Source organism: Aeromicrobium endophyticum (genome assembly GCF_003586285.1).
GTDB classification, from domain to species: Bacteria; Actinomycetota; Actinomycetes; order Propionibacteriales; family Nocardioidaceae; genus Aeromicrobium; species Aeromicrobium endophyticum.
Genome location: NZ_QUBR01000002.1, coordinates 166,349 through 278,830, shown reverse-complemented (window position 1 = coordinate 278,830; position 112,482 = coordinate 166,349). Strand labels below are relative to the sequence as shown.

The following is a 112,482-nucleotide window of genomic DNA, read 5'->3' as shown; positions in this document are numbered from 1 at the left end:
TCTGCTGTCGTGGCGCACGCACGAGCACGCTGGCGTGCGGAAGGTGTCCGGCCCAGACGTCGCCACCGTCGGACGCGACGTCGCGTTCCGCTGGCTGACGCTGCGCTTCGAGTGCCGCGTCGTCTCGGTCATCGACGAGCCGGACCGGCGCGGGTTCGCCTACGGGACGCTCGCAAGGCACCCCGAGTGCGGCGAGGAGCGTTTCGTCGTCGAGATCGACCCCCTGACGCAGGAGGTCACCGCGACCATCACGGCGTTCTCCAAGCCGTCCGGGTGGTTGGCCCGAGCCGGCGGCCCGGTGGCGCGCGTCGTCCAGGCCCACATGACCCGGCGCTACCTCGCGTCGCTCGATCAGAAGTAGGGGCGGAGACCAGGTCTCCGCCCCTACTTCTCAGTCGTGCCCTACTTGACCCGCAACGTCCGGGTCGTGGACGTCTTGCCCTTCACGTCGCCGCCTCCGGAGTAGACCACCTTCAGGCGGTGCTTGCCCTTGCCCAGCTTGGGCAGGGTAAAGGTTCTCTTCCCCTTGTCCTTGGCGCGGAACGTGACGGTCTTCAGGGTCTTCGACCCCTTCTTGACCCGGATGGTCCCGAGCGGCCCGGAGACGCCGGACGCCTTGACGGCCACCGTCACCTTGCCGTTCTTGCCGGCCTTGATCGAGCTCGACGAGAGCTTGAACGAGACGGCCGAGGCGATCTTCACCGGCACGCTGGGAGCGGGCTGGGTCGGGATCGGCTCGAGCGGCTCGACCGGGTTGGGGATCGCGTCGGCGTCGTAGGCCAGCGCCGGCGTGATCGTCGGGATCTGGCGACCCTTGGCGATCGTGTCGTACGCGTACGCCATGCCCAGCAGCTCGCCGTCCTGGAACGCCGCGCCCTGCAGCTGGAAGCCGATGGGCGTCCCGTTGGCGTTGACGCCGGCCGGGAAGATCGCCGTCGGGACACCGGCCGCGGACGACTGCGGGTCGAGACGTCCGAAGCTGTTGCCGATCGTGTCGTTGAGGTGGATGTCGCTCAGGCCCTGCGGGTACAGGACGGCATCGGCGCCGTTGTCCGACATCCACTTCTCCAGCAGGGCGCGGTACTGGGCTCGGTACGCCTCGAACGCCCGCTGCTGCTCGTTGGTCGAGCCGTTGCCGGTCGAGACCTGGTCGAGCGTCGTCGGTGCGTCCGGGTGCGCGGCGAACCACTGACGCCATCCCTCGTTGCCGAGGCTGCCGAAGTCGGGCCGCGTCGGCGCCGCGGGGGCCGCCGGGATCTGCTTGATCGTCGCGCCGGCCTGCTCGAACACCGCGAACTGCGCCTTCAGGGCGTCGCTCGTGACGGTCGTGCCGAACGGGTCGTCGTAGGCGCCGGCGGGGATGCCGATGACCTTGCCCTTGAGCGCGTCGGCCTTCAGGAACGTCCTCCAGTCCGACGGACGCTTGCCGTTCGCGACGTCGTCGAGCACGTCCGCCGGGTTGTCCGTCGTCGCCGAGGCGTTGAGCAGCAGCGACAGGTCGGGCAGCGACTGGGCGATGAAGCCCACGTAGTCCTGGATCAGCGTCAGCGGCATGGTGCCGTCGCTGGACTGCATGCCGTCCGTGCCACGCAGCGAGTAGAGGCTGCCGCCCCACGACGGACCCCACAGCGAGTCGCCGGTCTGGGTGCCGAGGGCTGCGGCGCCGAAGCTCGACGCGACGGCGACGGCCGATCCGCCGCTGGAGCCGATCGAGCTCTTGGACGGGTCGAAGGCGTTCCACACCTGGCCGTAGTGGCTCTCGCTGAAGTGACCGCTCTGCGCGAAGCGCGACAGGTTGGCCTTGCCGACGATGATCGCGCCCGCCTCACGCAGCTTCTTGACCTGGTACGAGTCGTCCTTGGGCGTCCACCCGTCGAAGAGGTCGGAGCCGCCGGTCGTGGGCATGTCCTTGGTGTCGATGATGTCCTTGGCCAGGATCGGCACGCCGAGCAGCGGGCGCTTGTCGCCGGCCTTGCGCGCGGCGTCCGCGGCACGGGCCTGCTTCATCGCGTCGGGTGCGACGGACAGCACCGAGTGCAGTCCGAACGCTCCGCGGTCGTAGGCCGCGATGCGGTCGAGGTACGCGCGGACGACCTGCTGCGAGTTGGTCTTGCGCGACTCGAAGTCGGCGAGCAGGGTCGTGATGTCCTTGCCGATGGGGTCGTACGGCGACGTCGTGGTGACGGTCTCGGCCTGCGTCGCGTTCTTGACCTCGTTGGTGATCGGCGCACGCGTGCCCGGGGTGCAGGCCGCGTCCGTGGTGCCGACGGCCGTCTTCGGGAAGTTGACGATCGAGCAGATCTCGCTGCTGCTCAGCCCCGACACGTCCGGCGACGTCAGCAGCGACGAGGCCGTGGCGCCGACGTCGGAGACGCTCGTGCCCCCCGTGACCACGTACTGCGCCAGCGAGACGGTGTCGCCCGGGGCGATCGTCAGGCCGTGCACGAACCCCGGGTGGTTGTTCTCGTCCGCGCCCGCCGAGGCGAAGCTGTTCTCGAACGGGTCGCGCAGGAAGTTGCCGACGCGGGTCAGCGCGCCGGCGGTGCCGGGCGTGCCGGTGACCGTCGCCGACGGACGTCGCGTGGGTCCGGCGGCCGTGTCGAACGACGCCCAGCCGTCGGCGGTCGTGATCGACGCGTCGCCGTTCGACGTCGTGGCGACCGAGGCCTTGTTGTTGCCGGTGCCGTAGCCGAGCTGGCCGCCGAAGGCGACGTCGACCACGACGGTCTTCTTCGTCGTGTTGGTGAACGAGTCGAGGAACCGACCGTAGGCCTTGTCCGTGCCGACCGTCAGGTTGCGCTGGACGACCACGCCGTCGACCTTCACGCCCTGCGTCGTGTCGAACGTGCCGCGACCGTCGTACGTGATGCCGAACCCGCGCAGCAGGATGCCGTTGAGCGGGCTGACGCCTCCCTGGACGTCGACGCGCAGGCCGCCGTAGCCCTGCAGGGCCCCGCCGGACGTCGTCCGGACGCTGCCGGTGTCGAGACCCGGGAACGACGCGTCGTGCACGGTCCAGGTCTGCGACCCGGCGAGCGTCGCGGTGTTCAGGGCGTTGGACGGGGCCGCGACGCTGATGGCACCGGCCACGAGGCCGCCGACGAGGACGGTGGGGATCAGACGTTGCCTGCGGCGCTGCCGCCGACTCGACTCGCGTGTCATGTGACTCCTTGATGGGGGGTGTCGGCCGCCCGGATCAGGGCGGCCGAGACCAGTACATCGACGGCGAGTCACCCGGGAGTTCCGTCTGCGTCAAGGCTTGGTTCTTCCAAATGAGACACCTGGGACGCACCGGTCCAGCCGTCGTCCGAGGTCACTCGTGCAGCACGCGCAAGGCGTCGTCAGACCCCTCGTCGGCGTGGGACGGGGGTCGGACCCGACCCAGCGCGGCGACCCGTTCGCCGATCACGAAGCCACGCAGGTCGGGGGTGCGCACGAGGTACTCGTTGGCCACCAGGTGCTTGAGGACGCGGTAGACGCCGGCCCGAGACATCGGCAGGTCGTCGACGAGCTGGCGTGCCGTCACGCCGGGCCCGATGCGGGCGACGGCCTCCAGCACCGCGAAGGCGCTGTCGACCGCGCTGGGCTGGCGAGCGAGGAAGTCATAGGAGTCAGACATCGGCGTGAGCCCCGTGCGGAGGTTCCGGACCGAGCACGACCTGCGAGGCCACGGCGGCGTCGTGCATGCCGACGTAGAGCTCGTCGAGGCTCGCCGCCGACCGGACGCGTCGCTGCATCAGCTGCCCGATGCCGGCGGCTGCCGCGAGGAGGCCGAGCGCCAGCCACGTGCCGTCGCGGAGCTCGGCCACCAGCTGCGTCACCGCCACGGCCACCGCACCGACACCTGCTGCCCCGGCACACAGCGCAGGCTTCCACGAGATCTCGTCGATCAGCCAGAGGAAGCGCGGCAGCGCGAAGGCCGCCGCCGCGTAGGCCACGCAGATCACCACGCCGCCGGACTGCTTGAGCTGCCACGCGAACGCGCCGATGTCGGTGCCCGTGACCATCGCCCCGACGGGAACCGCCAGGGCCAGGGGCGTCACCGCGAGGACAGCGGCGAACGGCACGCCATGGCCGTCGACGCGACCCAGCCAGCTGGGCAGGACGCCCTCGCGAGCCAACGAGAACAGCAGCCGGGCCAGGGCGGACCAGACGCACATGGCCAGAGCCAGGAGCGACGTGGCGAGGACGAGCAGCACGAGCGCGTCCGCGACTGAGGTCGCCTGGCCCGGTGCGAACCACCGCCAGCTCCAGATGGACGGCGCGTCCGCGGGGCGGGTCGTCGCCACGAGGTTCGCGAGCACGAACAGGCCGGCCGCGACCAGCAGGCTGTTGCGCAGGGCCCACGGCACGTCGTGCAGCGGTCGCTTGGTCTCCAGCGCCAGGGAGGCCGAGCTCTCGAACGCCAGCGTCAGCGTCACGACCCCGGCGGCGCCGAGCAGGATGCGTGTCGGTGAGGCACCGTCGAGCGACAGGGCGGTCCACGACGGCAGGCCGTAGCGCGTCGTCCACGTCCACAGGACGATCGCGAGCACGACGAGGCTGACGGCCTCCACCGCCATCACGACCCGGCTCGTCCACTGGATGCCTCGGCGCATCGCGAACAGGCACGCCAGCACGCAGGCGACGAACACGGTCGCGACGCGTAGACCACCGCCCGGGGTGTCGGGCAGGCCCGCGTCGATCGCGGCGTCGAAGCGCCCCGACGCGTCCGTGAGCCCGAACCCGATGATCGCGCCGTAGCCGATCATGAGGGCCCCACCGACGACGAGAGCCGGTAGCGGGCCGAAGCCCTTCGCGACGAAGGTGTAGAGAGTGCCCGCGGACGTGAACCTCGAGGCGAACTCGCCGAACGTCGACCCGAGCAGCCAGACAAGGCCGAAGCCGAGCAGCGTGCTGATCCAGAAGCCGGGGCCGACCATGCCGGGCAGGGCGAGTCCGGTGCCCAGTGCGGTCAGCGACGGCACCAGCACCGCCACCGAGTGGGCCAGCACGTCGGCGCTACCCACCTCGCGGCGCGCCACCCCGTCGAAGACGGACCGGTCGCGGAACCTGAGCGACGGCCGCGGCCGCGCAGCCCGGTCTCGGCTGCTCATGCGTCGTGAAATTCTGTGGTGTCCATGCCGGACGTCACGCTAGGACGACAGTGTGACCATCCGGATTGCTGCGGGTTTCGGCGTCGTTACGTCGTTCCTCGACGCGCCACTTCGAGGGTGGACACGAAGAGCGTCGAAACGCTCGGGCGGACCCGAGACCCAGCAGCATGCGACTATTGCGACCCAAACATGTCTCCCCGTCTAGTTCTTGGAGCACCCAATGCATCCATCCGTACGCATCGACTGCCTGAAAGATGTCGTTCACACTGCCAAGAAGAAATACCCGGTATACGTCGGGTTCGCTAGGCCATCCGATCTAGTGAAGGTGGCAGTTGCGCCAGCGTACGGAACAAATGACCCACATCGCGAGATTGCTCAACGTGTTCTTCAGCCCCCGGTGAGCAGCTGGCAGCGCCCTTTGGAAAATGCGCGAGTGACTGCCATAGCTGACGTCTTCTCTAGCAGCGACGAAATCATGCCCAACCCAGTCCTACTTAGCGCAAACATAGATCACGCTGGCCTAGAACCGAAGGTGCTGAACGCTCCCGACGGCACCCCTACCACTCTTTGGCAAATCGACGTGCCCATTCCTCAAGAGTCCGATGCAAAGCCTTTATGGATCCTGGACGGGCAACACCGAATAAACGGCCTTGCCAAGAGTTCTCAGGCCGATAACCCCATTCCGATCGTCCTCCTGCTGAACGCTCCCGGCCAGACCGCCTACAGCGGTCGGGACTTTGCACATATCTTTGCACAGGTCACTGTTACAGCAAAGGGCTTGAATCCCATTCACGAGGAATGGCTGACGTACTCGTACGAATTGGATCGGTACGCACCCACCGTTGCCGGCTCCGAGGCTCACCGATCTTCATTCGAAGCGGTTGCGCACCTCTGCGGCGACGTGTCATTTTCGACGCCCGACCCGAATCCGTGGCTCAACGGCATCGTCTTCAACCCGGAGCAAGGAACAACCCCTCCAGCAACGTTGGCGGGGTTCCATTACTCGAGCCCGGAACTGAAGGATCTCATCCTCAAACACTTTTATCTACAAAACGGCATCCTCGACCCGCAGGAGCTGGCCGAGCAACTTGCTCTCGCCTACAGCGCTTTAACGAAAGCAATCGCAATGCCGCACGACGAAAGCGTATTCTTTGGCAAGGGAACTTACGCGCACAAAGTAATGCAAGACGGCTTCATTGTTGGTGTTTTGCGTCGGCTGGCCCACTTGGGTCCACCCAATTCCTGGCTCGACCTGTTTAGGTCTCTGAACTTCCACAAGACCGACTGGAACTTCAACACCTGGGCCTCGACGCGGGGTGGAAACGCCGGCAACACGTCAAGGAAACTCGCTGAAACGATTTTTCCAAACGTGATGATTCAAGGAATCTTGCCAGACGACATCGACAACCTCGCCGACTACTTTCGTGGGAATAACGCGCAAGTTACCGTCCTTTTCAGGCACACCACAACGGAAGGCCGACCGATCAAGAAGGACTATCTTTTGGTGAAACTCATGAACGGCAACAAGCCAACTCGTGATATTGGGGATCGGCGACACATGAAGATTTTGCAGCCAGGACGCGAGTGGTCCGGCGCTCAGTCGTCCCCAAACGTCGGAAAGGTTGAGGCATATGAGCCAAACGCCATGGGACGGCCGCGCAAATTTTCAGCCCTCACAGGCAGTGGAATCAATTTGGCCGAATTAGACAGCACGTCGCTCGAAGTCAACATCAGCATGGAACACTACGGCGCCGAGTTTGGCAATGCGAGTCTGACAGTTAAATGGTCTTGACACCATCAGAGCGCGTGGGTTACGCGCGTGAATACCTTCACGAGCTGGATCGAATTTCACTATCGGAGTGGCCTGACCTTATCTCGATGGAGGCGGAGGCGTCGACAGCGGGACCGAGGACTTTTGCTTTGATCCACCCAACGTGGCTAAGACTACTATTCACGCCCGAACTCCAGCGAACAATCCTAGGGCCACGACAATTCGCATCCACATTAGGCGCCACGCCTGCAGGCGAATGCCAAGCGGCGGATCTGTGGGGGTACGAATGTCGACTAACAACGTGGGACAGCCCCGAATCGGACCACTTATTTCCGGCCTCTCTGGGCGGTCCTTCCTCGTACGACAACCGGATAACCCTGTGCCGCTTGCACAACCGTGTCAAGTCAAGCGATGTTCACGTGTACCCTTCCTGGACTCTGCGGCACAACTGGCTTGACCACGCCCTCCGCACTCGAAGAACAGCATTGAGGCACGCGATACAGTGAATTCTGATGTGTGCTTTATTTGGACGGGTCACTAAAAGCGATACATTCGAGAAAATTTTGAACACCCTAACGAATCTCTGTGCTGGCGTGGATCACGCTCCGTACAACTTGTTAAGGCAGAAAGTCTGTGGCCGCTAGCAAGCACAAGGCGCTAGGCGCCTAGTTCCTAGTTCTCGCCTCGGTCAACAGAACTATCCTCGAGCAAGGCTGGCCGGAGTTACTCAGTGAACGTAGCTCTCTGCGAACAGCTCGGCCGACCGCAGCCGCTGCTCGACGGTCGCCCCCTGGTGGGTGACGATCAGCTCGTCGACACCGGTCTCCTCCACGAAGTGCTCGACGTGCTTGAGCACGACGTCGGGGGTGCCGGCGGCGCTGTACGTCATCATTTCACGCAGGTGCTGGCCCTGCGGCGACGCGAGCACCTCGTCGGCCTGCTCGTCGGTGTACTTCGTGCCCGGGCGCAGGAGCAGTGCCACGCGGCTTCGAGCGACCTCGAGCTGCTGGCGCTCGGCGGCGGCCTGGTCGTCGGCGGCGAAGACGTTGTACGCAGCCATCAGGTAGGGCTTGTCGAGCTGCTCGGACGGCTTGAACTCGCTGCGGTACAGCGCGATCGCGTCGTGCAGGGCGGCCGGCGCGAAGTGCGACGCGAAGGCATACGGCAGGCCGAGGGCCGCAGCCAGTCCGGCGCCGAACAGCGACGAGCCGAGGATGTAGAGCGGGACATTCGTGCCGGTGCCCGGGTAGGCGGAGACGTCCGGGATGCGTGACTCGCCGCGCAGGTAGCCCTGCAGCTCGAGGACGTCCTGGGGGAAGGCGTCCGACGACGTGGCGTTGCGCCGGAGGGCGTGCATCGTGTTCTGGTCGCTGCCGGGTGCGCGGCCCAGGCCGAGGTCGATGCGTCCGGGGTGAAGGGTCTCCAACGTGCCGAACTGCTCGGCGATCGTCAGCGGCGAGTGGTTCGGCAGCATCACTCCCCCGGAGCCGAGCCGGATGGTGCTGGTGTGGGCGGCCACGTGAGCGATCAGCACCGACGTCGCAGACGACGCGATGGACGCCATGTTGTGGTGCTCGGCGTACCAAACCCGCTGATAGCCGAGTCGTTCCGCCGTCTGCGCCAAAGCCACGCTGCCGGCCAGCGCCTCGGCGATCGTCTGGTCCTTGCCGACGGTGGCGAGGTCGAGGATGGAGACCGGCACAGACATGAAACACCCTTCATCGACTAGGTGATGCCGACCGGCACCACCTACTCAATGACAACTCGTCGGGCACCAAATTCCATCCCGTCCTCGCGTCGTCAACCCTGGATGATTCGCGGAGCACCGGCCTGAGCCGCTGCCGGCCTGCCGAGGAAGAATCCGGACGCGAGATCCACCCCGACCTCGCGCAGCAGCTCGAGCTGTCTCGGCGTCTCGACGCCTTCGGCGACGGTTTCCACGCCGAGCGTCCGTGCGAGGCGGACGACCACGTCGACCGTCGCGTAACCGAAGGGGGTCTCGATCTCGGACACGAAGGACCGGTCGATCTTCAGCAACGAGACCGGCAGCGAGTTCAACCGCGACAGCGAGCTGTATCCCGTGCCGAAGTCGTCGATGGCGACGAGCACGCCTGCTTCGTGCAGGTGCCCCAGCTCCTGCACCGCGACGTCCTCGTCCGCCAGCACGGACTCGGTCACCTCGATGCCGATCCGATGCGCGGGCACGGCTTCGCGCGCCAGGAGCTTGAGCACCGAGTCGGCGTACCCGGGCGTGAGCTCACGGCCCGAGACGTTGACCCAGACGGTGAAGTCGGGCAAGGCACTCCACTGGTGCGCCTGGCGAACGGCGAGCTCTAGCAAGTGACGTCCCAGACGATGGATGAGACCGCACTCCTCGGCCAGCGGGACGAACACCTCGGGTGACACCGCTCCCCGCTCGGGATGAGTCCACCGCGCGAGTGCCTCGACCCCGCGGAGCGCGCTGTCGGCCGCAGCGAAGCTCGGTTGGAAGTGCAGCACGATCTCGTCGTCGGCCACGGCGTCACGCAGGTCGGACTCGAGGGCGATTCGTTCGAGCAGCCGCTGGTGGCCCTCCCCGTCGAACCATGCCACCTGGTTGCGACCTGAGTCCTTCGCGCGGTACAGCGCCACATCCGCGTCGCGCAGCAGATTCTCGATCGTTGCTCCGGGGCTCGACGCGGCGATGCCGATGCTCAGCGTGGTCGTGAGGTGATGCCCGCCGACGTCGAACGTCTCGTTGATGACGCTGCGCATGCGCTCGGCGGCGGCCTCTGCCTCGATCGGGCTCGCGTCACGCAGCAGCACGACGAACTCGTCACCGCCCTGACGCGCGAGAACGCCGCCCTTCCGGACCTGGCCGGAGAGCCGTTCACCGATCTTCACGAGCAGCGCGTCCCCGACGGCGTGACCCAGGGAGTCGTTGACCAGCTTGAACCTGTCGACGTCCATGAACAACACGATGACCGGCGCATCAGACGCGTCTCCGGCGTCGTTCGCTGCGTGGGCGTCGTTGATCGCGGCTCGTGCCAGTCGGGCGAACTCCCCGCGGTTCACCAGACCCGTCAGCGGGTCGTGCGTGGCCTGATACGCGAGCTGCTCGCGGGCACGCTCGGCCTCTTGGCGCAAGATCCGTTCGGTCTCGAGCAGGCGCTCGCGTTCTTCGTGACGCGCGCGGCGATCGGTGACGTTCTGGAAGTAGATGAGGATCCCCTCGGCGGCGGGCTCCACGCGCACCTCAACCCAGATGTTGAGCCGGTCGGGGTAGAACTCCTCGAACCGTTCGCCGACCCGCTCGTCCATGACCCGGCGGTAGACCTCCTCGAACCGCGACCCTGCGGCCGCGGGATACGCCTCCCAGACCGTGCGGCCGAGCAGTTCTGCTGTGGTGCTCTCGAGGATCTCCTGGCCCTTGCGGTTCACGAAGACGAATCGGAACTCGCGGTCGAGCAGGATGAAGCCGTCGCTGATCGAGTCGAGCATCGCGGACAACCGTCCAGCCGACTCGTGGGCGCTCGTGACGTCGACCGTCACTCCTCGCGTCTCGATCATAGTCCCCTCGTGGTCGCGCACCACGTCGGTGGTGCGCGACAACAGGTGCCGGACCGATCCGTCGTCAAACACGATGCGGTACGCGTTCTCGGGCAGCGTTCCCTCAGGGAACTGCGCGAAAGCCTCCAGCGAGGGACCCAGGTCGTCCGGATGGACCCGGCGAAGCCACGCCTCTAGCCCCGTCTCGCCCGGGAGCGGAGCGAACATCTCGGTCAGCCGGTCGTCCCACGACAAGTCACGCGTGGCGGCGATCCACGAGTAGAGACCGATGCCGCCGTACTGCATCGCGGTCCCCCACGAGCTGGCCCGGGCCTCCGACCGGGCGGAACGCTCATGCTCTTGTGACATGCCTCACGGTAACAGCGCAAGGAGGCCGGCGGCCGCAACCTTAAAGTCCAGAACGCTGCTGCGGAACGAGGTCAAACAGCGTCCACGCCTTCACGAGCAGCACGACGCTCCCCGGCTAACGTGCAGAGCTTAGGATCTGACAGTGGGCGAAGGGCGGACGTCCACCCCTCATCCCCCTTCCGCACTGGATCGCGTCAGCCACCCGTTGTGCCGAATAGGCGATCTGCAAGTTCTTCGATGCCGCTCACTCGCTCAAGCTCGCCCAGCGGCAGCACCCGAATCCCGCTCCGCTCATTCTTGACTCCCTGCGCGTTCGCCTTGGCGTGCTTGGCGACACGGTCTCCCAGCGGCGGGAGGGGTTGACCAGGCTGTCCCCCGAACCACCGGTAGTCGATCTCTAGTGAATTGCGATCCGCCGCTTTCGCCCACTCCATCCAAATCACACATCCGGAGGCGCGCTCGCTCAGCTTTGTGTTGATGTTCAATCTGGCACTCCTGCCCCCGCGTCGCCTGGCCTTCAACTGGACGTGCCTCAGAACGCTCGTCGTCTCCAGGACCAAGTCGAAGCCGAAGGCGTCTAGAGACGAGTGCATGACATCGACGATCTCGCTCCTCCCGAACCACATCTGCTCGAGCAGATCGCGGAGGAACGCCGTCTCGATCATCTTCTCGAAGGCAGACGAATTGCTCATCTCGTCGATCTGCCTGGTGGTCAAGCCAACGTTCTCATCGTCGGAAGAAGGTAAGTCAGTCATGCTCACCACCCTGGCACGGGTATCGTCGTTCGACGGGCAGCCGGTAGGCCAGGCTGAACCAGATGCGAACGGCGAAGCCGAGCATCGTGCTGCCAAGCTCTGAGGCGCACTCGGCTACAGCGCGTCCTGCATGTGCTGAAATGTGCTGGCCAGATACGGTCCAACACATGAACGGACGACAGCAAGCGATCTTCCTCCCTGCCGAGTCGTACGAAGAAGCGACCTCGCGCCTTCTGGCCCTCACGGGCGGCGCGCCTGTCGGCGGCTCGCCCGGCGGGTCGAGGGGGGTACGCGCCGCACTGTCCATACTCGCCGAAGCACTGGATGAGGACGAGGACCCATCTTGGACGAGTGCCAAGATCGCTGAACGTCTGGCGAATCGACTCGATGTCGTCTGGCCACCGGCTTATGCCGTCAAGACAAGCGTCTCCCTCGCCGGTGTGAACGCGTTGCTGCAGGCAACAGCCGACGCGTACGCCGAGCAGTCTCTGAAACGCGTCGCAGCGCGGTCGTTGCCGGGTTTCCACGGGCGCGAATGGGCAGCTTTCAACCCAGCACGGTCGAAGATCGAAGCCGTGACGCGGATAGCCGCCCTCACGGACGCACCGAGGGAGTGGCTCGGCCCTGGTTCGAAGGAGCACAAGAGCGCCCTGCTCAACCTGGCGCACAATTTGTTTCCACACGACAATCGAATCGACACGAGCAGCAAGCACCGGCTCGGCGCCTCTCTGGCCGAAGCGCTGAACGTTCCGTGGTCCTCGGACTTCACGGCAACCGGCCAGACCATCAAGCTTCCTGGGCTCAACGCGCTTCTCGCCGGCACCGAGCGGCACTTGGGTCGGCTAGGTGAGGCTGTCACTGACGCGGTTGGAACGCCCGAAGCGGAGGGTGACGCGCTCTCCGCGGCTCTGCTGGCATCGATGCCTGTGCACTGGGATGGTCGGCAAGCGGTCGAGTGGCTGGCGAGAAGAAGTCTTCGTGGGTCGAACGATCTTGAGTGGCAAGGGTTCTACGGCGAGGAAAGGGCCAAGGCCATCCTGAATGCTTCGTTCTCACCGAAGGTACCCGGACCTATCCGTTCCTACGGCCCAACGGTTTTTGATTACGGACTCTCATGGGTCTGGGACATCAAGGTGCATACCGCTTTCCAGACCGATGGCGCGTCCATCAAGCGCGCGAGCGACGTGATGGTGCTGAATGACGAGCGTGCCGTCCGCGCATGCGTAGATGAGCAAGGCCTCGGTTTTCTCGTGGTGAGCGGACAAGCCACGATGGACCACACCGGTGAGTTCAAGGCATGGCACGACGCGTGGAAGCTGAATCGCTCCGGCAGGCAGGCTGCGCCATCCAACTCGGGCGTCAGCAGGACCAGGAAGACGGCGTTCACGCCCTTGCAAGTAGACGCCTACTGGGTGCCAGACAAGTTGGCGCTTGAGGCGGCCATTCTTGCGGGTCAGCTGACTCCACGAGCCCAGGGACGCCAGGCTCCCAAGATCAAGGGAGGCCCAGGAGCGCCTCGCCCCCCGAAGTTCGACATGAACATCGTGAAGGCGAACAACGGCATCCGCGTCGCCTCCTACGAGTGGCCCGAACAAGAATCTCTTGCATGACGGAGAGTGTCGAGCCAAGCAATCAAGCCAGCGATGAAGCTCGCTCGGCCGATCGCGCAAGTATCAACGAACCGCGCCGCATCAGCCCGGGCGGACGCTTGTCTGCGAAGATGTCGACGCTCGCTCGCCAAGACACCGCTCCGGAACTTGCGCTGCGGTCAGCCCTGCACGCAATGGGCCTTCGCTACCGCGTCCAGGTCCATGTGCCCGGCAACCGTCGTCGCCGCATGGACATCGCCTTCACCAAGGTGAAGGTGGCTGTCTTCGTCGACGGGTGCTTCTGGCACGGCTGCCTGGCACACGGCACCCGTCCAACGACCAACCGTGAGTGGTGGGACTGGAAGATCGAGGGCAACAAGGCACGCGATGAAGACACGAATCGTCTGCTTGCAGAGCACGGGTGGGAGGTCATCCGCGTCTGGGAGCACGAGTCTGCTGTTGACGCGGCTGTCCGTGTCCGCCAAGTCGTCGAGGCTAGACGAAGGCCCTCGTGATCTCCTTCAGCGCCTCGTCCGCGTTCGCAGGAGTCGATGCCGCAAGGCTTTCCCAGCGCGGACCAGAACGGGCCATCTGCGACCGAAGCACGTGGTAAGCCACGCCAACGTTGACTCCATTGCCCATCTGCTTGTACGTGAGCGCATCGGGCTGGCCCGGGAAGTCGTAGGAGTCCGGGAGCCCTTGCAGGCGCGCGGCTTCACGGGTTGTCAGACGACGTAACGGCGAGCCGAGGATGGTGGTCTGGGTGATCGCGACGAGCGCCGGCACATAGGTCGCACGCTTTGCTCGGATTCCTGACGGGCGGAAATGCATGATGCACTCCTCGAGGGACTGCGCGTCCTGCGCCTGCCACTCGAACTTCCTCCGGGACGCAGGCATGTCCTGAAGACCATCGAACTCTGCTAGCCATGGGTTCAGCACCGACCTGTAGCGGGTGTAGAACTCTGAATTCTTGCGGAGGAAGTTCGCCTTCCAACGCGGCGTCTCCTCAGGAACAAAGAGTTCGTCCTCGTGCACGAACTCGTCGACCCAGATCGGAAAGCCAGGGAGTTTGGGGATATCGACGGCGCGCAGACGCCGGACGAACTCGGACCACACATGAACCCAGTGCTGCTCAGCCGCGGTAAGCTCGTAGTTGGCGCGATCCTCGATCTCGTCCTCGGCCTGAAGGATGTCTTTGACCAGCGACCACTGCTGCGGGTCCCAGCCCGGCAGCGGTCTGTTGGTGACGATCGGCTCGACCTCGTCATGTGCCGTGTCGTTGCCGACGTACGTCCCGACGATGAAGACGCGCTCACGAATCTGCGGTCGTCCGCCCATGTCGGGCGGGAGCAGGTGCGGGGAGAAGACGGCCGGCGTGGAGGAGACCTGGTAGCCAAGGTCGCGCAGGCTGCGGATGATCACGTCCCACTCGTGGGTGTGACGCGGACCCGCGATGTTGCGCACATTCTCGAGCAGGACTAGCGACGGGCGGTGCTCCTCGAGAATTCGGCAGATGTTCCAGAACAGCGTGCCGCGGGCTTCGTCCATCCCCCGCTGAAACCCAGACTTGGAGAACGGCTGGCACGGAAATCCGGCCGCGAGGACGTCGTGCTTGGGCACCTTCACGACGGGTTCGGTCTCGGGGACGATGTCGCCGTGAACCTCCATCTCCCAGTTGTGCTGGTAGATCTTGGCGGCTGCCTCGTCGATCTCTGACGCGTAGACACACTCACCACCCAACGCGCTGAGCGCGGCATGAAAGCCGCCAATGCCGGCGAAGAGGTCGATGAACGTGAAGGCTGGATCTTTCGAGCTCATGTTCGAATCTTATTCCTCGCCGGCGACAGCCTCTGGGATTGAACTGGGTGTCTGTGGATGGGCCCCGACCGGGCCGGTCGGGGCCCATTCGCGTTCACTGGTTGATCAGCTGCAGCCGCTGGTGCTGCCGCAGCCCTCGCACACGTGGCAGGAGCCGGCGGGGCGCATCTTGGTCCCGCAGGTCATGCAGAGCGGGGAGTCGACGGCGGATCCGGTGATCTGCTCGAAGAGCTCGGCGCTCGTGTGGGCGGTGGCCGGGGCGGGCTTCGAGGCGGCTGCCTCGTGGCTGTCGCCGGAGACCGACGGGGACTCGATCGCCGAGGCAGACTCGGTGACCTGGGAGTCGCCTCGGGCTTCGCCCTCACGCTCGGTCGCTGGCGCTCCCTCGCTGGCGAGCGAGGAGTTATCCACGAGCTCGGCTGCCGTCGTGCCGGCGTTGTCGACGGGCTGGTGCGAGCCGGTGTCGAGGTAGCGCTGGCGCTCGTCGGCCGAGTGGATGCCCAGAGCCGAACGGGTGTCGAAGTCGAGGTAGTCCAGGGCCAGGCGACGGAACGTGTAGTCCATGATCGACTGGCTCATGCGGACGTCCGGGTCGTCGGTCAGACCGGCCGGCTCGAACTTCATGTTGGTGAACTTGCTGACGAAGGTCTCCAGCGGCACGCCGTACTGCAGCGAGATGCTGATCGCGATCGAGAAGGCGTCCATCATGCCGGCCAAGGTCGAGCCCTGCTTGCCCAGCTTCATGAAGATCTCGCCGAGCGAGCCGTCCTCGTGCGCACCCGAGGTCATGTAGCCCTCGGCGCCGCCCACGGAGAACGACGTCGTGATGGCCTGGCGCGACTTCGGGAGACGACGACGGATCGGCTTCTCGACGATGACCTCGCGCACGACCTCCTTGACCTCGACCGAACCGGACGACTTGGCCTCCTTGCCGTCCGACAGCGGCTGGCCGACCTTGCAGTTGTCGCGGTAGACCGCGAGCGCCTTGAGACCGAGCTTCCAGCCCTGGAAGTAGACGTCCTTGATCTCCTCGACCGTGGCCGTCTCGGGCAGGTTGACCGTCTTGGAGATGGCGCCCGACAGGAACGGCTGGCACGCAGCCATCATCAGCACGTGGCCCATGGGCTTGATGGAGCGCTTGCCCATGGCGGTGTCGAAGATCTCGTAGTGCTCGGTCTTGAGGCCCGGCGCGTCGACGACGTGACCGTTCTCGGCGATGTACTCGACGATGGCCTCGATGGTCTCGACGTTGTACTTGAGCTTCTGCAGCGCAGCCGGGATGGTCTGGTTGACGATCTGCATCGAGCCGCCACCGACGAGCTTCTTGAACTTGACCAGCGAGAAGTCGGGCTCGATGCCCGTCGTGTCGCAGTCCATCATGAAGCCGATGGTGCCGGTCGGGGCCAGGACGGACGCCTGGCTGTTGCGCCAGCCGTTCTTGGCACCGATCGTCAGGTTGTCGGCCCACTGCTTGGCAGCCTCGCGGTGCACGTCGATGTCCATCGAGTGCAGCGTGCGGATCTCGTCGTTGGCGGCCTGGTGCTTGCGCATGACGCGCTCGTGCGCCGAAGCGTTCTGCTTGAACCCGTCGTACGGGCCGACGACGCCGGCGATCTCGGCCGAGCGGCGGTAGGACGTGCCGGTCATCAGCGACGTGATCGACCCGGCGAGGGCGCGGCCGCCGTCGGAGTCGTACGCCAGGCCGGACGCCATGAGCAGCGCGCCGAGGTTGGCGAAGCCGATGCCGAGCTGGCGGTAGGCGCGCGTGGTGTCGCCGATGGCCTCGGTCGGGAAGTCGGCGAAGCAGATGCTGATGTCCATCGCGGTGATGATGAACTCGACGGCCTTGACGAACGTGGCGGTGTCGAACGAGCCGTCGTCCTTGAGGAACTTCAGCAGGTTGAGGCTGGCCAGGTTGCAGCTCGAGTTGTCGAGGTGCATGTACTCCGAGCACGGGTTGGATGCCGTGATGCGTCCGGCCTCGGGCGAGGTGTGCCAGTCGTTGATCGTGCCGTCGTACTGGATGCCGGGATCGGCGCAGGCCCAGGCGGCCTTGGCGATGTCGTCCCACAGCTTCTGCGCGTCGATGGTCTCGATGATCTCGCCGTTGGTGCGGGCGCGGAGACCGAACTCCTTGCCCTCCTCGACCGCGCGCATGAACTCGTCGTTGACGCGGATGGAGTTGTTGGCGTTCTGGTACTGCACCGAGGTGATGTCGGCGCCGCCAAGGTCCATGTCGTAGCCGGCGTCGCGCAGGACGCGGATCTTGTCTTCCTCCTTGGCCTTGGTCTCGACGAACTCGGCGATGTCGGGGTGGTCGACGTCGAGGACGACCATCTTGGCCGCACGACGCGTGGCGCCACCGGACTTGATGGTGCCGGCGGACGCGTCGGCGCCACGCATGAACGAGACGGGACCGGACGCGGTACCGCCCGAGGAGCGGAGCAGCTCCTTGGACGAGCGGATGCGCGACAGGTTGAGGCCGGCACCGGAGCCGCCCTTGAAGATCAGGCCCTCCTCCTTGTACCAGTTGAGGATCGAGTCCATCGAGTCGTCGACGGCCAGGATGAAGCAGGCGCTGACCTGCTGCGGGCTGGACGTGCCGACGTTGAACCACACGGGGCTGTTGAAGCTGAAGACCTGGTGCAGGAGCATGTGCGTCAGCTCGTGCTCGAAGATCGTGGCCTGCTCTTCAGTCGTGAAGTAGCCGTTGTCGCGACCGGCCTGCGTGTAGGTGAGCACGACGCGGTCGAGCAGCTGCTTGAGGCTCTGCTCACGCTCGGGCGAGCCGACGGCGCCGCGGAAGTACTTGGTGGTGACGATCGTGGAGGCGTTGACGCTCCAGAAGTCGGGGTACTCGACGCCGCGCTGCTCGAAGACGGTCTCGCCGGTCTTCCAGTTGGTCTGGACGACGTCGCGACGCTCCCAGGTGACGGCGTCGTAGGGGTGCACGCCCTCGGTCGTGTAGACACGCTCGATCTTGAGGCCGGCTCCGGCCTTGGCCTTGGCGCCCGACTTGCGTGGGGATCCGGTGGATCCGCTGACCGTCTCTGTCATCCTGCTGCTCCTGTGTGGTTGCCGTGCATGCGTGAGTGAAGTTCGTGCTGGTGGTGCGGGTGCTGGTGGTGCGGGACGTTCTGGTGACGGGCCGGAGCCCGTCAGCCGCCCTGCTTCGGGCTGGTGTTGCGCGCTTCTTCGGCGAGCTCGCCGTCGGCGGCCGCGACCATGAGGGTCGCGATCTCGGCGGCGAAGTCGTCGGCGCACTCGAACGACTTGTAGACGCTCGCGAACCGCAGGTAGGCGACCTCGTCGAGCGCCTTGAGCGGCTCGAGGATGGCCATGCCCACCTCGTGCGCGGGGATCTCTGCGGCGCCGCGGTCGCGCAGCGCGTCCTCGACCTGCTGGCCCAGACGGGCGAGGTCGTCGGCCGAGACCGGACGACCCTTGCACGCCTTGGCAACGCCGGCGATGGCCTTGTCGCGGATGAACGGCTCGGTGGCACCGGACCGCTTGGCGATCATGAGCTGCATCTGCTCGATCGTCGTGAACCGCTTCTCGCACTGTGCGCAGACCCGGCGACGACGGATGGCGCCGCCCTCGTCGGCCACGCGACTGTCGAGCACCTTGGTGTCGGTGTTCTTGCAGAACGGGCAGTGCATGAGGGTGCTCCTCTCGTGGCTGTCGGAGCCGGCCTGACGGCCGGTTGGGGATGAAGCTGTGGACCAGGCTGTGCACTCAGGCCGAAATCTGTGTACCGACCGAGACATCCTGTGGACCCACATGTGGAGAACTACATCCGTGTAAGTACTAGATGTAGTGGTAACCATACGCGTCGGGCTGGGTGCATGCAACGACCTTCGCAAAGAGCTCTGACATTTCTGCGGTATGGCCCGGGGCCGCAGGAAAAGCGCAGGTCAGGGGTAGTGCGAGTCACACCAGCCACACGCGACACCGCGCGTCGGGGAACTGTTACGGGGCCTTTCGGGGTCACCGGGACCTATCGTGGGGACATGTCCCGACCGATGCCTCGCCGGATCGTCGTCCTGGCCGTCGCGCTGGCCCTGGCCCTGTCCGGATCGCCCGCCTCCGCGACCACGAAGAGCTTCACCGACCCGACCGGCGACACCAACAACGCCGGGCTGTTCGACATCGGCAAGGTCACGGTCGTCGACGCACCCACGTACGTCAGCGTCTCCTTCCACTTCCCGCGCAACACCTACTTCCCGGGCCCCGAAGGCCGCTTCGAGGTGCTGCTCGACACCGACCCCAAGCGGAGCGGACCAGAGCTGGCCTGGTCCGCTCCCCTGTTCAGCGAGTTCTCCGTCGCGCCCGTCCGCAAGGGCAAGCACCTCAGGAACAAGGAGTGGCTGACCGGCGGCCCCACGTCCAGCCGGTGCGGCAGGACGGTCAGGATCGACTGGAACCCGCCCAAGGGGTACGGACGCCTCAAGATCCTCAAGAAGGACGGCTGCCTGGGCGCGCCGTCGAAGCTCCGCGTCAACGTCAGGACCGTCGTCACGGGCGAGCACACCAAGAGCGACGGGATGCGCCGGTACGACCGGTCGGAGACCGACTACTTCCCCCGGCGCAACACCTTCTCCCCCTGGGTGCGCGTCTGATGACGCCCGAGCACCCCGACCGCTGGAGCCAGGCCACTGTCCACCCCGACATGTGGGCCGACCCCGACGACGACCCGCGCAACAGCGACGGGCCGAGCCCCGAGGGCGAGATCCCGACGTACGACGACTACCTCGCCGACTACCGCACCACCCTGCTGATGAAGTGCGACGGATTGGACGCCGACCAGCTGGCGCGCCGATCGGTGCCGCCGTCGACGATGTCGCTGCTGGGCCTGCTGCGTCACCTCGCCGAGGTCGAGCGCGACTGGCGCACCTGGATCGACGGCGTCCCGCTCGACAAGCTCTACGGCCGCCGCGACGCCGACTTCGACGACGTCGCCGCCGACCAGGCCGCGGTGGACGCGGCACGGGCCGACCTGGCCCGTGAGCAGTCGCTGACCGACGCGGCGCTCGCCGAGCACCCCGACCCTGCCGAGCGACTGGCCAAGGACGACATCACGGTCCGCGAGCTCATGGTCCACCGCATCGAGGAGTACGCGCGCCACTGCGGGCACGCCGACCTGCTGCGCGAGTGCGTGGACGGTCGCGTGGGCCAATAGGCACGCGGCGCGTGGCGCGCGCGGGCGAAAAGGTTGTCGCGGACGTGACCGAACTCACCCGCAAGGGCGGTGCCGGTCCTACGATGACCCTGCAGGCAGATCGGACGACAGACCGGAGAAGCGTTTCGATGCAAGCTCCTCATCTGGCGACCACGATCACGGTCAGCCGCCACGGCACGGTGTCCCGGGTGGACGCCGCGCTCGTCGTGCTGCTGGGCATCCAGCCCGCGGAGCTCATCGGCCACCACCTCGACTCGCTCGGGGTCACCCGCGCCGACGTCACCAACATCCAGCAGTGCCTTCGCGCCGCCGCTGAGGGCGCCACCGGCCACGCCCAGGTCTCGTTCCGCACGACCGACGACGAGCTGCACGTGCAGCTCGTCGCCACCGCGGCCGGCGACGAGATCGTCGTGGCCGTCATCGACGAGACCGCCCGGGTGCAGGAGGAGCGTGACCTGGCGGCGTCCCAGCGTCGGTGGCAGTCGTTGGTGCGCAACGCGGCCGACATCGTCTTCACCATCCAGGACGACGGCACCCTCACCTCGGTGACGTCCGCGCTTCCCGTCCGCATGGGCTGGGACGTCGACGACGTCGTCGGCGTGTACGGCCTGCGCTTCGTCCACCCCGACGACCGTCCGGCCGCGGGTGCTGCCTGGCTGGCGGTCTCGGAGGGTCGCAGCCTGCAGGAGACGCTCGAGGTGCGGCTCGTCCACGCCGACCACTCGGTCACGTGGAGCCGGATCGTCATCAGCGACCTGCGCGGCGACCCCGACGTGCGGGCCGTGGTCGGCAACACGACCGACATCACCGAGCAGAAGCTCGTTCAGATGCGACAGCACCAGGAGCAGGCCCGCTTCAGGGCCCGGTTCGAGCAGTCGCGCCTGCCGCAGACCATGCATGCCGTCGACGAGACCTTCGTGGCCGTCAACGACGCGTTCTGCGTGCTCGTCGGACGCACCCGCGACGAGCTGATCGGCCGGCCGATGAGCTGGATCATGCACGAGGACGACGTGCCACCGCCGATCAGCTCGATCGAGCGGGCCGAGCTCGAGGGCGTCGAGACGTTGCAGGCCGACCGGGTGCTGCGTGGCATCGACGGGCAACCCATCGCGATCCGCGCCGACATCACGGTGCTGCGCGACGACGACGGCGATCCCAGCGGGTGCGCCGCGGTGCTGCACGACCTGCGCCCGCTCCAGGACAGCGAGCGCGCACGCCAGCAGCTGCAGCAGTTCTTCGACGTGGTGGCCGAGCGGTCGCGCGACTTCGTCCTGCTGCACGACGCCGACGGACGCACGACCTACGCCTCTCCCCCGGGCCAGCAGATGCTCGGCGACGTGTACGACCAGCCGGTCAGCGAGCAGATGAAGGTGGTCAACCCCGACGACCTGCCCGCCATGCGCACGGCGTGGGCACACGTGCAGCAGCACAACGCGTCGCACACCTGGCGCTACCGGGTACGCGACGCCGACGGGCGGTGGCGATGGATCGAGCAGACCTCCATCAACCTGCTCGACACGGAGATCGCCGGCGTCCTGTCGAACCTGCGAGACGTCGATGCCGAGGTGCAGGCTCAGCGGGCGCTGAGCCTGTCGGAGGCCCGCTACCGAGCGATGGCCGAGACCGCCGAGGAGGGGATCATCGTCATCTCCACCGAGGGCATCGTGACGTACGCCAACGCACGGGTCAGCGACATGCTCGGCGTCGCGCACGACGACCTGTTGGGCGTCGCCGTCTGGACGATGCTGAGCGGCGACGACCGCGAGCTCGTTGCCGAACGGACCCGGACGCGACAGGCTCGCGGAGCGGAGCGCTACCAGGTGAGCTACGACCACCCCGACGGCACGGTGCACACGCTCTGGATCGCCGCCTCGCCGCTGCCCGACCTGGACGGTCAGTCGCAGGGATCACTCGGCATGATCTCCGACATCACCGACAGCCTGCGGGCGATCGACAAGCTGCGCCACGCCGCCGAGCACGACCCCCTGACCGGCCTGCCCAACCGCAGCACCCTCATGACCCATCTCGACTCGCTCGACCTGTCGTCGCACGCCACGGCACTGCTGTTCGTCGACCTCGACCACTTCAAGGACGTCAACGACGGGCGCGGCCACACCGCCGGCGACCAGGTGCTGGTCGAGGTCGCCTCACGCCTGAGCGCCATAGTCCGCGCCGACGACATGGTCGCCCGCTTCGGCGGCGACGAGTTCGTCGTGGTCATGCACGACGCCGACGAGCACACCGTCCAGGACAGGGCCCAGCAGATCATGGGCACGCTGACGGGCTCGTACGCGATCGGCCACCACGCCGTACGGCTCGGGGCCACGATCGGCGTCGCGATCTCGCCGGCACCGTCGAGCGAGCACCTGCTGCGCTATGCCGACTCGGCGATGTACGCCGCCAAGGCCGGCGGACGCGGCCGGGTACGGATGTTCGACGCCGCCCTGGCCGCCCAGACCGAGGAGCGTCACGTCGTCAGCGCCGAGCTGTTGACGGCGCTGGAGAACGACGCGCTCGAGATGTACTACCAACCCGTCATCGACGTCACCACCGGCGAGGTCGTCGGCGTCGAGGCGCTCGCCCGCTGGCACCACCCCACCTACGGCGAGATCAAGCCCGAGCGCTTCGTGGCGCTCGCCGAGATGAGTGCCAGCTCGATCGACGTCGACCGCTGGGTCATCCGGCGCACCATGCGAGACGTGGTCGAGCTCAGGGCCGACCTGACGATGCCCGACGACATCTACGTCGCGATCAACCTGTCGGGCCAGAGCCTGTCGGACGAGGGCCTGGCCGACTACATCCTCGAGACCGTCCGTGCCGCCGGCCTCGACCCCAGCGGCGTCATGCTCGAGATCACGGAGAGCGCGATCATGACTGACAAGGACATGGCGGTCACGACCCTGCAGAAGCTGCGCGACCACGGCTTCGACATCGCGGTCGACGACTTCGGCACCGGCTACAGCTCGATGGCGTACCTGCGCGACCTGCCCATCACCGTCCTCAAGATCGACCGCGGCTTCATCAGCCAGATCCCCGACGACGCCCACTCGCTGGCCATCGTGCGGTCGCTGATCGAGCTGGCCCGATCGCTGGGGCTCAAGGTCGTCGCCGAGGGCGTCGAGACCCAGGCGCACCTCGACGCCCTGCAGGCCCGCGGCTGCGCGCTCGGCCAGGGATGGCTCTGGAGCCCCGCCGTCTCGGTGGCGTCGCTGCGCGCGTCGCGGGTGCTGACCGACCGGTTCAAGGCCGACGACGTGGTCGTGGAGCCGGGGTGAACCGGCGCGCTGCGACGCCGGCCGCTCAGTCCTGCGTCGCCGCCCACCGCAGGAACGCCGCCGCGTGGTGCAGGTCGTCGAAGTCGTCGCCGGCCAGCGCCACCAGGAGGTCGTTGCTCCAGACCGCCAGCCGTCCGATCGTCAGCGACGCCTCGTCGACGACCGGCAGCTCGATGCCGTAGACCGCTGCCGCGATCGCCTTCTTGTCGGCGTAGGTGACCACGGGCAGGAAGCGGTCGGGGTCGGCGACGGCGAGCGTCTTGGTCAGCAGCGCCTCGTCCCACCCCGGCATCGACTGGGCGAACGATCCGTCGAGCAGGCCCGTCATGCGGTCCTCGAGCTCGCCCGGGCCCCGCAGCAGCTGGTTGGTGACCGAGCGGATGCGCCGGGCGGCCTCGAACTCCCCCAGCAGCACCCAGGCCTTGTCGAAGGCCGTGGGATCGCCGGTCGAGGCACCGATGGACGAGTCGGCGAAGTACTTGAGATCGGCGATAGCGACCTTCTCGAGACCGTCGGCGGAGAAGACCCACCGGTACTTGGTCCAGTGCGGGGCGACCAGCGGATCGGGCGCGTGGTGCACCGTCGCGAGGAACTGCTGCTTGAGCAGGTCGCCGCGCTGCCGGGCGACCAGTTCGACGTCGTCGACGGTCGGGAACCGCTTGGCCACGACCGCGATCGGCACGACGGACGGCTTGGAGACGCGAACGGTCGACGTGCGCTTGCGCGTCGCCGGAGCCTTCTTGGCCTCGACCGGCGCACCGAACACGAAGGCGAAGTCGCAGTCGTCGCAGCGCGCTTCCTTGCGACCGTCCTCGAGGGTGCGGACGAGCTGGACGTCGTCCTCGCGGACACAGAGAGGACAGACGATCAAGGCCATGGGTCAAATCTACGGCGGCCCTCCCCACACGGCTCCGCCCCCTCCCGCACGCGGCGGAAGGGGGCGGAGGGGAGGTTCGTCGAGACGGTTCAGACGCGCGAGCGTCCGCCGACCCGGCGCCAGACGAGCAGCGCGATGATCGCACCGATGATCGAGCCGATGATGCCCGACGCCGTGAGCTCGGCCGGGCCGTCCTGGATCAGCGATCCGAGGAAACCGCCGACGAACGAGCCCACCATGCCGAGGATGATGGTGCCGATGATGCCGAGGTCGTCCTTGCCCGGGACGAGTGCGCGTGCGACAAAGCCGGCGATGAGACCGACGATGACGAATCCGATGAAGCCCATGGGGTTCCTCCCTTGGTGGTGAGGCCGACGCGGATGCGCGGGTGTGCGCGCGTCGGCAGCCCACGACGTTAGCGGCCTCGACGGCCCGAAGCATCTTTTGTCCGCGACGCATGAATCCCTCGCGGACGGGTACCGCCCTCGCATGGCTACTACACCCAAATTCACCATTCCCGGCCTGACGCCCGAAGAGGGCGAGAAGCTCGCCGGCATCCTCCAGGAGCGTCTCAACGCGCTCAACGACCTGCACCTGACGCTCAAGCACGTGCACTGGAACGTCGTGGGTCCGCACTTCATCGCGGTCCACGAGATGATCGACCCGCACGTCGACGAGGTCATCGCGATGGTCGACGAGACCGCTGAGCGCATCGCGACCCTGGGCGTCTCGCCCATGGGCACGCCCGGCGCCATCGTCAACGGACGCTCGTGGGAGGACTACTCCCTCGGCCGCGCGACCACCAACGAGCACCTCGGCGCGCTCGACGAGGTCTACATCAACCTCCTGAAGGACCACCGCAACGCGCAGGAGGCCGTCGCCGACCTCGACCCGGTCACCGAGGACATGATCATCGGCCAGCAGCGTCAGCTCGAGCTGTTCCACTGGTTCATCCGCGCCCACCTCGAGAGCACCGGCGGAAGCCTGTCGACCGATGGTGCGAACTCGGAGAAGAAGGCAGCGCAGGCCGCTCACGACGCGGCCGACGTCACGGACTGATCTCCGTCCCCACGCCCGAAGCCCCGACCCATGCGCTGGGTCGGGGCTTCGTCACGTCTCAGCGTCGACCGCGGGGGCGCGGCTTGGGGCCCGTGCGACGCTCGTCGGGTGCCTTGTAGGTGCCGCCCACGATGCGGGCCATCAGCAGCTGGGGGTCGCCACGCTCGACCTCGCGGACGAACTGGTGCGCGCGCTCGCCTCGCAGCACCGACGCCTCGGCGCCGTGGTGCGAGATCACGACGGCCTTGTCGCGCACGACCCACTCGTACCCACTCGGACGACTCGCCATGGCTCCATAGTGACCGGTCGCCTCGCGAGGCCGACTACCGGATGGTGACGGAGCCGATCTCGTAGGGCCCGCCGTCGCGTCCGGGCATCGCGAGGTTCATGGGTCCCATGTCGACGGTCGTCGTCGCGGCGGCCTTGTGCTCGGCCCACGCGACGACCGCGGTGACGGTGTAGCGGCCGGACGCCTCGGGCAGCTCGAACCGCACCGACTCGTCGGCGCTGGCAGGCGTCGGCCGCGGCGCGTCGCCGTCCTGGTCGGTGTCGACGTCGCGCAGGTCGAGCCGCGAGTCGGCGGTCGCCACGACACGTCCGGCGGCATCTCTCAGCTGGTAGCCGATCGTCCACCGCTCGTGGGTCGAGCTCACCCCCCGGTTGGTCCAGCGGACGTCGGCGATCACGCCGGACGCGTCGGCGTCGACCTGCGCCCGCGCGTCGTACCGGTAGCCCGCGTAGACGTTGGCGCGCCGCCACAGGGCGTACTCGTCGGACCGCATCCGGCGGTCGGACAGCTGGTCGGGAAAGCCGCTGCTCGACGTCATCGACACGTGCCGCTCGACCACCGACCGCAGGGCCTTGCGGTAGTAGTCGACGGGCGTCTCGCCGTCGGGCAGCTGGCACCACTCGGCCAGCACCGGCGCCGTGCGCAGCCGGTCCTTCAGCACCTCGATGATCGGGTCGGATCGCCGGACGTACTCGGACGACTCGTCGATCGCCCACGTCGGCAGCGTGTCGAAGACGCCCAGACAGTCCGACCGGATGCCCACGGGGTGCGCCAAACCGTCGAGCGCGGGACTGTCGCGCATCAGCTGGGCGACGATGTAGGCGTTGCCCGGCGCCGCCACCATCTGCGTGCGCGGGAAGGCGCGCAGGTTGGCGGCCACCAGGCGGTCGGCGGACGCCGCGGTGATGAACTGGTCCTGGTACTGGCTGAGGTAGCCGAGCTCGGCCTCGCTCTGCTCGCTCGACGGGCCCGGACGTCCGAGGTCGTCGCGCAGCACCGGCAGCACGTTCTCGCCGAAGTCGCCGTAGCCCGACATCTCGAAGATCGCCAGACGCTCGTCACCGTCGTAGCGCCGGCCGAGCGCACCCAGCAGCGCCTCGAAGGCGTCGAGGTACGTCGTGCTGTTCCACGCCGGGATGACCTGCTGCACGCCGTCGCGGTCGTACCGCTCGACCGCGTCGCCGCGCGCGGCCAACCAGTCGGGCACCGCGAGGTTGACGCCGCCCGGCGGCGACGGGTCGCAGCACGAGTCGTACGTCGTGATGCGCAGGCTCAGCCGCATGCCGCGCGCGTCGTACTCGTCGAGCGCGCGGTCGATCGACGAAAAGTCGAAGCGCGCGTCATCGGCGGCGTCGCTCGGCAGGCTCGCCGGGTCGACGGGCTGCAGCGAGCGCCACGTCACGCGGATCGCGGCGTCACGCGTGCCGGGCCAGTCGGGCAGCGCCGCCTGGGCCTCGTTGGACTGCGGGAACAGGCTGGTCAGGATGTTCTCGAACTGGCCGCGCATCGGGTTGACCACGTCGGGCGCCGAGTACGGCAGCACCATCGCGCGCCCGGGCTCGTCGCGTGTCGGTGCGCCGGCGACCACCATCGCGAGCAGCACCAGCACCGCCGCGAGTGCTGCCGCGCGCGCCGCGCTCCCCCGCCGTCGCGGCTCGGACGACATGGTCCGGCCGTCAGCCCGCGGCGAGCACGTCGTCGTGCACGTCGGCCGTGCGGCGCGCCGTGACGCGGATGTCGAACAGCTCGCGCACCCGCTGCAGGCCGGCCGCCGAGAGCCGCTCGCGCAGCGCCTGGTCCGTGACCAGCCTGGTCAGGGCCGCTGTCGTGCCCTCGACCGTCTCGTCGTGCAGGAACAGTCCGCTGACCTCGTCCTCGATGACCTCGACGCTGCCTCCGTTGGGCGCGATCAGCAGCGGGAGCCCGCACGACAGCGCCTCGATCGCGCTGCCGGGCAGCCCCTCGTGCGTCGAGACGAGCGTGGCGACGTCGGCGGCCGCGTAGAGCGCGGCGACGTCGTTGTCACCGGTCAGCAGGCTGACGTGGTCGCCCACCCCGAGGGAGTGCACCAGCTCGCGCAGCATCGTCTCGTCGGTGCCTCCGCCGGCCAGCACCAGGTGGGCACGCGGCTCGACCTCGAGCACCGCAGGCATCGCACCGACCAGCATCGCCTGGCGCTTGCGGGCATCGAGGAAGGCGGCCTGCACGATGACCGGACGGTCGTCGTCGATGCCCAGCAGGTCGTGACGCAGCCTGGCGCGGTCGTCGGGTCGCGGCCGGAAGTGCTCGGTGTCGACGCCGTTGTGCACCGTGACGACCTTGCTGGCCGGCACCATGAAGTCGCGCTGCGTCTGCACGTTGATGAAATCGGCGACGGCGATGAAGCGCCGCACCGATCGCTGGCCACGGTGTCGGACGACGCGGCGCAGCAGCTCGAGCCGCTGCGGGAAGCGTCCGGAGTGCTCGGTCTGCACCGTGCCGATGCCGTGCTGCTCGAGCGTCGCCGCCGAGCCGTGCCACCCGTGGTGGACGTGCACGACGTCGGGGCGCAGGCGCAGCGCGGCGCGCTCGACGGCCGCGTTCCACGCGTCCTTGTCGATCACCTCATCGGTGACGCCCTCGATGACCCCGTGCTCGACACCGGCCTCGTCGAGCATCTCGGCGTACCAGGCCGGCGGCGCCGCGCTGAACCAGCACGACGTGCGTCCGCCGCGGGACGCCCACTCGCGGGCCAGCACCGGGAACAGCAGCTCGACCGGGCCGCGCTTGTTGGGGTTCATCATGACGAAGTGCGCCACGTGCTTGGTGCCGCTCATCGGCTCACGAGCTCCCGTCCGCGTCGACGCCGAGGTACCGCAGCGCGGAGTCGGTCAGCGCGTGGGCGAGGTTGCGCGCTCTCGGGGCGTTGGCGTGGGCCTGGCGCACGAGCTCTTTCGGGTCGTCGCCCGTGTCGCCGTAGTAGCCCTCGGCGACCCAGCGCTCGTACGTCGTGGGCGTCACCTCGGGGTGGAACTGCCAGCCGATCGCACGGGCGCCCCACTGGTCGTCGACGATGCACTGCGGGCCACGCCAGGACGTGCCGATGACCCGCGACGTCGGACCGGGCGAGAAGACGTCGCTGTGCATCTGGCCCCACGGTCCCTCGGGGCACAGCACCGCGTCGGTCGTGTCGACGCGCTGCCAGCCCAGCTCGGGCCGATCGGCGCGCCACGAGGTGCCGCCCAGCGCGCGGGCCAGCACCTGCACGCCGTAGCAGATGCCCATGACCGGGGTGCCGGACACGAGGGCCGCCCGGATCAGCCGCACCTCGGCGGTCACCGAGTCGATCCATCGCTCCTCGTGGGCCGACTTGTCGGAGCCGAGCAGCAGCACGAGGTCGGACGGACCGAGGGTCTCGAAGGCGGGCAGGGCATCGCGGTCGACCGGGACCAGCTCGGCCCCTCGCTGCACCAGTCGTTCGGCGACGTAGCCGCCGTCGCTGTCGGCCGGATCGGCGACCACGTGAATCCTCATGGACCCATTGTCGCCTACGGCCAGGCCGCCGCCGACGGGTCGGAGCGCGCCGGCTCGGCCGTCGGCACGGCGAGCGTCGGCGGGCCCGGATGCAGCCGGGGCTCGTCGTCGCGGCGGTCGACCTGCTCGTCACGCGGTCGACGGCGATCGAGCACCCATGCGAGGACGCCCGCGACGACGATGGCCGCGATCCACGGCGCGAGAGGCCGCTGCCCGGGCTCGACCGCCTGCCTCCACACCTGGCCGGCCGTTGAGAGGTACTCCTGCACGAGGGCCGCGGACCGCGGACCGCGGCTCAACGACGTCGCGAAGTAGCCCGAGGCCGTCGCGGTCGGTGCCACGACCCACGCCAGCAGCACGGCCACGGGCCAGAGTGCGAGACGAACCACGGGACGGATGCCGATCGTCGCCAGACCCACGGCGAGCACCACGGCCCCCGACCACCGAGCGGGCCCGTCGATGGAACCGTCGAAGGCCGTCGTCTGCGAGAGGCTCGACACCACCTCGAACAGCCACAGCGGCGCGGCACCGGCTGCGGCGGCGAGGGCAAGGCCGCGTCCCGGACGTCCGGCGAGCGACGCCGCGCCCAGCAGCGCGGCAGCCACGGTGACGACCACGACCAGCACGCTCAGCCCACCGGTGACGCGAGGGTCGGTGGTCTGGCCGTCGGCACCGCCGCTGGCGAACGCGGATCGCGACTGCACGAGCGCCAGCGCCAGCGCGAGTGCGACGCCGGCGACGACAGCCACCAGGCGCGGGACGCGACGGCCGCGCCCGAGCAGGCCCACCAGCCCCGCCGCGACGCCCCCGACGACGCAGCTGACGACGAGGGCGTCTGTGCTGCTGGCAGCCAGCAGCGGAAGCGCAGCGCGCGGGTAGCCGTTGACCGTCATGATGTTGCTGCCGACCAGCTCGACGATCCACCACACGAAGCCGGTCAGCCACCACGTGACGCCGGCCAGCGGCACGAGCGCGATCGTGGGCAGCCCTCGACGGCGGCCTGGGAGAACGGTCGTGCCGTCGGTGTCGCCCGCCCCGGCCAGATCGATCGTCACGAGGCGCTTCGCAAGAATTTCTCGAGCAGCGGCCCGGCGGTCTGCGAGCCGGACTCGCCGTCGGCCACGAACACCGCGACGGCCAGGTCGCCCTGCGTGGCGATCATCCACGCGTGCGTGCGCGGCGGGGTGTCGCTGCCGTACTCCGCCGTGCCGGTCTTGGCCGAGACCGGGCCCCCGGGCACGTCGGACAGGAAGCGACCACTGCCGTCGGTCACGACGCCGCGGAACAGCTCTTGCAGCTGCGTGGCCTCGTCGCCGCTCAAGGGCTTGGCGGGCGCGGCGGCCGCCTTCGTCGGCGTGTCGGCCAGCAGGCTGGGCGTGACCCGCTCACCCTTGGCGATCGACGCCCCGACCGTGGCCATCGCCAGCGGCGACGCCTCGATGCGCCCCTGGCCGATCATCGAGGCGGCCCGCTCGGTGCCCTCGGCCTGGTCGGGCACCGATCCGAGGAAGGCCGGGAATCCCAGGTCGAGGTCGGGACCGAGCCCGAGCGCCGCGGCGGCCTCGGCCAGATCGGCCTGAGGAGCCTTGTCGCGCTCGGCGATCATCGCGGTGTTGCAGGAGTTGGCGATGGCCGCGCGCAACGCGATGTTGCCGGTGGCACTGGCCGGGTAGTCGGAGTAGTTGGTGAACGTGCGCCCGTCGACGGTGATCTTCGAGGTGCACGGCACCCTCGTGGACGGGGTCAGGCCCGACCTCAGCAGGGCCAGTGCCGTGACGAGCTTGAAGGTCGAGCCGGGCGGGAAGCGTCCGGCTGCGGCCGTGTCGGCACCCTTGCCCCCGGGACCGCTCGACAGTGCCACGATCGCGCCCGACGACGGACGGATGGCGACGATCGCACTGGCCGGGTCAACGTCGGCCAGGATCGAGTCGGCCGAGCCCTGCAGGCCGACGTCGAGCGTCGTGCGCAACGGCGTGCCCGCCACCGGCTGGCTGGTGAACAGCTGACGCGGCTCGGCGCCGTCCTGCGACGACACCGCCTCGACACGGACGCCGGGCGTGCCGCGCAGGCGACCGTCGTAGCGAGCGGACAGTCCTGACAGCCCCACCAGGTCGCCGGGCTGGACCGTGCCCTTGGACTTCTGCACGATCTCGGCCGTCGCCTCGCCCACCGTGCCAACCAGGGGCTGGGCGAAGGCGCGCGTGGGGCCCAGCGGGAGCTCGCCGCTGATGGCCACGGCGCCGGGGATCGCGGCGAGCTGCTGCGACGTCGGCGCGTCCGAGGCGTCGGCGCGCACCGTCAGCGCCGGCACGAAGGCCTGTGGCCCGGCCGCCACCGCACGCGTGGCGTACGCCTCGGCATCGATGTCGACGACTGCGGCCAAGGCCTTGGCCGAGGCCTCGACCTGGGTGGCGTCGACCTTGGTCTTGTCGATCCCGACGCGTTGTACGCCGCGCTCGGTGACGATGGCCTCGTCGCCGGCGCCGAGGATGTCGCCGCGGTCGGCGGCGGTCGTGCGCAGCCGCAGGCGCTCGTCGGCCGTGAGGTCGGGCGCGACGATCGTGGGCTTCCAGGTGACCTTCCAGGCGTCGTCGACGAAGCTCAGCGCTGCGCGGGTCGTGTACTCCCAGGTGGCTCCCTTGAAAGCCCATCGCGTCGCGAGGGTCGCGGTCGCGGTGTCGTCGTCGGTGGCGACGTCCTTGACGGTGACCGCGACCTTGGTGCCGTCCATGCTGTTGACGATGCGCTTGAGGTCTTCTTGCGGCACCCGGCCCCCGGCGGTGACGGCGACCTTCGAGACGTCGCCCTTGCTCAGCCCGGCAGCCAGGGCGTCGGCGGTGTCGCGCGGGTCGGCCCGCCCCGCGGAGCAGGCCGCCAGCGTGGCCGTGGCCAGCGCGAGGGTCGCGATCGTGGACGTCGCTCGTCGGACCGTCCGGTGCATGGCTCCCACCTGCGACCTCCCCGTTGGTGTCAGGTTCTCGCCTCGGCAGGCGACGATGCAGTCAAACAGGTGCACCCGGCACGGTCAACGTCCCTCGCCGCTGGGCCCGCCATCGCTGCTGGCAGGGGCTCAGACGTGCCACAGCCCGGTGAGGCCGCCTTCCCTTGCGGCCTCACCGGGCTGTGTCGTGCTGTGCAGCGGCTACTTGTCGTAGACCGGTACAGCGATCTCCGAGCCCATCTGAAGGGCGGAGGCGTTGGGGAGCGAGTTCAGCTCGATGATCTCGTCGACCGTCTTGCGGATGTCGCCGTGCGGGTTGGCATCGGCAGCGATCTGCCAGAGCGTGTGGCCCGGCATGACCTGGACCGAGGTGGTCTGCTGCGGCGTGCCGGCCTCGCCGGAGGCCGTCGACGACGGACCCCACATGATCGCCAGGATGCCGATGGCGAGCACGGCCAGCGTCACGATGACGATCTTGCCGCGCACGGTCAGCTTCATCGGTGCCGAGACCGAGGGCATGCTGACGCGCTGGCTGGTGCGAACGTTTCCGAGGGTGATGGTGCTCATGATGGCCTCCGTGGGGGAAGTGAGACGGGATGCTTGGCGTGCCCGACCGATCGCTGTTCTCGATGTCATTCGATGGTGCGAACAGGCGTTCGATCGAACACATGTACGACAATAGGGGCCGGGTCCGACAAAAGGAAGCATCGATCGAACAGAATTTCGATCGCGCCTGCCGAATCCCCGTCGTTGCAGCACATATTTGAGATGGGTTTGTCGCGCGTCACACGGTCGACGCATGCCAGGAGGCACGGCGACACCCTGCGCACTACCGTCGAGTCATGGCCGCGAAGAGCACGATCATCACCGCCTGGAAGCAGGCGTCCGCCCAGCAAGCACCTCTCCTGGCCGCGGGCGTGGCCTTCTACACGTTCTTGTCGCTCTTCCCCGCGCTCATCGCCGGCGTGCTGACCTACGGCATCGTCGCCTCGCCCGAGACCGTGCGGCGCCAGTCGGCCGATCTCGCCGACGCGCTGCCGGCCGACGCAGCGTCCCTCGTCACCGGTCAGCTCGACTCGCTCGTCTCGACGAGCAACGGGTCACTCGGTCTCGGTCTGGTCATCGCCGTCACGCTCGCGATCTACAGCGCGTCCGGCGGTGTCGGCAACCTCGTCACCGCCGTCAACGCGATGTACGGCATCCGCGACCAGCGCAACTTCATCCAGAAGAAGCTCGTCGCCCTCGGCCTCACGGCCGGTGCCATCGTGTTCCTCGTCGTGGTGGTCGGCCTGGTCGCCGCGGCCCCGGCACTGTTCGACGCGATCGACGTCGTGCCGGGCACGCGCATCCTGCTCGAGCTCGGACGCTGGCTCGCCCTGCTGGGCGCCTTGGTGGTGGCGATGGGCGTCCTGTTCCGCGTCGCGCCCGACCGCTCCGACACCCCCGCCCTGATCACCAAGGGCGTGCTCGTGGCCAGCGGCCTGTGGATCATCGTGTCGATCGGCTTCTCGACGTACGTCGACAACTTCGGCAGCTACGGCAAGACGTACGGCGCACTCGCCGGGGTGGTCGTGCTGCTGCTGTGGCTGTGGATCGGGTTGTACGCCGTGCTGCTCGGCGCCACGGTCGAGGCGGTCCGCGAGGACATCGTCACCGCCGACACGGTGGCCGAGGACGCCGAGATCGCCGACCTGCGCGGCACGGAGGCCGACGGCGAGGAGGTCCCGGTCATCGTCGTCGACACGACCCCTGCCGGCGAGGCGGCCGAGGCCGCCGAGTCCGAGGGGCACCGCCCGACACCGGTCTTCAAGCGGCTGCGCAACCCGTTCGCCAAAGGTCGCTGACCCCGCTCAGCGCACGCCGGCCCGGCGCAGCCTGCGGGCACCCCAGCGCCGCATCACCGGGTCGAGCCGCATCGCGAGGGCCGGCGACAACGACGCCGACCGGGCCACGACGCCGCGCCACACCGGCATCGTCCGGTAGACCCGCCGCGTGCCGAACATCGCGATGAGCTCGCGCGCGACCGTCTCGGGTGACAGCAGCACACCGGCGGCCAGGATCTCGCGGGTGCTGCCCTCGGGATCGAAGCCCTCGAGCATCGCGGTCGACACGCCGTCGGGACACACCGCGTGCACACCGATGCGATCGTGCCTCAGCTCGGACGCGATCGAGGTGGCGAGCGAGAGCACAGCCGCCTTGGTCGCCGCGTAGACGCTCAGGTTCGGCACCGGGGCGTGGGCGCTCAGCGAGGCGACGATGCCGATCTCGCCGCCCGTCACCCCCACCGCGACCTGTTCGCGGAACGCGTCGGCCGCAGCACGGACGCCCCACATCACCCCGAGCACGTTGACCTCGACGGTGAGCCGCACCTGGTGCTCCGTCAGATCGGTGAGGTCTCCGTCGAAGGCCACGCCGGCGTTGCACACCCACGCTCCGAGCGGGGCGACCTCGCGGGCGCGCACCGCGACGCGCCGGTTGGCCGACGGATCGGTGACGTCGAGCGCCATCCCCGCGTGGGCTCCGATCTCGGACGCGGTCGCCTCGGCTGCCGACGCGTCGAGGTCGGTCACGAGCACCAGGTAGCCCTGGGACACCAGCTCGGCAGCGATCGCCCGACCGATGCCGCGCGCAGCTCCTGTCACGACGGCGGAACGGGGACGGCCAGCGCTTGCGAGGGTCTGGGGCACCGCGTCACGGTAGGTGACACGCCCGCGACACGCCATCGAACATATGTTTGAACTGGCCTGCCGTCCGGGTTACTGTCAGGCCATGACCGATGAGCGCACCGCAGACGTCACCGAGCTCCCCGACGGCCCCGCCGACTCCTCCGGGCTCACCGCCCGGCAGCGCAAGGTGCTGGAGTTCTTGCGCGACGAGATCGAGAAGCGCGGCTACCCGCCCAGCATGCGCGAGATCGGTGCGGCGGTGGGCCTCACCAGCACCTCGTCGGTGGCCCATCAGCTGCGGGCCCTCGAGGCGCTCGGCTACGTCAAGCGCGATCCCAACCGTCCGCGCGCGCTCGAGATCTTCCTGCCCGACGTGATGGCTGCCCGGCGATCCATGAGCGCCGCTCCCGAGGGCGACATCGACGAGACGGGCATCAACGACGCCGCACCGACCGCGATCAACATCCCGATGGTGGGGCGCATCGCGGCCGGCGGGCCGATCCTGGCCGAGGAGCGCGTCGAGGAGATCTTCCCGATGCCCAAGTCGCTGGTCGGCGAGGGAACGCTGTTCATGCTCGAGGTCTCGGGCGACTCGATGATCGACGCCGCGATCTGCAGCGGCGACTACGTCGTCATCCGCCAGCAGCCCGATGCCGAGAACGGCGAGATCGTCGCGGCGATGCTCGACGGCGAGGCCACGGTCAAGACGTTCCAGCGCAAGAACGGCCAGGTCTGGCTGCTGCCGCACAACGACGACTACTCCCCCATCGACGGCACCCACGCCACGATCCTGGGCAAGGTCACCGCCGTCATCCGCCGCGTCTGAGGCGGCCGCGCTCCTCGAGCTTCGCCCCTTGAGCTTGTCGAGAGGCCCTTTCGACAAGCTCAAGGGGCGTTCTGCGCTCGAGGGGCGTCGTGCGGTCAGGGGGTCTGGTGGGCCTGCCGTGCCTGCCATGCGCTGCGCACCATGTCGTCGAGCGAGTGCCGCATCGACCAGCCGAGGTCGCGGGCTGCCAGCTCGCCCGAGGCGACAATCCGTGCCGGGTCGCCCGGCCGGCGGTCGCCGATCTCGGGCTCGAAGTCGATGCCCGTCGCCCGGGCCACGGCGGTCATGATCTGCCGCACCGACACGCCGTCGCCGCTGCCCAGGTTGTAGACCGGCTCGAGCGTGCCGCCCTCGATCAGCGTGCGCGTGGCGACGACATGGGCCTCGGCCAGATCGGCGACATGGATGTAGTCGCGCTCGCACGTGCCGTCGGCCGTGGCGTAGTCGCCGCCGTTGATGCGCGGCGTGCGCCCCTGCACCAGGGCCTCCATCACGAGCGGGAACAGGTTGTGCGGACTGGTGTCGTACAGGTCGTCGACCGCCGACCCCACGACGTTGAAGTAGCGCAACGAGGTGTGTCGCAGACCGTATGCACGCTCGGCGTCGCGCAGCAGCCACTCCCCCACGAGCTTGGTCTCGCCATACGGCGACTCGGGCGCCGTCGGCGTCTGCTCGGTCACCAGGTCGACGTCGGGCGTGCCGTACACCGCGGCACTCGACGAGAACACGATCCTGTCGACCCCTGCCGCGTTCATGGCGGTCAGCAGCGCGACCGTGCCCTGCACGTTCTGCTCGTACGTGTGCAGGGGACGCTGCACCGACACGCCGGCGTACTTGAAACCAGCCAGGTGCACGACCGCCTGCACGTCGTGCTCGACCAGCGTGCGCGTCACGCGGTCGACGTCGAGCACCGTCGCGTCGACGAAGCCGACACCGGCCGGCACGAACTCACGGTGCCCGCTCGAGAGGTCGTCGACGACGACGCACTCGAAACCCGCCTGCACGAAGGCACGGACGACGTGGGAGCCGATGTAGCCGGCACCGCCGGTGACGAGAACACTCATGGCATCAGCCTGTCAGACGGGCCTCAACCGTCGGACGCGGCTCGGCCCCGTCCGACGGCCCCGCTCAGCTGCCGAACTTCAGCGTGCCGATGTTGTAGCCCTTGCCCGCCTTGACCCGGATGGTCTTCCTGCCCGTGAACGAGCGTCCGATGCCGCGCCACGAGTCGGAGTTGACCGACACCCGCCAGTTGCCCGACGTGAGCCCGGCGATGTAGAAGGTGCCCTTGCTGTCGGTGATGCCCGTGCGGACGACGCGCGTGCCCTTCGACGAGGTGAGGCGCACCATGATCTCCTGGTTCGTGCGCCCACCCGTGCGGGTGACCCGGCCCTTGACCACGGCGCCCTGGCGGTTGCGGCTGGTGACCTTGGTCAGCGTCTGCCCCGTGCCCTTGACCGTGAGGGTGTTGATCGTGCCGGCACCGCGCGCCTTGCAGTAGCCGCGGTACATCCAGCCCTTGTAGCCCTTCGGCACGCGGTTGTGCACCGTGCCGCTGGCCGGGTTGGGATCGGCCCGGCGCGCGATGCGCTCGAGACCGCTGTTGGCACCGCCCGGCAGCTGGCGCAGCGTGCGGAACGACTTCCAGCCCTCGGCCTTGCGGGCCGAGCCCTTGAAGTACGTGCGGTTGTTGGTGAACCGGCTCGGGTACCAGTCGGCGCACCCCGTGCGCCGTCCGACCTCGACGTAGTAGCGGCCGGGCGGGACGTCGTCGAAGCGGCGCACGCCCGATGCGCTGGCGATGCCCTCGGCGACGACGGGGGCGTCGAGGATCCTGACGCCCGGCACCTTCTCGCGCAGACGGATCCAGCGGTCACCCTGTTGGGTCGGCTTGTACGCCGACGAGTACCGCGCCTTGACGGTCACCGAGTTGCGCGTGGGCGACACGTCGGCGGCCTTGCCCGTGACCGGCCCGGTCAGCGCGATGAGGTTGCCCCGCTGGCCGCGATAGCTCGTCGCGTCGTAACAGCTGCCGAAGCGGGTGGGTCCCGAGCCGTACCAGGCGCTGTCGGTGCCCTGCCGGACGCCGACGACGTAGCGGTTGGCCGCCGAGGACGTGACCGGCAGGAAGCCCACGGTGTAGGCGCCGGACCCGTCGGCCTTGGTGGCGCCGACGAAGCTGGCGCAGCCGGGGATGTCGAGCTCACGCCGCGTCGTCCTGCCTCCGAGGTGCTGCGGAGGCGCGGCGACCCGCACCTCGGCGCCCGGCGCGGTGGTGCCCGAGATCGACGTGTACGTCATGTCGGCGACGTAGTCGCCCCACTTGGTGGCGCGGATGAACGAGCCGTCCCGCACCTGCGGGCCGCCCCCGCCTGGCTTGCCGTTGGTGCCGCGCCAGTACCAGCTGCGGCGCTGACCGTTCTGGTCGCGGCCGGTGACCCTCAGCAGGTAGGGATTGCTCGAGAGGTTGTTGCCGCGGAGGCTGACGGCGAGCGAGAAGCTGCCGCCGTTGCCGGCGACGGCCTGCCCCTTCACCACGCTGGTGTTGCCACCGCGCACCTGCTTGACCAGCTCGACGCGTACGTCAGTGGCCAGCGCCGGGCCGATGCCGGTGACCCGGCCGGTGATCTGCTGGCGTCGCACGAGCGTCTCGGTGGTGAGCGAGCGATAGTGCGTCGTGCGTCGCGGTGCCGTCTCAGCGACCTTCAGACGCGCCTTCGCGACCCTGCGGACGTCACGTCCCGGCACGGCGGCGACGTTGTACGGGTTGTCGCTCGACCCCGAGCGCAGGGCGACCGACACGTGGGCCGTCCGGCCGGGACGCACCCGGTAGCTGCGCGCCCGGGGCTTGCCGGTGTCGCGGACGAACGAGAGCGTGCCGCGGCACTGCCGCTTGCCCTTGCAGGTGATGGCGACCTTGCCGTTGCCGCTCGACGACAGGGCGACCCGCGACGACGTCACGGCGGCCCCTGACGAACGGGCCTCGGCCGGCGACGCCGTGAGCAGCCCGGCGATCACCGCCGCCGTTGCAGCAAGGATCGCAGGCGTGCGCAGTCTCATTCGTTCCCCCGAGAAACGTCGATGGCAGACAGCGTCTCACTGTACCGAAGGCGTGTCTCGGGGGACGAATCGTGGGCTCAGTCGGTGAAGCGCAGGTTGCCCGCGTTGCGCGTGCGACCGGCCTTGACCGTGATGAACTGCCTGCCCTTGAACTTCTTGCCGATGCCGCGCCACGAGTCGGCGTTCACCGAGATCTTGTAGCGACCCGGAGCAAGGCCAGCGACGTAGAAGTTGCCGCCGCCGTCGGTCAGGTCGGTGCGCAGCACCCGCTTGCCGTCGGTGGACGACAGCGTCACCAGCATCTCCTTGTTGGTGCGCCCCTTGGCCCGGCTGACGTGACCCTTGACCACTGCACCGCGCTTGGAGCGCAGCGAGATGCGGTTGCTCGTACCGGTGCCGGCGATGTCGATCGTCGAGACCCGGCCGTAGCCGAGCGCCTTGCAGTGGGTGCGGTACATCCAGCCGGCCGCACCGCCGGGACGCTTGCCCTGGGCAGCGTCGGTCGCCGGGTTGGGCTGGACCTCGCGCGCCCTGCGCTCGAGGCCAGACTTGCGGTTGCCCTGCAGCTTGCTGAGGTACGGGAAGGTCTTCCACCGCTCGGCGCTGCGGTCGAGACCCTTGAAGTACGTGTTGTTGTTGGAGTAGCGGCTCGGGTACCAGTCGGCGCAGCCCGTGCGACGACCCAGCTCGACGTAGTAGCGGCCCGGGGGCAGGTCTCCGAAGGTCGTCGTGCCGGTGGCCTCGAGCCTCTTCTCGGCGACGACGGGCGAGTCGAGGATGGCCACGGCCGGCTGTGCCTCGCGCAGGCTCACCCAGCGGTCGCCCTGGGCCGTGGCCTTGAAGCCCGTGAACTTGCCGCCGACGACCAGCGTGTTGCCGGTCGCGCCGGCGGTGACCGGGTAGGTCAGCCCGGCCGGCTCGAGCGCGAGCATGTTGTTGCGCGAGTAGCGGTAGTCCTGGACGTCGAAGCAGCTGCCGTACGTGTTGTTCCAGCGCTCGTCGCTGCCGACGCGCACCGCGACCATGTAGCGCTTGTCGCCCGGCAGGTAAGGCAGGAAGTCGGCGCGGTAGGTGCCGTTGGTGACCGTGCTGGTGGCGAAGACGTTGGCGCAGCCGGGCATGTCGAGCTCGCGGCGCGCGTCGCGTCCGCCCTTGTAGGTAGCGGGCGCGCCGGCCACGGTGATCTGGGCGCCCTGGGGGGCAGTGCCGGAGATCGAGGAGTAGCGGAAGTCGGCGCGGAAGGCGCCGCCCTTGGTGGCCGTGACGACCGAGGCGTCGCGCATGTGGCGCCCGCCGCCGGCCGGGGCGCCGTTGCGGCCGCGCCAGTACCACGATCGCGAGCCACCGGTCGCCGCCGGCGCCGAGATGCGCAGACGGTAGGGCTTGGAGGCCTTGTTGCGCTTCTTCTTGCCGTTCAGCGACACCGTGAACGAGTACGAGCCGCCGTCGGCGAGCCCGGTGGCGGAGCGGACGACCTTGGTGTTGCCGCCACGCACGACCTCGACGAGGTCGACGCGGATGGGTCCGACGCTGCCGGCGCCGCCCGGTCCGGTGATGGTGCCGGTGATGACCTGTGACCTGGCGGCCTCGGCGGGCGAGGCGACCAGCAGCCCGGCGACCAGAGCCCCCACGGCAGGCACGAGCAGAGCGACGCGAAACTTCATGGAATCCCCGGGGGTCTAGGTGGACAGCCTGATGAGAATATCAGCCGGATGTGCCACGGGCGGACTGATCGAGCCGCCGGAGCGCCGCCAGAGCGGTGTCGCGATCGGTCGTGCGCCACATGTCGGGCATCGACGCGGTCAGGAACGAGCCGTACCGCGCCGTGACGACCCGCGGGTCGAGGACGGCCACGACCCCGCGGTCGGTGCTGCGCCGGATGAGTCTCCCGGTGCCCTGCGCGAGCAGCAGCGCGGCGTGCTGGGCGGCGACGGTCATGAACCCGTTGCCGCCGCGCTTCTCGACCAGGCGCTGGCGCGCGCTCATGAGCGGGTCGTCGGGCCGCGGGAACGGGATGCGGTCGATGATGACCAGCTGGCAGGTGTCGCCCGGCAGGTCGACGCCCTGCCACAGGCTGAGGGTGCCGAACAGGCACGAGCTGGGCGTCTCGGCGAAGCGCCGGGCCAGCTCGGGCAGCTGGGCGTCGCCCTGGCACCAGATGTCGAGGTCGGGCAGCCGCTCGCGCACCTCTTCGGCGGCCTTCTCCGCCCCACGGCGTGACGAGAACAGGCCGAGGGTCCGACCGCCGGCGGCCTCGATCAGGTCGGTGATCTCGGCGATCTGCGCCTCTTCGAGGCCGTCGCGACCGGGCGCCGGCAGGTGCCGTGCGACGTAGAGCATCCCCTGCTTGCCGTAGTCGAACGGCGAGCCGACGTCGAGGGACGTCCAGGGCGGGTCGTCGCCCCACAGCCCGAGCGAGCGTGCGACGGGCTCGAAGCCGCCGCCGAGCTTGAGCGTCGCGCTGGTGAGCACGACGGTCTTGTCGCCGAAGAGCTTGTCGCGCAGGGCTCCCGACACGTCGATCGGCGCGATGTGCAGCTGCTTGTTGCCGCGGTTGTCGCTGATCCAGAGCACGTCGGTCTCGATCTTGGCGGCCATGCGCTCGGCGATCTTGCGGACGTCGTCGACCATGCCGCGCGCCTGCTGCAGGGCGGCGTCGGGCTCGCTCTTGTCCTCCTTCGGAAAGGCCGAGAGGCACGAGCGTGCGCTGTCGCGCACGAGGGCGAGCACGGCGTGCAGCGGCTGCGGCAGCTCGTCGATGCGTCCGGCCTCGGTGCGCGCGAGGATGTCGGCGAGCGCGTCGGAGGCGTCGGTGAGGTCGTCGCCCTCGCCTGAGCTGATGCGTGCACGGGCACGACGCGCCGCGCGCTCGACGATGACCGGGTCGAGCTCGTCGGTCGAGGCCTGCGTGACGCGGGCCGCGAGCTCGTGCGCCTCGTCGACGACCACGGCGTCGTACTCGGGCAGCATCGGCACGCCGTCGATGGCGTCGATCGCGAGCAGGGCGTGGTTCGTGACGACGACCTGGGCGGTCTGGGCGTCCTCGCGGGCCAGCTCGGCGAAGCACTCGAGCGCGTGGGCACACCGCGAGGCGCCCAGGCACTCACGGTGGTTGACGCTGACCTGCCGCCACGCCCGCTCGTTGTGCGCCGGGGCGGAGTCGCGGTCACCCGTGTGGCCGCCCTTGGCCTGCTCCTCGGCCCACTCGCGCAGCTCGACGACCTCGGCGCCGAGCGACCCGTCGGGGATCTCGACGAGCGTGCCCTGGTCGTCGGGCGCACCCTCGCGGACGCGGTGCAGGCAGGCGTAGTTGCCGCGGCCCTTGACGACTGCGTGGTGGGGCACCTTGTCGAGGGTCTTGCGGGCTGCGTCCTTCAGTGCCGGGATGTCGCGCTCGACCAGCTGGTGCTGCAGGTTGAGCGTGGCCGTGGCCACGACGACCCGCTTGCCGTGCAGCAGGCTGGGCACCAGGTAGCCCAGCGACTTGCCGGTGCCGGTGCCGGCCTGCACGAGCAGGTGCTCGCCGCTGTCGAGGGCGTGCTCGACGGCCTCGGCCATCTCGATCTGGCCAGGACGGTCTTCGCCGCCGACGGCCTCGACGGCGGCGTGGAGGACGTCGCGGATCGAGGGCATCCCCGAAGGCTATCCGGCCGACCGGCGGCGCCGATCAGGCCGTCCACAACCGGTTGGACCGGTCACGACCCGACGGTCGCGAGGCCGAGCAGCTCGCGCACGGGCCCGGCCGGTGGTGCTGCGCGGCCGTTCCAGACCGCCCTGAACGTGCGGCGCAGGTCGAGCCCCTCGGTCGCCACCACCACGAGGTCGCCCGTCGCGAGATCACCCTCGACGACCAGCGAGCTGAGGAAGGCCGGCGCTCCCCCGGCGCGCACCGACGACCGCACGGCCGACGACGTCGTGAGCTCGGCCTCCGGCGGCGCCATCGACAGACCGTGCCCAGCCAGCGCCTGCTCGACGACGTCGCGGGTGCCCGAGCCGGGCTCGCGGCTGGTCAGCACCAGCTCGGCCACCTGGTGCGGCGACAACGGACGGCGAGCCGCGGCCAGCGGGGACGTCGGGCCGACGACGAGCACCAGCTCGTCGCCGCCCAGGTCGAGCGAGGCCAGCGACCGGGGTGTCGCGCTGCCCTCGACGAACCCGACGTCCGCGCGACCGTCGACGACGGCCTCGACGACGGCGCGGCTGTTGGCCGCCTGCAGGCTCACGGTCGTCGGCGTCACGCCCTCGCGCACCTGCCGCTGCCTCAGGAGGACCAGCCACCGCGGCACCAGGTGCTCGGCGATCGTCATGCTGGCGGCCACGTGCAGCTCTCGGCCGCTGTCGTCGCGCAGCGTCGAGATCGCTCCGTCGACCTCCTCGGCGACCTCGAGCAGGCGAGAGGCCCAGCCCACCAGCACGGTTCCGGACGCCGTCAGCGTCGAGCCACGGGGTCCGCGCTGCAGCACCGAGAAGCCGACCTGGGTCTCGAGCGACCGCAGCCGCTCGGACGCCGCCTGCTGCGTCGTGCCCTGCGCCCGGGCCGCAGCACCGATGCTTCCGAGGCGCGCGACCTCGACGAGCAGCGCGAGGGCCGACACGTCCGGCAGGTGGGGGCTCAGGGACACAGCCCCCACGCTACGCCGCCCACAGGGTCGGCCTGTGGATGCACGTGCATCTGCCGTCTACCCGGTCCTCCCGACGTCGGCCACCGTGGAGGCATGACCACCCGGACCACCGCACCGCCGACCGTCACGAGCGCGGGCCCCGGCGTCCTCGAGCACGTCGGGCCCCATTGGTTCACGTGGGTCATGGGCACCGGCATCGTGGCCACGGCGACCGTCACCCTGCCGACCGGCGCCCTGCCCGTCGACCCTGCCGCTGCGCGTGCCGTCGCCGCGGGCGTGTGGCTGCTCGCCGCCGCGCTGCTGCTCGCTGTCACCGTCGCCTCCCTCGCGCAGTGGTTGGTGCACCCGCTCACGGCACGCGGCCACCTCGACGATCCCGTGACGAGCCACTTCTACGGTGCTCCCGCCATGGCCCTCATGACCGTCGGCGCCGGGAGCCTGCTGGTCGGCACCGACCTCATCGGTGCCGGTCCAGCGCTCGCCCTCGACGCCGTCCTGTGGTCGTCCGGCAGCGCCCTGGGCGTCTGGACGCTGCTCACGATCCCGCGCCGCACCTGGAGCGGCGCGGACCGGTACGACGGACCGGCGTTCGGCGGCTGGCTGATGCCGGTCGTGCCGCCCATGGTCAGCGCCACGACGGGCGCCCTGCTCGTCCCCCACCTGGCGCCCGACCACAGGGACTGGATGATCGGGGTCTGCTTCGCGCTGTTCGTCGCTGCCGGTGTCGCGAGCGCTCCGCTGCTGGCGGTCGTCGTCGGCCGGACGCTCCGCGCCCACCTGGGTCCCGCGACGTCCGTGCCGACCCTCTTCATCGTGCTGGGCCCGGTGGGGCAGAGCGTGACCGCCGCGCACGCCCTGGGCGAGCAGGCCGGCGGTCCGTGGCGCACGGTGGCGCTCGCATACGGCGTGCCGGTGCTGGCCGCCGCGCTCGTCTGGCTCGTCGTCGCGACGGTGGTGACCGCTCGAACGGCGCGCGCCGGCCTGCCGTTCGCCCTCACGTGGTGGTCGTTCACGTTTCCGCTCGGGACCGTGGTGACCGGCATGTCGGCGGTGGCGACGGCCACCGGATCGCTCGTGCTCGCGCACGTCGCGGGCGCCCTGCTGATCGCGCTCGTGACTGTCTGGGTCGTCGTCGCCGCACGGACGGCCACCGGCCTGGCCACCGGCACGCTGCTGGGCGGTCGGTGACCGGCCCGGCGCGAGATCACGACCCGTTCAGACGGCGAAGGGCTCCAGCTCGCTGGCCAGCGCGCCGTTGACCCGGGCGACGACGTGCGTGCCATCGCCCTCGTGGTCGAGCGACTCGATCTCGCCCTGCGTGTGGATCTGGTTGAGCAGGTCGCCCCGCGCGTACGGCAGCACGACGTCGATGCGGCTCGACGGCTGCGGCAGGTCGGCCTCGATCGCGCTGAGCAGCTCGTCGATGCCCTCGCCCGTGTGGGCGCTGACGACGACGGCGTGCGGCTCGCGCACCAGCAGCTGCTTGACGACCAGCGGGTCGGCCGCGTCGACCTTGTTGATCACGATGATCTCGGGCACCTCGGCGGCCCCCGCCTCGAGGATCACCTGGCGCACGGCCGCGATCTGGCCCTCGGGGTCGGGGTCGGAACCGTCGACGACGTGCAGGATCAGGTCGGACTCGGCGACCTCCTCGAGCGTCGACCGGAAGGCCTCGACGAGCTGGTGGGGCAGGTTGCGCACCAGGCCGACCGTGTCGGACAGCGTGTAGACGCGACCGTCGGACGTCTGGGTACGCCGCGTGGTGGGGTCGAGCGTCGCGAACAGGGCGTTCTCGACGAGCACCCCGGCATCGGTGAGCCGGTTGAGCAGGCTCGACTTGCCGGCGTTGGTGTAGCCCGCGATCGACACCGACGGGATCTCGTGGCGCTGACGGTTGCCCTTCTTGGTCTCGCGGGCCTTGCCCAGCTCCTTGAGCTCGCGGCGCAGCTTGGTCATCTTCATCTGGATGCGACGGCGGTCGGTCTCGAGCTTGGTCTCACCCGGACCGCGTCCGCCGATGCCCTCGCCGCCCGCGGCCTGACCACCGGCCTGGCGCGAGAGGTTGCCGCCCCAGCCGCGCAGGCGCTGCGTCTGGTACTGCAGCTGGGCGAGCTCGACCTGCGCCTTGCCCTCCTTGCTCTTGGCGTGCTGGGCGAAGATGTCGAGGATCAGGGCCGTGCGGTCGACGACCTTGACCTTGCACTTGTCCTCGAGGTTGCGCAGCTGGCTGGGCGCCAGGGCGCCGTCACAGATGATGGTGTCGGCGCCGGTGGCCTCGACCGTGGCGCGGAGGTCCTCGACCTTGCCCGAGCCGATGTAGGTGGCGGGGTCTGGCTTCTGGCGGCGCTGGATCAGCGCGTCGAGCACCTCGGAGCCGGCGGTCTCGGCCAGCAGCTTGAGCTCGGCCATCGAGTTCTCGGCGTCCTCGACGGTGCCCTCGGTCCAGACGCCGACCAGGACGACCCGCTCGAGTCGCAGCTGCCGGTACTCGACCTCGGTGATGTCCTCGAGCTCGGTGCGCAGGTTGACGACGCGGCGCAGCGAGTGGCGCTCCTCGAGGTCGAGCCCCTCGGTGCCCTGCGGCTGGTCGGTCGCTCCGCCCACTGAGCCTGTCGAAGTGTCGGTCATGCAGTCCAATCCATGGTGCCCCGGGCGATGATCTCGGCAGGGCCGGTGAGTGTGATGTGGTCGTCGGCGTCGTACGTCACGTGCAGCGTGCCGCCGGGGACGTCGACCCGGTAGGTGACCGGTCGCTCGGCACCATCGGCCACCGCGGTGGCCACGGCCACCGCACAGGCACCGGTGCCGCACGAGCGCGTCTCCCCCGCACCGCGCTCGTGCACGCGCATCGCCACGTGACGCTCGCCCTCGCGGACGACGAACTCGATGTTGACGCCGTCGGGGTACACGGCCTGGTCGTAGTCGGGCTCGGTCAGCAACGGGCCGACCTCGTCCAGCCGGTCGACGAAGGCCACGGCGTGGGGGTTACCTGTACGAACGTCCTGCGCCTCCCACGTATTTCCGGCGGCGGTGACCTTCGAGACGTCGCGCACCTGAGGGACCCCCATGTCGACGCTGATCGCATCACCGAGCCCCGCCCCTTGAGCCGACCGCCCCGCCCCTTGAGCCGACCGCCCCGCCCCTTGAGCCTGTCGAAAGGACATCGGCTTGTCGCCGTCGCGGGTGCCGATGGCGAACGGCCGGGTGGCGTCGACGAGGCCTTCCTGCGCCAGGTGCAGCGCGAACACGCGCGTGCCGTTGCCGCACATCTCGCTGATCGAGCCGTCGGCGTTGCGGTAGTCCATGAACCACTCGGCGGCCGAGTCGATGCCGGGCTCGCGGCGCCGCAGCGCCTCGGTGCGGATGACCCGCAGCACGCCGTCGGCCCCGATGCCGCGCCGCCGGTGGCACAGAGCGGCCACGAAGGCGCCGTCGAGATCACCGTGGACCGTGCCGTCATGGTCGGGGAGCAGCACGAAGTCGTTCTCGGTGCCGTGCCCCTTGAGCCATGCGAACGTCATGGCCCCACCTTACTGCGACAGGACGACGCTCACGGCTCGCTCGAGCAGGTCGTCGGCGTCGTGCGGCAGCCAGTGGATGCGCGGGTCCTTGCGGAACAGCCGGTCCTGCCGGCGGGCGAACTTGCGCGTGCCCGTGACGGTCTGCTCACGCGCTTCGTCCTCGCTGATCTCGCCGCGCAGGAACGCCAGGATCTGCTGGTACCCCAAGGCACGCGACGCCGTGCGACTGGCCTCGATGCCGGCAGGCAGCAGCGACCGCACCTCCTGCACGAAGCCATCGGCCCACATCTGGTCGACCCGGTCGGACAGGCGCTGCTCGAGGACGTCGCGCGGCACGTCGAGCCCGAGCATCGCGAGGTCGCCGTAGATCGACTCGAGGGGCGGCATCGTGGCGACGAACGGCTGGCCCGTCAGCTCGCCGACCTCGAGCGCGCGGACGATCCGGCGGTTGTTGGACGGCAGGATCTGCGCGGCCGCCGCCGGGTCGCGCCGTGCCAGCTCGTCGTGCAGGGCCTGGCTGCCACGCCGGGCCAGCTCGTCGGCCCAGCGCTGGCGGACGTCCGGGTCGGTGCCCGGGAAGTCGAGGCGGTCGATGACGGCGCGCACGTACAGCGCCGACCCGCCGACCAGCACGGGCGTGACGCCGCGGGCGTGGCAGTCTGCGACGACCGCGCGCGCCTGCTGCTGGAACTCGGCGACGCTCGCGGTGTCGGTGACGTCGAGGACGTCGAACAGGTGGTGCGGGACGACCGCGCGCTCGGCAGCGTCCGGCTTGGCGGTGCCGATGTCCATGCCCCGGTAGAGCTGCATCGAGTCGACGTTGACGACCTCGGCCGCGCCGAGCCGCTGCGCGATGCGCACGGCCAGCGACGACTTGCCCGAGGCGGTGGGTCCGACCACGGCGACGACGGATTGTTGGACGGACATACCTCCCATCGTCCCAGTAGCCTGATCAGCACGAGGGAGCGGTCGTGCTCCCCGCAGCCACCGACACGAGGAGCACACCATGAGTTTTCTCGACAAGCTGAAGAAGAAGGCTCCCGAGCTCAAGGAGAAGGCCGCCGAGCTCGCCGCCACCCAGAACGAGAAGATCGACCAGGGCATCGACAAGGCCGCCGGCCTGGCCAGCAAGGCGACCAAGGGCAAGTACGACGCCAAGATCGACGGCGCCGCGGGCAAGGCCAAGGACGCGGCCGACAAGCTCGCCGACGAGCGTCGCGAGAAGCCCTAGCTCGTCGGTCAGCCGGCCGCGCAGACGGTCAGGCCGACGGCGTCCAGTCGGCCACGAAGTAGCCGACACCGAGGGGCGCCCCGTCGTAGCGCAGGTGCGCCGCGACGGAGGCGCCCCTCGCCAGCTCGCCCAGCACCCGCAGGGCGGGCACGCCGGTGCATCCCAGCTCCGCGCCGAGCACGGGGTCGAGCGCCGCCAGCGCGTCCGCGTCGCCGGAGGCCAGCGCAGCAGCGACAGCCGCATCGAACGGCTCGGCGCGCTCGTCGAGGAACCCTGGGGCCTTCTCCGAGCGAGTGGTGCTGCCGTCGGCCATCACCAGCAGCGTCGCGCCGTCGTCGACCTGCGGACGTCCGGTCGAGTAGGTGCGGGGCCCGGCCCAGCCAGCCGCATCGAGCAGCCACGCGCCGATCGTCAGGCTGAGCGGCAGCACGAGGTCGGCACCCCCGGCACGGACGTCGGCGCCGAAGCCGGCCAGGGTGCCGCCGGCCATCTCGTCGACGTCGTGGTCGAGGTCGCCGGCGCCGACCACCACGATGCGCCTCGGGGCGCTCGCCACGAGGGCGGCAACGGCGGCGGCGCAGGCGACCCTCAGGCCGCCCAGCTCGTCGAGCGTGCCCGGTGCGACCTCCGGCACCAGGAGCGGCGGGTGCGGGCAGACGGCGGCGCGGATCACGCGTCGAACGGTACCCGGCGTGGCACGATGTCACCGTGCGCGACGCTGAGGGACTCGACGCCGCGACGAGCGGCACGTACCCGCCCGAGCGCAACACCTGGCAGTTCGATCCGCCGGTCGTGTCGACGGGCTGGCGGTGGCTCGCCGGCGCCGTCGGCGTGGTCGGTCTGCTCGCCAGCGGCGTGCTCGTGGTCGTGCTCGCGAGCTCCGACTCCGGCGACTCCCCCACGACCATCGACGACGACCGCCTCACCAGCGTCATCGCCGCTCACTGCGCGCTCATGACGTCGACCGTCGCGTCGCTGCCCGTCACCGGGACGGCTCAGCGCCGGTCCGACGCGATCCGCGACCAGGACCGGGCCATCCGCATCATGCTCGGCTCCATCCGCGACGACGCCCCCAGCGCCATCCGTGCGGATCGTCCCGCCGAGCGATGGCTACGTGACTGGGACCGTCTCGTCGGGGCACGTGAGGTGCTGGCCGCCGAGCTGTTGCGCGACCCGAACGCCGTCCTCGAGGTGCCCCTCGACGCCGATGGCGCTCCCCTGACCGATCGCATGGACGACGTCTGGCCCGGCGACCCGGTGTGCCCCGTGCCGACGGCGATCGCGTCGGCCGACGAGCGGAGCGAGGCGTGACCGGCATGTCATGGTCCGTGGCCTTGCCGTCTCGCCGCGCCCCTCACACTCGCGGTGGACCGTCGCCGTTCACGCGACGGTCGAGCCACCTGGGCCACCGGATCCGTCGAAGACTCCAGTAGCTCACGAAGATCTGGTTCGCGACCACACGAGGATCCGGGTCGCCTTCGTACCGGTTGCGATCGGCAAGCCGCGTCAGTCGCGCCACCAGGGCGTCGCGCTCGAATCGTCCGGTGCGCTCGATCCGCACGGGATCTCGCACCTGTCCGTCCGTCGTTGCGAACTCCAGGATCTCGCCGTCCACGCTGAACAGACCGCCGAGGTCGCCGCCGTACTCTCCGTCGCGCACGTCGTGGCCCTCGATCGCGGTCTCGGCACGAGCCGGCGTGCCGTAGAGCTGCACGTCGCCGTCGACCGTGATGACGAACACCGGATCCATCGTCCACCGCTTCCGACTCGCGCCTCGCTGGCCAAGAACCATCGTCGCACCCTGGTCGTTCCGTGGTGCCGGAGTGGCAGGGTGGACGCATGACCGACGTGACCGTGAGGACGTGCGCCGGCAAGCACGCGGAACGTCAGGCCGCGGCCATCTGGGCGCGGGCCACGGCACGAAGGGACGACAGGGACGTGCGCGACGTCGCCGACACTCTGCCCGGCATCCAGCGGCGCCTGGCGCTCGACGGGGCGACGCTGTTGACGGCGTGGCAGAACGACACAGCAGTCGGGTTCGCGCTCGTGGCCCCGCAGCAGCGGGCGCTCGAGGTGTTCTACCTGGCCGTCGACCCGGGTTCGTGGAGCGCAGGCGTCGCCTCACGACTGCTCCGAGCCGTCGACGACCACGCTCGTTCGACCGGGCACGCGCATCTCGCGCTGTGGGTCATCGCCGAGAACGAACGAGCCGTCACCACCTACGAACGCGCCGGGTGGACCCGTACCGATCACAGGCAGCAGACCGACGACGGGCGGACGGAGGCTCGACTCGTGCGTCGCCTCGACACCTGACCGTCTCCCGAGCGCCGGTGTGAGATCCTGGGCGCAGAGCCCCGATGGGCTCCCGGACGAGCGGTGCCGTACCCGGTCAGCGACAAGACGGCGCCAGGGAGCATGACATGTCCTGGTTGATCCTCGCCCTCTCCGGCGTGCTCGAGGCCGTGTGGGCCACGGCGCTCGGCCGCTCCGAAGGCTTCACGCGCCTCGTGCCGTCAGTGGTCTTCGCCGTCTCGGTGACGCTCAGCATGGCCGGGCTCGCGTACGCGATGCGCGAGCTGCCGGTCGGCACGTCGTACGCGGTGTGGGTCGGCATCGGTGCCGCGCTGACGGTGACCTACGCGATGGTGACCGGCGAGGAGTCGGCGTCGATCGTCAAGGTGCTGCTGATCGGCGGCATCGTGGCGTCGGTGGCCGGCCTCAAGCTCTTGCACTAGCCTCCAGCGGCCGGGTGGCGGCCAGGAGCAGCATCGGCAGCGTCGCGTGCAGCAGCTCGGCGTCGATCTCGTGACCTTCGGTGACCGCCTCGCGCAGCGCCTCGTCGTAGGTGCCGGCCAGCACCGTGGCGGCGTGGCGGGGATCGATCGTGAACTCGCGGCCGAGCTCGGTGACGATCAGGGTCATGAGTGACACCAGCTCGTCCTTCAGCTCGCGCCAGGATGCGTTGAACTCCTGCCCCACCTCGTCGCCTCGCACACCACGGATGGCGAACTCGAGGTGCACGAGCAGACCGACGCGGTCGACCGACTGAAGGCTCAGGAAGCGTTCGATGATGACGCCGATCGCCTCGACGGGTGCCCGCCCGAGGTAGCCGTCGGGGACGGTCGCGGCACGCATGCTGTCGAACATCCGGTCGCGCTCACGGTGGTACAGCGCGAGCAGCAGGTCGTCCTTGCTCGAGAAGTTGGAGTAGAACGCCCCGCGGGTGAAGCCGGCCTGCTCGCAGATGTGCTCGACCGAGGCCCCTTGGATGCCCTCGCGGGCCAGCACCTCGCGGGTCGCCTCGAGCAGTCGCTCGCGCGTCGCCGACCGTCGGCGCACCGCGGGCTGTGTTTCGGGCTCGGGCATCTGGTCTCCCCTCTGTGACGCACAGAGCATACTCGATACATTGACGCATCCAATACACAAACGTATCGTCGTGGACGTGTCGAACTCCCTGTACGCCCTCGGTCGCTGGGCCTTCCGCCACCCACGTCGCGTCATCGCCGCCTGGCTGCTGGTGCTGCTCGCGGTCGGCATCGCCGCGGCGGGGCTCGGCGGTGGCACCAAGAACTCCTTCGACATCCCGGGCACCGAGTCGCAGGAGGCCATCGACTCGCTGGGTCGCACCTTCCCCGAGCTGAGCGGCACCTCCGCCTACCTAGTCGTGGCCGACCGCGGTCGCACCGTCGACGAGCCGGCAACCAAGCGGCTCGTCGACGACGCCGTCGCGGGCATGAAGAAGGTCGAGGGCGTGAGCGAGGTCGTCTCGCCCTACGACGAGGGCAACACGATCGGCATCTCGCCCGACCGGCGCGCCCTGCAGGTGCAGGTGCAGTTCGACCGCGAGCTGACCGATGTGACCGACGCCGAGCGTCAGCAGCTCGTCCGCACCGGCGACGCGCTGAGGTCCGCCGGCTACACGATGGCGTTCGGCGGCGACGTGTTCACGAGCACCGGGCCGCAGCTGTCCATCACCGAGGTCGTGGGCGTGGTCGTCGCCTTCATCGTGCTCATGCTGATGTTCCGCTCGTTGCGGGCCGCCGTGATGCCGATCGTCACGGCACTGCTGGGCGTCATGGTGACGATCGGCATCACCTTCGCGCTGACGGGCTACGCGACGATCTCGGCGACCGCTCCCCTGCTGGCGCTGATGATCGGCCTGGCGGTCGGCATCGACTACGCGCTGTTCATCGTCTCGAGGCATCGCGAGCTGCTCGCGGACGGGCTCGAGCCCGAGGAGGCCGCGGCACGGTCGGTGGCCACCGCGGGCTCGGCCGTCGTGTTCGCCGGCGTCACCGTCGTCATCGCGCTGCTGGGCCTGTCGATCGCCCGCATCCCGTTCCTGACGATCATGGGCGCGGTCGCCGCCCTGTCGGTCGTCGTCGCGGTGGCCGTCGCGCTCACCGTGCTGCCCGCGCTGCTCGGGCGGGCCGGGGCCCGCCTCACTCCTCGCCGGGACGCTCCTCCGGGCAGCTTCTCGCGCCGCTGGGTCGCGATCACGACGCGGTTCCCGCTGATCGCGATCGTCATCGTCGTCGCCGGGCTGGCCGTCATGACGGTGCCCGCGAAGGACCTCCAGCTGGCCCTGCCCGACAACGGGACAGCACCCGCCGGCAGCACGCAGCGCACGGCCTACGACCTGGTCGACGAGCACTTCGGACCCGGCTACAACGGCGCGCTGCTCGTCAGCATCGACATCATCTCGACGACCGACCCCGTGGGCGTGGTCGACGGGATCGCCGCCGACCTGCGCACCATGCCGGGCGTCGCGGCGATCGGCCTGGCGACGCCCAACCGCACGGGTGACACCGGCATCGTCCAGGTCATCCCGACCACCGGGCCGACCGACGAGCGCACCGCCAAGCTCGTCCGCGCGATCCGCGACCGCGAGCCCCAGTGGACCCGGCAGTACGACGTCCCCGTCGCCGTCACCGGTCTGACGGCCGGCGGCATCGACGTGTCCGATCGACTGCAGGAGGCCCTGCTGCCGTTCGGCGTCGTCGTGGTCGGCCTGTCGGTGCTGCTGCTGCTGATCGTGTTCAGGTCGCTGGTGGTGCCGCTCAAGGCGACGCTGGGCTTCATCCTGTCGACGGGAGCCTCGTTCGGCGCCGTGGTCGCGGTGTTCCAGTGGGGATGGCTGATGGACGTCGTGCACCTCGACCAGACCGGCCCCCTCATCAGCTTCCTGCCGATCATCCTGATGGCCGTGCTGTTCGGGCTGTCGATGGACTACGAGGTGTTCCTCATGGCGCGCATGAAGGAGGAGTACACCCGCACCCACGACGCCCATCGGGCGATCGCCGACGGCTTCGTGGGCAGCTCGCGGGTCGTCACGGCCGCTGCGGTCATCATGCTGGCGGTCTTCGCCGCCTTCGTGCCCGAGGGCGATCCCAACATCAAGCCGATCGCGTTCGCCCTGGCCATCGGGGTGTTCGTCGACGCCTTCCTGGTGCGGATGCTGTTCGCGCCGGCCGTGATGCAGCTGTTCGGCCATCGCGCCTGGGCCCTGCCCAGCTGGCTCGACCGTCGCCTGCCGCACGTCGACGTCGAGGGCGAGGGCCTGCACCGTCGTGTCGAGCTCGAGGCCTGGCCCCAGCGGGGGTCGACCGCCGCGATCACGGCCGCATCCGTGACGACCGAAGGCCCTGACGGCCCGATGCTCAACGACGTGTCGGTCGACGTCGAGCACGGGCACTGGCTGGTGGTGCACGGCCCGACCGGTGCGGGCAAGACCGCTCTGCTGCTGACCTTCGCGGGGCGCATGGGCTTCGACTCCGGGCGCCTGCGGGTGGACGGGCACCTGCTGCCGCAGGAGGCGCGCGCCGTGCGGCACTCGGTGGCGCTCACCGAGATACCGGGCCTCAACGACCTCGAGGACAACCTCAGCGTCGAGCAGCACGTCGCCGAACGACTCTCGATCGCGTCGTTCGGCCTGTGGGTCAGCCGCCGGCGGGTCTCCCCCGTGATCGACGAGCTCAACGACGCCCTCCGGCACGCCCACGACGAGGCCGGCCTGCCGTTCGAGCCGATCGACGGCGCCGCCCTCGTCTCCACCCTGACACGGCTCGAGCGCAAGCTGCTGGGCGTCGTGCTGGCCCTGACCGACGCCCCGCGCATCGTCGCGCTCGACGACGCCGACGACCTGCGCGCCGCCGAGCACGTCGCGCTGCTGTGGTCGGCGCTCTCCCTGCTGCTGGCCGATCGCGACGTCACGCTGGTGGCCACCGTGCAGGCCGCCTCGTCAGCACCCTCCCCGACCGACCGCGTCCCGTCCGAACGGCTCCACCACCTGGAGCTCGACACCCACCAGACCCTCCTCGAGCTGATGCTGCCATGATCCCCTCGCCCACCCTCCCCTGGTTCGAGCTCGCCCGCTTCCGCCGCAGCCGGCTGACCCGTGCGGCGATCGTCGCGGTCACGCTGGTGCCGCTGTTCTACGGCGCGATGTACGTCTGGGCCAATCTCGACCCCACCGGTCGCCTCGACCACGTGCGCGCCGCCGTGGTCAACCAGGACAAGCTGGTCGAGGTCACGGGCCCCGACGGCACGAAGCAGCCCGTCGCCGTGGGCCGGCAGCTGGCCGGCAACCTGGTCAGCAACGATGACGACGACAACTACGACTGGGTGCTGACCGACGCCGCGGATGCGCAGCGCGGGCTCGCCGACGGCCACTACAAGGCCGTGCTGACCATCCCGGAGAACCTCTCCGCCGCGGCCACCTCCACCAACGGCGACCCGGCCGCCGCGGTGCAGGGCAAGCTCGACCTGCAGACCGACGACGCCGTCAACTACATCAACGGCACGATCGCCGAGACGATCCTGCAGGCGGCGAAGGGTGCTCTCAACGCCCAGGTCACCGAGACCTACCTCGACAACGTCTACCTCGGGTTCTCCGACATCAAGTCGTCGCTGGACGAGGCCGCGCGGGGCTCGTCCGACCTGGCCGACGGATCGGGCAAGCTGTCCGCGGGCGCCGGCGACCTGGCTGACGGCGCCGGCACCCTGGCGCAGGGTGCCGGGACGTTGGCCGACGGTGCGGGCACCCTCGCCGACGGCAACCGTCGACTCGCCGACGGCGCCGGCGACCTCGACGACGGCGCCAAGAAGCTCTCGGGCGGTCTCTCGCAGCTGCAGTCGCGCACGTCGACGCTGCCGCGCGACACCCGGCGCCTCGCTGACGGCTCGCGCCAGGTGGCCGACGGCACGGCACAGGTCGACCAGCTGGTGCAGGGCTTCTCGCAGCGCATCCTCGACACCACCGGAAACGCCGACGCCGACATCGACAGGCTCGCCGCGACGTTGCGCACGCTCGCCGACCAGTGTCGTGCGGGCGAGCCGGCCGGCCTCGACTGCACGGCGATCGAGGACGCGGCCGGGCGTGCCGGCGACCTGAAGGGCTTCGTGAGTGACGTGCGGGGTCAGGCCTCGACCGCCGGGCAGCAGACCCGCCGGCTGGCCGACGGCGCCCGCCAGGTGGCCGACGGCAACGCCGAGCTGGCGCGCAACGTGCCGGCCCTGGTCGACGCGATCGGCCAGGCCTCCCGCGGCGCCGACCAGCTCGCTGCGGGAACCGGCCAGCTGCGCAAGGGAGCAGCCGACGCGGCGAAGGGAGCCGATCGCCTCTCAGCCGGCGCCGACGAGCTGTCGGGCGGGGCGACGCGCCTGGCCGACGGCGGCACGCAGCTGCAGGACGGGGCCGACCAGCTGTCGGCAGGGGCCCTGAAGCTCACGAACGGCCTGCGCGATGGCAGCGACAAGGTGCCCGACTACAACGCGTCCGAGCGCGAGCAGCTGGCCAGGACCGCGGCCACGCCCATCCAGGACGCGGCCGACCGCGTCCACCCCGTCAAGAACTACGGCGAGGCGCTCGCGCCGTACTTCGTCTCGCTCGCGCTGTGGGTCGGCGCGATGGCGATCTACCTGCTGCTGCGCCCGGTGTCGGCGCGGGCCATCGCCTCGACGACCAGCAGCGTCCGCGTCGCCCTCGCCGGGTATGCGCCGGGGCTGGTGCTGTCGGTGGTGCAGGTCGTCCTGCTGCTGGCCGTGCTGCAGGGGCTGCTCGGCATCGACCCCGCCAACCAGCTGCTGCTGATCGGCATCGCCCTGGCCACGGGGGCCGTGTTCACGGCGATCAACCAGATGTTCGTGGCGCTGTTCGGCGGTGCCGGACGGTTCGCGGCGCTCGTGTTCGTCAGCCTTCAGCTGACGTCCGCGGGTGGCACCTACCCGATCGAGACCGCTCCCCCGTTCTTCAACGTGCTGCACGACCTGCTGCCGATGACCTACGCCGTGCACGGCCTGCGAGCCGCCCTCGCCGGCGGGACGGACGGGGTGGTCCGCGACTTCGTGGTGCTGGGGGCGTTCACGGCACTCGCGCTGGCTGTCACGGTGATCGCGGCGCGGCGGCGGCAGACCGTCACGATCGCCCGCCTGCACCCGACCCTGGTGGTCTAGCGGAAGGCGTCGGCGGCAGCCTGCACGCGGGCCGTGTGGGCCACCCAGTCGGCACCGGCACTCGACGTGTCGGAGCCGGCGCGTCCGTCGACCAGCTCGCGCACGATCTCGGCGTGGCCGGCGTGCTGGGCGGTCTCCGACACGACCCAGACGAGCAGGTGCCCGAGCGTCGTGTCGGCCTGGTCGCCCTGCCAGTGCGGCACCCGTCCGGGGCTGTCGACGTCCAGCAACGCGATCGTCTCGTCGCTGTGGGCGCACGCGCGGCGGTAGAGCGCGACGATCTCGTCGCTCGACTCGTCCGCCGTGGCCCACATGTCGGCACCGTCCCACACCGAGCCGTCGGCCACCCAGGGCAGGACGTCGGGGGCCGGACGTCCGAACGAGTCGCCGAAGTAACCGTGCTCGACGCCCGTCAGGTGCTTGACCAACCCGATGAGGTTGGTGCCGGTCGGGGTCAGCGGACGCCGCAGGTCGTGCTCGCCCACCCCGTCGACCGCGGCGAGCACCGCGGATCGCATCACGGCGAGACGGTCGTGCAGCACCTGCTTGATGTCGGTCATGCCCCCATCATCGGGTGTCGGCGACGCGACGTCGACGTCGCCGGACGTCGAACGGCCCGCCCCCTGCACCAGCGGGGCGGGCCGTCCACGTCACGCGGACCCCGGGGTCAGCGCGGCGCTGCGATCTTCTGCTGCTCGAGCCGGACCTGCTGCAGGACAGTGCGGGCCTTCTCGGACTGCGACGACAGCTGCGCCGAACCGGTGACCGGCTCAGGGCTGGGCTGCGGGATCGCCTTGCAGTACGCGTCGGCGCGGTTGCCCTTGGCACGCTTGGGCAGCTTGCCGTTGTACAGGTAACGGGCGATCTTGTTGTCGACGCACGCGTAGCCGTTGAGCGAGTTGGAGTGCGTCGTGCCACCCTGCGTCGCGACCAGGCTCGCACCCGGGAACAGCTTGCGGACCTGCAGGCTGCCCTCGTAGGGCGTCGCCGCGTCGAGGGTCTCGTTGAGCATCAGGACGCTCTTGACCTTCGACCCGTTGATCTTCTGCGGCGTGCGCGACGGGGCCGGCCAGTGACGGCACGACTCGTTGTACCAGGCGTTCGACCACGTCAGGAAGGGATTCTTCTTGGCGATGCGCTGGTTGTCGGCGCGCCACTTCTTCCAGCTCTGCGGCCACGACGTGTCGGTGCACTGCACGCCGAGGTAGACCGCGTAGCCGTTGTCGTCGCCGAAGCCCGATGCGTCGAGGTAGGCCGACTCGAGCGCCTTGACGTCGCCGTTGTTGTAGTACGACGAGAAGGTGTTGGCCAGGTCGGTCCACGTCGACTCGTAGTAGCCGGCGTTGAGGAACGCGTCGGTCCACTCGCTGCCACCGAGCTTGTCGCTGCCGCCGTGGACGCCACCGGGCGCCGTCACGGGGTTGGAGTACAGGGCGTCACGGGTGCCGTAGAACTTGTTGCGCACCGCGGTCTTCGAGCTGCCCAGGTGGTAGGTGCTGTCGTTCTTGGCCAGCCACTTGAACCAGATGTTGATGTTGCGGTCGAAGGCCTTGTCCTGGCTGAGGTTGGCCTCGTACCAGACGCCACGGGGGTCGACGGTGCCGTCGAAGACCATGCGGCGAACCTTGTCGGGGAACATCGACGAGAAGACCTGGCCCAGGTACGTGCCGTACGAGAAGCCGTAGTAGTTGATCTTGCTGGCGCCGAGACGCTGGCGGATCAGGTTGAGGTCACGGGCGACGTCCTTCGTCGTCAGGTGACGCAGGATGCCCTTGCTGTTCTTGGCCTTGCACGCCCGCGTGTAGGCGTTGGTGATGCGCGGCCACGGGTCCTTCTTGCTGTACGTGCGGTACGGGACCTTCTTGGTCGGGTCGTACTTGGGACGGTTGTAGCCGGCCCAGTTGGGGTCGCAGCTCACTGCGGGCTCGCTCTCGCCCACGCCGCGAGGGTCGAAGCCGATCCAGTCGTACGCGCCGCCGACGTCCTGGCCGCGGTACTCCGGGATCGCACCCTGCAGCAGCGACAGGGACAGGCCCGATCCGCCGGGTCCGCCGGGGTTGACGAGCATGACGCCCTGGTACTTGCTCTTCTTGACGGTGTGCTTCATGCGCGAGATCGCGATCTTGATCTTCTTGCCGCGCGGCTTGGCCCAGTCGAGCGGGACCGCCACCTTGGCGCACTCGGCGCCAGCCTTCTGCAGACGCGCGCTGGTGCACGTGCCCCAGTTGATCGACGACTTCGCGATCGTCACGCCCTCGTCCGCCGGTGCGGCCTGCGCGGACGAGAGGCCCGCTCCGCTCAGCGTCGCGGTCGCGACGGCCGCGGCCGCCAACGTCCCGATGATCTTCTTCTGCATGTTCCCCCCAATGGGATCGACCGACCCTGTGCCGGACCGACCCGCCCAACATCACACGGACGGTTTCGTTGCGCAACAGAAAATCGGTGTCGAAACGGAAACGTCGACCCAGACACGCTGTACCGTCCGGACGGTCCTAGGACCGAGCTCTCCCGCCGGGGGCGGAGGCGATCGTCAGATCGCGCAGGCCGACTCGACGACCGGCAGCGGGTCGGGCACACCCAGCGTCGGCATGCCGAGGCCGACCGAGCGCACCTCGGTGCGTCCCTGGCGCGACTCCCAGGCGTCACCGGCCGGCGTGCGGCGATAGGCCAGCGGCGCGTCGTCGCTGACGAGGTGGTGCGGCGCGGCGTGGGTGACCCGCACCTCGACCATGTCGCCGGGGCGCACGTCGTGGTCGCCGGGGACGAAGTGCACGAGCCGGTTGTCGCGGGCGCGACCAGTGAGGCGCCGCGTGGCACCGTCCTTCTTGCCCTCGTGGTCGGCCACGAGCAGCTCGACGACGCGGCCCTCCTGCTTCTTGGCCTCGGCGGTCGCGACCTCGTCGACGACCTGCGTCAGGCGCATGTAGCGCTCCTGCACGACCTCCTTGGGCAGCTGGTCGGGCAGCTCGGCGGCGGGCGTGCCCGGACGCTTGGAGTACTGGAAGGTGAACGCGCTCGTGAACCTGGCGCGCCGCACCACGTCCATCGTGGCGGCGAAGTCCTCCTCGGTCTCGCCGGGGAAGCCGACGATGATGTCCGTCGTGATGGCCGCGTCGGGCATCGCTTCGCGGACGCGGTCGATGATGCCGAGGAACTTGTCCTGGCGGTACGAGCGGCGCATGGCCTTGAGCACGCGGTCGGAGCCCGACTGCAGTGGCATGTGCAGCTGCGGCATGACGTTGTGGGTCTCGGCCATCGCCGCGATGACGTCGTCGGTGAAGTCCTTGGGGTGCGGGCTCGTGAAGCGGACCCGCTCGAGGCCCTCGATCTCGCCGCACGCGCGCAGCAGCTTGGCGAAGGCCTGCCGGTCGCCGAACTCGACGCCGTAGGCGTTGACGTTCTGGCCCAGCAGCGTCACCTCGACCACGCCGTCGGCGACCAGGGCCTTGATCTCGGCGAGGACGTCACCGGGGCGACGGTCCTTCTCCTTGCCGCGCAGGGCGGGGACGATGCAGAACGTGCACGTGTTGTTGCACCCGACGCTGATCGAGACCCAGGCCGCGAACACCGAGTCGCGCTTGGTGGGCAGCGTCGACGGGAAGACCTCGAGCGACTCGAGGATCTCGACCTGCGACTCCTCGGCGATCCGCGCCCGCTCCAGCAGCACCGGCAGCGAGCCGATGTTGTGCGTGCCGAAGACGACGTCGACGTACGGCGCCTTCTTGGTGATGGTGTCGCGGTCCTTCTGCGCCAGGCAGCCGCCCACGGCGATCTGCATGCCGGGGTTCTTCTCCTTGACCGAGGCGATGTGGCCGAGGTTGCCGTACAGCTTGTTGTCGGCGTTCTCGCGCACCGCGCACGTGTTGAACACGACGAGGTCGGGCGTCGCGCCGTCCTCGGCCCGCACGTAGCCGTCGGTCTCCAGCAATCCGCCCAGGCGCTCGGAGTCGTGGACGTTCATCTGGCAGCCGTAGGTGCGCACTTCGTAGGTCTTCGTCATGACTGGTCGATGATACGTGGCGGAGCCCAGGTCAGCCGCCGGACGGCGCCAGCTTGCAGGTCTGGATCGTCCAGCTGATGAACTCGCGGTAGCCCGCATCGCCGGCCGCCTTCTTCGCGACCGCCGCGAAGCGGGGGTCCAGGCCGATGTCGGCGACCTGGTCGCCGGCCGGGAACTGCTCGAGCACGGCAGCGGACTCGTCGGCGGACGTTGCGAACACCTCGATGCCCGGGGGTGCGTCCGGGAGGGACGAGAGCGCCCTCGTGGCCTTGGCCTGGGCCCGCGTGGCCGCGAGGTCCTCGCCGACCGTGCTGGCCTTGGCTGCCCCAGCGGCACGGGTGGCGGCGCAGTACGTGTCGATCACGTCAGTCTTCCCGGACCCAGTCGACGGCGAGGCGGCGGTCGGCGCAGCCGAGCTGGCCGAGGCAGTCGCCGATGGCGTACCCCGACCGGCTGAGGGCTCGCCCGGATCGGACGACGAGCACGCGGCGAGTGCCAACGATGCGCAGGATGCAGCGACGAGCTGGACGAGGCGCATGACGCGGCGCTCGGCGGAGGGAGAACGGGTGATCACATCGCTCCTGGTCGGACGTGGGACGGCACGGTGACAGGTCGCCACTTTATCCAGGGCCTTGCCCGTCGCCCGCTACGAGGTGGTGTCGTCCTGATCGCTGCCACACGGCGTCGAACGCGGCGGCGGGGCGCCGCCTGTGACCGGACCGATCGGCCTGTTGCTCGTGGGATAGATCCCGTCGTGCTCGTCGGAGCGCGCCACGGCAGCGACGTCGGCGAGCACGCACGTGCCGTCGTCGAACCGGAACGCGATCTCCGCAGACGCTCCGGGCACGATCCCGCTCGGCAGCACGAAGCCCCCCGCGTCGGAGGCAGCGCCGACCTGGGAACGATCACCGGCGAGCACCGGCAGCCACATCTCCGTGGAGCTGACCCGCACAGGCTGCCGATCGACCCAGACGGCAACACCCATCAGGGTGACGTCCGAGCTCGTGCTGTTGTCGGCGAAGGCTCCCACGGCGGCTGACCCGTCCTTGTTCACGACGAGCATCGGGTCGACGACCCGCACGGCACCAGCGTCCTCGACGTCGACCGCGGGCTGCGCGTCGCCACCGGCCGGTCGGGCGATGGCCGTCGGACCCTGCGCGATCTCAGGCTGCCCCGAGCGGTCGGCGCCCTCGACGAGCACCGTGGATGCGCCGGCGACCAGCCCGAGACCGACGAGGGCGGTGAACACGATCAGGATGCGCTTCACGGTGCCGCCTAGGTCAGAAGAGTTGAGCAAAGCATGAGCCTACCCAGACACCCTGTCAATCTGCTGGAACGACGGTGCGACACGACTAGCCTCGGCACATCATGAAGCCCGCCATCGCCCACGTCGGCACACGACGTGTCGGCCGCCGGTTCTGGCCGGAGCTCCTCCTCCTCGCCGGTGCGGCCCTGGTCGTCGCCAGCGTCCTGCTCGGGCACCGTGTCGACGACCGGCAGGTCCTCGTCGGCCGGACGCATGCTGCGATCGTCGTCGCCACGGCGGTGGCGGCCGTGCTGTGCTTCGCCGCGTTCCTGACCGGCCGCCTCGCCATGATCATGAGCGGCCGGCGCGGCGAGGGGCTGGTCGTCCTCGTCTCGGCGACGGCCGTGGCGCTGGCCAGCATCCCGATCTCGCTCTTCGTCGGCTGGGCGATCCGGCTCTCCCTCACCTCGACCGCGCCCTAGAAGCAGGACTCGGTCCTAGCGCTTCGAGGTCGGATGTACCAAGGCGAGCACTGGTGGACTAGTTCATGTTTCAACCACTTGTTACGGTGGAAACATGACGACCTATGCACGCATCGACGCCCCCAGCTCGCTCGTCCTCGACCAGGAGACCGCCCCGGACGAGCTGTCGCCGGGCCAGGTAGAGGTCACGATCACGCTCTGCGGCATCTGCGCGACCGACACGCACAACTACACGTCCGGTGGGCAGATCCCCGCCGCGACGTTCGGGCACGAGTGGACGGGGAGGATCGCGCGCGTCGCGCCCGACGTCACGTCGGTCGCCGCCGGGCAGCGGGTCATCGCGTGCGTCGGTCCCGCGTGCGGCACGTGTGCGATGTGTCTGGCCGGCCATGCCGATCACTGCGACACCGCCTTCGCCGAGGCCAACGGCGTCACCCCCGATGCCCCGGCCCACGGCGGATTCGCGACGTCGCTCGTCGTGTCCGCGCGACGCGTCATGCCGGTCATCGACGGCCTGACCGACGTCCAGGCCGCGATCGTCGAGCCGACGGCGGTGACGTTCCACGCCGTGCGCCGCACACGTCAGCCCCTCGGCGCAGTCGTGGTCGTCCAGGGCGCCGGACCGATCGGCCTACTCGCCGCCCAGCACGCCCGCCACGCCGGCGCCGGTCGCCTGCTCGTCATCGAGCCCAACGAGGAGCGCCGTGCTGCCGCCACTGCACTCGGCTTCACCGACGTCGTCGCGCCGGGCGACGCGTCGGCCGCGTGGATCCAGGACGTCACGGACGGCCTCGGCGTCGACGTCCTCTACGAGTGCACCGGTGCCGCCGCCCTGCTCAAGCCGTCGTCGGAGATGGTGCGCCGCGGCGGCACGCTGTCGTTGCTCGGCTTCCCGATGACCGACTCGACCGTCAGCTACGGCGACTGGCAGGTACGTGAGCTCACCGTGATCGGCTCGCTCGCCTACACGCACGACGACTTCGTCGGCGCGATGCGCTCGCTCGCCGACGGTTCCGTGCAGGTCGACTCGCTCCACACCGCGACGATCGGGCTCGACGGTCTCGCAGCGATGATGGACGAGCTCGACTCGGGTCGCACGTCGCAGGCCAAGGTGCTGCTCGACCCGACGCGCTGACGTCCGGACCCGGCGGATCACCCGGCTCACCTGCGGTGAGCCACGATCACCAGCAGATCAGCCGGCGCCGCAGAAATGCGACCGCAGCGCCTTCAGGTTGGTAACGGTCGGTCGCACCCCGGTGGACGCCTCGGGCTCGCTGTCGGCGGTCAGCCACCGGCCCTCCGGCAGCATCGCGAGCTCGGCCGTCGTGAAACCGACCGAACCCATCGAGTGGTCCGTGTCGCCACCGGCGGAGACCGAATAGGTCTCGTCGTCGTCCAGGTCGCCGACACGCTTGTGCACGTCCCACTCGCGGCCCGGGCGGGACGTGTCGAGCACGATGATGTCGTCGTCCTCCTGGTCGGTGGACCAGCGCGCGTCGACGACCGACTGGCGTGGCCCGTCAGATCGCAACGGCCCCGCGTGGGAGATCGCGACTCGCTCCAGAGCGGTGTCGTCGCAGCGCATCACCGCGACGACCGGGCTGCCGTCACGCTGCGTCAGCGCCAGCGTGCCGACCTGCTCGGGACTGCACGCGGCCAGCAGCGCCGCCACGACGACCACGCACCCGGCGCCCCCGACGACGCGACAATGACGACTCCGATCCCCCATGCGGTCGAGTATGACCCAGGGCCTCAGCGCGGTGCCATTACTTCTTCGGGACGACCCACAGGTGGATCGTGCCGGCGACGGTCACGGTGCCGTCCTTCGTGACCGCCTTGACCGTGATGGGCACGTCGGGAGCCCCGGCCCAGTCGGCCTCCGTGGACTCGGCCGTGCACGTCAGCGACGTCGTCGACTTGGCGAGGTACTGCACGTCCATGCCCTTGGGCAGCCAGCGCATGTCGGGCGGGCACGTCGCCTCGGCCAGCAGGCCCATGGCCGCCTCGAGGCCGTTGCACGCCGCGATCGCGTGGACCGTGCCGATGTGGTTCTGCACCGAGCGGCGCTTGGGGACCACGACCTGCCCCAGGTGAGGCTTCATCTCCTCGACGCTCAGGTGCACCGAGGCGAAGTACGGAGCCTTCTGCGAGAACAGGACCGAGAAGATGCGCTTGCCCTGCGGCAGCGCGGTGATCTTCTTGTAGAGCGCGAGAGTCGACGACATCCCACCAGGTTACCCGTAGGTAACTACGCGGACGTCAGCACCGCCGCACGGACCGTCAGCACGTCCGGCAGGTTGGCACGGATCTCCGACCACGAGCCGCCGTCGTCGCTGCTGGCCCAGATCGACCCGTGCCGCGTGCCGACGTAGAGCCCGGCGGGGTCTTCGCGATCGGTGCTGAAGCCATCGCGCAGCACCGCGGTCCACGCCTCCACCGGCATTCCGGGGCCGGTTTCCTCCCAGGTCTGTCCTGCATCCGTCGATCGCCACACGGCCGGACGGCCCTCGGGAGGGAACCGCTGGTCACCGCCGACCAGCGGGTAGACGTAGACCGTGCCGCCTCGGTGAGGGTGGGCCACGATCGGGAACCCGAAATCGGCCGGCAGACCCGCGCTGATCGAGGTCCAGCTGCGACCCGCGTCGTCCGACCTGAACACACCGCCGTGATTTTGCGCGTACAGCCGATCGGGGTCCTCGGCGTCGACCGCGACCTTGTGCACGCACTGACCGAACTCCGGCGGCTCCCCCGGCAGGAACTCGGTGGTGATGCCCCGGTTGTGCGGGGTCCAGCTCGCTCCACCGTCGGTCGAGCGGTACACACCGCCGGTCGACATCGCGATCGTCACGACGTCGCCCTCGGTGGGGTGCGGGACGATCGTGTGGATCGCCTGACCCCCGAAGCCCTCGCCCCACTCCGGACGGTGAGGGTGGTCCCACAGGCTTCGCACCAGCTCGAAGGTCTCGCCGCGGTCTTCGGAGCGGAACAAGGCGGACGGTTGGGTGCCCGCCCAGACGACGTCACCCTCGGCGGGTGAGGGCGCGATCTGCCACACCCGCTCGACCGAGGCGCCGAGGCCCTCCGGGAACCGGACGGTGCCGGCGTGCGACCGATCCCACGTGCGCCCGAGGTCGTCCGACCACAGCACCTGTGGCCCGTAGTGCATGCTCGTGGAGCCGGCGAGGAGCCGCGGCGACGATCCTCGCTCGTCGATGGCGACCGAGTAGACCTCTTCCATCGGGAAGACCGGAGCGTCCCACTGCCAGGGCGTGCGGTGCTCGTCGGAGCGGCCGATGAACAATCCCTTGCGGGTGCCTGCCAGCAGGATCGCGTCACTCATGACCATCGCCCTCCGGTATTCCGAATAGGAACAGTACGCTAGGACCGTGGCTTCTCCCTTGTCAATGACCTCGTACGCGCTGCTGAGCCTGCTGGTGATCGACAGCGACAACCAGGACGGGCTGACCGGCTACGAGCTGAAGCAGCGCGCCGACTTCACGCTGCGCTTCTACTGGGTCTCGCCGGCCATGAGCCAGATCTACACCGAGCTCGACCGGCTCCGCTCACACGCCTACGTCAGCACCGAGGAGGAAGCGTCCGGCAGGCGCCCCACGCGCCGGTTCCGCATCACTTCGGCGGGGCGGACGGCGTTGACGACCTGGCTGCACGAGCCGACCGACGACTTTCCGGTGCTCAAGCATCCTGTCGCCCTGCGGCTGATGCTCGGCGCGATGATGGGCGCCGACGAGGTCGCGGCGATGCTCGACCGCTACGAGGAAGCGCTGGTCGAGCGCAGGCGCGAGCTGGAGGCCGTGCGCGAGATGCTCGGCGACCGGGAGTCGGTCGCCTACGCCGCTCGGGTCGCCGACTGGGGGCTGACGTTCTTCGACGCCGAGGCCACCGCGATCGAGCGGACCCGCGACTCACTGTGACGCCGACGCTCGCCGCCAGCCCGCCTCACATGCTGTCGAGCGGCGCGGCCTCGGCACCCAGCTCGTCGCGCACGACCTGGAAGGCCATCTGGGACGGATAGCCCTTGCGCGCCAGCATGCCGACGAGACGTCGGGTCTTGGTTGCGTCGTCGAAGCGGGACATCGAGCGCAGCTTGGTGCGCACGAGACGATGGGCGGCCTCGAGCTCGGCCGCGGGGTCGAGCTCGCCGATGACCTCTTTGGAGATCTCGTCGTCGACGCCCTTGGTGCGCAGCTCGTTGGCCAGGGCCCGCGAGCTGAGCCCCTTGCCGCGCTGGCGAGCCTGCACCCAGGACCGGGCGAAGTCTTCGTCGTCGATCAGCCCGGCCGCCTCGAACTTGGCCAGCGTCGCCTCGGCGACCCCCTCAGGCACCTGCTTCTTGGCAAGTGCCTGAGCGAGGTCGCTGCGGCTGTGGGCGCGCTCGCTGAGCTTGCGGATGACGATCTCCTTGGCGAAGCCGGCCAGCTCCTCGGGGGTCATCTCGTCGACAGGCGTGCGCGCCACGGATCAGAACCTGCCTGATCAGAACTCGGTGGCCGGCAGATCGGGCCCGTCGACGACCTCGAGCGCCGGCTTGTCGGCCTGCGGGCCGATGCCCTTGGCCTCCATGATGCGCTTCTCGAGCTCTTCGGCAAGGTCGGGGTTGTCCTTGAGGAACTGCCGCGACTTCTCCTTGCCCTGGCCGAGCTGGTCGCCGTCGTAGGTGTACCAGGCACCGGCCTTGCGAACCAGGCCGATGTCGACGCCGACGTCGATCAGGCTGCCCTCGCGGCTGATGCCCTGCCCGTACATGATGTCGAACTCGGCCTGCTTGAACGGCGGAGCGAGCTTGTTCTTGACGACCTTGACGCGAGTGCGGTTGCCGACCATGTCGGTGCCATCCTTGAGCGTCTCGATGCGGCGGACGTCGAGGCGGACCGAGGCGTAGAACTTGAGCGCCTTGCCGCCCGTGGTGGTCTCGGGCGAGCCGAACATGACGCCGATCTTCTCGCGCAGCTGGTTGATGAAGATCGCGGTGGTGCCCGAGCCGTTGATGGCGCCGGTCATCTTGCGCAGCGCCTGGCTCATGAGGCGGGCCTGCAGACCCACGTGGCTGTCGCCCATCTCGCCGTCGATCTCGGCACGGGGCACGAGGGCCGCCACGGAGTCGATGACGATGATGTCGAGCGCACCCGAGCGGATCAGCATGTCGGCGATCTCGAGCGCCTGCTCGCCACTGTCGGGCTGGGAGATCAGCAGGGCGTCGGTGTCGACGCCGAGCTTGCGGGCGTAGTCGGGGTCGAGCGCGTGCTCGGCGTCGATGAAGGCCGCGACGCCGCCGGCGCGCTGGGCGTTGGCCACGGCGTGCAGCGCGACGGTCGTCTTTCCGGAGGACTCCGGGCCGTAGATCTCGACGACTCGGCCGCGCGGGAGACCGCCGATGCCGAGCGCGATGTCGAGCGTCGTCGCGCCGGTGGGGATGACCTCGATGGGCGCGCGGGCCTGGTCGCCCAGTCTCATGACGGCGCCCTTGCCGTGGGCGCGGTCGATCTGTGCCATCGCGTTCTCGAGGGACTTGTCCTTGTCCTTGCTCGTCGCGAGGGAGCTGTTGGGCTGTGCCATGGTGGGTCCGTTTCTGCTGGTGGGTGGCCGGTCATCGACGACGCTAGAAGGACCCTCAGACATAAGTGAGCCTCATCGACCCGCCTGTGGATGTCGCCCTCCTGGCGTCCAACCTGTGCACGACTCTAACCCGAACAGGTGTTCGAGGGGTCGCGACACGCCGAGTGGTGCACTTCGGGCCTTGAGTGGTGCGGTTCGGACCGACACGCCGTCTCGTTCCGACCGATCCGCACCACTCGCGGGGAGGGCGGGCATGGGTTGCCGTAGGTCAGCGCTCGGAGGCGGGCAGGCCGCGCGTGGCGTGCACGGCTCGCCAGACGGTCTTGGGGTCTTCGCCGGCGTCGAGGGCCTCGACGGCCGTGCGTCCGCCCAGGATGCCCATGACGTGCGTGTCGGCCCAGACCTTGGCGTAGCCCGCACCGAGATGACGGTCCATGAGGTCCCAGAACTCGCTGTGCCTCATCGAGCTGATCCGCAGGAGACGGGGACGGACGACGTCAAGCGGCCGAGACGGACACGTCGGGAGCGATCGAGGAGATGCTGGCGATCTGGTCGACCGACGCCTCCTCGAGCTCGAGCATCGCGCTGACGTCGAGCAGGACCTTGGACAGGGGCACCTCGAGGGCACCGGCCAGCGCGGCGAGCAGCTCGGAGCTGGCCTCCTTCTGGCCACGCTCGACCTCGGAGATGTAGCCCAGGCTGACACGTGCCTTGCTCGACACGTCGCGCAGAGTGAGACCCTGGGCGATGCGGCGCGCGCGGAGCACCTCACCGACGAGCTGTCGCATCGCGGTCATCGGGCGCCTCCGTCCATCGCTGCCATGTAGTGCTCAACCTCGACGAGTGCGAGATTCTTCCCCCAGCCTAGCGACCAGCCACGACAACAGCGCATCGACCGTCCCGGAGCGGATCTCGTCGCGGTCTCCGGACAGCCGCAGCAGCGTGGTCTCGACGCCCTGAGGCCCGGCCACCGCGACGTGGACGGTGCCGGCGGGCTTGCCCTCGCTGTGCCCCGGACCGGCCACCCCGGTGGTCGAGACGCCGTACGTCGCGCCGAGCCGGTCGCGCACACCGGAGGCCATGGATGCCGCGACCTCGGCATCGACCGTGCCCCGATCTGCCACGAGCGCCTCGTCAACACCGAGCATCGCGATCTTGACGTCGGCGGAGTAGGCGACGACTCCCCCGCGCACCACGTCGGACGCGCCGGGCACGCTGACGAGCGAGGCGCACACCAGGCCACCCGTGAGCGACTCGGCGGTCGCGATCGTCGCTCCGGCGGCGCGCAGCGCGTCGACCACCTCGGCGGCCACCGTCATGACGCTGCGGCAGCCCGGGCGTCGCGACGGATCGTGCGCGCGTCGCGGACGTACATCACGCCGGTCACGACCGTCACCGCGACCGCGCCCGCCATCAGGATCCAGGTGATGAAGAGCAGCAGGTCGGTGAGGGGGTTGTTCCAGATCTCGAGCGGCAGCACGAAGCCACCGATCGCGAAGGCCTGCAAGGTCGTCTTGATCTTGCCGCCCTGGCTGGCGGGCATGACGTCGTACTTCTTGATGAAGAAGCGCATGACCGTGATGCCCCACTCGCGCACCAGCACCACGATCGTGATGGTCCAGAACAGCCAGCCGAACGACTCGTCGTTGAAGATGATCGCCAGGCCGACGAAGGCCATGCCCGTCAGGGCCTTGTCGGCGATCGGGTCGGCGAGCTTGCCGAAATCGGTCACGAGGTCGTACTTGCGTGCCAGGTCGCCGTCGATGCGATCGGTGATCATCAGCAGCGCGAAGGCCCCCCAGGCGGCGACGCGGAAGCCGATGGACTCGCCGTCGTGGGCCAGCAGCAGCCATCCGAAGAACGGCACTCCGACGATCCGCACGACGGTCAGTGCGTTCGCGATGTTCAGGTTGCTCGGCTGGGTTGCCCCGTCCATGAGTCCCTCTCGGTGCGGCTGGAACGAAACCTCAGTATGCGGCAGCCTCGCGCCGACGCGCCAACTGGATCTCGGCCTCGCCCGGCGAGACGTTGGTGGCGAGCCCCACGGGAGACGTGTAGAAGCGTCGGCCGTCGGAGCTGACGACCTTGATGCGTGGATCGTGCCGGACGCCTTCGCGCCGCTCGACCTTGATGTCGCCGACCTCGCCCCACAACATGCCGACCCACCCCTTGTCGGCCCGCAGGCGCACGCCGTGGTCGTCGGCCACGAACAGGGGCGTGCGGGCGTCGCGCAGTCCGCGCAGGTACGTCGCCGCCACCACGACCATCACGACGACCGGGAGGACGTACAGGGGCTCTTCGCGGTCGGCGGCGAGCCAGCCGAAGCCGCCCGCCACCGCCAGGCAGACCAGGACCATCACGAGGTACAGCCCCGTGCGGCGCCTGATCTCGAAGTCCTCGTCGGTCATCAGCCCGCCTGGATGGTCGCGAGGCACTGCTCGAGCTCGTCGGGCTTGACGAGCACGTCGCGCGCCTTGGACCCCTCGCTCGGACCCACGATGCCGCGGCTCTCGAGGATGTCCATGAGGCGTCCGGCCTTGGCGAAGCCGACCCGCAGCTTGCGCTGCAGCATCGACGTGGAGCCGAACTGCGTCGTGACGCACAGCTCGATGGCCTGCAGCACGAGGTCCATGTCGTCGCCGATGTCGTCGTCGATCTCGCGCTTGGCGGCCGCCACTGCGGTGACGTCCTCGCGGTAGGTCGGCTGCAGCTGCGCCTTGCAGTGCTCGACGATCGTGTGGATCTCGGCCTCGGTGACCCATGCCCCCTGCATGCGCATGGCCTTGTTCTGGCCCATCGGCAGGAAGAGGCCGTCGCCCTGGCCCACGAGCTTCTCAGCACCTGGCTGGTCGAGGATGACGCGGCTGTCGGCGAGCGACGACGTCGCGAACGCCAGGCGGCTCGGCACGTTGGCCTTGATCAGGCCCGTCACGACATCGACTGAAGGTCTTTGGGTTGCCAAGATCAGGTGAATTCCAGCTGCTCGTGCCAGCTGAGTGATACGGACGATGGAATCCTCGACATCTCTTGGAGCAACCATCATCAGGTCGGCGAGCTCGTCGACGACCACCAGCAGGTACGGGTAGGGCGCCAGCACCCGCTCGCTCATGGGCGGCAGCTGCACCTTGCCGGCCTTGACGGCCTTGTTGAAGTCGTCAATGTGCCGGTAGCCGAAGTTGGCGAGGTCGTCGTAGCGCATGTCCATCTCGCGCACGACCCACTGCAGCGCCTCGGCGGCCTTCTTGGGATTGGTGATGATGGGCGTGATCAGGTGCGGGACGCCCTCGTAGGCCGTCAGCTCGACCCGCTTGGGGTCGACCATGATCATGCGCACCTCCTCGGGGGTGGAGCGCATGAGGATCGACGAGATCATCGAGTTGACGAAGCTCGACTTGCCCGAGCCCGTCGCGCCCGCGACCAGCAGGTGCGGCATCTTGGCGAGGTTGGCCACGACGTAGCCGCCCTCGACGTCCTTGCCGAGGCCGATGACCATCGGGTGGTGGTCGCTGCGCGCCTTGGCCGAGCGCAGGACGTCGCCGAGCGAGACCATCTCCTTGTCGACGTTGGGGATCTCGACGCCGATCGCCGACTTGCCGGGGATCGGGCTGAGGATGCGGACCTCGTTGGACGCCACGGCGTACGCGATGTTCTTGCTGAGCGCCGTGACCTTCTCGACCTTGACCGCGGGGCCGAGCTCGACCTCGTAGCGGGTGACGGTGGGTCCGCGCGTGTAGCCCGTGACGGCCGCATCGATCTGGAACTGCTCGAGCACCTCGGTGAGACGGGCGACGACGTCGTCGGACGCCTTCGAGCGCGCCTTGTGCGGCGACCCCTCGCGCAGCATCGTGCTGTCGGGCAGCGAGTAGACCACGTCGCCGGACAGCGCGAGCTGCTCGGCACGGGCCGGGATCGGCTCCATGGGCGGAAGCTCGACCTCGTGATCGTCCTCGTCCTCCTCGACCGCGGGCTCGAACGCGACGATCGGCTCGGGCTCGAACACGCGGGCCGGAGCCGGCTCGTCGTCGTCCGGGCCACCGACCAGCGGGTTGTCGTAGGGCTCGTCGCTGGTCTCGACGTCGGGGACGGTGCGCGGGTGCCGGCGCTTCTTGGGCTCGGCGACCGGCGCCGCGTCGACGTCCGGCTCGGCGTGCCGGCCGAGGGCCAGGTCACGCACCTCGCGGAGGCGGTCGGGGATCGCGTAGACGGGTGTGCTGGTCACCACCAGGAGACCGAACGCCACGACCAGCACCAGGATCGGCGAGACGACGTAGCCGGTCTTGAGCAGGTCCATCGGGATCGCGGAGAACAGGAAGCCGACGGCTCCTCCGGCCTCGCGCATCGCATCGGCGTCGCGGTCGCTCGGTCGCGGCACGCCGTGGGCGATGTGGACGAGACCGAGCACGCCGCCGCTCATGGCACCCCAGCCGAACACCTGGCGCCCGGCCGGGCCGTTGCGATCGGGATGACGCAGGGTGCGCCAGGCCACGACCATCAGCACGATGGGGACGGCCCACGCCAGCAGGCCCACGGCGCTCGACGTGACGTCGCGGACCGCGTTGCCGACCGCGCCGGGCATGTCGGACCACACCGAGCCGGCCGCGACAATGCCCAGACCGAGCAGGGCGAAGCCGACGCCGTCTCGGCGCTGCTCGGGCTCGAGGTCACGCGCCCCGTGGCCGATGCTGCGCGCGATCGCGCCCACCATGCCGGCCAGACCGAGCCACAGCGCCGTGGAGGCGCGCAGCAGCGCGATGAGGACAACGGCAAAGGGACCAGGACCGGTCTTGGCCGCGGGCTTGCGGGCAGCAGGCTTGCGGGCCTGTGGCTTGCGCTTGCTCGTGGTCGGCTTCTTGCGGGCCTGGCTGCCGGACGGCCGCTTGCGCGGCGGGGAAGTCGTTCGGGTCGCCATGGTCCAAAGGGTAAAGCACAGGTCGAAGGTTGTGCCGCAGGCACGCGGAACGCCTTCCGACCGCCGTGAGCCCGCCACCGCCGGGGCGGTGAGTTCTCCACCGTCTGACGCCGGGCGGTGCGCATGCCACCGTATGAGGCAAATATCGCGCCCAGAAGGTGGCGCAGGCACCGCCCAGGTCATTCGGTGGCGTAGGCACCGCTCCGCAGGGGGACGGTCAGGAGCGGGCGAGACGGGGGCCGGGATCTCCCCCGACGGTCGTCCAGCCACCGCGAGAGCGTGCCCGAGCACACACGAGCGTCACGAGACGCGGATCGGGCGGCCCCCCGTCGAGCAGCGGCGCGGTGACGACGTCGGCACCCGCGGCGATCATCCGCTCGTGCACGGTGCCCGGGGTCAGGACGTAGCTCGACACCACGACGCGACGTCCGTACGCGCGGGCCACGTCGACGGCGTCGACCAGCGGCGTGTCGGGGCCCCCGAGGGTGCCGACGTGCACGCGTCCGCCCCACACGGCGCTCAGCAGCCGCGCCGCCTTGCCCACGTCGGAGACCGCACGGTCGTCGGTGGCCGTGTCGGCGGCGAGCACGATCGTGTCGTCCGAGCGCGCCCCGGCCTCGAACAGGCGACGGACGCCGATCTCGGCGAGCACCCAGTCGGGCCCGAGCGGCGCGGTGACCGTCACGTCAGGGTCGAGGTGCGAGGCCTGGACGATGTCGACGCCGACCGGCCGGTCGTAGACCAGCATGAGTGGCACGATGGCCCGCGGGCCGGCAGTCTCGCCCACGACCTCGGCGATGCGCGGCTGCTGCACGTCGACGAACGCGTCGACGACGTCGAGGTCCTGGGCCTCCCGACGCACGGCGTTGACGAGTCCCGAGAACGCCGCGCGTCCGATGGGGGCCTCGGAGCCGTGCGCGCACAGGATGAGCCTGCGGTTCACCGCGGCCCCCGGGTCCGTCCGACCGCGGAACCCGAGATGTCCGCGGTGGGTGCGTCGGACCCGGGGCGCGACGCTGCCGACGGAACACCCCCGAGGGTTCCGCCGGCAGCGCGCCTCCCGCCGATCGCTCCGAGGGCCTGGCCCTGCGCCGCCGTTGCGTGAATGACATCGCTGCGCCGACCCTCGACGAAGACCCGGTGGTCCGGGGCCGCCAGGGTGCGTTCGACCAGCATGTGCACCCCCTCGACCATCGGACCAGGGTCTCCCCCATCTGCCCCACCAGCCTCATCGACGGCTGTTTCGAGGCGGTTAACGCACGGGCCGGATTTGGTTACATGTGCGCGCGGGCGCCGTGAGCCCCGCCACGGCGGACCAGTCGAGGTGCCCGGCGGCCTCGGCGAAGCGGTCGAGCACGAGCGAGACGAGCTCGTGCGCGACCTCTCCCCCGTGGAGCAGCGGGCCCGTGACGACGTCGGCACCGCACCGCCGCATGCGGTCGTAGAAGAAGCCCGGGGCCATCAGGTACGAGACGATGACGACCCGTCGCCCCGGGCGCCGCGCGTCGCGGACGACCTCGGCCATGGGCGTGCCCGATCCGCCGACGTGGCCCACCGCGACCGGAGCACCCCACGCCCGCCCCAGCCGTGCGGCGGCCTCGTCGATGCTGTGCAACGCGTCCGGGTCGGTCGACCCGGCCGAGCCCAGCACGACGACGTCGTCGCGGGTGGCGCCGGCCTGCACCAGGCGGCGCAGCATCACGTCGGTGAGACGGTCGTCCGCCCCCAGCGTGCCGGCCGCGACGACCCACTCGCGCCGAGCCGCCGAGCCGATGTCGACGCGGACGTGGAACCCCGGCGCGAGCAGGAGCGGCACGACCACGGCGAGGCCGTCGACCAGGTCGAGCGCCGTGTCGACCCGGGGCAGCTGGACGTCGACGAACGCCTCGCGCACGTCGAGGTGCGGAGCGGCCGCACCGACCGCGTCGACGAGCGCCGTGATGGCCGTCTGCGCGGCAGGGACGTCGGTGCCGTGGCTCGTCGCCACCAGGGAGATCGTCATGCCATCACCTCCGTCACGTGGTTCGCACCAGGATGCTCGCACAGCCATCGGAGCGGGGCGCTCCGAGGTGTCCGGCCCGACGTCGCTCCACGCCGACGCGTGGGTTGCGCACCGCCGACGCGCGGGTTGCGCCGGGCGGAACCCACGCCTCACGGGGGCGGAACCCACGCGTCAGCGTCAGGGGTCGGGGGCGTCCCAGGCCTCGATCGCGACGCGCACGCGCTCGATCACCTCGGCGACCCGGGCTGGGTCTCCCCCGGCCCGGCCGACCGCGACGCCGACGAGATACGTCGTCAGGGGCGCGGCCGGACGCATGATGCCGTGGGCGGCGTCGGCGGCGAGGTCGAGCACGGCATCGATGTCGAGCACCTGCTCGACCCCGAGGTCGGCAGCCAGCCCTGAGGCCCACACGGCGAGGGCGGATTCATCCATGCGGGGTCTCCTGGGTGAGTCGGTGCAGGTCGGCGGGGGTGTCGACGTCGTCGACGACGTGGGCCAGGTCGATCTCGACCAGGTCGAGGCCGCTCGTCACCCGGGTGGCCGACTGGTGGGCCAGCGGCTCGTGCGACAGCAGCGCGGACGTGAGCGCGAGCGAGCGATGGGCCGACAGCAGCGGCTGACGGCGCCCTCCGGCACCCATGGCGACGGCGCCGTCGCGGCCGGGGTGGGCCGCGAGACCCGCCAGCAGCGCGTCGACCACGTCACCCACGCGCGGCACGTCGGCCGCCACCACGACGACGTGCTCGGCGACGCCGTCACCCAGGGCGGCCAGCGCGGCCAGCCCGGCACCCATCGCGGCGGCCGGGCCCGCGAACGGCGGCTGCTCCTGCACGCGGACGACGTCGGCGGGCAGGCCAGCGGTGCCCGGCGGCGCGACCGCGACGACGCGGCGGGCGTCCGCGACGGCCGCCAAGGTGTGGGTCAGCAGCGTGCACCCGTCGACGACGACCTGGAGCTTGTCGACGCCGCCCATGCGCGACGACCGTCCACCGGCCAGCACGATCGCGTCGTAGGTGACCGGCGAGGACGGCATCGGCGGCTCAGGCCTCGATGACGACCGGCAGGATCATCGGACGACGGCGCAGGCGGCGACCCACGAACGATCCGATCACCCGGCGGATGACCTGCTGCAGCTGGCGGTTGTCGCGCGTGCCCTCCGACAGGGCCTCCTCGAGCGCGGCCACCAGCTTCGGCACGATCTCGTCGAACGCCTTGTCGTCCTCGGCGATGCCACGCGCGTGGATCTCGGGGCCCGACAGGATCTTGCCGGTGGCCGAGTCGATGACGACGACGACCGAGACGAAGCCCTCCTCGGCCAGCACGCGGCGGTCCTTGAGCTCGGAGTCGGTCAGGTCGCCGACCGAGGAGCCGTCGACGTAGACGTAGCCGACGTCGACTGCACCCGTGATGGACGCGTGGCCGTCGACGAGGTCGATGACGTAACCGTCCTCGGCTAGGATGACGTTGGGGACACCCGTCTGCGTCGCCAGCTTGGCGTTGGCGTGCAGATGACGGATCTCGCCGTGCACCGGCAGCACGTTGGTGGGCTGCACGATGTTGTAGCAGTAGAGCAGCTCGCCCGCCGAGGCGTGACCCGAGACGTGCACCAGGGCGTTGCCCTTGTGCACGACGTTGGCGCCGAGCTTGGTGAGACCGTCGATGACGCGGTAGATCGCGTTCTCGTTGCCCGGGATGAGCGACGACGCCATGAGCACCGTGTCGCCCGGCTCGAGGCTGACCTGCTGGTGGCTGTTGTTGGCCATGCGCGACAAGGCGGCCATGGGCTCGCCCTGCGAGCCGGTCGACATCAGCACCATCTTGTTCGGCGGTGCGGCGTCGATGCGGTCGACGACGACGCCGTCGGGCACGTGCAGGTAGCCCAGCTCGCGGGCGATCTGCATGTTGCGGACCATCGAGCGTCCGACGTAGGCGACCTTGCGGCCGTGCTTGGCAGCGGCGTCGATGACCTGCTGCACGCGGTGGATGTGCGAGGCGAACGAGGCGACGATGATGCGGCCCGTGCTGTTCTGGAAGACCGCGTCGACCGCCGGCGTGATGTTGCGCTCGGACGTCGTGAAGCCCGGCACCTCGGCGTTGGTGGAGTCGGTCAGGAAGAGGTCGACCCCCTCCTCGCCAAGACGTGCGAACGCGCGCAGGTCGGTGATGCGGCCGTCGAGCGGCAGCTGGTCCATCTTGAAGTCACCGGTGTGCAGCGCGACGCCGGCCGGCGTCTTGATCGCGACGGCCAGGGCGTCGGGGATCGAGTGGTTGACGGCCACGAACTCGAGCTCGAACGGCCCGAGGTCCATGATGTCGCCCTCGGAGACCTCGTACTTGGGGGCGTCCTTGAGCTTGTGCTCCTTGAGCTTGGGGTCGAGGAACGCCAGCGTCAGCTTCGAGCCGATGATCGGGATGTTGCCTCGCTCGCGCAGCAGGTAGGGCACGCCGCCGATGTGGTCCTCGTGGCCGTGCGTCAGCACGATGCCGACGACGTCCTTGAGGCGGTCACGGATGGGTCCGAAGTCGGGCAGGATCAGGTCGACGCCGGGCTGCGTCTCCTCGGGGAACAGGACGCCGCAGTCGACGATGACGATCTTGCCGCCGTACTCGAACGACGTCATGTTGCGGCCGATCTCGCCGAGTCCTCCCAGGGGGATGACGCGGAGACCGCCGTCGGGCAGTGCGGGGGGAGCGCTGAGCTCCAGGTGCATGTGGCTCATCGAGATGTTCAGCTTTCGAGTCAGTGTTGCTCAAGGAGGCCCGCAGCGACGAGGCCGTCGCGAACGATCGCGACCTCTTCGTCGGTCGCTGCAGGCAGAGGAGCACGCATCGTGCGGTTGTCGAGCACGCCGAGCAGCTGCAGGGCAGCCTTGGACGTGATCGCGCCTTGCGTGTGGTTCATCAACGCCCGGACGGCGGGCTGAAGTCGGATGTTGATCGCGCGAGCCGTCGCGAGGTCGCCGGCGTCGACGGCCGCGACCATCTCGGCGTACTGACGCCCGGCGACGTGGCTGACCACGCTGACGATGCCGGCGGCACCCATGGCGAGCCACGGGAGGTTGGCCGGGTCGTCGCCGGAGTAGATCGCGAGACCCGTCTCGTTCATGAGCCAGGCGCCGCGGTCGAGGTCGCCGACGGCGTCCTTCATCGCGACGATCAGCGGGTGGTCGGCCATGGCGACGTACGTCTGGTCGGCGATCTGGACGCCGCTGCGGCCGGGGATGTCGTAGAGCATCACGGGCGTGTCGTCACCGGCCCGGGCGACCTCGGTGAAGTGGTGGAGGATGCCCGACTGCGGGGGCTTGCTGTAGTACGGCGTGACGATCAGCAGGCCGTGTGCACCGGCCTTCTTGGCCTGCTCGGCCAGCTCGACGGAGTGCCGTGTGTCGTTGGTGCCCACCCCGGCCACCACCGTGGCCCGATCGCCGACCGCCTCGAGCACGGCGGAAAGCAGGCGTCCGTCCTCGGCGACCGTGGTGGTGGGCGACTCGCCCGTGGTGCCGCTGACGACGAGCCCGTCGTTGCCGTGGTCGACCAGGTGGGACGCCACCTTCTGGGCGGCGTCGAGGTCGAGCTCACCGTCGACGGTGAACGGCGTGACCATGGCAGTCAGCACGCGCCCGAAGGGCGCGGCCGAAGATGCGAGCGGCGACGTCATACCCACGAGGCTACCGCTTGGCGACCTCTGCCCGGCGACCGGCAGGATGGCGACATGGCAGAGGACATCTACGACGTCGACACCGCTTCGGCCCCTCGTGGCGGCGGCGTGCGCGACGTGACGCTGACCGACCGGTGGAACACGCCGCTCGGCACGCCCAACGGCGGCTACATCCTCGCGGCGATGCTGCGCGGCCTGCATGACGAGATGGGGGCCGACGACCCCATGGTCGCGGCTGTCACCTACCTGTCGTCGCCGGTGCCCGGCCCGGCCGAGATCCGCACGTCGACGATCCGGATGGGGCGGCGCGTGCAGACCGGTGCCGCGTCGTTGTGGCAGGGCGATCGGCAGGTCGCCACGATGACGGCGAGCTTCGGGCGACGCCCTGACGGCCCCAGCACGGAGCTCGGCTCGGCACCTCGGCTGCCACCGCCCGACCAGTGCGCCGACCCCCTCGACCACGGCATGCCGTCCGACGGTCTCTTCGGCCGCATCGACTACCGCCTGGCCTCGATGCCGGGCTGGGCGGCCGGCACACCGAGCGGCGATCCGTCGATCGACCTGTGGCAGCGCCTCCAGGGTGGACGCGACATCGACTTCCCGGCACTGGCGCTGCTGTGCGACTCGTTCGCTCCCCCGGTGCTCGAGCTCGGCGACGGACACCAGAAGTCGATGACGGTGCAGCTCACGGTGCACCTGCACCGTCTGCCGCGGCCCGGATGGATCGCGACCCGGCTCAGCACGCGCCACGTCGTGGACGGCTTCCACGACGAGGACTGCGAGCTGTGGGACGAGGACGGCAACCTCGTCGCCCAGAGCCGTCAGCTCGGCATCCTGCTGTAGCGCCCGTCACCGACGGACCGTGACGTCCGGTCGGCGGACGGTGTTGACTGGCACGGTGACTCGCCGATCCGTCCTCGTCCTGGTCTCCGTCGTCGCCCTGGGTGCCGGCACCATCACGTCGTCGGCTGCCGATCGGCCACGCGTGAACGCCACCGGGTACGCCATGGCGGGGTCGGCGAAGCCGTCGGACGTCACCCGCGACGGGGGCTACCTGCGGACGATCGGGATTGACGGCGTCACGCTCGACGGCCCCGCCGCCGTGACGTCCGTCGGCGCTGACGCTCAGCGCCTGCGCCGCTCGGCACAGCGGCACCGACGCAAGGCGGTGCTGCTGGTCTCCAACTACACCGACGCGCTGGGCGACTTCGACGAGCCGCTCGCGCACCGGATGCTGACGTCGCCGAGGCACCGCGCATCCGTCGTGAAGGATCTCGTGCGTGCGGCTCGCGGTTTCGACGGTGTGCAGATCGACCTCGAGTCGTTGGAGGCGCGCGACCGCGAGGGCCTGCTCGCCTTCACCCGCGAGCTCCGCGCGGCGCTGCCGGGCCGCTCGCTGTCGATGGCCGTCATGGCGAGCACGGACGACCGCGGCTACCGGGCTCGCGGCTACGACCTGGTCGCCCTGGCGGACAGCCTCGACCGGGTGGTGCTGATGGCCTACGACCAGCACGGGCCGTGGTCGTCCGCCGGGCCGATCGGCTCGCTGCCCTGGGTGCGCCGCCAGCTCGCCTACGTCGTGCAGGTGCTCCCCCGCGCCAAGGTCGACCTCGGGGTCGCGGCCTACGGCTACCAGTGGGGCGGCGGCGCCGACCAGGTCTCGGTGCCGCAGGCGCGCGCCACGGCCGGCAAGCGTGCCCGGTGGAGCGCGCGGCACGGCGAGTGGACCGCGCGGCTCCCGAACGGACGGCGCCTGTGGTGGTCCGACCGGCGGTCGCTGGTGGCGCGGGAGAAGATCGCGCGATCGGCCGGGGTCCACGGTGTGGCGATCTGGCAGATCGGCTCGTCGGGTCGTCTCCGCTAGTCCGACAGGCCCGCCGGCGCTCACCGCGACGAGTGACGGTCAGGCGCGGTCGTAGGTGACGATGTCGAAGCCGTCATGCGTCTCGCGGGACGTCTCGGGCCATCCATGCCAGTCGACGTCAGGGAACCATGCATCGCCCTCGGGCGACTGGTGCACGTGCGTCACGACCATGCGGTCGACCACGTCGGCCTCAATCGCCTCGGCGTAGACCTGCGCCCCGCCGATCAGGAACACCTCGTCGTCGAGGGAGGCGGCCGTCGCCAGCGCCGTTGCCAGGTCGCCGGCCACCTCGACGCCCTCGGACGTCCAGCCCGCGTCGCGCGTCAGGACGATCGAGGTGCGTCCGGGAAGCGGACGACCGATCGACTCGAAGGTCGTGCGTCCCATGACCATCGGGTGCCCCATGGTGAGGGCCTTGAAGTGCGAGAGGTCGCCCGTGGGCGGCCACGGCAGCTGACCGTCGCGGCCGATGACGCCGTTGTCGCCGATCGCCACGACGATCGTGACGTTCATACCGCGATCGGCGCCTTGATGAGCGGGTGCGGGTCGTAGCCCGTGACCTTGATCGAGTCGAGCGTGAAGTCGTCGATCGACGTGACGGACGGGTCGAGCCACAGCTCGGGCAGGCCGCGCGGCTCGCGGGTGAGCTGCTCGCGGGCCTGGTCGAGGTGGTTGTCGTAGAGGTGCGCGTCGCCGAGCGTGTGGACGAGGTCGCCCACCTCGAGGCCCGCGACCTGCGCGACCATGTGGGTCAGCAGCGCGTACGAGGCGATGTTGAAGGGCACGCCGAGGAACACGTCGGCCGAGCGCTGGTACATCTGGCACGAGAGCCGTGCCACCCCGTCGGCCCCGGTGGCGACGTAGAACTGGAAGAACGCGTGGCACGGCATCAGCGCCATGGCATCGAGATCGGCCACGTTCCAGGCGCTGACGACGTGACGGCGGGAGTCGGGGTTGGCCTTGATCTGCTCGATCACCTGCGCCAGCTGGTCGATGTGCTCGCCGTCGGGCGTCGGCCACGTGCGCCACTGGAAGCCGTAGACCGGCCCGAGGTCGCCGTTGCCGTCGGCCCACTCGTCCCAGATGGTCACGCCGTTGTCGCGCAGGAAGCGCGTGTTGGTGTCGCCCTTGATGAACCACAGGAGCTCGGCCACGACCGACTTGACGTGGATCTTCTTGGTCGTGACGAGCGGGAATCCCTCGGAGAGGTCGAACCGCATCTGGTGGCCGAAGACGCTGCGGGTGCCGGTGCCCGTGCGATCGCCCTTGGCGACCCCTTCGTCGAGGATGCGCTGGACGAGATCGAGGTAGGCCCGCATGACGTCACACTATCAATCGGTCGACGTGCCGGCGGTATGCCAAACTCTCCCCATGCCGAGTGTCGAGTATGAGGCGACCCCGAGAGAGGTCCGCAGCTTCGCGCTCCTGCAGATCGGCCTCACCGGCGTGCTGCTCGTGCTGCTGCTCTTCACCGTGGGCGGCACCGACGCCCCCTTCCCGCCGGTCTGGGTGACCGTCACGCTGCTGGCGCTGGTCGGAGCCGGCGCCTTCCTGGCCGAGCGCGTGTGGCTCAGCGCCTCTCCCCTGACTCCCTCGGACGATCCGGCCCAGACGCAGCGCGAGGCCGTCGGCATCTTCGCGAGCCAGACAGTGCGCAAGCTCATCTACGCCGAGACGCCGATGCTCGTCGGCGCCCTGCTGGCCATCACGGCCCCCTACGCCGCCTGGCCCATCGTCATCACCGGCTTCCCGGGGATGCTGGTCCTGACGTGGGAGGTCTACCCCAGCCCGCGCAACACCTCGCTGACCGCGGCGATGCTCGACTCGCAGGGCGCCGAGTCGCGGCTGGTCGAGAGCTTCCTCGACGCCTGACCGCGGCCGACGCGGCACGCAGGCATGACAGACTGGCGCCCTCGGGGATCAGTGGGCCCACGGCGGTAGCCAGCCGGTCCACGCGTCGTACCCCCGAGGAACCATCTCAGGAATGGAACATGCAACCGGTCGCGGGTCGGTCTGCCCCTCGGGGCGGCGTGTGCCGGGCTCTGCGGGACTTCGGGTCCCCCGCCCGTCGGACGCGATCGCCCCGCGGCCGGGTCTGATCGAGGAAAGGCCCCCATGGTCACCGTCATGACGCACGAGCGAGTCGTCCACTACCGGCACGGCCGCCTGGTCGACGTCCTCGGTCCCGGCCGGCACCGCTTCTGGACGACCGGGCACGTGTTCACGCCCGTCGACACCCGCGTGCAGGTCTTCGAGGTGCGGCCGCAGGAGATCCCGACGTCTGACGGCATCTCGGTCAAGGTCAGTGCGTCCGCCCGCGTGGCCGTGGTCGATCCGGTCGCGCACCTCGAGCACGCCGTCGATCCCCACGCGATCGTCTACGACGCCGTGAAGGCCTGGTTGCGCGACACGGTGCACCTGCACACCCTCGACGAGGTGCTCGCCGGCATCGTGGTCGAGGCCGTCCCCGACCCCATCGCTGAGGCCGCCTCGTCGGCGGGCTACGCGCTCACCGACTTCGCCGTGCGCGACGTCATCGTGCCGGCCGAGATCCGGCGCGCCGCCGAAGAGCTGGTCACCGTCCGCCAGCAGGCTCAGGTCGCGCTCGAGCGTGCCCGCGGCGAGGTGGCCGCCACGCGGGCACTGGCCAACGGTGCCAAGATCCTCGAGGACCACCCTCTGCTGGCGTCGATCCGCCTGGCCGAGACGGCCGCGAGTCATGGCGGCACGGTCGTCATCGAGCGGCCGGCAGACCGACCGGCACAGCAGCCGCTCGCATGAGCCCCACCGCCGACGTCAGCGCACGCCTGGCCTGGCCCGACGACGCGGCCGCGATGGTGCGCATCCAGCTCGCGTCGTGGCGCAGCAGCTATGCCCACCTCATCCCCGCCGACGAGCTGGCGGCGCTCGACCCCGACGAGCTGGCCGAGCGGTGGGCCGCCACCATCACCACGCCGCAGGACGCCAGGCTGCGCGTGCTGGTGGCACTCGAGCGCGCGGACGTCCGCGGCTTCGCGCTCGTGCATCCCTCGTTCGACCCCGACAGCGACCGCGTGGCCGACGGCGAGGTCGGCGAGTTCGTGGTCGACGCCGACCACCAGCGTGAAGGGCACGGGTCACGCCTGCTGCAGGCCGCGATGGACACCCTCGCCGCCGACAAGTTCACGCGCGCGGTCTGGTGGCTCAACGTCGACGACGACGCCCTGCGCGCCTTCGTGACCGAGTCCGGCTGGGCGCCCGACGGGGCGCACCGCGAGCTCGGATCGGCGACCGGCGCCACCGTCAAGCAGGTGCGCCTCCACACCAGCCTGGCATGACGACCGACCGGAGCATCATCGTCGACTCCCTCGGCGTCGGCCTCGCCACGGGCGCGTACGGCGTCTCGTTCGGGGCGATCTCGACGGCGTCCGGGCTCTCGGTGCTGCAGACGTGCGTCGTCTCGCTGCTGGTGTTCACCGGCGCCTCGCAGTTCGCGTTCGTCGGCATCGTCGCATCGGGCGGCAACCCGCTGACGGGCGCGCTGACCGCGGTGCTGCTGGGCAGCCGCAACCTGTTCTACGGCGTCAGCATGGCGCCGCGTCTCGACCTCGACCCCGCGGCCCGGCTCGCGACGGCACACTTCGTCATCGACGAGTCGACCGCGATGGGCGTCACGCGCGAGACGACGCGACAGGCACGCCTCGGCTTCTACTGGACCGGCATCTCGATCTTCGTGCTCTGGAATCTCACGACGTTCGCGGGGGCCCTGGCCGGCGACGCGATCGGCGACCCACGCACCTACGGCCTCGACGCCGCGGTGGGTGCCGCCTTCCTCGGGCTGCTGTGGCCACGGTTGGCGTCGTGGCGTGGACGTCTGGTGGCCCTGATCGGGGCTGCCGTCGCGATGGGCCTGGTGCCCCTCACGACGGCCGGGCTGCCGATCGTCATCGGCGGGGCCGTGGCCGTGCTGGCCGGCCTGCTGTGGCGTCCGGTGGCGGCATGACGACGGTGTGGGCGGGCATCGCGATCATGGTCGTCGGGTGCTTCGCCTTGAAGTACGCCGGGCTGTCGGTGCCCCCGAGCGTGCTGCAGCACCCGTTGACCGTCCGCGCCGTCGAGCTGATCCCCGCAGGCCTGCTGGGTGCACTGATCGCGGTGCAGGTGCTCGCCGACGGCAGCGCGGTGCGGGTCGACGCCCGGCTGCTCGCCCTCGGTGTCGCCGCGGTGCTGCTGGCCCTGCGCGTGCCCTTCCTGCCCATGGTCGTGGCGTCGGCGCTCGTCGCCGCCCTCGTGCGCCAGCTCTGATCCCCACCGTCCGACCGCTCCCCCAGGGCCGTGGTCTGTCCACCTGTCGGCACCCCCGACACGTGGCTCAGGCACCGCCAGGCGCGCGGCGGCGCGGGGTCAGAGGCCGAGGACGGCGTCGAGCCCCACCGTGACGCCGGGACGCGCCGAGACGCCCGACACCGCGGCCACGACACCCGGCATGAACGAGGTGCGGTCGTGCGAGTCGTGCCGGATCGTGAACGCCTCCCCCGCGCCGCCGAACAGCACCTGCTGCGACGCGACGAAGCCACGGGCCCGGACGGAGTGCACGGGGATGTCCGCCACCCGCGCACCCCGGGCGCCGTCGGGATCGGTCGTCGTGGCGTCCGGGAGCGGCGTCGAGCCGGCCGCCTCGCGGGCTGCCGCCATCAGCTCGGCCGTGCGGACGGCAGTGCCCGAGGGGGCGTCGATCTTGTCGGGGTGGTGCATCTCGATGACCTCGATCGACTCGAAGAACGGTGCGGCCGTCTCGGCGAAGCGCATCATCAAGATCGCCCCGATCGAGAAGTTCGGCACGATCAGCACGCCCGTCGCGGGCTCGTCGCCCAGCAGCGTCCGCACCGCAGCGATGCGCTCGTCGTCGAACCCGGAGGTGCCGACCACGACATGGACGCCGTGCTCGACGCACCAGGTGACGTTGTCGAGGGCGACACCGGGCTGCGTGAAGTCGAGCGCGACCTCGGCCCCCGAGGACGTGATCAGCTCGAGGGAGTCGCCTTGGTCGATCTCCGCGACGACCTCGAGGCCGTCGGTCGCGCCGATCGCGCGCACCGATTCCGATCCCATGCGCCCCTTGGCGCCCAGCACTGCCACGCGTGTCATGGCGATCAGCCTATCGGCGCGACGACCTCGGCCAGGATGCGCGCCGCGGCCGAGACCTCGGCGAACGACGTGGTCAGGGGCGAGAGCCCCAGACGGATGAGGTCGGGCTCCCTGAAGTCGGGCACCACGCCGCGCTCGACGAGGCGGTCGGCGACCGCGCGCGCGTCCGGGTGCCGCACCGTGACGTGGCTGCCACGCAGCGCCGGGTCGCGCGGCGTCACGATCTCGAGCCCGATCTCGTCGACCAGCTCGATCGCGTAGGCCGTGAGGGCCTCTGACTTGGTGCGGACCGCCTCGACGCCTGCCTCGGCGATCAGTCGAACGCCCTCCTGGACGGCGAGGAGGCCTGCGACCGGCGGCGTGCCGCTGAGCATCCGCCTGATCGTCGGCGACGACTCGTACGTGTCGGACATCGCGAACAGGTCGGCAGCGCTCCACCAGCCCGTGATGGGCTGGTGCGCCTCGGCGAGATGACGCCGTGCGACGTAGACGTAGGCGGGCGCCCCCGGGCCGCCGTTGACGTACTTGTACGTGCAGCCCACCGCGAAGTCGACCTCGGCGGCATCGAGCTCGATCGGGACGGCGCCGGCGGAGTGGCAGAGGTCCCAGATCACGACGGCACCCGCGGCGTGCACCGCCGCGGTCAGGCCGGGCAGGTCGAGCAGGGTGCCCGAGCGGTAGTCGACGTGGCTCAGCACGACGACCGCGGTGCGATCGCCGAGTGCCGCGGCCAGCACCTCGATCGTCACGTTCTCGACCAGGTCGGGCTCGAGCCACCGCACCGTCATGCCCCGGGCCGCTGCGACCGAGTCGACGAGGTAGCGGTCGGTCGGGAAGTTCGTGGCGTCGATGACGATCTCGTCGCGTCCCGGACGCAGGCCGCTGGCCGCGTGCAGCAGCTTGTAGATGCACACCGACGTCGAGTCGGCGACGACGGTCTGGCCTGCGGCGGCCCCCAGCAGCGCGGCGCCGAGCTCGTCGCCGACCGTCACCGGCAGGTCGACCCAGCTGTCGGCCCACCCGCGGATCAGGCGTCCGCCCCACTCCTCGCGCACGAAGACCGCGAGACGCTCGAGCGTCGCCCTCGGCAGCCTGCCGAGGGAGTTGCCGTCGAGGTACGCGACGAGGTCGTCGTCGATCACGAACCGGTCGCGGAAGGACGCCAGCGGGTCGGCGGCGTCGAGCTCGTGGGGGGACGTCGTCATGCGCCGATGCTCTCACGGCCGCCAACGCCGAGGGGCGGTGGACCCGCCACCGTCTGAGGCCCAAAAGGCGCTCAGAAGGTGGCGGAGCCACCGCCCCTCAGGGTGGTTCAGCGACGATCAGGCGTCGGCCGGCTCCTCGGCCGCAGCCGCGGGCTCGTCGGCCTTCTCGACGACGGGGATCAGCGAGAGCTTGCCGCGGTCGCCGAGCTCGGCGATCTCGACCTGGATCTTCTGACCGACCTTGACGACGTCCTCGACGTTGTTGACGCGCTGGCCACCGTTGAGATCGCGCAGCTTGCTGATGTGCAGCAGGCCGTCGCGACCCGGCGCCAGCGACACGAACGCACCGAAGTCGACCGTCTTGACGACGGTGCCGAGGTAGCGCTCGCCGACCTCGGGCATCGTCGGGTTGGCGATCGCGTTGATCGCGTCGCGCGCCGCCTCGGCCGCCTCGCCGTTCTCGGCGCCGACGTAGACCGTGCCATCGTCCTCGAGGGAGATGTTGGCGCCGGTCTCGTCCTGGATCTGGTTGATGATCTTGCCCTTGGGGCCGATGACCTCACCGATCTTGTCGACGGGGATCTTGATCGTGATGATCCGCGGAGCGTAGGGGCTCATCTCGTCGGGCTCGTCGATGGCCTCGGCCATGACGTCGAGGATCGCGACGCGAGCGCCGTAGGCCTGCTTGAGCGCTCCGGCCAGCACGTCGGCGGGGATGCCGTCGAGCTTGGTGTCGAGCTGCAGGGCCGTGACGAACTCGCGCGTTCCGGCGACCTTGAAGTCCATGTCGCCGAAGGCGTCCTCGGCTCCGAGGATGTCGGTCAGCGTGACGAACGTCTGCTGGCCGTCGACCTCACCGGAGATGAGACCCATCGCGATGCCGGCGACCGGCGCGCGCAGCGGGACACCCGCGTTGAGCAGACCCAGCGTCGAGGCGCAGACCGAGCCCATCGACGTCGAGCCGTTGGAGCTCAGCGCCTCGGACACCTGGCGGATCGCGTAAGGGAACTCCTCGCGCGTCGGCAGCACGGGCAGCAGCGCACGGCCCGCGAGGGCACCGTGGCCGATCTCGCGACGCTTCGGCGAGCCGACCCGGCCGGTCTCACCGGTCGAGTAGGGCGGGAAGTTGTAGTTGTGCATGTAGCGGCGCGACGTCTCGGGCGAGAGCGTGTCGAGCTTCTGCTCGAGGCCCAGCATGTTCAGCGTCGTGATGCCCATGATCTGGGTCTCGCCACGCTGGAACAGCGCGGAGCCGTGCACGCGGGGGACGATGCCGACCTCGGCGCTGAGGGCGCGGATGTCCTCGAGGCCACGGCCGTCGATGCGGACCTTGTCGCGCAGGACGCGCTCACGGATGACCGACTTGAGGACGGAGCGGACGGCGGCGCCGAGCTCCTTCTCGCGTCCGGCGAACTGCTCGCCGAGCTGGTCGATGACGTCGGCCTTGATCTCGGCCTCGCGGTCCTCGCGCTCGGCCTTGTGCAGGATCGTCGCGGCCTCGGCGAGCGGGGCCTTGGCGATGGCCTCGACGGCCTCGAACGCGTCGTCCTCGTAGTCGAGGAAGATCGGGAAGTCGCGGACCGGCTTGGCGGCGGTCGACGCGAGCTCGATCTGCGCCTCGCACAGCTGCTTGATGAACGCCTTGGCGGCCTCGAGGCCGCCGGCGACGATCTCCTCGGTCGGCGCCTGGACGCCGCTCTGGACGAGGTCCCAGGTGACCTCGGTGCTCTCGGCCTCGACCATCATGATCGCGACGTCGCCGTCGGCGGTGATGCGACCGGCGACGACCATGTCGAAGACGGCGTTCTCGAGCTGGCTGTGCGTCGGGAAGCCGACCCACTGGCCGTCGATCAGCGCGACGCGCGTGGCGCCGACCGGGCCGGTGAACGGCAGGCCCGAGATCTGCGTGGACGCCGAGGCGGCGTTGATCGCGAGCACGTCGTACGGGGTGTCGGGGTTGAGCGCGAGGACCGTGATGACGACCTGCACCTCGTTGCGCAGGCCCTTCTTGAACGTCGGGCGCAGCGGGCGGTCGATCAGGCGGCACGTGAGGATCGCGTCCTCGGAGGGACGACCCTCACGACGGAAGAACGATCCCGGGATGCGACCCGCGGCGTACATCCGCTCCTCGACGTCGATCGTCAGGGGGAAGAAGTCGAAGTGGTCCTTGGGGTGCTTGCCGGCCGTGGTGGCCGACAGCAGCATCGTGTCGTCGTCGAGGAACGCCGACACGGAGCCGGCGGCCTGCTGGGCGAGCACGCCGGTCTCGAACCGGATGCTGCGGGTGCCGAAGGCACCGTTGTCGATGACGGTCTCGACGGAGTGGAGTTCGGACATGGAAGTCCCTTCCGCAGGCGTGAGCCTGCCTGTTGGGACGAGTGCCGGACGGCGGTGGAACCATGCCGGCCTTCGATCGAGGCCTGCGGGCGGCTCGCGCTGGGCGAGCGTCCCGACGGCCACTACCGAGGACCGAGCGCGCGTGCCGTGGCTCTCGTCTGGAGTGGTGCGATGTGTTTTCTGTGCAGCTGTGGAGTTGTGCAAGAGGCGGCCACTTCGTCAGAAGTGACCGCCTCAGCGGTGCTAGCGGCGCAGGCCGAGACGCTCGATGAGCGAGCGGTAGCGCTCGATGTCGTTGTTCTGCAGGTAGTTGAGCAGGCGACGACGCTGTCCGACCAGGAGCAGCAGGCCACGACGGCTGTGGTGGTCGTGCTTGTGCTCCTGCAGGTGACCGGTCAGGTGCGCGATGCGCGCGGTCAGCAGGGCGATCTGGACCTCCGGGGATCCGGTGTCGCCGTCGCTGAGTGCGTACTGCTTGATGATGTCTTCCTTGGCGACGCCCGCAACTGTGGGCGCAGCAGTCTTCTTCGACACGTTTCTCCTTGGGGGGTTCCGTTGCACGGCGCGCCCGGGCACATCCACCGGGGCACTATCGATCCGTGGCCGATCACACGGCAGCGTCCAGACTATCAGCGGCGGAGTTCGCAGGGCCAATCGACGCTTGGGCCGCTCGCTAGCATCGCGGCATGCCTCGCGCCTCGCACCCGACCCGAACCATCGGCGCGGCCGCGGTCGCCCTGATCGCGATCCTCGCATCGGTGGCGGGCTGCACCGGTGGTGGTGGGTCCGGCGACGCACGCCCGTCCGCCACCGCTTCGTCCACGACCCCCGCTCCGGCCGACGGCACGTCGCGGACGTACGTGGCGCTCGGCGACTCCTACACGGCCGGTCCCGGCATCACGCCGCAGCAGGCCGACAGCGGCTTCTGCGGGCGCTCGACCGAGAACTGGCCGACGCGGGTCGCGGCCTCGCTCGACCTGACGCTGCGCGACCTCAGCTGCTCGGGCGCCACGACGTCCGACCTGTCCGCGACGCTCGCGTCCGGCGCCGTGCCGGCCGATGCCAGCCTGGTGACCGTCAGTGCCGGGGGCAACGACGGTGGCCTGTTCCTCTCGCTCCTTCGCGCGTGCACGGCAGGCTCGCAGCAGTGCCGCGACTTCGTGACCGGCAAGACTCCGTCGATCCTGACGCAGACGACCGACGAGCTGTCCTCGCTGCTCGGCGACGTGCGCAAGCAAGCCCCCCGTGCTCGCGTGCTGCTGGTCGGCTACCCGCGCATCGCGCCACCGTCCGGCACGTGCGACGCACTCGGCATCGCCGCCGACGACGTCACGTCGGTGCTCGACGCCGAGATGGAGCTCGAGGGAGCGCTCCAGCGGGCGGCCGCCAGCGCCGGCGTCGCATACGTCTCGCTGCGCGGGCCCTCGGTCGGGCACCACGCCTGCGCCGGCGACCAGGCCTGGACCAACGGCGTCTCCCCCACGGCCGGCGACGGCATCGTCCTGCACCCCAACGCGCGGGGCATGAAGGCCGTCGCCCACGTGGTGGCCGACGCGGCTCGCCTGCCGGCCAGCGGCTAGAGACCCAGCACGGTCCGCGTCTGATCGACGTCGGCGGCCATCTGCACGATGAGGGCCTCGACGTCGTCGAACTTCTCCATGCCGCGCAGCCGGTCGACGAGCTCGACGCGGATCGCCTCGCCGTACAGATCGAGGTCGGTGCGGTCGAGCACGTACGACTCGACGCGGCGCTCGATGCCGTCGAAGGTGGGATTGGTGCCGACCGAGATGGCAGCCGGCAGCCGCTCACCGTCCGCGCGGACCACCCAGCCCGCGTACACGCCGTCGGGCGGCACGGCATACGCCTCGTCGACCGGGACGTTGGCGGTCGGGTACCCCAGGACGCGGCCCCGCTGGTCACCCTTGCGGACCACACCGGTGATCTCGTGCGGACGGCCCAGCACCTCGGCCGCCTCGCGCATGCGACCTGCCGCCACGTGAGCACGCACCAGCGTCGACGAGTACGGCTCGGCTCCCCCGTCGAGGTCGAGAGCATCGACCGTGAAACCGGCCGCCTCACCCGCCTCGCGCAGGAACGTCGTGTCACCAGCGGCGCGGTGGCCGAACCGGAAGTTCTCGCCGACGGCGACGATCGCCGCTCGCAGCTCGTCGCGCAGCACGCGGTCGACGAACTCCTGCGGGCTCCAGGCGGCCATGTCGCGGGTGAAGTCGAGGATGCGGACCTCGTCGGCGCCGGCCGCCAGCAGCAGCTCGACGCGCCGCTCGGTGGTCGCGAGACGGCGGGGGGCGTGGTCGGGCGCGACGACCGCCAGCGGATGGGGCTCGAAGGTCACGGCGATGACCGGCAGGCCGGGCGAGAGCTCGCGGGTACGGGCGATGACGTGCTGGTGCCCGCGGTGGACGCCGTCGAAGTTGCCGACCGTCACGGAGGCCGGTGAGGTGCGCGCCGTGGTGGATGCCCCAGGGAAGTCGCGCCAGATCGTCACGGGAAAACTGTGCCACACGCCCGGCACGTCGCCGTGGCTGGTCGAACCTAAGAACTCTCTCATCGGCACCTCATGGGCTGCAGCCGCCTGCTGGGGCATCGTGGCACCCATGCACCGGACGTACCGACTCCCCGCGATCCTGCTCGCGGTCGTGGCGGTCGCGGCAGCCGCCGTGATCGGTCTGCGCCTGGCGGCCGGCGCCGACCAGGCGCCGCAGGACGACACCAGCCCCGTCGTGCTCACCCCCTCGACCCCGCCCACCCAGGCTCCCGCGCCGACCGCGGCCCCCACTCCCCTGCCCGGATCCGACGACGCCTCGGACGATGACGAGGATGACGACGATTTCTTCGACCGCTCCGTGCCGGCCCCGCGCGACTACGACGACGATGACGACGACCCGGACGATGACGACGAGTCCGACGACCGCGACGATGACTGAGTGAAGACCCCCGCCGTCCGGTCGGCGATGTCGCGCCTGTCGGTGCGACAGCGCCTCACCGCCACCATCGCGCTGCTGACCACGCTCGCCCTCGTGGTCGTCGGTCTGACTCTGTACGCCGTCGAGTCGCGCCGCATCGACCGGACGATCGAGTCGAGCCTCGTGCAGGAGACCGGCGAGTTCCGCGCGCTGCAGCAGAACGAGGTCGACCCGCAGACCCGGCAGCCGTTCGCCTCCGCCGACAGGCTGCTGCAGGTCTTCCTCGAGCGCAACCTCCCCGAGGCCCACGAGCAGCTCTTCGCCTTCCCGAGCGCCGGCAAGCCGACCTACCAGGGCGATCCCGACCCGGAGCTGCAGCGGTCGAAGGAGTTCCCGGCGCTGGTCTCCGACCTGGCGACGTCCGGCGGCACCCGGACCCTGCGGCTGGCCGGACGCCAGTACCGCATCGCGGTGCTGCCGGTCCGGGCCGGCGACGAGAAGGGCTCGTTCGTGGTGGTGCACGACGTGAGCGCCAGCCGCAGCGACCTGCGCGGCCTCATGACGACCTACGCCCTGCTGGCGGCGCTCTCGGTGGTGCTGATCGCCGGGCTGGCGTCATGGAGCGCCGGACGGCTGCTGCGTCCCGTGCGGCGGCTGCGCGAGACCGCCCAAGGCATCAGCGACGGCGACCTCAGCGCGCGGCTCGAGGTGACGGGCCACGACGACCTCTCCGACCTGCAGCGCACCTTCAACGACATGCTCGACCGGCTCGAGTCCGCCTTCGTCACCCAGCGTCAGCTGCTCGACGATGCCGGGCACGAGCTGCGCACGCCCCTGACGGTGCTGAGCGGCCATCTCGAGGTGCTCGACCTCGACGACCCCGACGACGTCGCGGCGACCCGCGAGCTCTTGATGGACGAGGTCGACCGCATGGCCCGCCTCGTCGACGACCTCCTGATGCTCGCCAAGGCCCGGCGGCCCGACTTCGTGCGTCCGCAGCCCGCCGACGTCGAGGCGCTCACGCACGGTGCCCTCGACCGGGCCCGCGCGCTGGCCGACCGCCGCTGGGTGCTCGACGGCGCGGTTCGCGCGATGCTGCCCCTCGACGGCCAGCGCATCACCCAGGCGCTGCTGCAGCTGTCGGCCAACGCCGCCAAGCACACCGTCCCCGGCGACGAGATCGGCATCGGCTCGCGCCTGCACGCCGGACGCGTCGAGCTCTGGGTGCGCGACACGGGCACCGGGGTCGACCCGGCGATCGTCCCCGAGATCTTCGACCGCTTCGCCCGCGGAGACGACTCCGACGACGGCTTCGGACTCGGGCTGTCGATCGTCAGCGCGATCGCCGAGGCCCACCACGGCGACGTCGTGCTCGACCCACCAGCATCCGGGCACGACGGCGAGCCGGCCACCGGCGCCGTCTTCCGGCTCCGCCTCCCGACAGGAGACCCGACATGAACCGCATCCTCATCGTCGAGGACGAGGCACGCATCTCCTCGTTCGTCGCCAAGGGCCTCAAGGCCGAGGGCTTCACGCCGACGGTCGTCTCCGACGGTGTCACGGGCCTCGACTACGCCCTCACCGGCGAGTTCGACCTGATCGTGCTCGACATCGGGCTGCCCGGCATGGACGGCTTCACGATCCTCGAGCGCGTCACGGTCGAGCGTCCGGCGCTGCCCGTCATCGTGCTGACGGCCCGTGACTCGGTCACCGACACGATCGCGGCGCTCGAGGGCGGCGCGGCCGACTACATGTCGAAGCCGTTCCGGTTCGGCGAGCTGCTGGCCCGGGTACGGCTGCGGCTGCGCTCCCCCGGCGAGGCCGCTCCCGACGACGAGCTGGTCGTCGGCGACGTCCGGCTCGACCTGCGGCGCCGGCGGGCGTTCGCCGGCGAGCGCGAGGTCGAGCTGTCGGCGCGCGAGATGTCGCTGGCCGAGGTGCTGCTGCGCAACCGCGGCCTGGTGCTGTCGCGCGAGCAGCTCTTGTCGCAGGTGTGGGGCTACGACTTCGACCCCGGCTCGAACGTCGTCGACGTGTACGTCGGCTACCTGCGCAAGAAGCTGGGGGCCGACCTCGTCACGACCGTCCGCGGCCTCGGCTACCGCGTCGACTGACCCGGCAGGCCGGTGGTGGGACGGCACGGGGACGCGGCGGTGACTTCTCCACCGCAAGACCCTCCCTATCGTCGGAGAAGGTGGGCGATCCACCGCTCCGGCGCAGGCCTGGGGCGCCTCAGAGCAGGGGCGCCAGGGGCTTGAGCAGGGCCTCGTAGACGCGCGCGACGAAGGGGCGGCGCATCCACTCGTCGAGACTCAGCTGCTCGCACTTGCCGCAGTCGTCGGCGAAGATCGCCTCCATGCCCTCGGCGAGACCACGGTCGAGGATCTCGAGGTTGATCTCGTAGTTGCCCAGCAGGCTGAGGCGGTCGATGTTGGCCGTGCCGATCGTGGTCCACTCGCCGTCGATCGTGGCGGTCTTGGCGTGCACCATGTGGTCGGCATAGCGGTGGATCTCGACGCCGGCGCGCAGCAGACGTCCGTAGAACCCGCGCGAGAGCCAGTCGGTGACCACGTGGTTGGACACCTTCGGGACGATGATGCGCACCCGCACGCCCCGCAGCCGGGCCTCGAGGATCGCGTCGAGGATGTCGCTGTCGGGGATGAAGTACGCCGCCGTGATGTCGATGCTGCGGTGCGCGCGGTCGATCGCCTCGAGGTACATGCCCCGGATGGGGTACATCAGCTGGCGGGGCACGTTGCGGTGCGCGCGGATCTCCGGGCGCCACCCCGCGGCCGGCAGCTGCGCCAGACGATCGGTGGTGCGCTGCGGGTGAGTGTTCCAGAAGTCGACGAAGGCGTTGTCGAGGTCCCAGACGGCGGGGCCCTCGATGCGCAGGTGCGTGTCGCGCCACTCCGTCGCGTAGGACGCGCCGATGTTGTAGCCGCCGACGTAGGCGACCTCGTCGTCGATCACCAGGATCTTGCGGTGGTCGCGGCCGAGGTGACGCGGGCTCAGCACCTTCCACGACGAGAGCAGTGGGTAGCGCAGCACGTGCACCGGCGCCGGGAACGTCAGGAAGCTCGGCCGCACCACGAGATTGGCGAACTGGTCGTAGACCACGTAGACCTCGACGCCCCGGTCGGCGGCGTCGATCAGCGCTTTCTTGAACCGGCGCCCCATCTCGTCGCCCTTGATGATGTAGGTCTCGAGCAGGATGCGCCGCTGCGCGCCCTCGATGGCCGCGAGCATGTCGTCGAACAGCACGGCACCGTAGGTGTACGTCGTCGCGGTGCTGCCGTCGCCGATGCCGTGCGAGACGGGCTGGGACGGCTCGAGCTCTGGGATCTTGCGCCCCCGCAGCAGTCGCCGCAGCCGGTCGGCCCCCATCAGCGAGAGCACCGCCGCCACCTGGGCGGCCAGCACCGACAGCATCGTGCGGCGGACGAGACGGCGGGTCGACGCTGCCAGTGACATGGCCCCGACCCTAGACGAAGACCGCGACCGGCTTCGCGACCCCTCCGCGCTGCTCGTAGAGCGCCAGGAAGTGCCCCTCGGGATCGAACATCGCCACCGCGCGAGGAGCGCCGAGGTCGATGCCCGTCAGCGCCCGGCCGAAGCGGACGTCCTGCGCCTCGCGCTCGGGCAGGTCGTAGGAGTCGAAGCTCGCCCGGGCGACGTCGTCGAGGTCGATGACGTGCAGCTCGGTCTCGAGCTCGTCGAGCGTGCGCGCCAGCCGCAGCGGGAAGCCGCCCACCCGGGTGCGACGCAGCATCGTCAGGTGCCCGCCGACCCCGAGGTCGTCGCCGATGTCGCGGGCCAGGGCGCGGATGTAGGTGCCGCTGGAGCACACGACCCGCACGTCGACGTCAACGACGTCGGTCTCTCGGTTCCCAGGGAGCGCAGCGACCGTGAGGGAGCGCAGCGACTGAGGGACCAGGTCGAACGCCGAGACGGTGACGGGACGGGCCTTCAGCTCGACCTCCTGCCCGGCACGGACCTTGGCGTACGACCGCACGCCGTCGACCTTGATCGCCGACACCGATGACGGCACCTGCTGGATGTCGCCGGTGTAGCGCGGCAGCACGGCGCGCACGGCCGCCTCGTCGACGTGCGCGGCCGAGGTCGTCGACGTCACCTCGCCCTCGGCGTCGTCGGTGACGGTCGACTGGCCGAGCCGGATCGTGGCGACGTACTCCTTGTCGGCGTGCGTCAGGTAGCCGAGCAGCCGCGTGGCGCGGTTGATGCCCAGCACCAGCACGCCGGTGGCCATCGGGTCGAGCGTGCCGGCGTGCCCGACCTTCTTGGTGCCGGCCAGGCGTCGCATGCGACCGACGACGTCGTGCGACGTCCACCCGGCCGGCTTGTCGACGATGACCAGGCCCGACGGCCCCGCCGCCGAGGCCGCGGTCACTCGGCGTCCCGCTCGTCGTCCTCGTCGTCGACGGGCTTCTTGTACGGGTCGGGATCGCCGGCGTACTGGGCGCCCGCGGTGCGGGAGAGCACCTCGTCGTCGGACGCCTTGACCTTGGCGAGCAGGTCCTCGATCTCCTTGGCCGTCTCGGGCACCGAGTCGAGGAAGAACGTGATCGAGGGGGTGATGCGGGTGCCGAGCTGCTTCCCGACCTCGGACCGGATGAGGCCGGTCGCGCTGCGGAGCGCCGCGGCGGTGTCGTCGCGCTGCTGCTCGTCGCCCATGACGGTGTAGAACACCGACGCCTGCTGGCCGTCACCGGTCATGCGGACGTCCGTGATCGTCACGAACCCAAGGCGCGGGTCCTTGACGCGTCGTTCGAGCATCTGGGCGACGATCACCTTGATGCGGTCGCCGACCTTGGCGTTGCGGGGTCCTGCCATCGTGCTCACTCCTCCAGGGAAACGGACAGTGCTCCTTGAGCTTGTCGAAAGGTCCTTTCGACAAGCTCAAGGAGCATCTGGGTAGTGCTGACTACGCGCGGGGCTTCTCGCGCAGCTCGAACGTCTCGACGATGTCGCCGATCTTGATGTCGTTGTAGCCACGGAGCACGAGACCGCACTCGAAGCCTTCACGCACCTCGGACACATCGTCCTTCTCGCGGCGCAGGCTGCTGAAGTCGAGGTTGTCTGCGACGACGGAGCCGTCGCGGAGCAGACGAGCCTTCGCGTTGCGCTTGATCGTGCCGCTGGTGACCATGCAACCGGCGATGTTGCCGATCTTGCTGGAGCGGAAGATGTCGCGGATCTCGGCGGTACCGAGCTGCGCCTCCTCGAACTCCGGCTTGAGCAGACCCTTGAGGGACGCCTCGATCTCCTCGATCGCGTTGTAGATGACCGAGTAGTACTTGATCTCGACACCCTCGCGGTCGGCCAGCTCCGTCGCCTTGCCCTGCGGGCGGACGTTGAAGCCGATGATCACGGCGTTGGACGCCGCGGCCAGCATGACGTTGGTCTCGGTGATCGCACCGACACCGCGGTCGATGACCCGCAGCGCGACCTCGTCGCCGACGTCGATCTGGGCCAGTGCGTCCTCGAGCGCCTCGACCGAGCCCGATCCGTCACCCTTGAGGATGAGGAGCAGCTCGTCGGTCTCGCCCTTCTCCATCGAGGACATGAAGTCCTCGAGGGTGCGGCGACCCGTGCGCTGCGCCAGGAGGGCGTTGCGCTCGCGCGCCTCGCGCTTCTCGGCGATCTGACGCGCCAGGCGGTCGTCGCCGACCACCATGAAGTTGTCACCCGCACCGGGCACGGCCGTCAGACCGAGCACCAGAGCCGGACGCGACGGGGTCGCCTCCTCGATGTTCTCGCCGTGCTCGTCGAGCATGGCGCGGACGCGACCGAAGGCCGGTCCGGCGACGATCGAGTCGCCGACCTTGAGCGTTCCTCGGTGGACGAGGACCGTCGCGACAGGGCCGCGGCCACGGTCGAGGTGCGCCTCGATGACGAGTCCCTCGGCGTTCTGCTTCGGGTTGGCGCGCAGGTCGAGCGAGGCGTCGGCCGTGAGGATGACAGCCTCGAGCAGGGCGTCCATGCCGGTGCCGGCCTTGGCCGACACGTCGACGAACATCGTGTCTCCGCCGTACTCCTCGGGCACGAGGCCGTACTCGGTGAGCTGGCCGCGGGCCTTGGTCGGGTCGGCGTCCGGCTTGTCGACCTTGTTGACCGCGACGACGATCGGGACGCCGGCGGCCTTGGCGTGGTTGAGCGCCTCGACCGTCTGCGGCATGACGCCGTCGTCGGCCGCGACCACGAGGATCGCGATGTCGGTCGCCTGGGCACCACGGGCACGCATGGCGGTGAACGCCTCGTGACCGGGGGTGTCGATCAGGGTGATGCGACGCTCGGTGCCGTCGACGTCGGTCGCGACCTGGTAGGCGCCGATGGTCTGCGTGATGCCACCGGCCTCCTTGTCGACGACGTTGCTGCTGCGCAGCGCGTCGAGGAGCTTGGTCTTTCCGTGGTCCACGTGACCCATGACGGTGACGACCGGCGGGCGGGCGATGAGATCGTCCTCGTTGCCCTCGTCCTCGCCGAACTCGATGTCGAACGACTCGAGCAGCTCGCGGTCCTCGTCCTCGGGCGAGATGACCTCGACCGTGTAGTTGAGCTCCTCGCCGAGCAGCAGCAGCGTCTCGTCGTTGGCCGACTGCGTGGCCGTGACGACCTCGCCGAGGTGGAACAGCACCTCGACCAGCGATGCGGAGTCGGCGCCGATCTTGTCGGCGAAGTCGGCCAGCGACGAGCCGCGCGTGAGGCGGACGGTCTCGCCGTTGCCCTTGCGGACGCGGACGCCGCCGATGGCGGGCGCCTGCATCTGGTCGAATTCCTGACGCTTCGCGCGCTTGCTCTTGCGTCCTCGACGCACCGGTCCGCCGGCGCGACCGAACGCGCCCTGCGTGCCGCCGCGGGTGTTGCGACCGGCAGGACCACCCGTGCGGGGAGGTCCGCTGAAGCCGCCGCCACCGGGACGACCCGGAGCACCGCCGCCACCGCCGGGACGGCCGGCGAATCCGCCGCCGCCACCGCCGCCACCGGGACGACCGGGAGCACCGCCGGGACGACCCGGCGCGCCGCCGGGACGACCACCGCGAGCCGCCGACGGGCCCGGGAGGCCCGACTGGCGCGGCATCATCGCGGGGTTGGGACGCGGCATGCCGCCGCCACCGCCGCTGCTGCCGGCGCCCGGAGCGGGCGTCGCGCCACCCTCACGAGCGGCGGGCGGGCGCGGGGTGTTGCGCTGCATGCCCTGCGTGGACGAGAACGGGTTGTTGCCGGGACGGGCGCCACCTGCGGCGGGCGGGCGCGGACCCGGCGTGGGGCCGGGGGTCGCGCGGGCGGCCGGAGCAGCGGGCGCTGCCGGCTTGGCAGCGGCGGGGGTCTCGCTGGCAGCGGCCGGGGCCGGGGCCTGCTTGACGGGTGCCGGCTCGGGGTCGGGCACGACCTTGCGCGGTCCGGGGACCGGGCCGGGGGTGCGTGCCGGCGCAGCCGGGGCCGGGGCCGAGGCGGCAGCGGGCTGCTCGGACGTGTCGGCAGCAGGCGCGGCGGGGGCCGCGGCCGCAGGCTCGGCCGGCTTGGCGGCCGGCTTCTTGCCACCGGACTTCTTGGCGCCCTGCGCGCGCAGGGCGTCGCCGTGCTCCTCGTTGAGGCGCCGGACGACGGGGGCTTCTACGGTCGAGGAAGCCGACTTCACGTACTCACCCATGTCTTTCAGGGTGGACAGGACGACCTTGCTCTCGACGCCGAACTCGCGTGCGAGCTCGTGGACTCTGACAGCCACTTTTCTCCTTCAGGGGGGTCCGACCCCGAAGGAGGATCAGACCACTAGTTGACGAACGTGCTCATTGCGCAGTACTCATCGCGCAGTACTCATCGGCCGAGGCCATTCATGTGGGACATGAGCGAGTGCTCCGATTTCGGTCAGGGAGCGCTGTTGCGCTCCTCGTGGTCATGCTGTGGTTCTCGATCCGTGACGGCGCCGGCCACGGCGTCCAGGTCGAGCGGCCCCTCGACTCGAAGGGCCCGACCGAACGCCTTGCGGCGTGTCGCCAGATCCAGGCACCGGACCGTGGGGTGCAGATGCGCCCCGCGTCCCGGCAGCGTGCCGTGCGGATCGGGAGTCACGACCGTTGCCGTGGACCCCTGAACTGCGACGACTCGCACCAGATCGGCCTTGTCCGAACGTTGCCTGCAACCGATGCACGTCCGGACGACCTCACCCAGTCTACCCGTTTGGCGGAGAGGTTGCGCCATCGGTCAGTCGGCCTGCTCGCGCGGCGCCTCGGTGTCGGAGCGGATGTCGATGCGCCAACCGGTGAGCTTGGCGGCGAGACGGGCGTTCTGGCCCTCCTTGCCGATCGCGAGCGACAGCTGGAAGTCGGGCACGACGACACGGGCCGACCGGGTCGACTCGTCGACGATCGTGACGCTGCGGACCTGCGACGGCGACAGCGCGTGACCGATGAACTCGGCCGGGTCGTCGCTGAAGTCGACGATGTCGATCTTCTCGCCGTGCAGCTCGTGCATGACGTTGCGCACGCGCTGGCCCATCGGGCCGATGCACGAGCCCTTGGCGTTGACGCCGGCGACGTTGGCCCGCACCGCGATCTTGGTGCGGTGACCGGCCTCGCGGGCGATCGCGAAGATCTCGACGGAGCCGTCGGCGATCTCGGGCACCTCGAGCGCGAACAGCAGCTTGACCAGGTTGGGGTGGGTGCGCGAGACCTTCACCCGAGGTCCGCGCAGGCCCTTCTCGACCTCGTAGACGTACGCCTTGAGGCGCTCGCCGTGCGCGTACTTCTCCTCGGGCACGCGCTCGGTGCCGGTGAGGACGGCCTCGACACGACCCAGGTCGAGCATGACGTCCTGCGGGTTGCGACCCTGCTGGATGACGCCCGACACGATGTCGCCGACCTTGCCGGAGAACTCGCCGTACTTCGACTCGTCCTCGGCATCGCGGATCTTCTGCATGATCAGCTGGCGGGCGATCGTGGCGGCGAACCGACCGAAGTCGTCGGGCGTGTCGTCGAACTCGGGCGTGAAGGTCGCCGGCGGGCGGGGTGCCGGCTCCTCCCCCTCGACCGGCTCGGGCGCGGGGGGCGCCTCGATGCGCTCCTTGGCCCACACCGTCACGTGGCCCGACGACCGGTCGAGCTCGACGCGCGCGTGCTGCTTGGCGATGCCGGTCTTCTGGTAGGCCGAGAGCAGCGCGGTCTCGATCGCCTCGCAGATCGCCTCGAAGGGGATCTCCTTCTCGCGCTCGAGGGCGCGCAGGGCGGCCATGTCGATGTCCATCAGGCGTCCTTCCGGTTGAGCTCGACCTGCACGAGCGCTGAGGTGATGTCGGTGTAGTCGTAGCGCGTCGTCGTCCGTCCGAGGATCTCGACCCCGGTGTCGTCGCTCGCGCCGATGCGTCCGTCGACCGAGGAGTCGTCCCCCTCGAGGCGCAGACGGACCAGGCGGCCCTCGTTGCGGCGCCAGTGGCGGGGCTCCGTGAGCGGCCGGTCGACGCCCCGTGAGGTGACCTCGAGCGTGTACGGCTGCTCGCCCATGACCTCGGACGAGTCGAGCACCTCGGACAGCGCGCGGGTCGCGTCGGTGATGTGGTCGATGCCGACGCCGCCGTCGCGGTCGACCGCGATGCGCAGGACGCGCTTGTTGCCGGCCGGGGTGAGGTCGAGCGCTTCGAGATCGAGCCCCAGGGACGTCACGGTGCTCTCGACGAGGGTCTCCAGACTGTCGGTCATGGTGCGTCCTCCGTCTTCGGTTGTCGGCGGGTCGTGTCCTCCGCCGTGCTGCGTCGGTCCACCCTATCGGTAGTCCGGAGGTGCCTCGGACGTCGTGACGTGTCGGGGCGCGTGGCAGCTGTCGGATAGCCTGCCGGGGTGATGACTCGCCGTGCGCTGATCGGCACCGGAGCCGTCGTGGTGGGTGCCGGCGGACTCCTCGTCGCCGCCGAGGCCACCGGACGTCTCGACGACGTCGCCGACGCGGTCGGCATCGACCCCAAGCCGCAGCCCGACCCGGACGACACGCGCGTCCTGCGCCGCGCTGCTCGGGCCACTGCCGAGCTGCAGGCCGCCGTCGCGGCGACCTCGGCCGGCCATCCGGGGCTCGACCTCGCCGCGGTCACCGCTGCCGTCGGCGAGCAGCTGGCCGCGCTGGGCGGCGCGGAGGCACCGGCGGGTGCTGCTCCCCCGGCCGACCAGGGCGCAGCCGTCGACGCGCTGGCACAGGCGCTCGACATCGCCTGCAAGGACCGTGCGCGCGATGCCGTCACGGCGGGCTCGCCGGCGCTCGTGCGGGTGCTGGCGGCGATGTCGGCAGGTCACGCACAGAGCGCCCGCGTCGTCCGGAGCCTGCGATGACGCCGACCGAGGCGCTGCAGGCGTGGCTCGCGCTCGAGCACGAGGCCGTCTGGCTCTACCCCGTGGTCGGCGCCCGGGTCGACAGCCTCGTCAAGACCGCGCGGACGTCGTTCGCCGCGCACCGCGACACCCGTGACTCCCTGGTCGGCCGGCTGCGGTCACGCGGCACGTCGCCGGCCGCGGCCGCCCTGGGCTACGACGTCGGTCCGCTCACGAACGCCGACCAGGCACGCGCAGCGGCGCAGTCGCTCGAGGCACGCATCAGTGCGGCCCTGCTGACCCTGGCCGGGGTCGCGGAGGACGACCTGCGTGCCTACGCGGTGCGGGCCCTTCGGACGTCCGCCCTGGCCGAGCAGACCTGGGGAGCCGCCCCGAGGGCCTTCCCCGGCCTTCCCTGAACCGATCCCGGTCGATCCCGCCCCTCGAGCTTGTCGGAAGGGGCCATTCGACAAGCTCGAGGGGCGCGACTGATCAGGCGCGGAGGGTCGCGATCAGGTCGGCCAGGGCGGCGTCCTGGCGCTCGCCCGTCGCGCGGTCCTTGACCTCGACGACTCCGTCGACGAAGCCCTTGCCGACGACGACGATCGTGGGCACCCCGACGAGCTCGGCGTCCTTGAACTTCACGCCCAGCGACACCTTGCCGGGACGGTCGTCGAACAGCACGTCGAAGCCCTCGCCCACCAGGTCGGCGTACACCTGCTCGGCGCCGGCGACGACCGTCTCGTCCTTGCCCGCCACGATCAGGTGGACGTCGAACGGAGCGAGCTCCTTGGGCCAGATCAGTCCGGCGTCGTCGTGCGAGTACTCCGCCACGGCAGCGACGGCCCGCGAGACGCCCACGCCGTACGAACCCATCGTGACCGTGACCAGCTTGCCGTTCTCGTCGAGCACCTTCAGGTCGAGCACCTCGGCGTACTTGCGGCCGAGCTGGAAGATGTGGCCCACCTCGATGCCACGGGCCAGCTCGAGCGGGCCCGAGCCGTCGGGCGCGGGGTCGCCGGCACGCACCTCGGCGGCCTCGATCGTGCCGTCGGAGGTGAAGTCGCGGCCCGCCACCAGGTCGATCACGTGCGAGCCCTTCTCGTTGGCTCCCGTGACCCACCGTGTGCCGTCGACGACCCGGGGGTCGGTCAGGTAGCGGATGCCCGACGCGTTGTCGGCACCGAGCGCACCCGGCCCGATGTACCCCTTGACGAGCGCCGGGTTCGCGGCGAACTCCTTCTCGTCGAACGGCTCGACCTCGGCCGGCGAGACCGCGGCCTCGAGGCGCTTGGCGTCGACCTCGCGGTCGCCGGGCACGCCGATCGCGAGCGGCTCGCGGGTGCCGTCGGGGTGACGCAGCATCACGAGCACGTTCTTCAGCGTGTCGGACGCGTGCCACGGACGGTCGTCGCGCGGGAACGCCTCGTCGAGGTGGGCCACGAGCGTCGCGATCGTCGGGGTGTCGGGGGTCTGCTCGGCGTGCGCCGCGGGCAGGCCGTCGAACGGGACGGGATCGGGGGCGATCGTCGTGACCGCCTCGACGTTGGCCGCGTAGCCACCCGGCGAGCGCACGAAGGTGTCCTCGCCCGTCTCGGAGACGGCGAGGAACTCCTCGCTGGCCGAGCCACCCATCGCACCGGAGTCGGCGTGCACGATGACGTAGTCGAAGCCCAGGCGGTCGAAGATGCGCACGTAGGCCTCGCGGTGGGCCTGGTAGGACGCCTCGAGCCCTGCGTCGTCGACGTCGAAGGAGTACGAGTCCTTCATGATGAACTCGCGGCCGCGCAGGATGCCGGCACGCGGACGGGCCTCGTCGCGGTACTTGGTCTGGATCTGGAACAGGCTCAGCGGCAGATCCTTGTAGGACGAGTAGAGATCCTTGACCAGCAGCGCGAACATCTCCTCGTGCGTCGGGCCGAGCAGCATGTCGTTGCCGCGCCGGTCCTGCAGGCGGAAGAGGTTGGGGCCGTACTCGGTCCAGCGGTTGGACGCCTCGTAGGGCTCGCGAGGCAGCAGGGCCGGGAACCGCACCTCCTGCGAGCCGATCTCGGCCATCTCCTCGCGGATGATCTTCTCGACCTTGGCCAGCACCTTGAGCCCCAGCGGCAGCCACGAGTAGATGCCGGGCGCGACCCTGCGCACGTAGCCGGCGCGCACGAGCAGCTTGTGGCTCGCCACCTCGGCATCGGCGGGGTCGTCGCGGAGCGTGCGGAGGAAGAGCTTGGACATGCGCATGGCGTCGAGCCTATCGGCCCCGTTCCGGGCCGCCCTGGGTCAGGCTCGGGCGGCCTTGAGGGCGATGCGGATCATGGGGGCCTGGAGCGGGAGCCGGAGCACCGTGCCCGCCTTGTACCAAGCGGGTGCGCGCGAGCTGCGCAGCGCATCGGCCGTCATCTGGACGTTGGCCGGGAAGACGCCGGCGAGCAGCGCGACGGCACCCAGGCCGCCCAGGCGGCGCGTGCGGGGGTGCAGCATCATCGCGCCGGCCGCGATCTCGACGACGCCCGACGCGTAGACCAGGTCCTTCTTGCGCGGGAGCACCTTCGGCACGATGTTCTCGAACGGCCCCGGCTTGACGAGGTGGAGCACCCCGATGCCGATGAAGGCGCTGCCCATGATGGTGATGTCGCGTGTCATGCAGGCACCCTAGTCGCGGCGCTCCGGCCGTGCAGGCCCGCTACAGCAGGATCGACGCGAACGTCGTGGTCTGCTCGAACCCGACCCGCTCGTACGTGCGGCGAGCAGCCGTGTTGTGGTCGTTGACGTACAGCGTGACGACCGGCGCCACGGTCTGCCTGACCTGCCGCACGACGGCCGCCAGGGCCGGCACCGCCAGCCCGCGCCCGCGCAGGTCGGGGTGCACGTAGACGCCCTGCAGCTGGCAGGCGTCGCGCGTCGCCGCCCCGACCTCGGTCTTGAACAGCACGCGACCGTCCTCGATGATCGCGAACGACCACCCTTGCGAGATCAGCTGCGCCACCCGCGCCCGATATCCGCTGCGGCTGCCCGCCTCGGGGTCGACCCCCACCTCTTCGGTGAACATCGCCACCGACGCCGGGTAGAGGACGTCGAACTCGTCGATCAGCACGGGCCGCACGCGCGGGTCGGGCGCCACGCGGCTGTCGCGCGCCATCGTCATGAAGGGTTGCGACAGCCGAGGCGACCGGGCAGGGCCCCAGCGCGGCTCGAGCAGCGCCCAGAACGGGATGACCACGTCACGGGGCCCGACGACCGACGACGGACGGATGTTGTCGGCGAGCACCCGCTCGGCGAACGCCGACAGCGCGGCGGGGGTGGCCTCGACGGGCACCAGGTTGGCCCCTGCGTGGCACGCCGACACCAAGCTGCCGTCCTCGAAGTAGCCCCACACCTGGCCGCCCAGCCAGCGGGCCTGCAGCTTGGTGGAGTCGACCCGGTTGCGGACGAAGAGGTTGACCAAGGGGTCGCGGTCGAGCAGACGATGCAGGTCTGGGAGGTCGTCTGGTGTCAGCGCACGAACATGCGCCGTCGTCTTCAGCACTGTGCCTCCCGGTCCGGTCGGTACAGCCTACGACCCGGGGGTGTCCCGGCGGTGGAGGACGTCGGGCGCAGCAGCGTCAGCTGACCGTGACGGCGGCCGAACCGCCCTCGACGGGCTCCATGTCCTCGGCCAGACGCATGGCCTCCTCGATGAGGGTCTCGACGATCTTCGACTCAGGGACGGTCTTGATGACCTCGCCCTTGACGAAGATCTGGCCCTTGCCGTTGCCCGAGGCGACGCCGAGGTCGGCCTCGCGCGCCTCGCCCGGCCCGTTGACGACGCAGCCCATGACCGCGACGCGCAGCGGAACCTCCATGCCCTCGAGCCCGGCCGTGACCTGCTCGGCCAGCGTGTAGACGTCGACCTGCGCGCGCCCGCACGACGGGCACGAGACGATCTCGAGCTTGCGCGGTCGCAGGTTGAGCGACTGCAGGATCTGGATGCCGACCTTGACCTCCTCGACCGGCGGGGCCGAGAGGGAGACTCGGATCGTGTCGCCGATGCCCTTGCTGAGCAGCGAGCCGAACGCCACCGAGCTCTTGATCGTGCCCTGGAACGCCGGACCGGCCTCGGTCACGCCGAGGTGCAGCGGCCAGTCGCCCCGCTCGGACAGCAGCTCGTAGGCCTTGACCATCACGACCGGGTCGTTGTGCTTGACCGAGATCTTGAAGTCGTGGAAGTCGTGCTCCTCGAACAGCGACGCCTCCCAGACGGCCGACTCGACCAGCGCCTCGGGGGTGGCCGAGCCGTACTTGTCGAAGATGCGCTTGTCGAGCGAGCCGGCGTTGACGCCGATGCGGATCGACGTGCCGGCGTCCTTGGCCGCGCGCGCGATGGCGCCGACCTGGTCGTCGAACTTGCGGATGTTGCCGGGGTTGACCCGCACGGCGGCGCAGCCGGCGTCGATCGCGGCGAACACGTACTTCGGCTGGAAGTGGATGTCGGCGATGACCGGGATGTTCGAGTGCCGGGCGATCTCGGGCAGCGCGTCGGCATCGTCCTGGCTGGGGCACGCCACACGGACGATGTCGCAGCCGGCGGCCGTGAGCTCGGCGATCTGCTGCAGCGTGGTGTTGACGTCGGACGTCAGCGTGGTGGTCATCGACTGCACCGAGACGGGTGCGTCGCCGCCGACGTCGACCGTGCCGACCTTGATCTTGCGGGTCTTGCGGCGCGGCGCGAGCACCGGCGGCGGCATGGCGGGGAGTCCCAGATCGGTCATGACGTCACCGTCGTGGAAGAGGCATGGAACGACGGCGTCGTCATGAGCATCTGATGATTCCCTCGCTGGCGCTCGGTCATGACAGGGATACCGGGTTGACGATGTCGGCGTAGATCAGGATCACGCTCATCAGCATAAGGAGGGCACCCATGGCGTAGGCCACGGGCAGCATCTTCGCGACGTCGACGTAGCCCGGATCGGGTGCCCCGCGCAGCTTCGCGAAGCCCCGCCGGACGGCCTCCCACAGGGCGCCGGCGATGTGGCCGCCGTCGAGCGGCAGCAGCGGGATGAAGTTGAACATCGCGAGGAACAGGTTGAGCCCCGCCAGCAGCACCAGCACCCGCTGAGCGCGCTCGGTCCACGTCGGGTCGTCGACCGTGAACGACTCCCCCGCCACCCGGCTCGCGCCGACGACGCTGATCGGCCCCTCGGGGTCGCGGTCGGCGCCGAACGCCGCCTTGGTGACGTCGACCATGCGCTCGGGCAGGTGCCAGATGGCCTTGGCCGTGCCCTCGACGTAGTCGCCCATGACCTGCGCGACGTAGACGGGGCCCTGGCGCTGCATCTGCTCGCGGGGCTGCACGCCGAGGAAGCCGACCTCGACCGTTCGCGTCGGGTCGTCGAGGTCGGCGCGGGCCAGCACCGAGGTGGCGACCGTCGCGCTCATCGGACGTCCGTCACGCTCGAAGTCGATACGGGCCTCGCGGGAGCCGTTGGCGCGGATGACCTGCGAGAGCTCGTCCCAGTCGTCGATCTGGCGCCCGTTGAAGCCCGTGATGCGGTCACCGGCCTCGAGACCGGCCTTGCTGGCCGGCGTCTGCGGGTCGGTGGGCTGGCACGTGCGACCCGCCTCGGCATCGCTGATGGCGCAGTCGGAGACGGCCTGGACGGTCGTGGTCGGGGTGAGCGCCCCGAACCCCATGAACACCACGGCGAACAGGAACACCGCGATCACGATGTTGACCATGGGGCCGCCGGCCATCACGATCAGCTTCTGCCACCACGGCTTGCGGTAGAACAGCCGGTCGAGGTCCTTGTCGTCGACGTGCTCGTACTCGGCGTTGCGCGCGTCGGAGATCAGCTGCGTGAACAGGCCCGTGTTGGTCTTGCGCACCTCGTGCGGATCGGCGTTCTTGGCCGGCGGCAGCATGCCGACGAGCTTGACGTAGCCGCCGAGCGGGATCGCCTTGAAGCCGTACTCGGTCTCGCCACGCTTGGTCGACCAGACGGTGTTGCCGAAGCCGACGAAGAACTGCGTGACCTTGATGCCGAACTTCTTGGCCGGGTACATGTGCCCCAGCTCGTGCAGCGCGATCGACAGCACGACGCCGATCACGAAGACGACCACACCGAGGGTGTAGATCAGTGCGTTCATCGTTGTTCCACCCGTTCTGAGGCTCGGGCACGCGCCCAGGCGTCGGCGTCCAGCACGCCGCGGAGGGACATCTCTTGACGAGCCGCGTCGGGATCGCGGACGTGCTCGTCGAGGATCTCACCCACCGTGTCCACTATGCCGAGGAAGTCCAACCGTCCGTCGACGAATGCCTGCACGCACACCTCGTTGGCGGCATTGAGCACCGCCGGCGCGGTACGTCCGAAGGTGCCGGCCGTGCGGGCCAGCCCGACAGCCGGGAACGCCTGCTCGTCGAGCGGGAAGAACTCCCAGGTCGCCGGCACGCTCCAGTCGCAGCCGGCGGCCACGTCGGGCACGCGGCCCGGCCACGACAGGCCGAGCGCGATCGGCAGCTTCATGTCGGGTGGCGACGCCTGCACCATCGTGGCGCCGTCGACGAACTCGACCATCGAGTGCACGATCGACGGCGGGTGCACCACGACGTCGATGCGGTCGAAGCCGATGCCGAACAGCAGGTGGGCCTCGATGACCTCGAGCCCCTTGTTGACCAGCGTGGCGGAGTTGATCGTGATGACCGGGCCCATGTCCCACGTGGGGTGCGCCATGGCCTGCTCGGGGGTGACGTCGGCGAGCTCGGCCCGGCTGCGACCGCGGAAGGGTCCGCCGCTGGCGGTGACGACGAGGCGGCGGACGTCGTCGGGGCTCTCGCCGCGCATGGCCTGGGCCAGCGCGGAGTGCTCGGAGTCGACCGGCACGAGCTGTCCCGGCGCGGCCGCGTCGATCACGAGCGAGCCGCCGATGATGAGCGACTCCTTGTTGGCCAGGGCCAGCGTCGTGCCCGCCTCGAGCGCGGCGAGCGTCGGCAGGAGGCCGACGGCCCCGGTCATCCCGTTGAGGACGACGTCGCAGGGGGTGCGGGCCAGCTCGGTGGCGGCATCGGGGCCGGCGACCAGGCGGGGGATGCGGTGGTCGCCGTGGGCGTAGCCCTGCCGCTGTGCCTCGGCGTACAGCGCCAGCTGGACGTCCTCGGCGGCGCTGGCCCGCGCCACGGCCACCACCGGCACGTCGAAGGCGATGGCCTGCTCGGCCAGCAACCGGGGGTGGGCGCCGCCGGCGGCCAGGCCAACGACCTCGAAGCGGTCGGGGTGGGCGGCGATGACCTCGAGGGCCTGGGTGCCGATCGATCCGGTCGAGCCGAGGACGACCACTCGCTTGCGCATGCGGTCATTGTCGCACCCGGCGTCGATGCAGGGCCGCGAACGACAGTGGCGACGCGCTGGTGTGCGCGTCGCCACTGTCATGGTCCGGGACGTGCGGGCGAGGATGTCCTGTCGCCGCCCGCACGCCCCGGAGGTCTACTTCACCTCGGAGCGGAGCACGGTCCACACGCCGACGGCCAGCGGAATGACGAGCCAGATCAGGCCGGAGGTCGCGAGCTGCGCCCACTCCTCACCGTGCGGCCCGCCGTCGAACAGCGGGGTCTGCGCGTCGCCGAAGTCGAACCACGGCTGGATGTCCTTGAACCAGTCCTGCAGCGAGGCGAGGATGCCGAAGATCGTCGGCAGCAGGAACTGGTAGGCCACGTAGGCCACGATGGCCCCGGGCGTGTTGCGGATCAGGACGCCGAGCATGAAGCCGACGAGCAGCCCCAGGACGTTGGCGACCACGATCAGCACCAGGTCGAGCGCCGACATGTTCCAGACCGCGTCCGTGCCGTTGACCGCCGCGCCGATGATGTTGCCGATGGCGCCGATCGCGAGCGCGAGCACCATGCCGGTCGCGCCGACGATCACGGCGGCCAGGGCCTTCGCGAGGATCACGCCGGCACGGTGCGGGACGAGCGTGAAGGTGATCAGCCCGGTGCGCTGGCTCCACTCCCCCGTGACCGACAAGATCGCGATGACCGGCAGCAGCAGCGCCATCGGGAACCCGACGGCGCTCGCGAAGACCGAGTACTCCAGGTTGCGGTCGGGCACGAACAGGATGCAGCCGATCGTCGCGAGCAGGGCGACGATCGCGATGCTCATCATCAGCCAGAAGCCCGACCGGGTGTTGAACATCTTGCGGATCTCGACCTTGACGAGCCGGCTCAGCGGCACCCCGGGACGGGTCGTGTCGATCGTGATGGGTTCGGCGGTGGTGCTCATGCGGTCGCTCCTTCGCGCTGGGTGGTCGACGTCAGCTGGAGGAACATCTCCTCCAGGCCGGCGCCGTCGGCGGGACGCAGCTCGACGAGCGCGACACCGGCTGCCGCGGCGGCCTTGCCGACCGTGGCAGGATCGGCCTCGGTGCGCAGACCGCCGTCGCCCGACGGGCCTGCCGTGATGCCGGCCGCGGTCAGCGCATTGGCCAGCGCCGACGGATCGGCGGCCTTCACGAACGTCCCCGCGGTCTGCAGCAGCTCGGCCTTGGTGCCCTCGGCGACGATCTTGCCCTGGCCGATGACGATGATCTCGTCGGCGATGACCTCGATCTCGTGCAGGAGGTGCGACGACAGCAGCACCGTGCCGCCGCGGTTGGCGTAGTCGCGCAGCAGGCTGCGCATCCAGTGGATGCCGGCGGGGTCGAGGCCGTTGGCGGGCTCGTCGAGCATCAAGATCTTCGGATCGCCCATCAACGCGTTGGCGATGCCGAGGCGCTGGCGCATGCCGAGCGAGTAGTTCTTGACCCGGCGCTTCGACTCGGCCGGGGTGAGGCTCACCAGGGCGAGCATCTCGTCGACCCGCGACATCGGCAGGCCCATCGTGAGGGCGCTGAGCGTGAGGATCTCGCGGCCGGTGCGGCCGGCGTGCTGGGCCGAAGCGTCGAGGAGCACCCCGATCTGCGTGCCGGGGTTGGGGATGTCGAGGTAGTTGACGCCGCTCACGTGGGCGGACCCGGAGGTGGCGGGCGTGAGACCGGCGATGATGCGCATGGTCGTGGACTTGCCGGCACCGTTCGGGCCGAGGAAGCCCGTGACGGCTCCCGGTCGGCACGTGAACGAGACGTCGTCGACGGCGCGGTAGGCACCGTAGGTCTTGGTGAGACGGTCAACTGTGATCATGACTCCACTGTGGTGCACCGGAGCCGCCGAGTCATCCACCCGGCGTCCATGTCGCGCTAGCCGAAAGTATGAGCGGTCGCAGACCTTCGCCCGTGGAGGACGGCCTGGCCCGCCCCTAGCCTTGGGGGGTGATCCCCGTGACGTACCAACCGCCGCTGCGCTGGTGGAACCACCTGTGGCGGTACGCGCTGGCGATCGCGATCAGTGCCGTCGCGTGGTTCGAGGCCGCGCAGTGGCAGTGGGACCACGCCCGGTGGTGGTTCTGGACCGACCTGGCGATGGGCCTGGTCGGCTTCGCCATCCTGCCGTGGCGCCGCCGTCATCCCCTCGCCGTCGCGCTGGCCGCCAACGCCCTCGCCCTCGGGTCGTGGTCGGTCGGCGGGCCCGCGACCCTGGCCCTGGTGTCGTTGTCGACCCGCCGGCGGCTGCGCGAGATCCTCCCGGTCACGGCGGTCGCCCTCGTCGCGGGCCTCGTGCTCGAGGCCACCGACCGCGACGCCCAGCAGACGTACGTCGTCATGATCCCGCTGACGCTGCTCGTCCTGGCCGTCACGGTGGGCTGGGGCATGTTCATCGGGTCGCGCCGCGAGCTCATCGCGACCCTGCGGGAGCGGGCGCGCGCCGCCGAGGACGACCAGGCGTCGAGGGTCGCAAGGGCTCGCACGGCCGAGAGGTCGCGCATCGCCCGTGAGATGCACGACGTCCTGGCCCACCGCATCTCGCTCGTGACGATGCACGCGGGTGCCTTGGCGTACCGCGACGACCTCAGCCGCGACGAGGTGCGTGCCACGGCCGGCATCATCCAGGACAACTCCCACCAGGCGATGGTCGAGCTGCGCGAGGTGCTCGGCATCCTGCGCGACGGACCCGGCGACTCCGCCCCCGAACGTCCGCAGCCGTCGGCGACCGATGTCGCGGGTCTGGTCGACGAGGCGCGCCGGTCGGGCATGCGCGTCGAGCTCGGTGGCGGCATCGCGCTGAGCGACGTCCCGGACGCCCTCGGCCGCACGGTCTACCGCATCGTGCAGGAGGCGCTCACCAACGCCCGCAAGCACGCGGCGGACACCTTGGTCTCGGTCATCGTCACGGGCTCCCCCGACGCCGGCGTGACGGTCGAGGTGCGCAATCCCCTGCGGGTCGGTGAGCAGCGGTCGGCTCCCCCGCGGTCAGGCCTGGGGCTCGAGGGACTGACCGAGCGCGCCGAGCTGGCGGGCGGACGCCTGGGCCACCGCATCTCCCCCGACGCCGAGTTCGTGC

At 70.0% G+C, this 112,482-nt stretch carries 108 protein-coding genes and 1 riboswitch (2 of these 109 only partly in view); of the genes, 34 read left to right on the top strand and 74 right to left on the bottom strand.

The window, feature by feature from the left end:
- Window positions 1-361, top strand: partial view of a DUF1990 domain-containing protein gene (locus DX116_RS11910; RefSeq protein WP_119704487.1) — the 3' portion only. Its footprint begins 125 nt before the window's first position; the window shows 361 of its 486 coding nt (coding positions 126-486); its start codon lies beyond the left edge, outside the window; its stop codon occupies window positions 359-361.
- A gap of 41 nt (window positions 362-402) precedes the next feature.
- Here the strand turns inward: DX116_RS11910 and DX116_RS11905 are convergent, their stop codons facing one another.
- The 3 genes from DX116_RS11905 to DX116_RS11895 form a co-directional block, all read right to left on the bottom strand.
- Complete coding sequence (locus DX116_RS11905; RefSeq protein ID WP_119704486.1) at window positions 403-3,162, bottom strand: amidase family protein; 2,760 nt, start codon at window positions 3,160-3,162, stop codon at window positions 403-405.
- A gap of 151 nt (window positions 3,163-3,313) precedes the next feature.
- Window positions 3,314-3,619: a MarR family transcriptional regulator gene (locus DX116_RS11900; RefSeq protein WP_119704485.1), complete on the bottom strand. Its 306-nt coding sequence runs from the start codon at window positions 3,617-3,619 to the stop codon at window positions 3,314-3,316.
- Window positions 3,612-5,096, bottom strand: coding sequence for an APC family permease (locus DX116_RS11895; RefSeq protein ID WP_119704484.1), 1,485 nt, complete (start codon window positions 5,094-5,096; stop codon window positions 3,612-3,614). The genes DX116_RS11900 and DX116_RS11895 overlap by 8 nt, the downstream gene beginning before the upstream one ends.
- 220 nt (window positions 5,097-5,316) lie before the next feature.
- Here DX116_RS11895 and DX116_RS11890 point away from each other — a divergent pair, with 220 nt between their 5' ends.
- Window positions 5,317-6,888, top strand: a complete 1,572-nt coding sequence (locus DX116_RS11890) for a DGQHR domain-containing protein (protein ID WP_119704483.1) — start codon at window positions 5,317-5,319, stop codon at window positions 6,886-6,888.
- 706 nt (window positions 6,889-7,594) lie between these two features.
- Here the strand turns inward: DX116_RS11890 and DX116_RS11885 are convergent.
- The 3 genes from DX116_RS11885 to DX116_RS11875 all read right to left on the bottom strand — a co-directional run bounded on the left by DX116_RS11885 (window position 7,595) and on the right by DX116_RS11875 (window position 11,519).
- Window positions 7,595-8,575: an LLM class flavin-dependent oxidoreductase gene (locus tag DX116_RS11885; RefSeq protein WP_119704482.1), complete on the bottom strand. Its 981-nt coding sequence runs from the start codon at window positions 8,573-8,575 to the stop codon at window positions 7,595-7,597.
- Window positions 8,576-8,667: 92 nt separating this feature from the next.
- Window positions 8,668-10,764 carry a putative bifunctional diguanylate cyclase/phosphodiesterase gene (locus tag DX116_RS11880; RefSeq protein ID WP_119704481.1) on the bottom strand — a complete coding sequence of 699 codons (2,097 nt, stop codon included), beginning with the start codon at window positions 10,762-10,764 and terminating at the stop codon, window positions 8,668-8,670.
- Window positions 10,765-10,958: 194 nt separating this feature from the next.
- Window positions 10,959-11,519: a hypothetical protein gene (locus tag DX116_RS11875; RefSeq protein ID WP_147393658.1), complete on the bottom strand. Its 561-nt coding sequence runs from the start codon at window positions 11,517-11,519 to the stop codon at window positions 10,959-10,961.
- Window positions 11,520-11,686: 167 nt separating this feature from the next.
- Here DX116_RS11875 and DX116_RS11870 point away from each other — a divergent pair, with 167 nt between their 5' ends.
- Window positions 11,687-13,129, top strand: a complete 1,443-nt coding sequence (locus tag DX116_RS11870; protein ID WP_147393657.1) for a hypothetical protein — start codon at window positions 11,687-11,689, stop codon at window positions 13,127-13,129.
- Window positions 13,126-13,623, top strand: coding sequence for a very short patch repair endonuclease (locus tag DX116_RS11865; protein WP_119704478.1), 498 nt, complete (start codon window positions 13,126-13,128; stop codon window positions 13,621-13,623). Before DX116_RS11870 ends, DX116_RS11865 begins: the two co-directional genes overlap by 4 nt.
- Here DX116_RS11865 and DX116_RS11860 read toward each other — a convergent pair.
- The 3 genes from DX116_RS11860 to nrdR all read right to left on the bottom strand — a co-directional run bounded on the left by DX116_RS11860 (window position 13,604) and on the right by nrdR (window position 18,585).
- A complete protein-coding gene (locus DX116_RS11860) occupies window positions 13,604-14,926 on the bottom strand; it encodes a DNA cytosine methyltransferase (RefSeq protein ID WP_119704477.1) in 1,323 nt (440 codons plus the stop codon). The two genes, DX116_RS11865 and DX116_RS11860, sit on opposite strands and share 20 nt — an antisense overlap.
- A gap of 105 nt (window positions 14,927-15,031) precedes the next feature.
- Window positions 15,032-17,983: a vitamin B12-dependent ribonucleotide reductase gene (locus DX116_RS11855; protein ID WP_119704476.1), complete on the bottom strand. Its 2,952-nt coding sequence runs from the start codon at window positions 17,981-17,983 to the stop codon at window positions 15,032-15,034.
- Window positions 17,984-18,084: 101 nt separating this feature from the next.
- On the bottom strand, window positions 18,085-18,585 hold the full coding sequence (nrdR, locus tag DX116_RS11850; protein ID WP_119704475.1) for a transcriptional regulator NrdR: 501 nt from the start codon (window positions 18,583-18,585) through the stop codon (window positions 18,085-18,087).
- Between the two features lie 351 nt (window positions 18,586-18,936).
- On the opposite strand from nrdR, the gene DX116_RS11845 reads away from it, so the two are divergent.
- The 3 genes from DX116_RS11845 (at window position 18,937) to DX116_RS11835 (ending at window position 23,380) form a co-directional block, all read left to right on the top strand.
- Window positions 18,937-19,545, top strand: a complete 609-nt coding sequence (locus DX116_RS11845; RefSeq protein ID WP_119704474.1) for a hypothetical protein — start codon at window positions 18,937-18,939, stop codon at window positions 19,543-19,545.
- Entirely contained in the window at window positions 19,545-20,105 is a 561-nt protein-coding gene (locus DX116_RS11840) for a mycothiol transferase (RefSeq protein WP_119704473.1), read from the top strand. Before DX116_RS11845 ends, DX116_RS11840 begins: the two co-directional genes overlap by 1 nt.
- A 128-nt stretch (window positions 20,106-20,233) precedes the next feature.
- Entirely contained in the window at window positions 20,234-23,380 is a 3,147-nt protein-coding gene (locus DX116_RS11835; protein WP_158591984.1) for a sensor domain-containing protein, read from the top strand.
- Window positions 23,381-23,405: 25 nt separating this feature from the next.
- Here the strand turns inward: DX116_RS11835 and DX116_RS11830 are convergent, their stop codons facing one another.
- Window positions 23,406-24,257 (bottom strand): hypothetical protein, encoded by an 852-nt coding sequence (locus DX116_RS11830; RefSeq protein ID WP_119704471.1) that lies wholly within the window; start codon window positions 24,255-24,257, stop codon window positions 23,406-23,408.
- Between the two features lie 89 nt (window positions 24,258-24,346).
- Window positions 24,347-24,604, bottom strand: coding sequence for a GlsB/YeaQ/YmgE family stress response membrane protein (locus DX116_RS11825; protein ID WP_119704470.1), 258 nt, complete (start codon window positions 24,602-24,604; stop codon window positions 24,347-24,349).
- A gap of 142 nt (window positions 24,605-24,746) precedes the next feature.
- Here DX116_RS11825 and DX116_RS11820 point away from each other — a divergent pair, with 142 nt between their 5' ends.
- Window positions 24,747-25,316, top strand: a complete 570-nt coding sequence (locus DX116_RS11820; RefSeq protein ID WP_119704469.1) for a Dps family protein — start codon at window positions 24,747-24,749, stop codon at window positions 25,314-25,316.
- Between the two features lie 58 nt (window positions 25,317-25,374).
- On the opposite strand, the gene DX116_RS11815 is transcribed toward DX116_RS11820, so the two are convergent.
- The 7 genes from DX116_RS11815 to DX116_RS19950 form a co-directional block, all read right to left on the bottom strand.
- The gene (locus DX116_RS11815) at window positions 25,375-25,605 is read right to left on the bottom strand and encodes a hypothetical protein (RefSeq protein WP_119704468.1); all 231 of its coding nucleotides are present in this window, start codon (window positions 25,603-25,605) and stop codon (window positions 25,375-25,377) included.
- 34 nt (window positions 25,606-25,639) lie between these two features.
- A complete protein-coding gene (locus tag DX116_RS11810; RefSeq protein WP_119704467.1) occupies window positions 25,640-27,271 on the bottom strand; it encodes a hypothetical protein in 1,632 nt (543 codons plus the stop codon).
- 10 nt (window positions 27,272-27,281) lie between these two features.
- Entirely contained in the window at window positions 27,282-28,421 is a 1,140-nt protein-coding gene (locus DX116_RS11805) for a glycosyltransferase family 4 protein (RefSeq protein WP_119704466.1), read from the bottom strand.
- A gap of 4 nt (window positions 28,422-28,425) precedes the next feature.
- A complete protein-coding gene (locus tag DX116_RS11800) occupies window positions 28,426-29,118 on the bottom strand; it encodes a type 1 glutamine amidotransferase (RefSeq protein ID WP_119704465.1) in 693 nt (230 codons plus the stop codon).
- Window positions 29,119-29,132: 14 nt separating this feature from the next.
- Window positions 29,133-30,173: a hypothetical protein gene (locus DX116_RS11795; protein ID WP_119704464.1), complete on the bottom strand. Its 1,041-nt coding sequence runs from the start codon at window positions 30,171-30,173 to the stop codon at window positions 29,133-29,135.
- Window positions 30,170-32,059, bottom strand: a complete 1,890-nt coding sequence (locus tag DX116_RS11790; protein ID WP_119704463.1) for a penicillin-binding transpeptidase domain-containing protein — start codon at window positions 32,057-32,059, stop codon at window positions 30,170-30,172. The genes DX116_RS11795 and DX116_RS11790 overlap by 4 nt, the downstream gene beginning before the upstream one ends.
- A gap of 201 nt (window positions 32,060-32,260) precedes the next feature.
- On the bottom strand, window positions 32,261-32,626 hold the full coding sequence (locus tag DX116_RS19950; RefSeq protein WP_158591983.1) for a LysM peptidoglycan-binding domain-containing protein: 366 nt from the start codon (window positions 32,624-32,626) through the stop codon (window positions 32,261-32,263).
- Window positions 32,627-32,901: 275 nt separating this feature from the next.
- Here DX116_RS19950 and DX116_RS11780 point away from each other — a divergent pair, with 275 nt between their 5' ends.
- On the top strand, window positions 32,902-33,903 hold the full coding sequence (locus DX116_RS11780) for a YihY/virulence factor BrkB family protein (protein WP_119704461.1): 1,002 nt from the start codon (window positions 32,902-32,904) through the stop codon (window positions 33,901-33,903).
- 6 nt (window positions 33,904-33,909) lie between these two features.
- On the opposite strand, the gene DX116_RS11775 is transcribed toward DX116_RS11780, so the two are convergent.
- Entirely contained in the window at window positions 33,910-34,746 is an 837-nt protein-coding gene (locus tag DX116_RS11775) for an SDR family NAD(P)-dependent oxidoreductase (RefSeq protein WP_119704460.1), read from the bottom strand.
- Window positions 34,747-34,828: 82 nt separating this feature from the next.
- On the opposite strand from DX116_RS11775, the gene lexA reads away from it, so the two are divergent.
- The gene (lexA, locus tag DX116_RS11770; RefSeq protein ID WP_199716061.1) at window positions 34,829-35,551 is read left to right on the top strand and encodes a transcriptional repressor LexA; all 723 of its coding nucleotides are present in this window, start codon (window positions 34,829-34,831) and stop codon (window positions 35,549-35,551) included.
- A gap of 95 nt (window positions 35,552-35,646) precedes the next feature.
- Here the strand turns inward: lexA and galE are convergent, their stop codons facing one another.
- The 5 genes from galE to DX116_RS11745 all read right to left on the bottom strand — a co-directional run bounded on the left by galE (window position 35,647) and on the right by DX116_RS11745 (window position 43,233).
- Window positions 35,647-36,615 carry a UDP-glucose 4-epimerase GalE gene (gene galE / locus DX116_RS11765; protein WP_119704458.1) on the bottom strand — a complete coding sequence of 323 codons (969 nt, stop codon included), beginning with the start codon at window positions 36,613-36,615 and terminating at the stop codon, window positions 35,647-35,649.
- Window positions 36,616-36,679: 64 nt separating this feature from the next.
- Window positions 36,680-38,611 carry a carboxypeptidase regulatory-like domain-containing protein gene (locus DX116_RS11760; RefSeq protein WP_119704457.1) on the bottom strand — a complete coding sequence of 644 codons (1,932 nt, stop codon included), beginning with the start codon at window positions 38,609-38,611 and terminating at the stop codon, window positions 36,680-36,682.
- A gap of 77 nt (window positions 38,612-38,688) precedes the next feature.
- On the bottom strand, window positions 38,689-40,275 hold the full coding sequence (locus DX116_RS11755; protein ID WP_119704456.1) for a carboxypeptidase-like regulatory domain-containing protein: 1,587 nt from the start codon (window positions 40,273-40,275) through the stop codon (window positions 38,689-38,691).
- 40 nt (window positions 40,276-40,315) lie between these two features.
- Window positions 40,316-42,244, bottom strand: coding sequence for an ATP-dependent DNA helicase (locus DX116_RS11750; protein WP_119704455.1), 1,929 nt, complete (start codon window positions 42,242-42,244; stop codon window positions 40,316-40,318).
- Window positions 42,245-42,306: 62 nt separating this feature from the next.
- Window positions 42,307-43,233, bottom strand: coding sequence for a LysR family transcriptional regulator (locus tag DX116_RS11745; RefSeq protein ID WP_233556718.1), 927 nt, complete (start codon window positions 43,231-43,233; stop codon window positions 42,307-42,309).
- A gap of 93 nt (window positions 43,234-43,326) precedes the next feature.
- Here DX116_RS11745 and DX116_RS11740 point away from each other — a divergent pair, with 93 nt between their 5' ends.
- Window positions 43,327-44,421, top strand: coding sequence for an SLAC1 family transporter (locus tag DX116_RS11740; protein WP_119704454.1), 1,095 nt, complete (start codon window positions 43,327-43,329; stop codon window positions 44,419-44,421).
- A 27-nt stretch (window positions 44,422-44,448) separates the two neighbouring features.
- Here the strand turns inward: DX116_RS11740 and hflX are convergent, their stop codons facing one another.
- Genes hflX through miaA form a run of 3 tightly spaced genes read right to left on the bottom strand, consistent with a single transcriptional unit; the run spans window position 44,449 to window position 47,681 of the window.
- Complete coding sequence (gene hflX / locus DX116_RS11735; RefSeq protein WP_119704453.1) at window positions 44,449-45,861, bottom strand: GTPase HflX; 1,413 nt, start codon at window positions 45,859-45,861, stop codon at window positions 44,449-44,451.
- Window positions 45,858-46,754 (bottom strand): diaminopimelate epimerase, encoded by an 897-nt coding sequence (dapF, locus tag DX116_RS11730; RefSeq protein WP_119704452.1) that lies wholly within the window; start codon window positions 46,752-46,754, stop codon window positions 45,858-45,860. The genes hflX and dapF overlap by 4 nt, the downstream gene beginning before the upstream one ends.
- A gap of 9 nt (window positions 46,755-46,763) precedes the next feature.
- On the bottom strand, window positions 46,764-47,681 hold the full coding sequence (gene miaA, locus DX116_RS11725; protein ID WP_119704451.1) for a tRNA (adenosine(37)-N6)-dimethylallyltransferase MiaA: 918 nt from the start codon (window positions 47,679-47,681) through the stop codon (window positions 46,764-46,766).
- Window positions 47,682-47,760: 79 nt separating this feature from the next.
- Here miaA and DX116_RS11720 point away from each other — a divergent pair, with 79 nt between their 5' ends.
- Window positions 47,761-47,985: an antitoxin gene (locus DX116_RS11720; protein WP_119704450.1), complete on the top strand. Its 225-nt coding sequence runs from the start codon at window positions 47,761-47,763 to the stop codon at window positions 47,983-47,985.
- A 28-nt stretch (window positions 47,986-48,013) separates the two neighbouring features.
- On the opposite strand, the gene DX116_RS11715 is transcribed toward DX116_RS11720, so the two are convergent.
- On the bottom strand, window positions 48,014-48,658 hold the full coding sequence (locus DX116_RS11715) for a class III extradiol ring-cleavage dioxygenase family protein (protein ID WP_119704449.1): 645 nt from the start codon (window positions 48,656-48,658) through the stop codon (window positions 48,014-48,016).
- 35 nt (window positions 48,659-48,693) lie between these two features.
- Here DX116_RS11715 and DX116_RS11710 point away from each other — a divergent pair, with 35 nt between their 5' ends.
- Window positions 48,694-49,296, top strand: a complete 603-nt coding sequence (locus DX116_RS11710; protein WP_119704448.1) for a hypothetical protein — start codon at window positions 48,694-48,696, stop codon at window positions 49,294-49,296.
- Window positions 49,297-49,339: 43 nt separating this feature from the next.
- On the opposite strand, the gene DX116_RS11705 is transcribed toward DX116_RS11710, so the two are convergent.
- Window positions 49,340-49,735, bottom strand: coding sequence for a hypothetical protein (locus tag DX116_RS11705; RefSeq protein WP_119704447.1), 396 nt, complete (start codon window positions 49,733-49,735; stop codon window positions 49,340-49,342).
- Window positions 49,736-49,824: 89 nt separating this feature from the next.
- Here DX116_RS11705 and DX116_RS11700 point away from each other — a divergent pair, with 89 nt between their 5' ends.
- Window positions 49,825-50,298: a GNAT family N-acetyltransferase gene (locus DX116_RS11700; RefSeq protein ID WP_119704446.1), complete on the top strand. Its 474-nt coding sequence runs from the start codon at window positions 49,825-49,827 to the stop codon at window positions 50,296-50,298.
- A 33-nt stretch (window positions 50,299-50,331) separates the two neighbouring features.
- A riboswitch (guanidine-III (ykkC-III) riboswitch) is annotated at window positions 50,332-50,395 on the top strand.
- Window positions 50,396-50,405: 10 nt separating this feature from the next.
- A complete protein-coding gene (locus tag DX116_RS11695; protein ID WP_119704445.1) occupies window positions 50,406-50,720 on the top strand; it encodes a DMT family transporter in 315 nt (104 codons plus the stop codon).
- Here DX116_RS11695 and DX116_RS11690 read toward each other — a convergent pair.
- Window positions 50,704-51,351: a TetR/AcrR family transcriptional regulator gene (locus DX116_RS11690; RefSeq protein ID WP_119704444.1), complete on the bottom strand. Its 648-nt coding sequence runs from the start codon at window positions 51,349-51,351 to the stop codon at window positions 50,704-50,706. The two genes, DX116_RS11695 and DX116_RS11690, sit on opposite strands and share 17 nt — an antisense overlap.
- A 76-nt stretch (window positions 51,352-51,427) precedes the next feature.
- On the opposite strand from DX116_RS11690, the gene DX116_RS11685 reads away from it, so the two are divergent.
- Window positions 51,428-54,322 carry an MMPL family transporter gene (locus DX116_RS11685; RefSeq protein WP_119705608.1) on the top strand — a complete coding sequence of 965 codons (2,895 nt, stop codon included), beginning with the start codon at window positions 51,428-51,430 and terminating at the stop codon, window positions 54,320-54,322.
- Window positions 54,319-56,439 carry a YhgE/Pip domain-containing protein gene (locus DX116_RS11680; protein WP_119704443.1) on the top strand — a complete coding sequence of 707 codons (2,121 nt, stop codon included), beginning with the start codon at window positions 54,319-54,321 and terminating at the stop codon, window positions 56,437-56,439. Before DX116_RS11685 ends, DX116_RS11680 begins: the two co-directional genes overlap by 4 nt.
- On the opposite strand, the gene DX116_RS11675 is transcribed toward DX116_RS11680, so the two are convergent.
- The 5 genes from DX116_RS11675 to DX116_RS11655 form a co-directional block, all read right to left on the bottom strand.
- A complete protein-coding gene (locus tag DX116_RS11675; protein WP_119705607.1) occupies window positions 56,436-56,999 on the bottom strand; it encodes a DinB family protein in 564 nt (187 codons plus the stop codon). The genes DX116_RS11680 and DX116_RS11675 overlap by 4 nt on opposite strands.
- 107 nt (window positions 57,000-57,106) lie before the next feature.
- Window positions 57,107-58,795 (bottom strand): alpha/beta hydrolase, encoded by a 1,689-nt coding sequence (locus DX116_RS11670; RefSeq protein WP_119704442.1) that lies wholly within the window; start codon window positions 58,793-58,795, stop codon window positions 57,107-57,109.
- 174 nt (window positions 58,796-58,969) lie between these two features.
- Window positions 58,970-60,439, bottom strand: a complete 1,470-nt coding sequence (gene miaB / locus DX116_RS11665) for a tRNA (N6-isopentenyl adenosine(37)-C2)-methylthiotransferase MiaB (protein WP_119704441.1) — start codon at window positions 60,437-60,439, stop codon at window positions 58,970-58,972.
- Window positions 60,440-60,470: 31 nt separating this feature from the next.
- Entirely contained in the window at window positions 60,471-60,803 is a 333-nt protein-coding gene (locus DX116_RS11660) for a hypothetical protein (RefSeq protein ID WP_119704440.1), read from the bottom strand.
- 282 nt (window positions 60,804-61,085) lie between these two features.
- The gene (locus DX116_RS11655; protein WP_119704439.1) at window positions 61,086-61,706 is read right to left on the bottom strand and encodes a hypothetical protein; all 621 of its coding nucleotides are present in this window, start codon (window positions 61,704-61,706) and stop codon (window positions 61,086-61,088) included.
- A gap of 101 nt (window positions 61,707-61,807) precedes the next feature.
- Here DX116_RS11655 and DX116_RS11650 point away from each other — a divergent pair, with 101 nt between their 5' ends.
- Complete coding sequence (locus DX116_RS11650) at window positions 61,808-62,167, top strand: hypothetical protein (RefSeq protein ID WP_119704438.1); 360 nt, start codon at window positions 61,808-61,810, stop codon at window positions 62,165-62,167.
- A gap of 94 nt (window positions 62,168-62,261) precedes the next feature.
- Window positions 62,262-63,302: a zinc-dependent alcohol dehydrogenase gene (locus tag DX116_RS11645; RefSeq protein WP_119704437.1), complete on the top strand. Its 1,041-nt coding sequence runs from the start codon at window positions 62,262-62,264 to the stop codon at window positions 63,300-63,302.
- 57 nt (window positions 63,303-63,359) lie between these two features.
- Here DX116_RS11645 and DX116_RS11640 read toward each other — a convergent pair whose 3' ends face one another.
- The 3 genes from DX116_RS11640 to DX116_RS11630 are packed head-to-tail and all read right to left on the bottom strand — an operon-like array spanning window position 63,360 to window position 65,507.
- Complete coding sequence (locus DX116_RS11640) at window positions 63,360-63,896, bottom strand: hypothetical protein (protein WP_147393655.1); 537 nt, start codon at window positions 63,894-63,896, stop codon at window positions 63,360-63,362.
- Between the two features lie 37 nt (window positions 63,897-63,933).
- Window positions 63,934-64,392, bottom strand: a complete 459-nt coding sequence (locus tag DX116_RS11635) for a hotdog fold domain-containing protein (protein ID WP_119704435.1) — start codon at window positions 64,390-64,392, stop codon at window positions 63,934-63,936.
- A gap of 23 nt (window positions 64,393-64,415) precedes the next feature.
- Window positions 64,416-65,507, bottom strand: a complete 1,092-nt coding sequence (locus DX116_RS11630; RefSeq protein ID WP_119705606.1) for a WD40/YVTN/BNR-like repeat-containing protein — start codon at window positions 65,505-65,507, stop codon at window positions 64,416-64,418.
- Window positions 65,508-65,553: 46 nt separating this feature from the next.
- Here DX116_RS11630 and DX116_RS11625 point away from each other — a divergent pair, with 46 nt between their 5' ends.
- Entirely contained in the window at window positions 65,554-66,099 is a 546-nt protein-coding gene (locus DX116_RS11625; RefSeq protein WP_147393654.1) for a PadR family transcriptional regulator, read from the top strand.
- Between the two features lie 25 nt (window positions 66,100-66,124).
- Here the strand turns inward: DX116_RS11625 and DX116_RS11620 are convergent, their stop codons facing one another.
- The 14 genes from DX116_RS11620 to dapA form a co-directional block, all read right to left on the bottom strand.
- Window positions 66,125-66,643, bottom strand: a complete 519-nt coding sequence (locus DX116_RS11620) for a regulatory protein RecX (protein ID WP_233556716.1) — start codon at window positions 66,641-66,643, stop codon at window positions 66,125-66,127.
- Window positions 66,644-66,661: 18 nt separating this feature from the next.
- The gene (gene recA, locus DX116_RS11615; protein ID WP_119704433.1) at window positions 66,662-67,741 is read right to left on the bottom strand and encodes a recombinase RecA; all 1,080 of its coding nucleotides are present in this window, start codon (window positions 67,739-67,741) and stop codon (window positions 66,662-66,664) included.
- Window positions 67,742-68,009: 268 nt separating this feature from the next.
- Complete coding sequence (locus tag DX116_RS11610; RefSeq protein WP_119704432.1) at window positions 68,010-68,204, bottom strand: DUF3046 domain-containing protein; 195 nt, start codon at window positions 68,202-68,204, stop codon at window positions 68,010-68,012.
- Between the two features lie 34 nt (window positions 68,205-68,238).
- On the bottom strand, window positions 68,239-68,538 hold the full coding sequence (locus tag DX116_RS11605; RefSeq protein ID WP_119704431.1) for a helix-turn-helix domain-containing protein: 300 nt from the start codon (window positions 68,536-68,538) through the stop codon (window positions 68,239-68,241).
- A 33-nt stretch (window positions 68,539-68,571) separates the two neighbouring features.
- Window positions 68,572-69,060 (bottom strand): CinA family protein, encoded by a 489-nt coding sequence (locus tag DX116_RS11600; protein WP_119704430.1) that lies wholly within the window; start codon window positions 69,058-69,060, stop codon window positions 68,572-68,574.
- Window positions 69,057-69,677, bottom strand: a complete 621-nt coding sequence (locus DX116_RS11595; RefSeq protein WP_119704429.1) for a CDP-alcohol phosphatidyltransferase family protein — start codon at window positions 69,675-69,677, stop codon at window positions 69,057-69,059. The genes DX116_RS11600 and DX116_RS11595 overlap by 4 nt, the downstream gene beginning before the upstream one ends.
- A gap of 31 nt (window positions 69,678-69,708) precedes the next feature.
- Window positions 69,709-70,149 (bottom strand): hypothetical protein, encoded by a 441-nt coding sequence (locus DX116_RS19945; protein ID WP_158591982.1) that lies wholly within the window; start codon window positions 70,147-70,149, stop codon window positions 69,709-69,711.
- Window positions 70,149-72,650: an FtsK/SpoIIIE family DNA translocase gene (locus DX116_RS11585; protein ID WP_199716060.1), complete on the bottom strand. Its 2,502-nt coding sequence runs from the start codon at window positions 72,648-72,650 to the stop codon at window positions 70,149-70,151. Before DX116_RS11585 ends, DX116_RS19945 begins: the two co-directional genes overlap by 1 nt.
- Window positions 72,651-72,867: 217 nt before the next feature.
- On the bottom strand, window positions 72,868-73,593 hold the full coding sequence (locus DX116_RS11580; RefSeq protein ID WP_119704428.1) for a sirohydrochlorin chelatase: 726 nt from the start codon (window positions 73,591-73,593) through the stop codon (window positions 72,868-72,870).
- Between the two features lie 309 nt (window positions 73,594-73,902).
- Window positions 73,903-74,652 (bottom strand): sirohydrochlorin chelatase, encoded by a 750-nt coding sequence (locus DX116_RS11570; protein ID WP_158591981.1) that lies wholly within the window; start codon window positions 74,650-74,652, stop codon window positions 73,903-73,905.
- Window positions 74,653-74,829: 177 nt separating this feature from the next.
- Window positions 74,830-75,084: a DUF6457 domain-containing protein gene (locus DX116_RS11565; protein ID WP_147393653.1), complete on the bottom strand. Its 255-nt coding sequence runs from the start codon at window positions 75,082-75,084 to the stop codon at window positions 74,830-74,832.
- On the bottom strand, window positions 75,077-75,685 hold the full coding sequence (gene mobA / locus DX116_RS11560) for a molybdenum cofactor guanylyltransferase (RefSeq protein WP_119704424.1): 609 nt from the start codon (window positions 75,683-75,685) through the stop codon (window positions 75,077-75,079). Before mobA ends, DX116_RS11565 begins: the two co-directional genes overlap by 8 nt.
- A 7-nt stretch (window positions 75,686-75,692) precedes the next feature.
- Window positions 75,693-77,372 carry a ribonuclease J gene (locus DX116_RS11555; protein ID WP_119704423.1) on the bottom strand — a complete coding sequence of 560 codons (1,680 nt, stop codon included), beginning with the start codon at window positions 77,370-77,372 and terminating at the stop codon, window positions 75,693-75,695.
- Window positions 77,373-77,392: 20 nt separating this feature from the next.
- A complete protein-coding gene (gene dapA, locus DX116_RS11550; protein ID WP_119704422.1) occupies window positions 77,393-78,310 on the bottom strand; it encodes a 4-hydroxy-tetrahydrodipicolinate synthase in 918 nt (305 codons plus the stop codon).
- A gap of 54 nt (window positions 78,311-78,364) precedes the next feature.
- On the opposite strand from dapA, the gene DX116_RS11545 reads away from it, so the two are divergent.
- Window positions 78,365-79,153: a thioesterase family protein gene (locus DX116_RS11545; protein WP_119704421.1), complete on the top strand. Its 789-nt coding sequence runs from the start codon at window positions 78,365-78,367 to the stop codon at window positions 79,151-79,153.
- A 55-nt stretch (window positions 79,154-79,208) separates the two neighbouring features.
- On the top strand, window positions 79,209-80,174 hold the full coding sequence (locus DX116_RS11540) for a glycosyl hydrolase family 18 protein (RefSeq protein WP_119704420.1): 966 nt from the start codon (window positions 79,209-79,211) through the stop codon (window positions 80,172-80,174).
- A gap of 39 nt (window positions 80,175-80,213) precedes the next feature.
- Here DX116_RS11540 and DX116_RS11535 read toward each other — a convergent pair whose 3' ends face one another.
- Both DX116_RS11535 and DX116_RS11530 read right to left on the bottom strand, forming a co-directional pair.
- Window positions 80,214-80,687 (bottom strand): dihydrofolate reductase, encoded by a 474-nt coding sequence (locus DX116_RS11535; RefSeq protein ID WP_119704419.1) that lies wholly within the window; start codon window positions 80,685-80,687, stop codon window positions 80,214-80,216.
- On the bottom strand, window positions 80,684-81,493 hold the full coding sequence (locus DX116_RS11530; protein WP_119704418.1) for a thymidylate synthase: 810 nt from the start codon (window positions 81,491-81,493) through the stop codon (window positions 80,684-80,686). Before DX116_RS11530 ends, DX116_RS11535 begins: the two co-directional genes overlap by 4 nt.
- A gap of 52 nt (window positions 81,494-81,545) precedes the next feature.
- Between DX116_RS11530 and DX116_RS11525 the strand changes: the two genes are divergently transcribed.
- The 5 genes from DX116_RS11525 (at window position 81,546) to DX116_RS11505 (ending at window position 84,458) form a co-directional block, all read left to right on the top strand.
- Entirely contained in the window at window positions 81,546-82,046 is a 501-nt protein-coding gene (locus DX116_RS11525; RefSeq protein WP_119704417.1) for a hypothetical protein, read from the top strand.
- Between the two features lie 255 nt (window positions 82,047-82,301).
- Window positions 82,302-82,955, top strand: coding sequence for a slipin family protein (locus tag DX116_RS11520; protein WP_158591980.1), 654 nt, complete (start codon window positions 82,302-82,304; stop codon window positions 82,953-82,955).
- Window positions 82,952-83,491, top strand: coding sequence for a GNAT family N-acetyltransferase (locus DX116_RS11515; protein ID WP_119704415.1), 540 nt, complete (start codon window positions 82,952-82,954; stop codon window positions 83,489-83,491). Before DX116_RS11520 ends, DX116_RS11515 begins: the two co-directional genes overlap by 4 nt.
- The gene (locus DX116_RS11510; protein ID WP_119704414.1) at window positions 83,488-84,156 is read left to right on the top strand and encodes an AzlC family ABC transporter permease; all 669 of its coding nucleotides are present in this window, start codon (window positions 83,488-83,490) and stop codon (window positions 84,154-84,156) included. Before DX116_RS11515 ends, DX116_RS11510 begins: the two co-directional genes overlap by 4 nt.
- A complete protein-coding gene (locus DX116_RS11505; RefSeq protein WP_119705603.1) occupies window positions 84,153-84,458 on the top strand; it encodes an AzlD domain-containing protein in 306 nt (101 codons plus the stop codon). Before DX116_RS11510 ends, DX116_RS11505 begins: the two co-directional genes overlap by 4 nt.
- 99 nt (window positions 84,459-84,557) lie before the next feature.
- Here the strand turns inward: DX116_RS11505 and dapB are convergent, their stop codons facing one another.
- The 4 genes from dapB to rpsO form a co-directional block, all read right to left on the bottom strand.
- Window positions 84,558-85,301, bottom strand: coding sequence for a 4-hydroxy-tetrahydrodipicolinate reductase (gene dapB, locus DX116_RS11500; protein ID WP_119704413.1), 744 nt, complete (start codon window positions 85,299-85,301; stop codon window positions 84,558-84,560).
- 5 nt (window positions 85,302-85,306) lie between these two features.
- Window positions 85,307-86,506, bottom strand: a complete 1,200-nt coding sequence (gene kynU / locus DX116_RS11495; protein ID WP_119704412.1) for a kynureninase — start codon at window positions 86,504-86,506, stop codon at window positions 85,307-85,309.
- 117 nt (window positions 86,507-86,623) lie between these two features.
- Window positions 86,624-88,843, bottom strand: coding sequence for a polyribonucleotide nucleotidyltransferase (locus DX116_RS11490; RefSeq protein WP_119704411.1), 2,220 nt, complete (start codon window positions 88,841-88,843; stop codon window positions 86,624-86,626).
- Between the two features lie 243 nt (window positions 88,844-89,086).
- Entirely contained in the window at window positions 89,087-89,326 is a 240-nt protein-coding gene (gene rpsO, locus DX116_RS11485; RefSeq protein WP_372490364.1) for a 30S ribosomal protein S15, read from the bottom strand.
- Window positions 89,327-89,529: 203 nt separating this feature from the next.
- Here rpsO and DX116_RS11480 point away from each other — a divergent pair, with 203 nt between their 5' ends.
- Window positions 89,530-90,423, top strand: coding sequence for an SGNH/GDSL hydrolase family protein (locus DX116_RS11480; protein WP_119704409.1), 894 nt, complete (start codon window positions 89,530-89,532; stop codon window positions 90,421-90,423).
- Here DX116_RS11480 and DX116_RS11475 read toward each other — a convergent pair.
- On the bottom strand, window positions 90,420-91,412 hold the full coding sequence (locus tag DX116_RS11475; RefSeq protein WP_119705602.1) for a bifunctional riboflavin kinase/FAD synthetase: 993 nt from the start codon (window positions 91,410-91,412) through the stop codon (window positions 90,420-90,422). The two genes, DX116_RS11480 and DX116_RS11475, sit on opposite strands and share 4 nt — an antisense overlap.
- 46 nt (window positions 91,413-91,458) lie before the next feature.
- Here DX116_RS11475 and DX116_RS11470 point away from each other — a divergent pair, with 46 nt between their 5' ends.
- The 3 genes from DX116_RS11470 to DX116_RS11460 are packed head-to-tail and all read left to right on the top strand — an operon-like array spanning window position 91,459 to window position 93,881.
- Entirely contained in the window at window positions 91,459-91,788 is a 330-nt protein-coding gene (locus tag DX116_RS11470; RefSeq protein ID WP_119704408.1) for a hypothetical protein, read from the top strand.
- Complete coding sequence (locus DX116_RS11465; RefSeq protein ID WP_199716059.1) at window positions 91,789-93,225, top strand: sensor histidine kinase; 1,437 nt, start codon at window positions 91,789-91,791, stop codon at window positions 93,223-93,225. It begins immediately after the preceding gene.
- On the top strand, window positions 93,222-93,881 hold the full coding sequence (locus DX116_RS11460; protein ID WP_119704407.1) for a response regulator transcription factor: 660 nt from the start codon (window positions 93,222-93,224) through the stop codon (window positions 93,879-93,881). The genes DX116_RS11465 and DX116_RS11460 overlap by 4 nt, the downstream gene beginning before the upstream one ends.
- Window positions 93,882-93,999: 118 nt before the next feature.
- Here DX116_RS11460 and DX116_RS11455 read toward each other — a convergent pair whose 3' ends face one another.
- From DX116_RS11455 to rimP, 7 genes are all read right to left on the bottom strand, one after another.
- On the bottom strand, window positions 94,000-95,241 hold the full coding sequence (locus tag DX116_RS11455) for a phospholipase D-like domain-containing protein (protein WP_119704406.1): 1,242 nt from the start codon (window positions 95,239-95,241) through the stop codon (window positions 94,000-94,002).
- Between the two features lie 10 nt (window positions 95,242-95,251).
- The gene (gene truB / locus DX116_RS11450; RefSeq protein ID WP_119704405.1) at window positions 95,252-96,178 is read right to left on the bottom strand and encodes a tRNA pseudouridine(55) synthase TruB; all 927 of its coding nucleotides are present in this window, start codon (window positions 96,176-96,178) and stop codon (window positions 95,252-95,254) included.
- On the bottom strand, window positions 96,175-96,621 hold the full coding sequence (gene rbfA, locus DX116_RS11445) for a 30S ribosome-binding factor RbfA (protein WP_119705600.1): 447 nt from the start codon (window positions 96,619-96,621) through the stop codon (window positions 96,175-96,177). The genes truB and rbfA overlap by 4 nt, the downstream gene beginning before the upstream one ends.
- A 91-nt stretch (window positions 96,622-96,712) precedes the next feature.
- A complete protein-coding gene (infB, locus tag DX116_RS11440; RefSeq protein ID WP_119704404.1) occupies window positions 96,713-99,517 on the bottom strand; it encodes a translation initiation factor IF-2 in 2,805 nt (934 codons plus the stop codon).
- A gap of 140 nt (window positions 99,518-99,657) precedes the next feature.
- Window positions 99,658-99,990: a YlxR family protein gene (locus DX116_RS11435; RefSeq protein ID WP_119704403.1), complete on the bottom strand. Its 333-nt coding sequence runs from the start codon at window positions 99,988-99,990 to the stop codon at window positions 99,658-99,660.
- 3 nt (window positions 99,991-99,993) lie between these two features.
- Window positions 99,994-101,031, bottom strand: a complete 1,038-nt coding sequence (gene nusA / locus DX116_RS11430; RefSeq protein WP_119704402.1) for a transcription termination factor NusA — start codon at window positions 101,029-101,031, stop codon at window positions 99,994-99,996.
- Complete coding sequence (gene rimP, locus DX116_RS11425; RefSeq protein WP_119704401.1) at window positions 101,031-101,483, bottom strand: ribosome maturation factor RimP; 453 nt, start codon at window positions 101,481-101,483, stop codon at window positions 101,031-101,033. The genes nusA and rimP overlap by 1 nt, the downstream gene beginning before the upstream one ends.
- Before the next feature lie 138 nt (window positions 101,484-101,621).
- On the opposite strand from rimP, the gene DX116_RS11420 reads away from it, so the two are divergent.
- Together DX116_RS11420 and DX116_RS11415 are read left to right on the top strand one after the other, a co-directional pair.
- Window positions 101,622-102,104 carry a hypothetical protein gene (locus DX116_RS11420; RefSeq protein WP_147393652.1) on the top strand — a complete coding sequence of 161 codons (483 nt, stop codon included), beginning with the start codon at window positions 101,622-101,624 and terminating at the stop codon, window positions 102,102-102,104.
- Entirely contained in the window at window positions 102,101-102,502 is a 402-nt protein-coding gene (locus tag DX116_RS11415; RefSeq protein ID WP_119704399.1) for a DUF4439 domain-containing protein, read from the top strand. The genes DX116_RS11420 and DX116_RS11415 overlap by 4 nt, the downstream gene beginning before the upstream one ends.
- Before the next feature lie 73 nt (window positions 102,503-102,575).
- Here DX116_RS11415 and DX116_RS11410 read toward each other — a convergent pair whose 3' ends face one another.
- From DX116_RS11410 to DX116_RS11375, 8 genes are all read right to left on the bottom strand, one after another.
- On the bottom strand, window positions 102,576-104,321 hold the full coding sequence (locus tag DX116_RS11410) for a proline--tRNA ligase (RefSeq protein ID WP_119704398.1): 1,746 nt from the start codon (window positions 104,319-104,321) through the stop codon (window positions 102,576-102,578).
- Window positions 104,322-104,360: 39 nt separating this feature from the next.
- The gene (locus DX116_RS11405) at window positions 104,361-104,723 is read right to left on the bottom strand and encodes a DoxX family protein (protein ID WP_119704397.1); all 363 of its coding nucleotides are present in this window, start codon (window positions 104,721-104,723) and stop codon (window positions 104,361-104,363) included.
- 40 nt (window positions 104,724-104,763) lie between these two features.
- Window positions 104,764-105,606, bottom strand: coding sequence for a GNAT family N-acetyltransferase (locus DX116_RS11400; RefSeq protein ID WP_119704396.1), 843 nt, complete (start codon window positions 105,604-105,606; stop codon window positions 104,764-104,766).
- A gap of 76 nt (window positions 105,607-105,682) precedes the next feature.
- Window positions 105,683-106,828: a flavodoxin-dependent (E)-4-hydroxy-3-methylbut-2-enyl-diphosphate synthase gene (gene ispG, locus DX116_RS11395; protein WP_119704395.1), complete on the bottom strand. Its 1,146-nt coding sequence runs from the start codon at window positions 106,826-106,828 to the stop codon at window positions 105,683-105,685.
- A 76-nt stretch (window positions 106,829-106,904) separates the two neighbouring features.
- Window positions 106,905-108,203, bottom strand: coding sequence for a M50 family metallopeptidase (locus tag DX116_RS11390; protein WP_119704394.1), 1,299 nt, complete (start codon window positions 108,201-108,203; stop codon window positions 106,905-106,907).
- Window positions 108,200-109,402 carry a 1-deoxy-D-xylulose-5-phosphate reductoisomerase gene (gene dxr, locus DX116_RS11385; protein ID WP_119704393.1) on the bottom strand — a complete coding sequence of 401 codons (1,203 nt, stop codon included), beginning with the start codon at window positions 109,400-109,402 and terminating at the stop codon, window positions 108,200-108,202. Before dxr ends, DX116_RS11390 begins: the two co-directional genes overlap by 4 nt.
- 135 nt (window positions 109,403-109,537) lie before the next feature.
- Entirely contained in the window at window positions 109,538-110,329 is a 792-nt protein-coding gene (locus DX116_RS11380) for an ABC-2 transporter permease (RefSeq protein WP_119704392.1), read from the bottom strand.
- Complete coding sequence (locus tag DX116_RS11375) at window positions 110,326-111,225, bottom strand: ABC transporter ATP-binding protein (RefSeq protein WP_119704391.1); 900 nt, start codon at window positions 111,223-111,225, stop codon at window positions 110,326-110,328. The genes DX116_RS11380 and DX116_RS11375 overlap by 4 nt, the downstream gene beginning before the upstream one ends.
- Before the next feature lie 128 nt (window positions 111,226-111,353).
- Between DX116_RS11375 and DX116_RS11370 the strand changes: the two genes are divergently transcribed.
- Window positions 111,354-112,482, top strand: partial view of a sensor histidine kinase gene (locus DX116_RS11370; protein ID WP_119704390.1) — the 5' portion only. It continues 29 nt past the right edge of the window; only the first 1,129 of its 1,158 coding nucleotides appear in the window; the start codon lies at window positions 111,354-111,356; its stop codon lies off the right edge, out of view.

Excerpts from the sequence above, each read along its gene's own strand:
- DX116_RS11905 (WP_119704486.1), bottom strand. The coding sequence starts at position 3,162 with ATGACACGCGAGTCGAGTCGGCGGCAGCGCCGCAGGCAACGTCTGATC.
- DX116_RS11900 (WP_119704485.1), bottom strand. The coding sequence starts at position 3,619 with ATGTCTGACTCCTATGACTTCCTCGCTCGCCAGCCCAGCGCGGTCGAC.
- DX116_RS11895 (WP_119704484.1), bottom strand. The coding sequence starts at position 5,096 with ATGAGCAGCCGAGACCGGGCTGCGCGGCCGCGGCCGTCGCTCAGGTTC.
- DX116_RS11890 (WP_119704483.1), top strand. The coding sequence starts at position 5,317 with ATGCATCCATCCGTACGCATCGACTGCCTGAAAGATGTCGTTCACACT.
- DX116_RS11885 (WP_119704482.1), bottom strand. The coding sequence starts at position 8,575 with ATGTCTGTGCCGGTCTCCATCCTCGACCTCGCCACCGTCGGCAAGGAC.
- DX116_RS11880 (WP_119704481.1), bottom strand. The coding sequence starts at position 10,764 with ATGTCACAAGAGCATGAGCGTTCCGCCCGGTCGGAGGCCCGGGCCAGC.
- DX116_RS11875 (WP_147393658.1), bottom strand. The coding sequence starts at position 11,519 with ATGACTGACTTACCTTCTTCCGACGATGAGAACGTTGGCTTGACCACC.
- DX116_RS11870 (WP_147393657.1), top strand. The coding sequence starts at position 11,687 with ATGAACGGACGACAGCAAGCGATCTTCCTCCCTGCCGAGTCGTACGAA.
- DX116_RS11865 (WP_119704478.1), top strand. The coding sequence starts at position 13,126 with ATGACGGAGAGTGTCGAGCCAAGCAATCAAGCCAGCGATGAAGCTCGC.
- DX116_RS11860 (WP_119704477.1), bottom strand. The coding sequence starts at position 14,926 with ATGAGCTCGAAAGATCCAGCCTTCACGTTCATCGACCTCTTCGCCGGC.
- DX116_RS11855 (WP_119704476.1), bottom strand. The coding sequence starts at position 17,983 with ATGACAGAGACGGTCAGCGGATCCACCGGATCCCCACGCAAGTCGGGC.
- nrdR (WP_119704475.1), bottom strand. The coding sequence starts at position 18,585 with ATGCACTGCCCGTTCTGCAAGAACACCGACACCAAGGTGCTCGACAGT.
- DX116_RS11845 (WP_119704474.1), top strand. The coding sequence starts at position 18,937 with ATGTCCCGACCGATGCCTCGCCGGATCGTCGTCCTGGCCGTCGCGCTG.
- DX116_RS11840 (WP_119704473.1), top strand. The coding sequence starts at position 19,545 with ATGACGCCCGAGCACCCCGACCGCTGGAGCCAGGCCACTGTCCACCCC.
- DX116_RS11835 (WP_158591984.1), top strand. The coding sequence starts at position 20,234 with ATGCAAGCTCCTCATCTGGCGACCACGATCACGGTCAGCCGCCACGGC.
- DX116_RS11830 (WP_119704471.1), bottom strand. The coding sequence starts at position 24,257 with ATGGCCTTGATCGTCTGTCCTCTCTGTGTCCGCGAGGACGACGTCCAG.
- DX116_RS11825 (WP_119704470.1), bottom strand. The coding sequence starts at position 24,604 with ATGGGCTTCATCGGATTCGTCATCGTCGGTCTCATCGCCGGCTTTGTC.
- DX116_RS11820 (WP_119704469.1), top strand. The coding sequence starts at position 24,747 with ATGGCTACTACACCCAAATTCACCATTCCCGGCCTGACGCCCGAAGAG.
- DX116_RS11815 (WP_119704468.1), bottom strand. The coding sequence starts at position 25,605 with ATGGCGAGTCGTCCGAGTGGGTACGAGTGGGTCGTGCGCGACAAGGCC.
- DX116_RS11810 (WP_119704467.1), bottom strand. The coding sequence starts at position 27,271 with ATGTCGTCCGAGCCGCGACGGCGGGGGAGCGCGGCGCGCGCGGCAGCA.
- DX116_RS11805 (WP_119704466.1), bottom strand. The coding sequence starts at position 28,421 with ATGAGCGGCACCAAGCACGTGGCGCACTTCGTCATGATGAACCCCAAC.
- DX116_RS11800 (WP_119704465.1), bottom strand. The coding sequence starts at position 29,118 with ATGAGGATTCACGTGGTCGCCGATCCGGCCGACAGCGACGGCGGCTAC.
- DX116_RS11790 (WP_119704463.1), bottom strand. The coding sequence starts at position 32,059 with ATGCACCGGACGGTCCGACGAGCGACGTCCACGATCGCGACCCTCGCG.
- DX116_RS19950 (WP_158591983.1), bottom strand. The coding sequence starts at position 32,626 with ATGAGCACCATCACCCTCGGAAACGTTCGCACCAGCCAGCGCGTCAGC.
- DX116_RS11780 (WP_119704461.1), top strand. The coding sequence starts at position 32,902 with ATGGCCGCGAAGAGCACGATCATCACCGCCTGGAAGCAGGCGTCCGCC.
- lexA (WP_199716061.1), top strand. The coding sequence starts at position 34,829 with ATGACCGATGAGCGCACCGCAGACGTCACCGAGCTCCCCGACGGCCCC.
- galE (WP_119704458.1), bottom strand. The coding sequence starts at position 36,615 with ATGAGTGTTCTCGTCACCGGCGGTGCCGGCTACATCGGCTCCCACGTC.
- DX116_RS11760 (WP_119704457.1), bottom strand. The coding sequence starts at position 38,611 with ATGAGACTGCGCACGCCTGCGATCCTTGCTGCAACGGCGGCGGTGATC.
- DX116_RS11755 (WP_119704456.1), bottom strand. The coding sequence starts at position 40,275 with ATGAAGTTTCGCGTCGCTCTGCTCGTGCCTGCCGTGGGGGCTCTGGTC.
- DX116_RS11750 (WP_119704455.1), bottom strand. The coding sequence starts at position 42,244 with ATGCCCTCGATCCGCGACGTCCTCCACGCCGCCGTCGAGGCCGTCGGC.
- DX116_RS11740 (WP_119704454.1), top strand. The coding sequence starts at position 43,327 with ATGACCACCCGGACCACCGCACCGCCGACCGTCACGAGCGCGGGCCCC.
- hflX (WP_119704453.1), bottom strand. The coding sequence starts at position 45,861 with ATGACCGACACTTCGACAGGCTCAGTGGGCGGAGCGACCGACCAGCCG.
- dapF (WP_119704452.1), bottom strand. The coding sequence starts at position 46,754 with ATGACGTTCGCATGGCTCAAGGGGCACGGCACCGAGAACGACTTCGTG.
- miaA (WP_119704451.1), bottom strand. The coding sequence starts at position 47,681 with ATGTCCGTCCAACAATCCGTCGTCGCCGTGGTCGGACCCACCGCCTCG.
- DX116_RS11720 (WP_119704450.1), top strand. The coding sequence starts at position 47,761 with ATGAGTTTTCTCGACAAGCTGAAGAAGAAGGCTCCCGAGCTCAAGGAG.
- DX116_RS11705 (WP_119704447.1), bottom strand. The coding sequence starts at position 49,735 with ATGGATCCGGTGTTCGTCATCACGGTCGACGGCGACGTGCAGCTCTAC.
- DX116_RS11700 (WP_119704446.1), top strand. The coding sequence starts at position 49,825 with ATGACCGACGTGACCGTGAGGACGTGCGCCGGCAAGCACGCGGAACGT.
- DX116_RS11695 (WP_119704445.1), top strand. The coding sequence starts at position 50,406 with ATGTCCTGGTTGATCCTCGCCCTCTCCGGCGTGCTCGAGGCCGTGTGG.
- DX116_RS11690 (WP_119704444.1), bottom strand. The coding sequence starts at position 51,351 with ATGCCCGAGCCCGAAACACAGCCCGCGGTGCGCCGACGGTCGGCGACG.
- DX116_RS11680 (WP_119704443.1), top strand. The coding sequence starts at position 54,319 with ATGATCCCCTCGCCCACCCTCCCCTGGTTCGAGCTCGCCCGCTTCCGC.
- DX116_RS11675 (WP_119705607.1), bottom strand. The coding sequence starts at position 56,999 with ATGACCGACATCAAGCAGGTGCTGCACGACCGTCTCGCCGTGATGCGA.
- DX116_RS11670 (WP_119704442.1), bottom strand. The coding sequence starts at position 58,795 with ATGCAGAAGAAGATCATCGGGACGTTGGCGGCCGCGGCCGTCGCGACC.
- miaB (WP_119704441.1), bottom strand. The coding sequence starts at position 60,439 with ATGACGAAGACCTACGAAGTGCGCACCTACGGCTGCCAGATGAACGTC.
- DX116_RS11650 (WP_119704438.1), top strand. The coding sequence starts at position 61,808 with ATGAAGCCCGCCATCGCCCACGTCGGCACACGACGTGTCGGCCGCCGG.
- DX116_RS11645 (WP_119704437.1), top strand. The coding sequence starts at position 62,262 with ATGACGACCTATGCACGCATCGACGCCCCCAGCTCGCTCGTCCTCGAC.
- DX116_RS11640 (WP_147393655.1), bottom strand. The coding sequence starts at position 63,896 with ATGGGGGATCGGAGTCGTCATTGTCGCGTCGTCGGGGGCGCCGGGTGC.
- DX116_RS11635 (WP_119704435.1), bottom strand. The coding sequence starts at position 64,392 with ATGTCGTCGACTCTCGCGCTCTACAAGAAGATCACCGCGCTGCCGCAG.
- DX116_RS11630 (WP_119705606.1), bottom strand. The coding sequence starts at position 65,507 with ATGAGTGACGCGATCCTGCTGGCAGGCACCCGCAAGGGATTGTTCATC.
- recA (WP_119704433.1), bottom strand. The coding sequence starts at position 67,741 with ATGGCACAGCCCAACAGCTCCCTCGCGACGAGCAAGGACAAGGACAAG.
- DX116_RS11610 (WP_119704432.1), bottom strand. The coding sequence starts at position 68,204 with ATGAGGCACAGCGAGTTCTGGGACCTCATGGACCGTCATCTCGGTGCG.
- DX116_RS11605 (WP_119704431.1), bottom strand. The coding sequence starts at position 68,538 with ATGACCGCGATGCGACAGCTCGTCGGTGAGGTGCTCCGCGCGCGCCGC.
- DX116_RS11600 (WP_119704430.1), bottom strand. The coding sequence starts at position 69,060 with ATGACGGTGGCCGCCGAGGTGGTCGACGCGCTGCGCGCCGCCGGAGCG.
- DX116_RS11595 (WP_119704429.1), bottom strand. The coding sequence starts at position 69,677 with ATGGACGGGGCAACCCAGCCGAGCAACCTGAACATCGCGAACGCACTG.
- DX116_RS19945 (WP_158591982.1), bottom strand. The coding sequence starts at position 70,149 with ATGACCGACGAGGACTTCGAGATCAGGCGCCGCACGGGGCTGTACCTC.
- DX116_RS11585 (WP_199716060.1), bottom strand. The coding sequence starts at position 72,650 with ATGGCGACCCGAACGACTTCCCCGCCGCGCAAGCGGCCGTCCGGCAGC.
- DX116_RS11570 (WP_158591981.1), bottom strand. The coding sequence starts at position 74,652 with ATGACGATCTCCCTGGTGGCGACGAGCCACGGCACCGACGTCCCTGCC.
- DX116_RS11565 (WP_147393653.1), bottom strand. The coding sequence starts at position 75,084 with ATGGATGAATCCGCCCTCGCCGTGTGGGCCTCAGGGCTGGCTGCCGAC.
- mobA (WP_119704424.1), bottom strand. The coding sequence starts at position 75,685 with ATGCCGTCCTCGCCGGTCACCTACGACGCGATCGTGCTGGCCGGTGGA.
- DX116_RS11555 (WP_119704423.1), bottom strand. The coding sequence starts at position 77,372 with ATGAGCCACATGCACCTGGAGCTCAGCGCTCCCCCCGCACTGCCCGAC.
- dapA (WP_119704422.1), bottom strand. The coding sequence starts at position 78,310 with ATGACGTCGCCGCTCGCATCTTCGGCCGCGCCCTTCGGGCGCGTGCTG.
- DX116_RS11545 (WP_119704421.1), top strand. The coding sequence starts at position 78,365 with ATGGCAGAGGACATCTACGACGTCGACACCGCTTCGGCCCCTCGTGGC.
- DX116_RS11535 (WP_119704419.1), bottom strand. The coding sequence starts at position 80,687 with ATGAACGTCACGATCGTCGTGGCGATCGGCGACAACGGCGTCATCGGC.
- DX116_RS11530 (WP_119704418.1), bottom strand. The coding sequence starts at position 81,493 with ATGCGGGCCTACCTCGATCTCGTCCAGCGCATCCTCGACGAAGGGGTC.
- DX116_RS11525 (WP_119704417.1), top strand. The coding sequence starts at position 81,546 with ATGCCGAGTGTCGAGTATGAGGCGACCCCGAGAGAGGTCCGCAGCTTC.
- DX116_RS11520 (WP_158591980.1), top strand. The coding sequence starts at position 82,302 with ATGACGCACGAGCGAGTCGTCCACTACCGGCACGGCCGCCTGGTCGAC.
- DX116_RS11515 (WP_119704415.1), top strand. The coding sequence starts at position 82,952 with ATGAGCCCCACCGCCGACGTCAGCGCACGCCTGGCCTGGCCCGACGAC.
- DX116_RS11510 (WP_119704414.1), top strand. The coding sequence starts at position 83,488 with ATGACGACCGACCGGAGCATCATCGTCGACTCCCTCGGCGTCGGCCTC.
- DX116_RS11505 (WP_119705603.1), top strand. The coding sequence starts at position 84,153 with ATGACGACGGTGTGGGCGGGCATCGCGATCATGGTCGTCGGGTGCTTC.
- dapB (WP_119704413.1), bottom strand. The coding sequence starts at position 85,301 with ATGACACGCGTGGCAGTGCTGGGCGCCAAGGGGCGCATGGGATCGGAA.
- kynU (WP_119704412.1), bottom strand. The coding sequence starts at position 86,506 with ATGACGACGTCCCCCCACGAGCTCGACGCCGCCGACCCGCTGGCGTCC.
- DX116_RS11490 (WP_119704411.1), bottom strand. The coding sequence starts at position 88,843 with ATGTCCGAACTCCACTCCGTCGAGACCGTCATCGACAACGGTGCCTTC.
- DX116_RS11480 (WP_119704409.1), top strand. The coding sequence starts at position 89,530 with ATGCCTCGCGCCTCGCACCCGACCCGAACCATCGGCGCGGCCGCGGTC.
- DX116_RS11475 (WP_119705602.1), bottom strand. The coding sequence starts at position 91,412 with ATGAGAGAGTTCTTAGGTTCGACCAGCCACGGCGACGTGCCGGGCGTG.
- DX116_RS11470 (WP_119704408.1), top strand. The coding sequence starts at position 91,459 with ATGCACCGGACGTACCGACTCCCCGCGATCCTGCTCGCGGTCGTGGCG.
- DX116_RS11460 (WP_119704407.1), top strand. The coding sequence starts at position 93,222 with ATGAACCGCATCCTCATCGTCGAGGACGAGGCACGCATCTCCTCGTTC.
- DX116_RS11455 (WP_119704406.1), bottom strand. The coding sequence starts at position 95,241 with ATGTCACTGGCAGCGTCGACCCGCCGTCTCGTCCGCCGCACGATGCTG.
- rbfA (WP_119705600.1), bottom strand. The coding sequence starts at position 96,621 with ATGGCAGGACCCCGCAACGCCAAGGTCGGCGACCGCATCAAGGTGATC.
- DX116_RS11435 (WP_119704403.1), bottom strand. The coding sequence starts at position 99,990 with ATGGCGCAACCTCTCCGCCAAACGGGTAGACTGGGTGAGGTCGTCCGG.
- nusA (WP_119704402.1), bottom strand. The coding sequence starts at position 101,031 with ATGGACATCGACATGGCCGCCCTGCGCGCCCTCGAGCGCGAGAAGGAG.
- rimP (WP_119704401.1), bottom strand. The coding sequence starts at position 101,483 with ATGACCGACAGTCTGGAGACCCTCGTCGAGAGCACCGTGACGTCCCTG.
- DX116_RS11415 (WP_119704399.1), top strand. The coding sequence starts at position 102,101 with ATGACGCCGACCGAGGCGCTGCAGGCGTGGCTCGCGCTCGAGCACGAG.
- DX116_RS11410 (WP_119704398.1), bottom strand. The coding sequence starts at position 104,321 with ATGCGCATGTCCAAGCTCTTCCTCCGCACGCTCCGCGACGACCCCGCC.
- DX116_RS11405 (WP_119704397.1), bottom strand. The coding sequence starts at position 104,723 with ATGACACGCGACATCACCATCATGGGCAGCGCCTTCATCGGCATCGGG.
- ispG (WP_119704395.1), bottom strand. The coding sequence starts at position 106,828 with ATGACCGATCTGGGACTCCCCGCCATGCCGCCGCCGGTGCTCGCGCCG.
- DX116_RS11390 (WP_119704394.1), bottom strand. The coding sequence starts at position 108,203 with ATGAACGCACTGATCTACACCCTCGGTGTGGTCGTCTTCGTGATCGGC.
- dxr (WP_119704393.1), bottom strand. The coding sequence starts at position 109,402 with ATGCGCAAGCGAGTGGTCGTCCTCGGCTCGACCGGATCGATCGGCACC.
- DX116_RS11380 (WP_119704392.1), bottom strand. The coding sequence starts at position 110,329 with ATGAGCACCACCGCCGAACCCATCACGATCGACACGACCCGTCCCGGG.
- DX116_RS11375 (WP_119704391.1), bottom strand. The coding sequence starts at position 111,225 with ATGATCACAGTTGACCGTCTCACCAAGACCTACGGTGCCTACCGCGCC.